This window comes from Amycolatopsis sp. CFH S0740 (assembly GCF_004522315.1).
GTDB classification, from domain to species: Bacteria; Actinomycetota; Actinomycetes; order Mycobacteriales; family Pseudonocardiaceae; genus Amycolatopsis; species Amycolatopsis nivea.
In genome coordinates, this window is record NZ_SDLS01000009.1 from 53,672 (window position 1) to 166,527 (window position 112,856).

The 112,856-nt window shown below is 69.5% G+C and carries 114 protein-coding genes and 1 pseudogene (2 of these 115 running past the window's edge); 82 read left to right on the forward strand and 33 right to left on the reverse strand.

All coding sequences use genetic code 11. The features are described 5' to 3' along the window. The 5 genes and pseudogenes from purU to EIZ45_RS17545 form a co-directional block, all read right to left on the reverse strand. Positions 1-546: the 5' portion of a formyltetrahydrofolate deformylase gene (purU, locus tag EIZ45_RS17525; protein WP_205669985.1), read on the reverse strand. 306 nt of this gene lie to the left of the window's left edge; 546 of the gene's 852 nt are visible here — the first part of the coding sequence; the start codon lies at positions 544-546; the stop codon falls past the left edge of the window. A 45-nt stretch (positions 547-591) separates the two neighbouring features. Further along, positions 592-1,194, reverse strand: a pseudogene (locus EIZ45_RS17530) (maleylpyruvate isomerase family mycothiol-dependent enzyme); the annotation flags it as partial. Beyond that, complete coding sequence (locus EIZ45_RS17535; RefSeq protein ID WP_240690668.1) at positions 1,100-1,897, reverse strand: DedA family protein; 798 nt, start codon at positions 1,895-1,897, stop codon at positions 1,100-1,102. The pseudogene EIZ45_RS17530 and the gene EIZ45_RS17535, both read right to left, overlap by 95 nt. A gap of 69 nt (positions 1,898-1,966) precedes the next feature. After that, on the reverse strand, positions 1,967-2,767 hold the full coding sequence (locus tag EIZ45_RS17540) for a class I SAM-dependent methyltransferase (protein ID WP_134663657.1): 801 nt from the start codon (positions 2,765-2,767) through the stop codon (positions 1,967-1,969). After that, on the reverse strand, positions 2,746-3,246 hold the full coding sequence (locus EIZ45_RS17545) for a DUF2505 domain-containing protein (protein WP_037807589.1): 501 nt from the start codon (positions 3,244-3,246) through the stop codon (positions 2,746-2,748). Before EIZ45_RS17545 ends, EIZ45_RS17540 begins: the two co-directional genes overlap by 22 nt. 332 nt (positions 3,247-3,578) lie before the next feature. On the opposite strand from EIZ45_RS17545, the gene EIZ45_RS17550 reads away from it, so the two are divergent. From EIZ45_RS17550 to EIZ45_RS17580, 7 genes are all read left to right on the forward strand, one after another. Beyond that, positions 3,579-4,634 carry a UDP-N-acetylmuramate dehydrogenase gene (locus EIZ45_RS17550; protein WP_134663658.1) on the forward strand — a complete coding sequence of 352 codons (1,056 nt, stop codon included), beginning with the start codon at positions 3,579-3,581 and terminating at the stop codon, positions 4,632-4,634. Between the two features lie 174 nt (positions 4,635-4,808). Continuing rightward, complete coding sequence (locus EIZ45_RS17555) at positions 4,809-5,996, forward strand: Ig-like domain-containing protein (RefSeq protein ID WP_134663659.1); 1,188 nt, start codon at positions 4,809-4,811, stop codon at positions 5,994-5,996. Between the two features lie 28 nt (positions 5,997-6,024). Further along, on the forward strand, positions 6,025-6,846 hold the full coding sequence (locus tag EIZ45_RS17560; RefSeq protein WP_134663660.1) for an alpha/beta fold hydrolase: 822 nt from the start codon (positions 6,025-6,027) through the stop codon (positions 6,844-6,846). Between the two features lie 13 nt (positions 6,847-6,859). Then, on the forward strand, positions 6,860-8,158 hold the full coding sequence (gene mshA, locus EIZ45_RS17565; RefSeq protein ID WP_051729643.1) for a D-inositol-3-phosphate glycosyltransferase: 1,299 nt from the start codon (positions 6,860-6,862) through the stop codon (positions 8,156-8,158). Then, positions 8,155-8,667: a YbjN domain-containing protein gene (locus EIZ45_RS17570; RefSeq protein WP_009071931.1), complete on the forward strand. Its 513-nt coding sequence runs from the start codon at positions 8,155-8,157 to the stop codon at positions 8,665-8,667. Before mshA ends, EIZ45_RS17570 begins: the two co-directional genes overlap by 4 nt. Positions 8,668-8,733: 66 nt before the next feature. Continuing rightward, positions 8,734-9,564, forward strand: coding sequence for a DUF4349 domain-containing protein (locus tag EIZ45_RS17575; RefSeq protein WP_134663661.1), 831 nt, complete (start codon positions 8,734-8,736; stop codon positions 9,562-9,564). 421 nt (positions 9,565-9,985) lie between these two features. Beyond that, a complete protein-coding gene (locus EIZ45_RS17580; protein ID WP_037818901.1) occupies positions 9,986-10,735 on the forward strand; it encodes a phosphoglyceromutase in 750 nt (249 codons plus the stop codon). 58 nt (positions 10,736-10,793) lie between these two features. On the opposite strand, the gene EIZ45_RS17585 is transcribed toward EIZ45_RS17580, so the two are convergent. Both EIZ45_RS17585 and EIZ45_RS17590 read right to left on the reverse strand, forming a co-directional pair. Further along, positions 10,794-11,699 (reverse strand): hypothetical protein, encoded by a 906-nt coding sequence (locus tag EIZ45_RS17585; protein WP_240690669.1) that lies wholly within the window; start codon positions 11,697-11,699, stop codon positions 10,794-10,796. After that, on the reverse strand, positions 11,696-12,322 hold the full coding sequence (locus EIZ45_RS17590; RefSeq protein ID WP_134663662.1) for a response regulator transcription factor: 627 nt from the start codon (positions 12,320-12,322) through the stop codon (positions 11,696-11,698). Before EIZ45_RS17590 ends, EIZ45_RS17585 begins: the two co-directional genes overlap by 4 nt. 75 nt (positions 12,323-12,397) lie before the next feature. On the opposite strand from EIZ45_RS17590, the gene EIZ45_RS17595 reads away from it, so the two are divergent. From EIZ45_RS17595 to EIZ45_RS17650, 12 genes are all read left to right on the forward strand, one after another. Then, complete coding sequence (locus EIZ45_RS17595; protein WP_134663663.1) at positions 12,398-13,285, forward strand: oxidoreductase; 888 nt, start codon at positions 12,398-12,400, stop codon at positions 13,283-13,285. Positions 13,286-13,435: 150 nt separating this feature from the next. Beyond that, positions 13,436-14,674 (forward strand): cell wall metabolism sensor histidine kinase WalK, encoded by a 1,239-nt coding sequence (locus EIZ45_RS17600; protein ID WP_037818823.1) that lies wholly within the window; start codon positions 13,436-13,438, stop codon positions 14,672-14,674. Further along, positions 14,671-15,360 (forward strand): response regulator transcription factor, encoded by a 690-nt coding sequence (locus tag EIZ45_RS17605; RefSeq protein ID WP_009071942.1) that lies wholly within the window; start codon positions 14,671-14,673, stop codon positions 15,358-15,360. Before EIZ45_RS17600 ends, EIZ45_RS17605 begins: the two co-directional genes overlap by 4 nt. A gap of 211 nt (positions 15,361-15,571) precedes the next feature. Continuing rightward, positions 15,572-16,555: a Ppx/GppA phosphatase family protein gene (locus EIZ45_RS17610; protein WP_037818825.1), complete on the forward strand. Its 984-nt coding sequence runs from the start codon at positions 15,572-15,574 to the stop codon at positions 16,553-16,555. Positions 16,556-16,703: 148 nt separating this feature from the next. Further along, positions 16,704-18,410 (forward strand): phage holin family protein, encoded by a 1,707-nt coding sequence (locus EIZ45_RS17615; RefSeq protein WP_205671775.1) that lies wholly within the window; start codon positions 16,704-16,706, stop codon positions 18,408-18,410. Positions 18,411-18,444: 34 nt separating this feature from the next. After that, on the forward strand, positions 18,445-19,248 hold the full coding sequence (locus EIZ45_RS17620; RefSeq protein ID WP_043836189.1) for a sugar phosphate isomerase/epimerase: 804 nt from the start codon (positions 18,445-18,447) through the stop codon (positions 19,246-19,248). A 161-nt stretch (positions 19,249-19,409) separates the two neighbouring features. Beyond that, positions 19,410-20,240: a thioesterase family protein gene (locus EIZ45_RS17625; protein WP_134663664.1), complete on the forward strand. Its 831-nt coding sequence runs from the start codon at positions 19,410-19,412 to the stop codon at positions 20,238-20,240. A 24-nt stretch (positions 20,241-20,264) separates the two neighbouring features. After that, positions 20,265-21,077 (forward strand): pyrroline-5-carboxylate reductase, encoded by an 813-nt coding sequence (gene proC, locus EIZ45_RS17630; protein ID WP_134663665.1) that lies wholly within the window; start codon positions 20,265-20,267, stop codon positions 21,075-21,077. 899 nt (positions 21,078-21,976) lie between these two features. Next, positions 21,977-22,192 (forward strand): helix-turn-helix domain-containing protein, encoded by a 216-nt coding sequence (locus EIZ45_RS17635; protein ID WP_033291067.1) that lies wholly within the window; start codon positions 21,977-21,979, stop codon positions 22,190-22,192. A 143-nt stretch (positions 22,193-22,335) separates the two neighbouring features. Further along, the gene (locus tag EIZ45_RS17640; RefSeq protein WP_007030867.1) at positions 22,336-22,437 is read left to right on the forward strand and encodes a 30S ribosomal protein bS22; all 102 of its coding nucleotides are present in this window, start codon (positions 22,336-22,338) and stop codon (positions 22,435-22,437) included. Positions 22,438-22,698: 261 nt separating this feature from the next. Further along, positions 22,699-23,745 (forward strand): NAD-dependent epimerase/dehydratase family protein, encoded by a 1,047-nt coding sequence (locus EIZ45_RS17645; protein WP_037818830.1) that lies wholly within the window; start codon positions 22,699-22,701, stop codon positions 23,743-23,745. Continuing rightward, on the forward strand, positions 23,742-24,770 hold the full coding sequence (locus EIZ45_RS17650; RefSeq protein ID WP_134663666.1) for a lysophospholipid acyltransferase family protein: 1,029 nt from the start codon (positions 23,742-23,744) through the stop codon (positions 24,768-24,770). Before EIZ45_RS17645 ends, EIZ45_RS17650 begins: the two co-directional genes overlap by 4 nt. Positions 24,771-24,773: 3 nt before the next feature. On the opposite strand, the gene EIZ45_RS17655 is transcribed toward EIZ45_RS17650, so the two are convergent. Continuing rightward, positions 24,774-25,385, reverse strand: a complete 612-nt coding sequence (locus tag EIZ45_RS17655; protein WP_134663667.1) for a TetR/AcrR family transcriptional regulator — start codon at positions 25,383-25,385, stop codon at positions 24,774-24,776. A 61-nt stretch (positions 25,386-25,446) separates the two neighbouring features. Between EIZ45_RS17655 and EIZ45_RS17660 the strand changes: the two genes are divergently transcribed. Continuing rightward, entirely contained in the window at positions 25,447-25,854 is a 408-nt protein-coding gene (locus EIZ45_RS17660) for a RidA family protein (protein ID WP_134663668.1), read from the forward strand. A gap of 7 nt (positions 25,855-25,861) precedes the next feature. Here the strand turns inward: EIZ45_RS17660 and EIZ45_RS17665 are convergent, their stop codons facing one another. The 3 genes from EIZ45_RS17665 to EIZ45_RS17675 all read right to left on the reverse strand — a co-directional run bounded on the left by EIZ45_RS17665 (position 25,862) and on the right by EIZ45_RS17675 (position 28,969). Further along, positions 25,862-26,770, reverse strand: coding sequence for an HAD family phosphatase (locus EIZ45_RS17665; protein ID WP_051729659.1), 909 nt, complete (start codon positions 26,768-26,770; stop codon positions 25,862-25,864). 302 nt (positions 26,771-27,072) lie between these two features. Then, positions 27,073-28,161, reverse strand: coding sequence for a DUF5667 domain-containing protein (locus EIZ45_RS17670; RefSeq protein ID WP_134663669.1), 1,089 nt, complete (start codon positions 28,159-28,161; stop codon positions 27,073-27,075). 97 nt (positions 28,162-28,258) lie between these two features. Next, positions 28,259-28,969: a sigma-70 family RNA polymerase sigma factor gene (locus EIZ45_RS17675; RefSeq protein WP_370318147.1), complete on the reverse strand. Its 711-nt coding sequence runs from the start codon at positions 28,967-28,969 to the stop codon at positions 28,259-28,261. A gap of 281 nt (positions 28,970-29,250) precedes the next feature. On the opposite strand from EIZ45_RS17675, the gene EIZ45_RS17680 reads away from it, so the two are divergent. From EIZ45_RS17680 to EIZ45_RS17750, 15 genes are all read left to right on the forward strand, one after another. After that, complete coding sequence (locus EIZ45_RS17680) at positions 29,251-30,756, forward strand: AMP-binding protein (RefSeq protein WP_134663670.1); 1,506 nt, start codon at positions 29,251-29,253, stop codon at positions 30,754-30,756. A gap of 22 nt (positions 30,757-30,778) precedes the next feature. Next, positions 30,779-30,994 (forward strand): glutaredoxin family protein, encoded by a 216-nt coding sequence (locus tag EIZ45_RS17685; RefSeq protein WP_134663757.1) that lies wholly within the window; start codon positions 30,779-30,781, stop codon positions 30,992-30,994. A 58-nt stretch (positions 30,995-31,052) separates the two neighbouring features. Next, on the forward strand, positions 31,053-32,609 hold the full coding sequence (locus tag EIZ45_RS17690) for a molybdopterin-dependent oxidoreductase (protein WP_134663671.1): 1,557 nt from the start codon (positions 31,053-31,055) through the stop codon (positions 32,607-32,609). An 806-nt stretch (positions 32,610-33,415) separates the two neighbouring features. After that, the gene (locus EIZ45_RS17695) at positions 33,416-34,204 is read left to right on the forward strand and encodes a redox-sensing transcriptional repressor Rex (RefSeq protein WP_134663758.1); all 789 of its coding nucleotides are present in this window, start codon (positions 33,416-33,418) and stop codon (positions 34,202-34,204) included. Next, positions 34,205-35,518: a glutamyl-tRNA reductase gene (locus tag EIZ45_RS17700; RefSeq protein WP_134663672.1), complete on the forward strand. Its 1,314-nt coding sequence runs from the start codon at positions 34,205-34,207 to the stop codon at positions 35,516-35,518. After that, positions 35,519-36,466 carry a hydroxymethylbilane synthase gene (gene hemC / locus EIZ45_RS17705; RefSeq protein ID WP_037818841.1) on the forward strand — a complete coding sequence of 316 codons (948 nt, stop codon included), beginning with the start codon at positions 35,519-35,521 and terminating at the stop codon, positions 36,464-36,466. Positions 36,467-36,548: 82 nt separating this feature from the next. After that, positions 36,549-38,081: a bifunctional uroporphyrinogen-III C-methyltransferase/uroporphyrinogen-III synthase gene (locus EIZ45_RS17710; RefSeq protein WP_037818842.1), complete on the forward strand. Its 1,533-nt coding sequence runs from the start codon at positions 36,549-36,551 to the stop codon at positions 38,079-38,081. A 93-nt stretch (positions 38,082-38,174) separates the two neighbouring features. Next, positions 38,175-39,146 (forward strand): porphobilinogen synthase, encoded by a 972-nt coding sequence (gene hemB, locus EIZ45_RS17715; RefSeq protein WP_078870729.1) that lies wholly within the window; start codon positions 38,175-38,177, stop codon positions 39,144-39,146. Between the two features lie 20 nt (positions 39,147-39,166). Beyond that, positions 39,167-39,739: a hypothetical protein gene (locus EIZ45_RS17720; RefSeq protein ID WP_134663673.1), complete on the forward strand. Its 573-nt coding sequence runs from the start codon at positions 39,167-39,169 to the stop codon at positions 39,737-39,739. Then, positions 39,739-40,209 carry a hypothetical protein gene (locus EIZ45_RS17725; RefSeq protein ID WP_134663674.1) on the forward strand — a complete coding sequence of 157 codons (471 nt, stop codon included), beginning with the start codon at positions 39,739-39,741 and terminating at the stop codon, positions 40,207-40,209. Before EIZ45_RS17720 ends, EIZ45_RS17725 begins: the two co-directional genes overlap by 1 nt. Before the next feature lie 49 nt (positions 40,210-40,258). Beyond that, positions 40,259-40,597, forward strand: a complete 339-nt coding sequence (locus EIZ45_RS17730; RefSeq protein ID WP_167756480.1) for a hypothetical protein — start codon at positions 40,259-40,261, stop codon at positions 40,595-40,597. A 64-nt stretch (positions 40,598-40,661) separates the two neighbouring features. After that, complete coding sequence (locus EIZ45_RS17735; protein ID WP_134663676.1) at positions 40,662-41,909, forward strand: efflux RND transporter periplasmic adaptor subunit; 1,248 nt, start codon at positions 40,662-40,664, stop codon at positions 41,907-41,909. Next, positions 41,906-42,604: an ABC transporter ATP-binding protein gene (locus EIZ45_RS17740; protein ID WP_037818846.1), complete on the forward strand. Its 699-nt coding sequence runs from the start codon at positions 41,906-41,908 to the stop codon at positions 42,602-42,604. Before EIZ45_RS17735 ends, EIZ45_RS17740 begins: the two co-directional genes overlap by 4 nt. After that, a complete protein-coding gene (locus EIZ45_RS17745) occupies positions 42,601-43,803 on the forward strand; it encodes an ABC transporter permease (RefSeq protein WP_037818847.1) in 1,203 nt (400 codons plus the stop codon). The genes EIZ45_RS17740 and EIZ45_RS17745 overlap by 4 nt, the downstream gene beginning before the upstream one ends. Positions 43,804-43,810: 7 nt before the next feature. Beyond that, the gene (locus EIZ45_RS17750; RefSeq protein WP_134663677.1) at positions 43,811-44,344 is read left to right on the forward strand and encodes a DUF5666 domain-containing protein; all 534 of its coding nucleotides are present in this window, start codon (positions 43,811-43,813) and stop codon (positions 44,342-44,344) included. Here EIZ45_RS17750 and EIZ45_RS17755 read toward each other — a convergent pair. Next, positions 44,341-44,826 (reverse strand): TspO/MBR family protein, encoded by a 486-nt coding sequence (locus EIZ45_RS17755; RefSeq protein WP_370318148.1) that lies wholly within the window; start codon positions 44,824-44,826, stop codon positions 44,341-44,343. The genes EIZ45_RS17750 and EIZ45_RS17755 overlap by 4 nt on opposite strands. A 130-nt stretch (positions 44,827-44,956) precedes the next feature. On the opposite strand from EIZ45_RS17755, the gene hemL reads away from it, so the two are divergent. The 7 genes from hemL to EIZ45_RS17790 all read left to right on the forward strand — a co-directional run bounded on the left by hemL (position 44,957) and on the right by EIZ45_RS17790 (position 52,767). Then, positions 44,957-46,261 carry a glutamate-1-semialdehyde 2,1-aminomutase gene (gene hemL / locus EIZ45_RS17760; protein WP_037818849.1) on the forward strand — a complete coding sequence of 435 codons (1,305 nt, stop codon included), beginning with the start codon at positions 44,957-44,959 and terminating at the stop codon, positions 46,259-46,261. Beyond that, a complete protein-coding gene (locus tag EIZ45_RS17765; RefSeq protein WP_009071997.1) occupies positions 46,258-46,884 on the forward strand; it encodes a histidine phosphatase family protein in 627 nt (208 codons plus the stop codon). Before hemL ends, EIZ45_RS17765 begins: the two co-directional genes overlap by 4 nt. Beyond that, positions 46,881-47,462: a TlpA disulfide reductase family protein gene (locus tag EIZ45_RS17770; protein WP_037818850.1), complete on the forward strand. Its 582-nt coding sequence runs from the start codon at positions 46,881-46,883 to the stop codon at positions 47,460-47,462. Before EIZ45_RS17765 ends, EIZ45_RS17770 begins: the two co-directional genes overlap by 4 nt. A gap of 571 nt (positions 47,463-48,033) precedes the next feature. Beyond that, complete coding sequence (locus EIZ45_RS17775) at positions 48,034-48,807, forward strand: cytochrome c biogenesis CcdA family protein (RefSeq protein ID WP_134663678.1); 774 nt, start codon at positions 48,034-48,036, stop codon at positions 48,805-48,807. After that, positions 48,804-50,408 (forward strand): cytochrome c biogenesis protein ResB, encoded by a 1,605-nt coding sequence (locus EIZ45_RS17780; protein WP_134663679.1) that lies wholly within the window; start codon positions 48,804-48,806, stop codon positions 50,406-50,408. Before EIZ45_RS17775 ends, EIZ45_RS17780 begins: the two co-directional genes overlap by 4 nt. A gap of 3 nt (positions 50,409-50,411) precedes the next feature. Then, positions 50,412-51,404, forward strand: a complete 993-nt coding sequence (gene ccsB / locus EIZ45_RS17785) for a c-type cytochrome biogenesis protein CcsB (protein ID WP_134663680.1) — start codon at positions 50,412-50,414, stop codon at positions 51,402-51,404. Positions 51,405-51,489: 85 nt separating this feature from the next. Further along, complete coding sequence (locus EIZ45_RS17790) at positions 51,490-52,767, forward strand: MinD/ParA family protein (RefSeq protein WP_134663681.1); 1,278 nt, start codon at positions 51,490-51,492, stop codon at positions 52,765-52,767. Between the two features lie 143 nt (positions 52,768-52,910). Here EIZ45_RS17790 and EIZ45_RS17795 read toward each other — a convergent pair whose 3' ends face one another. Both EIZ45_RS17795 and EIZ45_RS17800 read right to left on the reverse strand, forming a co-directional pair. Continuing rightward, positions 52,911-53,093 carry a hypothetical protein gene (locus EIZ45_RS17795; protein WP_037818857.1) on the reverse strand — a complete coding sequence of 61 codons (183 nt, stop codon included), beginning with the start codon at positions 53,091-53,093 and terminating at the stop codon, positions 52,911-52,913. Between the two features lie 172 nt (positions 53,094-53,265). Next, complete coding sequence (locus EIZ45_RS17800) at positions 53,266-53,478, reverse strand: BldC family transcriptional regulator (protein ID WP_009072010.1); 213 nt, start codon at positions 53,476-53,478, stop codon at positions 53,266-53,268. Between the two features lie 362 nt (positions 53,479-53,840). Here EIZ45_RS17800 and EIZ45_RS17805 point away from each other — a divergent pair, with 362 nt between their 5' ends. Genes EIZ45_RS17805 through EIZ45_RS17815 form a run of 3 tightly spaced genes read left to right on the forward strand, consistent with a single transcriptional unit; the run spans position 53,841 to position 55,689 of the window. Next, positions 53,841-54,314, forward strand: coding sequence for an Lrp/AsnC family transcriptional regulator (locus EIZ45_RS17805; protein WP_009072012.1), 474 nt, complete (start codon positions 53,841-53,843; stop codon positions 54,312-54,314). An 11-nt stretch (positions 54,315-54,325) separates the two neighbouring features. Continuing rightward, positions 54,326-54,616 carry a DUF4229 domain-containing protein gene (locus tag EIZ45_RS17810; RefSeq protein WP_037818858.1) on the forward strand — a complete coding sequence of 97 codons (291 nt, stop codon included), beginning with the start codon at positions 54,326-54,328 and terminating at the stop codon, positions 54,614-54,616. Continuing rightward, positions 54,613-55,689, forward strand: coding sequence for a PLP-dependent cysteine synthase family protein (locus EIZ45_RS17815; RefSeq protein WP_037818859.1), 1,077 nt, complete (start codon positions 54,613-54,615; stop codon positions 55,687-55,689). The genes EIZ45_RS17810 and EIZ45_RS17815 overlap by 4 nt, the downstream gene beginning before the upstream one ends. Here the strand turns inward: EIZ45_RS17815 and EIZ45_RS17820 are convergent. Continuing rightward, entirely contained in the window at positions 55,667-56,314 is a 648-nt protein-coding gene (locus EIZ45_RS17820) for a TetR family transcriptional regulator (RefSeq protein ID WP_205669978.1), read from the reverse strand. The two genes, EIZ45_RS17815 and EIZ45_RS17820, sit on opposite strands and share 23 nt — an antisense overlap. Positions 56,315-56,418: 104 nt before the next feature. On the opposite strand from EIZ45_RS17820, the gene EIZ45_RS17825 reads away from it, so the two are divergent. After that, positions 56,419-57,858 (forward strand): aldehyde dehydrogenase, encoded by a 1,440-nt coding sequence (locus tag EIZ45_RS17825; protein ID WP_134663682.1) that lies wholly within the window; start codon positions 56,419-56,421, stop codon positions 57,856-57,858. 247 nt (positions 57,859-58,105) lie between these two features. Here the strand turns inward: EIZ45_RS17825 and EIZ45_RS17830 are convergent, their stop codons facing one another. From EIZ45_RS17830 to EIZ45_RS17840, 3 genes are read right to left on the reverse strand one after another with little or no spacing between them, the layout of a single operon-like run. After that, positions 58,106-58,975: a 1,4-dihydroxy-2-naphthoate polyprenyltransferase gene (locus tag EIZ45_RS17830; protein WP_134663683.1), complete on the reverse strand. Its 870-nt coding sequence runs from the start codon at positions 58,973-58,975 to the stop codon at positions 58,106-58,108. Positions 58,976-59,022: 47 nt separating this feature from the next. Further along, positions 59,023-60,162 (reverse strand): o-succinylbenzoate--CoA ligase, encoded by a 1,140-nt coding sequence (menE, locus tag EIZ45_RS17835; protein WP_134663684.1) that lies wholly within the window; start codon positions 60,160-60,162, stop codon positions 59,023-59,025. Positions 60,163-60,176: 14 nt separating this feature from the next. Then, a complete protein-coding gene (locus tag EIZ45_RS17840) occupies positions 60,177-61,100 on the reverse strand; it encodes a 1,4-dihydroxy-2-naphthoyl-CoA synthase (protein ID WP_037818864.1) in 924 nt (307 codons plus the stop codon). A gap of 93 nt (positions 61,101-61,193) precedes the next feature. On the opposite strand from EIZ45_RS17840, the gene menD reads away from it, so the two are divergent. From menD to EIZ45_RS17870, 6 genes are all read left to right on the forward strand, one after another. Continuing rightward, positions 61,194-62,870, forward strand: coding sequence for a 2-succinyl-5-enolpyruvyl-6-hydroxy-3-cyclohexene-1-carboxylic-acid synthase (gene menD, locus EIZ45_RS17845; RefSeq protein WP_037818922.1), 1,677 nt, complete (start codon positions 61,194-61,196; stop codon positions 62,868-62,870). Positions 62,871-62,901: 31 nt separating this feature from the next. Continuing rightward, positions 62,902-63,246: a hypothetical protein gene (locus EIZ45_RS17850; protein WP_200864430.1), complete on the forward strand. Its 345-nt coding sequence runs from the start codon at positions 62,902-62,904 to the stop codon at positions 63,244-63,246. Between the two features lie 91 nt (positions 63,247-63,337). Further along, positions 63,338-64,852: a M1 family metallopeptidase gene (locus EIZ45_RS17855; protein ID WP_134663685.1), complete on the forward strand. Its 1,515-nt coding sequence runs from the start codon at positions 63,338-63,340 to the stop codon at positions 64,850-64,852. 57 nt (positions 64,853-64,909) lie between these two features. Next, entirely contained in the window at positions 64,910-65,356 is a 447-nt protein-coding gene (locus EIZ45_RS17860; protein ID WP_134663686.1) for a hypothetical protein, read from the forward strand. Beyond that, entirely contained in the window at positions 65,347-65,568 is a 222-nt protein-coding gene (locus EIZ45_RS17865) for a hypothetical protein (protein WP_134663687.1), read from the forward strand. Before EIZ45_RS17860 ends, EIZ45_RS17865 begins: the two co-directional genes overlap by 10 nt. 9 nt (positions 65,569-65,577) lie before the next feature. Then, positions 65,578-66,039 (forward strand): DUF3592 domain-containing protein, encoded by a 462-nt coding sequence (locus tag EIZ45_RS17870; RefSeq protein WP_134663688.1) that lies wholly within the window; start codon positions 65,578-65,580, stop codon positions 66,037-66,039. Positions 66,040-66,091: 52 nt separating this feature from the next. Here EIZ45_RS17870 and EIZ45_RS17875 read toward each other — a convergent pair whose 3' ends face one another. Continuing rightward, positions 66,092-66,925 (reverse strand): inositol monophosphatase, encoded by an 834-nt coding sequence (locus EIZ45_RS17875; protein ID WP_043836136.1) that lies wholly within the window; start codon positions 66,923-66,925, stop codon positions 66,092-66,094. Positions 66,926-67,101: 176 nt separating this feature from the next. On the opposite strand from EIZ45_RS17875, the gene EIZ45_RS17880 reads away from it, so the two are divergent. After that, entirely contained in the window at positions 67,102-68,220 is a 1,119-nt protein-coding gene (locus tag EIZ45_RS17880) for a glycosyltransferase family 1 protein (protein ID WP_205669979.1), read from the forward strand. A gap of 3 nt (positions 68,221-68,223) precedes the next feature. Beyond that, complete coding sequence (locus EIZ45_RS17885) at positions 68,224-69,327, forward strand: glycosyltransferase (RefSeq protein WP_134663689.1); 1,104 nt, start codon at positions 68,224-68,226, stop codon at positions 69,325-69,327. Positions 69,328-69,389: 62 nt separating this feature from the next. On the opposite strand, the gene EIZ45_RS17890 is transcribed toward EIZ45_RS17885, so the two are convergent. Continuing rightward, positions 69,390-69,848, reverse strand: a complete 459-nt coding sequence (locus EIZ45_RS17890) for a MarR family winged helix-turn-helix transcriptional regulator (RefSeq protein WP_167756481.1) — start codon at positions 69,846-69,848, stop codon at positions 69,390-69,392. Between the two features lie 81 nt (positions 69,849-69,929). Between EIZ45_RS17890 and EIZ45_RS17895 the strand changes: the two genes are divergently transcribed. The 17 genes from EIZ45_RS17895 (at position 69,930) to nuoN (ending at position 89,298) form a co-directional block, all read left to right on the forward strand. Then, entirely contained in the window at positions 69,930-70,583 is a 654-nt protein-coding gene (locus EIZ45_RS17895; protein ID WP_134663691.1) for a DUF4386 domain-containing protein, read from the forward strand. A 10-nt stretch (positions 70,584-70,593) separates the two neighbouring features. Next, positions 70,594-71,283: a demethylmenaquinone methyltransferase gene (locus tag EIZ45_RS17900; RefSeq protein WP_037818876.1), complete on the forward strand. Its 690-nt coding sequence runs from the start codon at positions 70,594-70,596 to the stop codon at positions 71,281-71,283. 10 nt (positions 71,284-71,293) lie between these two features. After that, positions 71,294-72,586: a geranylgeranyl reductase family protein gene (locus EIZ45_RS17905; protein WP_043836124.1), complete on the forward strand. Its 1,293-nt coding sequence runs from the start codon at positions 71,294-71,296 to the stop codon at positions 72,584-72,586. A 956-nt stretch (positions 72,587-73,542) separates the two neighbouring features. Further along, positions 73,543-73,953, forward strand: coding sequence for an NADH-quinone oxidoreductase subunit A (locus tag EIZ45_RS17910; protein WP_037818926.1), 411 nt, complete (start codon positions 73,543-73,545; stop codon positions 73,951-73,953). A 4-nt stretch (positions 73,954-73,957) separates the two neighbouring features. After that, complete coding sequence (locus EIZ45_RS17915) at positions 73,958-74,506, forward strand: NADH-quinone oxidoreductase subunit B family protein (protein ID WP_009072052.1); 549 nt, start codon at positions 73,958-73,960, stop codon at positions 74,504-74,506. 6 nt (positions 74,507-74,512) lie between these two features. Then, positions 74,513-75,274, forward strand: a complete 762-nt coding sequence (locus EIZ45_RS17920; protein ID WP_037818880.1) for an NADH-quinone oxidoreductase subunit C — start codon at positions 74,513-74,515, stop codon at positions 75,272-75,274. Then, complete coding sequence (locus EIZ45_RS17925) at positions 75,271-76,602, forward strand: NADH-quinone oxidoreductase subunit D (RefSeq protein ID WP_037818884.1); 1,332 nt, start codon at positions 75,271-75,273, stop codon at positions 76,600-76,602. Before EIZ45_RS17920 ends, EIZ45_RS17925 begins: the two co-directional genes overlap by 4 nt. Continuing rightward, positions 76,599-77,462, forward strand: a complete 864-nt coding sequence (gene nuoE, locus EIZ45_RS17930) for an NADH-quinone oxidoreductase subunit NuoE (RefSeq protein ID WP_134663692.1) — start codon at positions 76,599-76,601, stop codon at positions 77,460-77,462. The genes EIZ45_RS17925 and nuoE overlap by 4 nt, the downstream gene beginning before the upstream one ends. Next, positions 77,462-78,742 carry an NADH-quinone oxidoreductase subunit NuoF gene (gene nuoF, locus EIZ45_RS17935; RefSeq protein ID WP_134663693.1) on the forward strand — a complete coding sequence of 427 codons (1,281 nt, stop codon included), beginning with the start codon at positions 77,462-77,464 and terminating at the stop codon, positions 78,740-78,742. The genes nuoE and nuoF overlap by 1 nt, the downstream gene beginning before the upstream one ends. Further along, entirely contained in the window at positions 78,739-81,201 is a 2,463-nt protein-coding gene (locus tag EIZ45_RS17940) for an NADH-quinone oxidoreductase subunit G (RefSeq protein WP_134663694.1), read from the forward strand. The genes nuoF and EIZ45_RS17940 overlap by 4 nt, the downstream gene beginning before the upstream one ends. Next, positions 81,198-82,544 (forward strand): NADH-quinone oxidoreductase subunit NuoH, encoded by a 1,347-nt coding sequence (gene nuoH, locus EIZ45_RS17945; protein WP_037818889.1) that lies wholly within the window; start codon positions 81,198-81,200, stop codon positions 82,542-82,544. Before EIZ45_RS17940 ends, nuoH begins: the two co-directional genes overlap by 4 nt. After that, positions 82,531-83,076: an NADH-quinone oxidoreductase subunit NuoI gene (nuoI, locus tag EIZ45_RS17950; protein WP_037818891.1), complete on the forward strand. Its 546-nt coding sequence runs from the start codon at positions 82,531-82,533 to the stop codon at positions 83,074-83,076. The genes nuoH and nuoI overlap by 14 nt, the downstream gene beginning before the upstream one ends. Beyond that, on the forward strand, positions 83,073-83,951 hold the full coding sequence (locus EIZ45_RS17955) for an NADH-quinone oxidoreductase subunit J (RefSeq protein WP_167754425.1): 879 nt from the start codon (positions 83,073-83,075) through the stop codon (positions 83,949-83,951). Before nuoI ends, EIZ45_RS17955 begins: the two co-directional genes overlap by 4 nt. Then, the gene (nuoK, locus tag EIZ45_RS17960; protein WP_033291119.1) at positions 83,948-84,247 is read left to right on the forward strand and encodes an NADH-quinone oxidoreductase subunit NuoK; all 300 of its coding nucleotides are present in this window, start codon (positions 83,948-83,950) and stop codon (positions 84,245-84,247) included. The genes EIZ45_RS17955 and nuoK overlap by 4 nt, the downstream gene beginning before the upstream one ends. 13 nt (positions 84,248-84,260) lie before the next feature. Then, a complete protein-coding gene (gene nuoL, locus EIZ45_RS17965) occupies positions 84,261-86,168 on the forward strand; it encodes an NADH-quinone oxidoreductase subunit L (RefSeq protein ID WP_134663695.1) in 1,908 nt (635 codons plus the stop codon). Between the two features lies 1 nt (position 86,169). Continuing rightward, positions 86,170-87,720 carry an NADH-quinone oxidoreductase subunit M gene (locus EIZ45_RS17970; RefSeq protein WP_037818895.1) on the forward strand — a complete coding sequence of 517 codons (1,551 nt, stop codon included), beginning with the start codon at positions 86,170-86,172 and terminating at the stop codon, positions 87,718-87,720. Between the two features lie 12 nt (positions 87,721-87,732). Continuing rightward, positions 87,733-89,298 carry an NADH-quinone oxidoreductase subunit NuoN gene (nuoN, locus tag EIZ45_RS17975; RefSeq protein WP_199818108.1) on the forward strand — a complete coding sequence of 522 codons (1,566 nt, stop codon included), beginning with the start codon at positions 87,733-87,735 and terminating at the stop codon, positions 89,296-89,298. A gap of 574 nt (positions 89,299-89,872) precedes the next feature. Here the strand turns inward: nuoN and EIZ45_RS17980 are convergent. Continuing rightward, on the reverse strand, positions 89,873-90,523 hold the full coding sequence (locus EIZ45_RS17980; protein WP_037816361.1) for a hypothetical protein: 651 nt from the start codon (positions 90,521-90,523) through the stop codon (positions 89,873-89,875). Between the two features lie 260 nt (positions 90,524-90,783). On the opposite strand from EIZ45_RS17980, the gene EIZ45_RS17985 reads away from it, so the two are divergent. Beyond that, on the forward strand, positions 90,784-91,821 hold the full coding sequence (locus EIZ45_RS17985) for a polyprenyl synthetase family protein (RefSeq protein ID WP_037816359.1): 1,038 nt from the start codon (positions 90,784-90,786) through the stop codon (positions 91,819-91,821). A 12-nt stretch (positions 91,822-91,833) separates the two neighbouring features. After that, on the forward strand, positions 91,834-93,264 hold the full coding sequence (locus tag EIZ45_RS17990; RefSeq protein ID WP_134663696.1) for a LapA family protein: 1,431 nt from the start codon (positions 91,834-91,836) through the stop codon (positions 93,262-93,264). A gap of 63 nt (positions 93,265-93,327) precedes the next feature. On the opposite strand, the gene EIZ45_RS17995 is transcribed toward EIZ45_RS17990, so the two are convergent. From EIZ45_RS17995 to EIZ45_RS18010, 4 genes are all read right to left on the reverse strand, one after another. Next, complete coding sequence (locus tag EIZ45_RS17995; protein ID WP_037816355.1) at positions 93,328-94,392, reverse strand: 2-oxoacid:ferredoxin oxidoreductase subunit beta; 1,065 nt, start codon at positions 94,390-94,392, stop codon at positions 93,328-93,330. Continuing rightward, entirely contained in the window at positions 94,389-96,317 is a 1,929-nt protein-coding gene (locus EIZ45_RS18000; protein ID WP_134663697.1) for a 2-oxoacid:acceptor oxidoreductase subunit alpha, read from the reverse strand. Before EIZ45_RS18000 ends, EIZ45_RS17995 begins: the two co-directional genes overlap by 4 nt. Before the next feature lie 286 nt (positions 96,318-96,603). Beyond that, a complete protein-coding gene (locus tag EIZ45_RS18005) occupies positions 96,604-97,365 on the reverse strand; it encodes an enoyl-CoA hydratase (RefSeq protein ID WP_043827733.1) in 762 nt (253 codons plus the stop codon). A gap of 51 nt (positions 97,366-97,416) precedes the next feature. After that, positions 97,417-97,860, reverse strand: a complete 444-nt coding sequence (locus tag EIZ45_RS18010; protein WP_037712217.1) for an Lrp/AsnC family transcriptional regulator — start codon at positions 97,858-97,860, stop codon at positions 97,417-97,419. Between the two features lie 74 nt (positions 97,861-97,934). On the opposite strand from EIZ45_RS18010, the gene ddaH reads away from it, so the two are divergent. Next, the gene (ddaH, locus tag EIZ45_RS18015) at positions 97,935-98,780 is read left to right on the forward strand and encodes a dimethylargininase (RefSeq protein ID WP_107051121.1); all 846 of its coding nucleotides are present in this window, start codon (positions 97,935-97,937) and stop codon (positions 98,778-98,780) included. A 22-nt stretch (positions 98,781-98,802) separates the two neighbouring features. On the opposite strand, the gene EIZ45_RS18020 is transcribed toward ddaH, so the two are convergent. Next, positions 98,803-99,663, reverse strand: coding sequence for an alpha/beta fold hydrolase (locus EIZ45_RS18020; RefSeq protein WP_205669980.1), 861 nt, complete (start codon positions 99,661-99,663; stop codon positions 98,803-98,805). Positions 99,664-99,759: 96 nt separating this feature from the next. Between EIZ45_RS18020 and EIZ45_RS18025 the strand changes: the two genes are divergently transcribed. From EIZ45_RS18025 to EIZ45_RS18050, 6 genes are all read left to right on the forward strand, one after another. Then, positions 99,760-100,221: a CGNR zinc finger domain-containing protein gene (locus EIZ45_RS18025; protein ID WP_134663699.1), complete on the forward strand. Its 462-nt coding sequence runs from the start codon at positions 99,760-99,762 to the stop codon at positions 100,219-100,221. Positions 100,222-100,398: 177 nt separating this feature from the next. Beyond that, positions 100,399-101,031, forward strand: coding sequence for a polysaccharide deacetylase family protein (locus EIZ45_RS18030; protein ID WP_037816349.1), 633 nt, complete (start codon positions 100,399-100,401; stop codon positions 101,029-101,031). A gap of 149 nt (positions 101,032-101,180) precedes the next feature. Then, on the forward strand, positions 101,181-101,867 hold the full coding sequence (locus EIZ45_RS18035) for a glycoside hydrolase family 75 protein (protein ID WP_043827704.1): 687 nt from the start codon (positions 101,181-101,183) through the stop codon (positions 101,865-101,867). 94 nt (positions 101,868-101,961) lie between these two features. Next, positions 101,962-102,630: a polysaccharide deacetylase family protein gene (locus tag EIZ45_RS18040; protein ID WP_134663700.1), complete on the forward strand. Its 669-nt coding sequence runs from the start codon at positions 101,962-101,964 to the stop codon at positions 102,628-102,630. Positions 102,631-102,699: 69 nt separating this feature from the next. Beyond that, positions 102,700-103,623 (forward strand): glycosyltransferase family 2 protein, encoded by a 924-nt coding sequence (locus tag EIZ45_RS18045; protein ID WP_134663701.1) that lies wholly within the window; start codon positions 102,700-102,702, stop codon positions 103,621-103,623. A 2-nt stretch (positions 103,624-103,625) separates the two neighbouring features. Next, positions 103,626-104,666 carry a GNAT family N-acetyltransferase gene (locus EIZ45_RS18050; protein WP_240690670.1) on the forward strand — a complete coding sequence of 347 codons (1,041 nt, stop codon included), beginning with the start codon at positions 103,626-103,628 and terminating at the stop codon, positions 104,664-104,666. Between the two features lie 3 nt (positions 104,667-104,669). On the opposite strand, the gene EIZ45_RS18055 is transcribed toward EIZ45_RS18050, so the two are convergent. The 3 genes from EIZ45_RS18055 to EIZ45_RS46855 form a co-directional block, all read right to left on the reverse strand. Continuing rightward, on the reverse strand, positions 104,670-105,980 hold the full coding sequence (locus tag EIZ45_RS18055; protein WP_134663702.1) for a UDP-glucose/GDP-mannose dehydrogenase family protein: 1,311 nt from the start codon (positions 105,978-105,980) through the stop codon (positions 104,670-104,672). A gap of 1 nt (position 105,981) precedes the next feature. Continuing rightward, positions 105,982-107,163, reverse strand: a complete 1,182-nt coding sequence (locus tag EIZ45_RS18060; protein WP_240690671.1) for a glycosyltransferase family 4 protein — start codon at positions 107,161-107,163, stop codon at positions 105,982-105,984. 130 nt (positions 107,164-107,293) lie between these two features. Beyond that, entirely contained in the window at positions 107,294-107,593 is a 300-nt protein-coding gene (locus EIZ45_RS46855) for a hypothetical protein (RefSeq protein WP_240690672.1), read from the reverse strand. Positions 107,594-107,614: 21 nt separating this feature from the next. On the opposite strand from EIZ45_RS46855, the gene EIZ45_RS18065 reads away from it, so the two are divergent. Together EIZ45_RS18065 and EIZ45_RS18070 are read left to right on the forward strand one after the other, a co-directional pair. Next, positions 107,615-108,292 (forward strand): hypothetical protein, encoded by a 678-nt coding sequence (locus tag EIZ45_RS18065; protein WP_240690673.1) that lies wholly within the window; start codon positions 107,615-107,617, stop codon positions 108,290-108,292. A 152-nt stretch (positions 108,293-108,444) separates the two neighbouring features. Then, positions 108,445-109,452 carry a right-handed parallel beta-helix repeat-containing protein gene (locus EIZ45_RS18070; protein ID WP_134663705.1) on the forward strand — a complete coding sequence of 336 codons (1,008 nt, stop codon included), beginning with the start codon at positions 108,445-108,447 and terminating at the stop codon, positions 109,450-109,452. On the opposite strand, the gene EIZ45_RS18075 is transcribed toward EIZ45_RS18070, so the two are convergent. The 4 genes in view from EIZ45_RS18075 to EIZ45_RS18090 are tightly spaced (at most 28 nt apart) and all read right to left on the reverse strand, a layout consistent with a single transcriptional unit that may run on beyond the window. Continuing rightward, complete coding sequence (locus EIZ45_RS18075) at positions 109,362-109,811, reverse strand: DUF2784 domain-containing protein (RefSeq protein ID WP_037816342.1); 450 nt, start codon at positions 109,809-109,811, stop codon at positions 109,362-109,364. The genes EIZ45_RS18070 and EIZ45_RS18075 overlap by 91 nt on opposite strands. A 28-nt stretch (positions 109,812-109,839) precedes the next feature. Further along, complete coding sequence (locus tag EIZ45_RS18080) at positions 109,840-110,649, reverse strand: 2OG-Fe(II) oxygenase (RefSeq protein ID WP_051729186.1); 810 nt, start codon at positions 110,647-110,649, stop codon at positions 109,840-109,842. 3 nt (positions 110,650-110,652) lie between these two features. Then, a complete protein-coding gene (locus tag EIZ45_RS18085; RefSeq protein ID WP_134663706.1) occupies positions 110,653-111,555 on the reverse strand; it encodes a glycosyltransferase in 903 nt (300 codons plus the stop codon). Between the two features lie 3 nt (positions 111,556-111,558). Next, a protein-coding gene (locus tag EIZ45_RS18090; protein ID WP_134663707.1) for a lipopolysaccharide biosynthesis protein crosses the window boundary here: on the reverse strand, positions 111,559-112,856 show its 3' portion. The gene runs 241 nt beyond the window's last position; only the last 1,298 of its 1,539 coding nucleotides appear in the window; its start codon lies beyond the right edge, outside the window — the gene reads right to left on this strand; it ends in the stop codon at positions 111,559-111,561.

Consider the following 112,856-nt stretch of genomic DNA (forward strand, 5'->3'; position numbering starts at 1 on the left):
CGCGCACAGTTCCGCGGGCAGGACCTGCATGAACCGCGCCAGCACGATCGCGTGCGGGTCGTGGGCGTCGACCAGTTCGCGGACCTTGGCGAACGCGGCCGCCTTGCCTTCCGGGTCGCCTGTCGGGAACGGCACGTGGTGGAACGGGATCCCGTGCGCGCGGGTGATGTCCGCGAGCGAATCGTGGTTGCCGATCACCGCGGCGATGTCGACGTCCAGCTCACCGGAGGCGACCCGGCCGAGCAGGTCGTAGAGGCAGTGCCCGGCCTTCGACACCAGCACCACCGCGCGCGGGCGCTCGCCGGTGTCGCGCACCTGCCAGCTCGACTCCGCGGACAGTTCGTTCGCGACCGCGCTGAACCGCTCGCGCAATCCCTCGGCGTCGAACGGCAGCGAATCGGCGCGCACGACCTGGCGGGTGAAGAACCAGCCCGAGTCGGGATCGGTGTGGTACGCGGCCTCGACGATCATTCCGCCGTGGTCGGCGAGGAAGCCCGAGATGCGGGCGATGATGCCGGTGCGGTCGGGGCAGCCGAAGGTGAGCACGTAACGCTGGGGTTCTGACACGCGCCCATTCTCACCGGCCGCTGGTCAGGGCGCGGCGAGGGGCTCCAGAAGGGTGGCGTCGCCGACGTTCTCGGCGTGGTTCGGACGGCCCCACAGCGCGCGGTACACCTCGTGGGCCGGACCGGCGAGCGTGAGGTCCGGGACGCCTTCGCCGAGCATCGGCGGCTCATCCGGCCGCAGCAGCACCGTCCACGTCCGCGTGTCGGTGCTGACCTGGACGATCCCCTCGCGGCCGCTCGGCCGGGCGCGGCGCGGGGTCAGGAAGGCGAGGAACTCGTCGATGCCGTCCTCGGCGAATTCCGTGCGGTACCGGGTGACCGGCGGCTCGGGCAGCGCGCTTTCCGCGTCGAGCCGGTGGATGGCGAACTCGTGCGCGAGCCGGCGCGTCCAGTCGCCGACGGTGATCGGGCCGCCGTGCGGGAACGGCGAGCGCAGCGGGGTGTCCGCCGGACGCCGCAGGGCTTCGCGGACGGCCATGCGTTCGCCGTCCCAGCGGCCGAGCGCGTCCTCCCAGGCGGTCGCTCGCCGCGGTTCAGCCTTCTGGCCGGTGATCGCAGCGACCGTGTACGAGAGCACCGTCGTCAGGTGTGTCACCAGGTCCAGCACTGTCCACTCCGGACAGTTTCGGACCGGCGCGGCCGGACCCGCGGCGAGCGTCGCGGCCTTGATCCGGTCGGCGTGGATGTCGATCGCTTCCAGCAGCCGTGGCGCGTCCATGCACTGACCGTAGCCTGCGCACCCGGACCCGGCGGCCGAATTCGATGAGCACGACCAGCAGCAGCCCGAGCAGGAGCGACAGCAGCAGGCCGTACGCCGGACGGTCGGCGAACGCGGCCCCGCCGGCGAGCCCGATCAGCGCGCTGTACACCGACCACAGCGTCGCGCCCGCGGCGTCGAGCGGCACGAACCGGCGCAGCGGATAGCCGAGGCTCCCGTTGGCCAGCGCGCTCGCGACGCGGCCGCCGGGCAGGTAGCGCGCGGCGACGATCAGCAGCGGCGCTTGCCTGCGGACCTGGTCGCGGGCCCATTCGTAGCGTTGCCGCCCGGACGGTCCGCGCTGCAGCCAGGCGACGGCGCGCGGACCGGCGGCGCGGCCGACCGCGTAGCCGAGACAGTCGCCCGCCCACGCCCCGGCGGCGGACACGACGACCAGCAGCGCGAGCCTGCCCGGGTCCGGTCCGATCAGGACGGCGACGGTCACCACGGTCGTTTCGCTCGGCATGAACGGGAGCAGCGCGTCCAGCCCGGCGATCGCGAACACGAGCACCCACAGCCAGGGCGAGCCGAGCGTGCCCCGGATCAGCTCGGTGACGTGTTCCAGCAGTTCCACCCGCTCATCGTCAGCACTGAAGGTCACCAAGGGGTGACCCAGCGGGGTGCGGGTGGTGAACAGGTGGGTTCAGCGCGGCGCGACGCTTTCCCAGGACACGGTCAGCTCGCCGAGCCGGCGCCGGTCCGGATTGCCGATGACCGGCCAGCCGCGGTCGGCGAGCATGGCGACGGTGGTGGTCCAGCGGGCGCGCACGCCGAAGGAACGGTGCGGTGCCGCGGCGGCCCAGCATTCGTTTAAAGTGGACATCAGGGCGTGCACGCGTTCGCCGGGAATGTTGCGGTGGATGAGGATCTTCGGCAGTCGTTCGGCCACTGTGGACGGACGGTCGAGTTCGGCTAGGCGCAATGACAGGGTCAGCGTGCGCGGACCGTCCGCCCCGACGACGACCCACGTGACCAGCCTGCCGATCTCGTCGCAGGTGCCTTCCACGAGCAGGCCGTCCGGCGGCATCGCGTCGAGCATCAGCTGCCACGCACCGGGGACCTCGTCCTCGGCGTATTGGCGGAGCACGTTGAACGCGCGCACCAGGACCGGCCGCGTCCCGGCCAGCTCGAACCCGCCGCGCCGGAAGTCGAGCCGGGGCGGATCAGCGGCGGGAAGGGCGGCGGCGACGCGCTCCGGGTCGAGTTCGAGCCCGAGCACCCGGACGTCCGGCCGCACGCGCGCCAGCCAGCGAGCCAGTTCGACCGTCGTGACCGGCGACGCTCCGTAGCCGAGATCGACGACAAGGGGACTTTCGCCGCGCCGCAGCAGCCGCGTGACGCCCGGGTCGCTCGCGAGCCAGCGGTCGACCCGGCGCAACCGGTTGGGATTGGTGGTGCCCCTGGTCGGGGCTCCCACCGGGGTCAGGCGTGCTCGGCCAGCCACTGCGCGGTGAACTCGTCCTCGTGCCGCAGCAGGTTGACCACCTGCTCGGAGACGAACTCCTCGATCCGGCCGCCGAAGAGGGGGATGCGCACGACGACCTCGCCGGTGGTGCGGAGGAGGACCTTGCCGTCCTTCGGGCTGAGGTAGGTCGAGGCGCCGATCTCGCCGGGCACGCCGCCGACGCTGACGTCGGACCGGCCGGTGTACTCGTCGCCGGACCGCTTCCAGGTCTGGGTGCGGTTGACGATGATGTCGCCCTTGTGCAGGGCACGGACGGCTTGCGGGAGTTTGGCCGCCTTGATGCCGTGCTGGAGTTCGTAACGGACGGAGTCGCCTTCGGCGGTGTAGGCGAGGAGTTTCGCGTCGTCGCCGCCCAGGGCGGCTAGGCGGGCTTGGAGGGCGTCCTTGCCTGCGACTGCGGTGAAGACGTTTTCGAGCGAGCCGGTGAATTCGCCGCGGTGCTCGATCCGGGATCCCATGTGACGGACAGTACCGGGTGGGGTTCGGCTGGGCGGCTCGTCGCCTGGCGGCGACATTGCGCCTGTTGGTTGCGTGGGGCACCCCGAAGCCCAATTGTGCTGACGGTTCGGGGGTGCTTGTCAAGGCGGGAAAGATGCCTTGACAAGCACCCCCGAACCGCAGGGAGGCTTCGTATCGGGGTTGGGGGAGGGCTGGGTGCCTCGCTCGTTGGGTGCGTCTGCTGCGGTTTTAGGGACGTGAGGGGAACCCTGAGGGAATCAGAGTCAATGAGGGTGGCCCTCACGGGCGGGCCGATGGGGGTGGGTGGGGTGGGGCAGTACCGTCAAGCTTTGTGGACATCGCTGAAACGCCTGGTCGGGCTTGCCTCGCCGACTTCACCACCCTTCGTTTGGGCGGGCCGGTGCGTCGGTTCGTCACTGCGGCCACCGCTGCCGAGCTTGTTGCTGCTGTGCGTGATGCCGACGACGCTGGCGAGCCCGTCCTGCTGCTTGGGGGCGGGTCGAATCTCGTGGTCGGTGACGAAGGCTTCGACGGCACTCTGGTGCGGATCGCCAACACCGGGTGGACCCGTGATGGCGACATCGTCGAGGTGGCGGCCGGGCAGGAGTGGGACGCGTTCGTCGCTGCGCTCGTCGACAACGGTCTCGGTGGGCTTGAGTGTCTCTCCGGCATCCCGGGGTCGGTGGGGGCGACGCCGATCCAGAACGTCGGTGCGTATGGCGGCGAGGTGGCTGAGTCGATCGTCTCCGTCGAGTTGTACGACCGGGCCGCGAAGGAGGTGCGGACAGTCAAGGCTGACGAGCTCGGCTTCGCTTATCGCACCAGTGTGCTCAAGGGCACTGACCGGGGCGTGGTGCTGAGTGTGCGGTTCCGGGTCGATCCGAGTGGGCAGTCCGCGCCGATTCGGTACGCCGAGTTGGCGCGCACGCTGGGTGTCGAGATCGATGCGAAGGTCCCCGCCGCGCGGGCTCGGGAAGCGGTGCTTGGGCTGCGGCGCGGCAAGGGGATGGTGCTCGATCCGGTCGATCACGACACCTGGAGTGCGGGGTCGTTCTTCACCAATCCGATCGTTCCCGAGGAAGACGCCGCGGCGGTGCTGAGCCGGATCGCGGAGTCGACTGAGGGGAAGATCCCGCAGTATCCGGCGAGCGGCGGGGTGAAGTTGTCCGCTGCGTGGCTGATCGAGCGGGCCGGGTTCGGCAAGGGGTACCCGGGGCCGGGGGGTCGCGTTTCGCTGTCTGCCAAGCACACTCTCGCGCTTACCAACCGTGGTGGGGCCAGCACGGCGGATCTGCTCGCGCTGGCCCGCGAGGTCCGCGACGGGGTCGAGGCCCGGTTCGGGGTGCGGCTGTATCCGGAACCACTGCTGATCAACTGTTCGCTCTGAAGCATCCGGGGTAACCCGGGTGAGCAATCGACAGTAAACCGGCAGCAACCGGACACCGGGTGAAACGTCTTGCGGGGTGAAGAGGAATTTCCGGTTCGCAGGTAACGTCGAATCGCTCACCGGCGCTGTTCTGCGTGGGAGAAGCCGGTGCGGGGGACAAGTGGAGGTAGGACCGTGATCGAGCGCCGTACGGTGTTCAAGGCCGTTCTCGCGACCGGCGCGGCGGCGCTGGCCGCCGCGTGCTCGGGCGGCAGCAACGACGGCACCGCGGTGCCGCAGGGCGGGAGCGGCGACAACGGCGGCAAGCCGGTCGCCCCGGTGGCGATGCTCACCGCGACCCCGGCCGTCGGGGCCAAGGACGCGAGCGTGCGCGAGCCGGTGGTGGTGAAGGTCACCGAAGGCAAGCTGACCGAGGTCAAGCTCACCAACGAGGGCGGCGACGAGATCAAGGGCGAGATCGCGCCCGACGGCCTGTCCTGGACCAGTTCCGAACCGCTCGGCTACGGCAAGACCTACAACTACGCGGCCAAGGCGACCGGCAGCGACCAGCGGCCCGCCGAGCTCAAGGGGTCCTTCGCGACGGTCAGCCCGGCCAAGACGGTGCGCGCCACGCTGAACCCGGGCGACGACGCCGAGGTCGGCGTCGCGATGCCGATCAGCGTGAAGTTCAACGGGGCCGCCCCGAAGGACCGCGCCGCCGTCGAGAAGGCGCTCAAGGTCAAGACCAGCAAGGACGTCGAGGGCTCGTGGGCCTGGCTGTCGGCGAACCAGGTGGACTGGCGGCCCAAGGAGTACTGGCCCGCCAACACGACCGTCGAGGTCGAGGCGAACCTGTACGGCGTCGACCTCGGCGGGGGCGTCTACGTGAAATCGGACGTCAGCACCAAGTTCAAGATCGGCCGCAACCAGGTCGTGAAGATCCACACCCCGGACCATGTGATGAAGGTCTACCGCGGCGGTGCGGAGAGCGCGAGCTACCCGTGCTCCAACGGGCTCGACTCGGACGTCCAGCGCAACACCCCGAACGGCACCTTCATCATCATGTCGAAGGAGCCGCACGCGGTCTTCGACAACGCCCGCTACGGCTACACCAACGTCAACAAGAAGTGGGCCTGCCGGTTCTCCAACCACGGCGAGTTCATCCACGAGAACCAGGACAACGCGGCCGCGATCGGCAAGACGAACAACTCGCACGGCTGCGTCAACCTGCTCGAGGCGGACGCCAAGGCCTACTTCGACACGGCGATGATCGGCGACCCGGTCGAGGTCACCGGTTCGCGGCTGGGCAGCCCGACCAACTCCGACGTCAAGGACTGGTTCTACGACTGGTCGACGTGGAAGTCGCTCTCGGCCGCGAAGTGATCCACTAGCCGTCTGCTAACAAGTAGAAGTGAACACTGAGGTAACCGGGGCAGACGGCGTGCGGATCGCACTGCGCGTCGAGGGCCCGGAGAACGCGCGTCCGATCGTCTTCGTGCACGGCTGGGCCCAGTCCGCCGCGGCCTGGTCCGCTCAGCTGGCCGATCCGGCGCTGAGCGGGCAGTTCCGGCTCGTCGCGATGGACCTGCGCGGGCACGGCGGCTCCGACGTCCCCGACAGCGGTTACGACGATCCCGCGCAGTGGGCGGGCGACCTCGCCGCGGTGCTCGACTTCGCCGGTCCGGACGCGATCGTCGTCGGCTGGTCCTACGGCGGGCTGGTGATCGCCGACTACCTGCGCGAGCACGGCACCGCACGGCTCGGCGGCATCGTGCTGGTGGGCGCGATCACCGAGATCGGCCGCAAGCGCGAAGGCGGCGCGACCGGGCCGATCATGCGGGCCGCGCTGCCCGCCGCGCTCTCGGACGACGCCGAGGTGGCGATCCCCTCGCTGGTCGAGTTCACCCGGGCCCAGGCCAGTCCGAAGGTGCCTGGCGCGTACGCGCAGGCGATGCTCGGCAGTTCGCTTTCGGTGCCGCCCGCGGTGCGCGGCGCGCTGTTCCGGCGGGACATCGGCAGTGGTGACGTGCTTGCCGCGGTCGACAAGCCGGCGCTCGTCGTGCACGGTTCGGCCGACGGTGTGGTGGATCCTTCGGCGGCAGAGTATTCGGCCGGGAAGATTCCGGGGGCGGTCCTGCGTTGGTTCGTTGAGGCCGGGCATCTGCCGTTCGTCGAGGAGCCGGAGGACTTCAACTCCGTGCTGCGGCGGTTCGCCGGGGACGCAGCCGAGTAGCAGGAGTGACCAGGTGACCCTCAAGGGATTCATCGCTGAGCCGCGCCGGATCGCGGTCTTGTCCGTGCACACCTCCCCGCTCGAGCAGCCGGGCACCGGCGACGCCGGGGGGATGAACGTGTACGTCAGCCAGACCGCGCAGGAGATGGCGCGGCGCGGCATCGAGGTCGAGGTCTTCACGAGGGCGACCTCGTCGGAGCAGCCGCCGCTGGCCGAGCTGGCGCCCGGCGTCACGGTGCGGCACGTGCCGGCCGGGCCGTTCGAGCCGCTGGCGCGCGACGAGCTGCCCGCGCAGCTGTGCGCGTTCACGTCGGGCGTGCTGCGCGCGGAGGCGTTTCACGAGCCGGGCTACTACGACCTGATCCACTCGCACTACTGGCTGTCCGGACAGGTCGGCTGGCTCGCCCGCGACCGGTGGGGCGTGCCGCTCGTGCACACCGCGCACACGCTGGCGAAGGTCAAGAACGCACTGCTCGCCGAGGGTGACAAGCCCGAGCCGCGGACGCGCGTGATGGGCGAGGAGCAGGTCGTCGCGGAGGCGGACTGCCTTGTCGCGAACACGCAGGTCGAGGCTCGGCAGCTGGTCGATCTCTACGGGGCCGCCACGCACGCGGTACACGCCGTGCCGCCGGGCGTCGACCTCGAACGGTTCACTCCCGGCTCGCAGCTGGACGCGCGGCGCGAGTTGAACCTGTCGCCGGACGCTGTGGTGCTCGCCTTCGCCGGACGGATCCAGCCGCTCAAGGCTCCGGACGTCCTGTTGCACGCGGCGGCGGAAATGCTGCGGCAGCGGCCGGAATTGGCGTCGCGGCTGGTGGTTTTGGTGGTCGGCGGACCGTCCGGGACCGGGTTGGAGCAGCCGCAGGCGTTGCGGGAACTGGCGGTGTCGCTGGGCATTGCCGAGCAGGTGCGGTTTCTGCCGCCGCAGACCGGGCTGAAGCTGCGCACGGTGTTCCGCGCGGCCGACGTCGTCGCGGTTCCGAGCTACAACGAATCCTTCGGTCTGGTCGCGCTCGAAGCACAGGCGTGCGGCACGCCGGTGGTGGCGGCGGAGGTCGGCGGGCTGCCGGTCGCGGTGCCGCACGGGGTTTCCGGGCTGCTGGTCCCGTCGCACGGCGCGGCGGAATGGGCCGACGCGCTCGCCGCGGTCGCGCTGCGGCCGGACCGGCGGGCCGAACTGGCGGCCAACGCGGTACGGCACGCGCAGCGGTTTTCCTGGCGGCGCACCACGGATTCGCTGCTGGACATCTATGCTCAAGCGACCAGAGCGTTCCGGCAGGCGCTGGAACTGCGGGCGGAGGTGGCAGTGTGAGCCTTGACGCGACTATCAAGTCCACTTTGGACTCAAGTGGGCTCAAATACGACCGTCGCGGCGAAGGCCGTTATTTCGTGACGTTGCCGGGAACCAAGAAGCTGCAGACCAACTGCTGGCTCGTGGACGGCGACCACGCGTTCTCGGTGGAGGCGTTCGTGTGCCGCCGTCCGGACGAGCGGCACGAGGACGTGTACCGGTTCCTGTTGCAGCGCAACGCCCGGCTCTACGGCGTGCACTACACAGTGGACAGTCTCGGCGACATCTACCTGGTCGGCCGCTTCGGCAAGGAGACGGTGACCGAGTCCGAACTGGACAAGATCCTCGGCCAGGTGCTCGAGGCCGCCGACGGCGATTTCAACATCCTGCTGGAAATCGGGTTCGCCACCTCCATCAAGCGCGAATGGGACTGGCGGGTTTCGCGCGGCGAATCGCTGGCGAACCTCCAGGCGTTCAAACACCTCGCCGAACCCGCCGGAGGGCACGAACCGGGGTTGACCGAGTCGTAACCGATTCCGTGCAACGGGTCCGCCCGGTCGCTTCGTCTCACCGCCAACGACTGGAGGGAGACGGGAATGCGGACTCGATGGAGATACGTGCTCGCGGGAGCCGCGGTGCTGCTGCTGGCCGGATGCAGCGGCGGCACCAGCGCGGATTCGGCGAGGTCGGCTGTCGCGCCCGCGCAGCGGCAGGAGCAGGGGGCGGCGCCGAAGCAGGGCAACGCGCAGGCGTCGGTGCCCGAGCCGGGCGCGACTGATCGCAAGCTGGCGCGCAGCGCACGGCTGGAATTGACCACCCCGAAGACCGACGACGTCGTGTCCCGCGCCAAGGCGATCGCGACCGGCGCGGGCGGCTACGCCGGGCAGGAGAGCGCGACGGACGATTCCGCGTCGCTGACCTTGGCCGTGCCCGCGGAGAAACTCGACGGCGTGCTGGAGCAACTGGGCGGGCTCGGCCAGGTGAAGCGGCGGGAAATCAGCGCACAGGACGTGACCTCGCAGGTGGTCGACGTGGACGCGCGGCTGGCGACCCAGCGGGCGAGCGTCGAGCGGATCCGCGCGCTGCTGGCGAAGGCGCAGTCGGTGTCCGAGATCGCGTCCGTCGAGAGCGAGCTGACCAGCAGGCAGGCCACGCTGGAGTCGCTGGAGCGGCAGCAGGCGTCGCTGGCCGGGAAGGTCGCGATGGCGACCGTGTCGCTGTCGGTGACGAAGCAGGCGGCCGCGGCGGCGGAGGAGACGGGCGGCTTCCTCGCCGGGCTGTCCGGAGGATGGGACGCGTTCGTCGTCTTCTGCAGCGGGCTGGTGCGCGTGCTCGGAGTTTTGCTGCCGTTCTTGATCGCGTTCGGGATCCCGGCGGGCGCGGTGTTCTGGTGGCTGCGGCGGCGGAAGGCCAGGCCCGCGGAGTGAGGGGCTGGCGGAACGGCTCGAGGGAGGGGGGAGTCGCGATCTCGAGCCGTCCCGCTGCAGGTCCCGCCTTGCTGGACCCGGTGACGAGGGGGATGCCAACGGGGCCGGCGGGCCGCGGCTCGGCAGGGGGGAGACGAGCCGCGGTCACTGCCCGTGATCAGCCGGGAGTGCGTGGAATCCGGCTGAGCGGGACATGCCCAACCTGTCAGATGTCGACCAGTAATCACAAGACTACTGGTTACTCCGTTCGAGTGAACTTTGCTGACGGGGATAACAGTGTGCAGCGCCTTGCACTCTTTGGCCTGCTTGTCGGCAACCCGGCTGCGCGTCGGGTGAAGGTGTTACTCCCGGGTAACGCACTCTGGGTAGAGGGGTGGACGCACTACTGGCGGCGCGGACCCGTTCTGGCAGGCTGATGGCCATGGCCGAACTTGGGACCCTGGTGCTGCTGCGGCACGGGCAGAGCACGTGGAACGCGGAAAACCTGTTCACCGGCTGGGTGGACGTGCCCCTTTCGGAGACCGGCGAGCGCGAAGCGCGCCAGGGCGGGCAGCTGCTCGCCGAGGCCGGGCTGCTGCCGGACGTGGTGCACACGTCGCTGCTGCGCCGGGCGATCAGCACGGCGAACATCGCCCTCGACGCCGCCGACCGGCACTGGATCCCGGTCAAGCGCGACTGGCGGCTCAACGAGCGGCACTACGGCGCGCTGCAGGGCAAGAACAAGAAGCAGACGCTGGACGAGTTCGGCGAGGAGCAGTTCATGCTCTGGCGCCGGTCGTACGACACGCCGCCGCCCGCCATCGACCCGAAGGACGAGTTCAGCCAGTCCGGCGACGCACGGTACGCCGACCTCGGCGACCAGGCCCCGCTGACGGAATGCCTGAAGGACGTCGTGGCCCGGCTTCTGCCGTACTGGGAGTCGGCGATCGTCCCCGACCTCAAGGCAGGCCGCACCGTGCTGGTGGCCGCGCACGGCAACTCGCTGCGCGCGCTGGTCAAGCACCTCGACGGGATCTCCGACGACGCCATCGCCGCGCTGAACATCCCGACCGGCATCCCGCTGCGCTATGACCTGACCGCGGACCTCAAGCCGGTCAAGGCGGGCGGCGAGTACCTGGACCCGGAGGCGGCGAAGGAAGCCGCCGCCGCGGTGGCTAACCAGGGGCGCTGAGCCCCCGCCCGCTTGTGTCGTCGTGAGTGGCGTTGCCGGTTCTAACCGGCAACGCCACTCACGAGCCCTCGCCGGAAAGCGCCCGGATCCCGGACACCTTCCACTCGGAGCCCTGCCGGACGAGGTCGAGGTGGACCGGCAGCCGGTTTTCTCCGGGGTTCTGGCCGCCGCTCGTCGTCACCAACGCCGACAGCACCGCCGACGCCTTGGTCCCGTCCTGGCTGAGTTCGGTCAGCGCGGCGGTCGAATCCGCGCCGAAGGCCGCCTTCTTCCCGGTCTTGCGGATGCTGTCCACGGTTTCCTGACGGCTCTGCCGGAACTGCGACAGCAGCGGGTCAGCGGCCACCTTTTCCCATTTCGCGTAGCTGCCGTCGATGTCCTTCGGGTCGATGGTCATCAGGATCCCGCCATCCCGGACGGCCGCGTCGACAGCGGCGTCCCGGGTCGTAGCGAGGCCGTCCGCGGGGCTGGGCGCGGCGGTGAGCTTTCCGCGCGGATCGAAGTTCAAATCTTGCAGCTGCCAGTGCCCGTTCGCTTTGCCCGCGGTGACCAGGATGAGCGCGACGCCCTGATTTTTGGCTCCGTCGGGGCGTTTGCTGTGCTGCGCGGCCACCACCAGCATCCGCGCGTGGTCCGGGGTCAGCTCGGCCAGACCGGTTTCGAGCACCTGCGTCTGCGTGGTCACCGGCTCGGTGCGGACCTCGGCGAAGGTCTTGTCGAACTGCGCGCGGGCCCCGCCGGTCAGGTATTCCTGCTCGGTTTTCGCGACCTCGTCCGGCTTCGTGGAGTCGTAGCTGAACGCCGTCTCCATGGCCTTTTTGACGCCGGACACCGCGTCGCTGGTCGCCTTGGCGTCCACATAGGCCACATTCGCCGGTTCGGGAGCTGGCGCGGGCGTCGCGGGTTGCTGGGACGCGGAGCATCCGGCGGTGAGCAAGGCCGCGGCGAGAACGGCGCGCCTCACAGCAGGCCCGCCTCCCTCGCGAGAGCACCTGCTTGGAACCGCGACGTCGCGCCCAGGACATCCATCAATTCGGCCACCCGCCGACGGTACGTCCGCAGCCCGACGCCCATCGCCCGGGCCGCCTTCTCGTCGGTGGAACCGGAAGACAGCAGGTCCAGCAGCTGCGGCGTGTACTGCCGCAGCTCGGCGAACCGCGTTTCGTACGCCTCCATCGCGGTCGACGAGCGCCAGGCGGCCTCGAACAGCGACGAGATGCCCCGGACCAGATCCGGGGCGGTCACGACGTTGTAGCCGGGGCCGGCGGCGAGGATCGCGACGCGGCCGTCGAGCAGGATCGTCTCGTTGATCTCGTGGTCGCTGATCCGGACTTCCGCGCCGAGCCGCTGCAGCATCCGCAGGTGCTCGGCTCCCGCCGGGTCGAGCATGACCCGCGACAGGTAGACCTTGCGGATCCGCAGCTTCCGCTCTTTCGGCAGCTCCTGGGCGAATTTCTGCATCGCGGACCAGGTGTGCAGGTCGTTCGCGGCGCAGGCGAACTCGTCGGCTCCGGCGAGCAGGTGTCCGGCGCGCTCGACCAGTTCTCGCTCGTCGCGGATGTTCGCGACTTCCTCGGCTCGGGGCACGTCGTCCAGTGTTCCCGCGTTGGCAGCTTGCTGCCAAACCCGCCGCGACGGCCGGCCGCGCAGCACGCTGGAGACATGACCGAAACGACACTTCCCGCCGCTGCCGCGGGCACCTGGCAGCTCGGCTCCCGCACCGTCAACCGGCTCGGCTTCGGCTCGATGCGGCTCGGTGGCTCGCTCGACCCGAACGCGCCGGTCGACGCCGACCGCGCGATTTCGGTGCTGCGCCGGGCCGTGGAACTGGGCGTGAACCACATCGACACCGCGGCGTTCTACTTCGGGGCCACCTGGTCGGCCAACGCGTTGATCAAGGCCGCGCTCGCCCCGTATGGCGACGACCTCGTGCTGACCACCAAGGTCGGCCCGTCGCGCGACGAATCCGGCCAGTTCCGGCCGTTCGCCCGTCCCGACGAACTGCGCGGCCAGGTCGAGCAGAACCTGCGCGAACTCGGCCGCGAGCGCATCGACGTCGTCAACCTGCGCATCGGCACCGGCCTCGACCGCGGCACCGGTTCCCTCGCCGAGCACTTCGGCGCGCTGGCCGAACTGCGCGCCGAGGGGCTGATCGGCGAGCTGGGGATTTCCAACGTCAGCGCCGAACACCTCGCCGAGGCACAGGCGATCGCGCCGGTGGTGTGCGTGCAGAACCAGTACGGCCTGTCCGCCCGCCGCGAGGACGACGAACTGCTGCGGCTGTGCGGCGAACAGGGCGTGGCGTTCGTGCCGTTCTTCGCGGTCGCGAGCGGACAGTCCGACGTGGGCGAGCGGGTCGCCGAGGTCGCGCGGCGGCACGACGCGACGGAAGCTCAGGTGCGGCTGGCGTGGACGCTCGCGCAGGGCCCGCACGTGCTCGCGATCCCCGGCACGGGTGACCCGGCACACCTGGAGCAGAACGTCGCCGCGGCGGCGCTCGAACTGACCGACGAGGACCTCAAAACCCTCGAGGACCATTCAGCACGCTGAACACCGAGCGCGTCGATTTGGCCGGAAGATCTCGATCGGGTGAACGGGGCCTGACCCCGAGGCGAATATGTACCCCTCAGGTGTCACTCGCCTCACGACAGGGCTTCCAGGACTAGGCCGGAAGGCTACCGGGATGCTTACGATTCCCCCGTGACCACGCCTGTTGTCCTGCTGACGGCCATCGGCGCTCTTGTCGTCGGCGCGGTCGCCGGTTTCCTCGCGGCCAGGGTGCGAGCCCGGCGCGAGGCGGCCCGGCCCCTCGGCCCGACCGTCGCCGAGCTCCTCGAACGGCTGATCCGCTCGTCCAACAACGGCGTCATCGTGCTCAACCGGTTCGGCGACCTCGTGCTGCACAACCCGCGGGCGTACGAACTCGGCCTGGTGCGCGTCAACCAGGCGGATCCGCGGGCGCGCAAGGCCGCCGAGCAGGTGGTCGAGACCGACGAGCCGATGGAGGTCGACCTCTCGCCGCTGGAGAGCCGCGGCCGCCGCCAGCCGGAGGCGGTGCTCGGCGAGGTCCGGCCGCTCGGCGACGGGTTCACCGTCGTCGAGGCCGTCGACCACTCCGAGGCGATCCGGCTGGAGGCGGTCCGCCGCGACTTCGTCGCGAACGTCAGCCACGAGCTCAAGACCCCGGTCGGCGCGATCGCGCTGCTCACCGAGGCCGTGCTGGACGCCGCCGAGGACGTGGAGGAGGTCCGCCGCTTCGGCGGCAAGATCCTGCGCGAGTCCACCCGGCTCGGCCAGCTCGTCACCGAACTCATCGCGCTGTCCCGCCTCCAGGGCGCCGAACGGCTGCCGGACCTCAACGTGGTCGAGGTCGACGCCGTCGTGCGCGAGGCGCTCGGGCGCACCACGCTGTCCGCGGAATCCGCCGACATCACCATCACCACCGACACCCCGAGCGGCCTGCTCATCGAGGGCGACCGGACACTGCTGGTCACCGCGCTGTCGAACCTGCTGGAGAACGCCGTCGCGTACTCGTCGGCGGGCAGCCCGGTGTCGATCTCGCGCCGGCTCGCCGACGGCATGGTCGAGATCGCGGTGACCGACCGCGGCATCGGCATCGCCGAGGACGAGCAGCAGCGCGTGTTCGAACGCTTCTACCGGGCGGACAAAGCCCGTTCTCGCGCCACCGGCGGCACCGGCCTCGGACTGGCGATCGTGAAACACGTCGCGGCCAACCACGGCGGTTCGGTCGGCCTGTGGAGCCGTCCCGGCACCGGGTCGACGTTCACCCTGCGCATCCCCGCGCACGTGCGCACCGAACCCGCCGACACCGCACGCAAGGCCGCGCCCGCGCGGCCGGACAAGACCCCCGAGCGGACACCCCGGCTCGTGGCAACCGGGCAGGAAGTCTCCAGCCCAGACCATGGAGGAAACCTGTGACGAGGGTTCTCATAGTCGAGGACGAAGAGTCCTTCGCCGACCCGCTCGCCTTCCTGCTGCGCAAGGAGGGTTTCACCGCGGCGGTCGCGGTGACCGGCCAGCAGGCGCTGGAAGAGTTCGACCGCAACGGCGCGGACATCGTGCTGCTCGACCTGATGCTGCCCGGGATGAGCGGCACCGACGTGTGCAAGCAGCTGCGGCAGCGCTCCGCGGTGCCGGTGATCATGGTGACCGCGCGCGACAGCGAGATCGACAAGGTCGTCGGGCTGGAACTCGGCGCCGACGACTACGTGACCAAGCCGTACTCCGCGCGCGAGCTGATCGCGCGGGTGCGCGCGGTGCTGCGCCGCGGCGGCGAGCCGGGCAGCGACGGCGAACTCGCGCCGCTGGTGCTGTCGGCCGGGCCGGTGCGGATGGACGTCGAACGGCACGTGGTGACCGTGGACGGCGGCGAGGTTTCGTTGCCGCTCAAGGAGTTCGACCTGCTGGAGTACCTGCTGCGCAACGTCGGCCGGGTGCTCACCCGCGGCCAGTTGATCGACCGGGTGTGGGGCGCGGACTACGTCGGTGACACCAAGACCCTCGACGTCCACGTGAAGCGGCTCCGCTCGAAGATCGAGCCGGATCCGGGTTCGCCGCGGCACCTGGTGACCGTGCGCGGGCTCGGCTACAAGTTCGAGACCTGAGCGGTCTCCCGGCGGAACGCGGGGTCCGCCGGGACAACCGGTCCGTGAAGGGCTCCTTGCGGGAATCTGATTCCTTCAAGGAGTCCTTCACGGCTTTTGTCCGGGTTTCTGCGCACACCGTGCCGGATCGCGCACGCTGAGTCGATGTAGATCCGAGTGGAGTTGGTTACAGTTTCGAGACCTGGCGCTGGGACCGGTACGCTGAATCCTCGTGCGCCTAGGGGTACTCGACGTCGGTTCCAACACCGTCCACTTGCTCGTGGTCGACGCCCACCGTGGCGCCCACCCGACCCCGATGCACTCCGAGAAGACGATGCTGCGGCTGGCCGAACAGCTCACCGGCTCCGGCGAATTGAGCCGTCCCGGCGAGGACGGCCTGGTCCGGGCGGTCGAATCGGCCAAGGCCGCGGCCGCGCGGCTCGGCTGCGAGGACGTGCTGGCGTTCGCGACGTCCGCGGTGCGCGAGGCGAAGAATTCGGCGAAGGTGCTGGCCAGGGTAGGCGCCGAGACCGGCGTCAACCTGCGCGTGCTGTCCGGCGAGGACGAGGCGCGGCTCACCTTCCTGGCGGTGCGCCGGTGGTACGGCTGGTCGGCGGGGAAACTGCTGGTGCTGGACATCGGCGGCGGGTCGTTCGAGGTCGCGATGGGCCGCGACGAGGAACCCGAACTCGCCGAGTCGCTTCCGCTGGGAGCCGGGCGCACCACCCGCACCCGCTTCCGCAACGACCCGCCCACCCGGTCCGAGGTCGTCGCGACGTCGGCCTGGCTCGAGGACCAGCTCGCCGGGCTCGCGAAAAAGGTCGCCGGCCAGGGCCTTCCGGACCGGGTCGTGGCGACGTCCAAGACGTTCCGCTCGCTCGCCCGGCTGACCGGGGCGGCCCCCTCGGCGGCGGGCCCCCGCGTGCGCCGTACGCTCACCGACACTGCCCTTCGCCAGCTCATCGCCTTCATTTCGCGGATGACCGCCGCGGATCTGGCCCAGCTGGAAGGCGTCAGCGGGAGCCGGTCGCACCAGCTCGTGGCGGGCGCGCTGGTGGCGCAGGCCGCGATGCGGGCGCTCTCTCTCACGGAGTTGGAGATTTGTCCCTGGGCGCTGCGAGAGGGTGTCATCCTGCGGCGGTTGGACCACGCCAATGGGTCGGACGAAACTGGAACCGCGATCTCCGGCGTTTCGGCGAGCGGGGAGGACCGGTGACAGCAGCGGACTGGACTTGGCCGACGAAGACCAGGCACGGTGAAGAGGTGACGGACATGCACTGCACGGTGTCGATTGCGCGCGGCTCCGGAGGCGGGTGTGCCCGAGTGACCACAACCAACCCCGAGCGCGCTTTGGACAGCACGGTATGACGGACCAGACCGGCGGCGACCAGCCCCAGAAGACCGTGGCCGAACTGCTCGCCCAGCACGGGCAGCAGGTCGACGGCGGACGGCGACGCAGGCGCAGGGCGGCCGATGACGAGGACGAGGCCGCCCCGCGGCGCTCGGGCCTCACCGACACCGGACCGCAGGCGATCATCGACCGGGTGGCGTCCGAGGGCGGCACCCCGCCGCCTCCTTCGCGTCCCCCGGGCGGCCGCCGCCGTCCGGACGCGGCCCCGCGGCCCGGTCCGCAGGAATCGGGCCAGTACCCGCGTCCCGGGCAGCAGCCTTCGGGCCAGTACCCCGCGCCGCAGGACGCCGGGCCGCCGCCGATGAACGGCCAGCCGTCGGGGCAGTACCCGGCTCCGAACGGCCAGCAGGACTCGGCCTACGTGCGTCCCCCGGCGCCGCCGCAGGAGTCCGGGCAGTACCCGCGACCGGCCAACGGCCAGCAGGACTCGGCCTACGTGCGCCCGCCCGCTCCGCCGCAGGAGTCGGGCCAGTTCGCCCGTCCTGCGCCGGGTCCGCAGGGCACCGGCTACCTGCGTCCCGCCGCGCCGCAAGACTCCGGTTACGTGCGTCCGCCCGCTCCGCCGCAGGAATCCGGGCAGATGCCGGTGCCGCCGCGCGGCCGTCCGCCGCGTCCGCAGGCCGCCGACGAGGAGACTCGCGGCGCGGTGCCGCCGGTCCGCCGTCGGCCGGCGCCGCAGGCACCGCCGCCCCCGCCGCAGGACGGTGGCTTGGCTGCCCGGCTCGACGGTCTCGACGGCGACGCCCCGGAACCGCCCGCGCCGCCGATGGCGAGCGGTGCGTTCCCCGCGCCTGGCGCCCCGCCGGCCCCGAACCGGCCGCGGCGGGCTCCGGCCCGTCGTCCGGCTCCGAAGCAGGAGCCGCACACCGAGCAGTTCGACGCGATCGACGGCCCGCCCGCTGAGGGCGTCGCCGAGGACGCGCCGCCAGCGGGTCTCGCCGGCTGGCGCCAGCGTCGGCAGGCCGAGCAGCTGGAGGACACCGAGGTCGGCATGATGCCGGCCGTCCCGCCCGCCGGTGCGGAGCCGGAATCGGCCGAGGAGTACGCCGAGGACGACTACGTCGACGACGGCTACGAGGACGAGTACCCGCCCGCCGCCGCGGACTACGACGCGGGCCCGCCGACCGCGGGCTACCCGGCCCCGATGCCCTTCGCTCCGGGCGCCAAGGACCCGGTCGACGACGACCTGGCCGAGTACGAGCGCGAGTTCGCCGAGCCGTCCGGTTACCCCGACGGCCAGCCGGACTTCGAGGGCGACGACGGCTACGGGTACGAGCACGCCGAGGGCTACGAGCACGCCGACGGTTACGCCGAAGGCGACGAGTACGACGACTACCCCGAGGAAGCCGTCGCCGAGGACGCTCCGGAGGCCGAAGCCGAGCCGGAACCCGAGGTGTCCGCGGGCAAGCAGTGGCTGACGCTGGCTGGACAGCTCGCGCTGGGCGTCGTCGGCGGCGCCGCCGTGTGGCTGGGCTTCAACTGGCTGTGGGTCAACCTCGCGCCCGCCGCGCTCGTGGGCGCGCTGCTGGTGATCGTCGCGCTGGTCTGGATCGTGCGGAAGATCCGCCGTGCCGAGGACCTGCAGACGACGCTGCTGGCGATTCTCGTCGGGTTGGTGGTGACGGTGTCGCCCGCGGCGCTGTTGCTGGTGGCCAAGTAGTCCGCCGCGAAGGACGCTGGGGCAGGATGGGCGCGTGAGTGAGAGCGCGCCCGTCCCCGTGGGTCTGAGCACCGCCTCGGTGTGGCCGCTGCGCGCGGGCGCGGCGTTCGAGCTGGCCGCCGATCTCGGCTACGACGGCGTCGAGGTCATGGTGTGGGCGGATCCGATCAGCCAGGACGTCTCGGCGATCCGGCGCTGGTCGCGGCGCACCGGGATGCCGGTGCTGTCGGTGCATTCGCCGTCGCTGCTGATCACGCAGCGGATCTGGTCGCCGGATCCGGAGGTGCGCCTGCGCCGTTCCGTGGACGCCGCGCTGGAACTCGGCGCGCGCACGGTCGTGGTGCATCCGCCGTTCCGATGGCAGCGGCGATACGGCGACGCGTTCGGCGATCTGGTGGACGAGCTCGAGGACGCCAGCGGCGTGGACGTCGCGGTGGAGAACATGTTCAAGGTCCGCCCGCCCGGCGGTTCGCGTGATGCGCGCGTGTCGGCGTTCCGGCCGTCGATCGACCCCACGGACGTCGGATTCCGGCACTACACCTTGGATTTGTCGCATTCGGCCGCGGCGCGGATGGACGCGCTCGCGCTCGCGGACCGGATGGGGGCGGGGTTGAGCCACGTCCATCTGGCGGACGGGACCGGGATTCCGAAGGACGAGCACCTGATTCCGGGGCATGGCGGGCAGCCGTGTGCGGAGTTGCTGGAGAAGCTGGTCAGTGACGGGTTCGCCGGGCAGGTGGTGCTGGAGGTCAACACCCGGCATGCCACGGGGGCGGCGTCGCGGGCGCGGGCGTTGGCCGAGGCGCTGTTGTTCGCCCGGTTGCATCTGGGGCAATGATCCCTGGGTGATCTTGCTCGGCTGTCCGGGCGGTCCCTGCCCTGCTCGGCTCGCAAAGGCGGCCGGGCACCGTAAAGTGCGGGCGTGACCTCGTTGCCATCGCCGTCTCCAGATTTCGCCGGACCCGGTTCCACGCGCCGTATCGCCGTGGCCGGTCGTCCGTGAGCGCGGCCGACGACACCGCGACCGCCTTCGACGGGGCCACCTCAGTGCGGTCGCTCGGGGACGGCACGTTCACCGCGACGTTGCGGTCGGAATGGTCGATCGGGGTCCATCCGCACGGCGGGTTCCTGGTGGCGTTGCTGGCGAAAACCGCTGCCGCCGCGTTGCACGAGCGCGGGGACGCGACCGTCGATCCGCTCGCGGTGAGCACCGAATTCCTGCACGCGCCCGCGCTCGGCCCGGTGTTGCTGCGCGCGGACGTGCGCAAGGTCGGCCGCCGGGTTTCGGTGGTCGCGGTGTCGCTCGAACAGCGCGGCCGGGCTTGCGTCGAGGCGAGGGTCACGGTCGGCCGGTTGCCGATGCGCCGTTCCGAATGGACGGACCTGCCGCAGATGCCCGCCGAACCGCCGTCGAACGCGCCGCAGCTCGGCAAGGACACTCCGGAAGGCCCGTTCCACCTGTCCGCCGCCTGCGACGTCCGGCTGGACGCGGCGACCGCGGGATTCCTCACCGGACGCACCGGCGACCCGCCCCGGCTGCGGATGTGGGCGCGTCCGCGCGTGGGCCAGCCCGACGTGTACTTCTCGCTGCTGGCAGGCGACCTCAACCCGCCGGTGGTGGCGAACCTCGGCAGGCACGGCTGGGCCCCGACGGTCCAGCTGACCTCGCTGCTGCGCACCCGCCCGGCCCCTGGCTGGCTGCGGATCCTCGTCGAATCGCGCTCGGTGCACGAGCCGTGGTTCGACTCGGACGCGACCGTCGTGGACTCCCAAGGCAGGCTCGTCGCGCAGGTGCGGCAGCTGGCGCTCGCCCCGGCACCGGGCGGCTGAGCCGCGTTTGGCACGCTGAAGCGCATGAGTGTGATCGCGGTGCTGGGTGCGGGAAAGATCGGCGAAGCCCTGCTGTCGGGCCTGCTCAACGGCGGCCACGAGCCAGGCGACCTGCTCTTCACCGAGCGGTACGAGGAGCGGGCGCGCGAGCTGGAAACGCGCTACCCGGGCATGAAAGCGGCGACCGTCGCGGACGCGGCGCGGCGCGCGGACATCCTCGTGGTCGCGGTGAAGCCGCAGGACATCGAGCCGGTGCTGGACGAGCTGGCCCCGCTGCTCGGTCCGTCGTCGCTGGTCGTCTCGCTGTGCGCGGGACTGCCGACCGCGCTGTACGAACGCCGGCTCGCTGAGGGGGTGCCGGTGGTCCGCGTGATGCCGAACACCCCGATGCTGGTCGGCGAGGCGATGAGTGCGATCTCACCCGGCCAGCACGCGACGCCCTCGCACGTCGCGACGGTCAAGGAACTGCTGTCGCACGTCGGCCAGGTCGTCGAGGTCCCGGAGCGGCAGCAGGACGCGGTCACCGCACTGTCCGGATCCGGCCCGGCGTACTTCTTCTACCTGGTCGAGGCCATGATCGACGCGGGCATCCTGCTCGGCCTGCCGCGCGCGCTGGCCGGACAGCTGATCATCCAGTCGGCGGTCGGCGCGGCGAAGATGCTGGCCGAGGGCCAGGACCACCCGGTACTGCTGCGCGAGGCGGTGACGTCCCCCGCCGGGACCACCATCAACGCGATCCGCGAACTGGAGAAGCACGGCGTGCGCGCGGCTTTGCTCGACGCGATCGAGGCCGCCCGCGACCGGTCGGAGGAGCTGGGGCGCGCCCACGAGAACTGATCGTCCGCCTCCGGTCGGACCGCCCCAATGCCGCATTGGGGTGTTCTCAGTGGCGCGGCGGGCGGCGTTGGTACGGCGAGGCGCAGCGTCGACGGGGCCGCGTTGCTTCTCCGCTGCGGTTGACGTCCGTGAGGGCCACCCTGAGGGAATCTGATTCCCTCGGGGTGGCCCTCACGTCCCGCGTCCCAGGCCAGGCGAGACCTTCGACCTGGGCGGACACGGCTCGAACGCACCTGCAGCGCCGCCTCAAGTTCCTGGCATTGGGAACCAGAGTCAGTCAGGGTTCCCCTCACGACCTCAGCGCCAGCCCAACCGCGCTCATCGGCCGAGGGCGGCTTCACGCACCGCGTTCGCGGAGAGTGGCGCTCCTCCGGCGGCGGGCGGGCGCGGGGGGCGAGGGTCGTGAAGGGCTCCTTGCGGGAATCAGATTCCCTCAAGGAGCCCTTCACGACCCTCGGCGGGAGAGGAGCTGCCTGGCGCGCCCTAGCCAGCGGCCGCCCGCAACACCCTGACCAGCATCGCTGCCAAGAACCCACCGCGTACCGCGCTGCTGAGAAACCTCAACGTATGCATCTGACGCACCCAATGCGGCGTTCGGTGCGTCGCACGCACCCAATGCCGCATTGGGGCGCTTCGAGCCAAGGCCCGGGGGGAGGGGGTCGGCGCGTCCGCTGCTCCGTTCAGCGGTGCCGATGCCGTAGCGCCCCACCGGGCCGAATCCGGCAAATCGGATACTGCTGCGCCGTCCGGGCTACGCGAAGCCCCAGGTGAGGGCCCATCCTGGTGACAGGCGTCGCACGAGTCCCACCTGTCCCGCTACCCTCGGAAGAGCACGTGCGTGTCGATACCACAGGTGGGGAAGCCTCGTGGCGCGACACGTGTCGAAGGACGCGGTAAACATGTCGCCGAACAAGAGGGAGGATTTGCCCGCGGTAGGGCAGGTCCAGTTTTTGACAGTCGCCGAAGTGGCCACGCTGATGCGGGTCTCGAAGATGACCGTGTACCGCCTGGTGCATTCGGGCGAACTTCCCGCGGTCAGAGTCGGGAAGTCCTTCCGGGTGCCGGAAAAAGCGGTGCACGAGTATCTGCAGGGTGCTTACTTCGACGTGGGCTGATCCGACGGCGGGCATGCGTCAGACCATGCCCGCCGACCAGCCCGCGCCGGGACGCTAGTAACCTGGTAAACCGCTCGTGCCTGTGCGCTCCACCCGTTGGACGCTGCGCCGGGCAGCGTGACCGACGACCAAGAGGAGCGCCCATGGGTTCCGTGATCAAGAAGCGCCGCAAGCGCATGTCGAAGAAGAAGCACCGCAAGCTGCTGCGCCGTACGCGCGTGCAGCGGCGCAAGGCCGGCAAGTGAGCCGTCCGCGCGGCTAGAGTTTCGTGGCCCGTCCAGTCTCTGGACGGGCCACACTCATGTTCGGACCTTCCTACGCCCGATCGAGTGAGGCGCGTATCGCAATCCGGACGTCCCTCGTAAATACCAGGTAAGACCTGGTCAGCAGGGTGTCCGGGGCCGGTAACATGGCAGGTGCATCAGCGCGATGTTTCCAGCGAGTGCAGGTTCGCGCACCCCGAGTGATCACTCCGTCTTGCACACTGCTGCCGATCAGGGAGTTCCATGGCCTCGAACATCGTGCTCGTCACCGGAGTCGCCGGCGACCTTGGCGGGAAGCTGCTCGCCAGGCTCGGCGCGCATCCGGATCTCGAGCGGGTGATCGGCGTCGACACCGCCCCGCCGTCCAAGGACGTCCAGCAGCGGATGGGCCGCGCCGAGTTCGTCCGCGCGGACATCCGCAATCCGCTCATCGCGAAGGTGATCAGCAGCGCCGAGGTGGACACCGTCGTGCACACCTCGTGCACCGCGCATCCGGCCGGGCCGAGCCGGCGCGCCGCGGTCAAGGAAGTCAACGTCATCGGCACCATGCGGCTGCTCGCCGCGTGCCAGCGCGCGCCGAAGGTGCGCAAGCTCGTGGTGAAGTCGAGTGCCGCGGTCTACGGCGCGGGCGCGCGTTCGCAGGCGGTGTTCACCGAGGATTCGGAGCTGATCCCGCCGTCGACCAGCGGCTACGCGAAGGACGCGGTCGAGATGGAGGGCTACGTGCGCGGCCTCGCCCGCCGCCGCCCGGACCTGACCGTCACGCTCCTGCGGTTCGCGAACATCATCGGCCCCGAGGTCGACACCGTGCTGGCCCGGTACTTCTCGCTGCCGGTCGTGCCGACCGTCTTCGGCTACGACTCCCGGCTGCAGCTGCTGCACGGGTCAGACGCGCTGTCAGTGCTCGAAATGGCGACGCTGGAAGACCGTCCGGGCGTGTTCAACGTCGCGTCGGAGGGCGTGCTGACCCTGTCGCAGGCGATCCGCCGGGCGGGCCGGGTCGGGCTGCCGATGCCGCGCGGCGTGGTGCCGTCGGTCGGGAAGCTGCTGCGCGGCGCCCGGCTGGTCGATTTCTCCGCCGACCAGGTGCGGCTGCTGAACTTCGGCCGCGCGGTCGACATCACGAAGCTCAAGAAGGAATTCGGGTACACGCCCCGCTGGACCACCCGCGAGGCGTTCGACGACTACGTGGCCGGCCGCGGCCTGCGTCCGGTGCTCGACGGCGGCGCGCTGGCCGGGCTGGCGGGCAAGGTGCTCGAGGCCGCCGCCACCGGGCAGGCGCGCCGATGAACCACGCGACGAGGGCCGGAAGCGAGGCGAATCCCGTGAACAGTGCTGAGGCACAGGTCATTCTGCTGCATGGACCCGGCCGGGAGAAGCCGGCCGAGGCCCCGGCTCCGGTCGAGGAGCGGGTGGACGCGCCGGTCGTCGAGTTCCCGGCGCAGCCGTCCGGTCCGGTGCGCGAGCCGGCCGCCGATCCGCTGTCGGAATCGGTGCGCGGCGCGCTCACCTTCCTGCGCCACCGGCTCACCGGCGACTACGAGGTGGACGAGTTCGGCTTCGACGCCGAGCTCACCGAGACGCTCGTGCTGCCGCCGCTGCGCGCGCTGTACGAGAAGTGGTTCCGGGTCGACACGTTCGGTGTCGAGAACCTGCCGAGGGCGGGCGGCGCGCTGCTGGTGTCCAACCACTCCGGCACCTTGCCGCTCGATGCGTTGATGACCGCGGTCGCGGTGCACGACGAGACCGGCGGACGGCATCTGCGCGGCCTCGGCGCGGACCTGGTGTTCAAGCTGCCGCTGGTCGGGTCGTTCGCGCGCAAGTCCGGGCAGACGCTCGCCTGCAACGCCGACGCCGAACGCCTGCTGACCAACGGCGAGCTGGTCGGCGTGTGGCCGGAAGGCTTCAAGGGCGTCGGGAAGCCGTTCTCCGCGCGGTACAAGCTGCAGCGCTTCGGCCGCGGCGGGTTCGTGTCCGCGGCGATGCGCGCGGGCGTGCCGATCATCCCGGTGTCGGTGGTCGGGGCCGAGGAGACGTATCCGAAGATCGGCGAGCTCAAGGTGCTGGCCCGGCTTCTCGGGCTGCCGTACTTCCCGGTCACGCCGTTCTTCCCGCTGCTGGGCCCGCTCGGCGCGGTGCCGCTGCCCACGAAGTGGACCATCGAGTTCGGCGAACCGATCCGCACCGACGAGTACGGCCCGGAAGCGGTCGACGATCCGATGCTGGTGTTCACGCTCACCGACCAGGTCCGCGAGTCGATCCAGCACTCGCTGTACCGCAGGCTTTCCCAGCGCCGCAGCGTTTTCCGGGGTTGAGCATCAGCCGGGCATACGCCAGCCCCGGTGCACTGAGCGTTCGCAGCGCCGCGGTTCGTCGCCGACGCTGACGAACAGCGCGGTCAGCAAGGCCGCGCCGTGGTCGAGCGTGCCGCGCGGCAGGGGGCCGTTCGCGACCAGCGAGACCAGACCGTGCGCGATGGCCCAGCTTTGCGTGGCGAGTTCGAGCGCGTCGAGGCCTTCGCGGTACCGGCCCGTGTCGCGGCCGCGGGCGGCGGCTTGCACGAGGTACTCGAGGGTGTCGTCGGCGGCTTGGGCGTCTTCCAGGTCGAAGTTGGCGTCGAACATCACGCGGTACAGGTCCGGGTGGGCCAATGCGTTGCCGAGGTAAGCGGAGATCAGCGCGGCGTGGTCGCGTACCGGATCGGCGGACTGGCGGACCTCGGCCATCCGGTGCGCCAGCCGGGTAAAACCCTCCTGCCGCAAGGCTTTCCACAGCCCGTCCATGCTGTCGAAGTGCGTGTAGACGGCCATCGTCGACACTCCGGTGCCGGTCACGAGCGAGCGCAGGGTGATCGGTTCGCGGGTGCGGAGCATCTGCGCTGCTCGTTCGAGCAGCAAGGTGCGCACTGCCGGATCTTTCGCCCTCGCCATGGCGGCATTCTATAGCATTGCAATGCTATGTTTTGAAGGCCGAGGATTTTCAGGAGGAAACATGGCCGTCACCCTGGTCAATCCCGCTTCGCTGCCGCAGGTCGGCCTCTACCGGCAGGTGGCCGTCGCGACCGGCTCGCGGACGGTGTACCTCGCCGGGCAGGTCGCGCGGACCGCGGACGGCGGGCACGTCGGGGAAGGGGACCTGGCCGCGCAGGTCGAGCAGGCTTACCTGAACGTGGCCGCGGCACTGGCCGAGGTGGGCGCCACGTTCGCGGATGTCGCGCGGCTGACCGTGTATTTCGTCGAGTGGTCGCCGGAGAAGATGGGCGAGTTCGTCGAGGGCGTGCAGCAGGCGGAGAAGAAGCTGGGCGTCAGCATTCAGGCCCCGTTGACCGGGATCGGCGTGGCGTTCCTGGCCGAACCGGACCTGCTGGTCGAGGTCGAGGCGACCGCGGTGCTGGACTGATCCGGTTTCAGCGGCGGCGGTACGCCATCCCCGCGGCGACCGCCCCCGCGACCGCGCCCGCGCCGAGCACGGACGGGACGCCGATGCGGGCGGCTTTGCGGCCGGTGCGGAAGTCGCGGATTTCCCAGCCGCGGGCGCGGGCGACGTCGCGCAGGCCGCTGTCCGGGTTGACCGCGACCGCGGTGCCGACGACCGACAGCATCGGCACGTCGTTCTGCGAATCCGAATAAGCCGTGCAGCGCTTGAGGTTCAGGCCCTCCCGCGACGCGAGCGCGCGGACCGCGTGTGCCTTCGCGCGGCCGTGCAGCATGTCGCCGACCAACCGTCCGGTGTAGACGCCGTCCTTGGTTTCCGCGACCGTGCCGAGCGCGCCGGTGAGGCCGAGGCGGCGCGAGATGATCGCGGCGAGTTCGATCGGGGTCGCCGTGACGAGCCACACGCGCTGGCCCGCGTCGAGGTGCATCTGCGCGAGCGCGCGGGTGCCGGACCAGATCTTGTCCGCCATCAGCTCGTCGTAGATCTCCTCGCTCATCGTGGTGAGCTCCTCGACCGTGCGACCGGCCACAAAGGACAGCGCGCGCTCGCGGTGGGTCTTGATGTCGGCCTTGTTCTCGCGCCCGCCGATGCGGAACTTGACCTGGTCCCACACGAAACCGGCGAGGTCGGCCGAGGTGAAGAACTTGCGCGCGGCGAGCCCGCGGGCGAAGTAGAAGATCGACGCGCCCATCATCATCGTGTTGTCCACGTCGAAGAAGGCGCCCGCGGTGAGGTCCGGCGGCGCGGGCGGAACCGTCGTCGCCAGCTGCGCCGAGGAGGACGCGGCCTCCGCCGACGCTTCTCCGGCGAGCGTGGCGAGCCGCTCCAGTTCCTGACTCTTATCCTTGCCACGCCAAGCTGACACGCACACCGCCTCCAGGTTCGGGCACGTCCCGGCGGACGACGCCGACCGGGTCCTGCAGCACAGGGTAGCGACCGCGCGACTCACCCGTTGGAGATGTGGCCCGCGCCTCGGACAGGGGTTGCGTTCCGGAGTGACGCATGTCGCTGACCTTGGCGTCAGCCGATGACGATCGGTGGGAGTCCGGGCAGCAGCGGCGGGATCGAGACGACCGGCGGGGGTGCGGGCCGAGTCGGGATCCGGGGTGTGTTGAGGGGTGGTCGGCGGCGGGACGCACAGGGGGTTGCGTTCCGGGGTGACGCATGTCGCTGACCTTGGTGTCAGCCGATGACGATCGGCGGCAGTCCGGGGAGCAGCGGCGGGATCGAGACGACCGGCGGGGGTGCGGGCCGGGTCGGGATCCGGGGTGTGGTGGGGGCGGTGATCGGCGGCGGGACGCTCGGCGGGACCGGCGGGTGCGGGATCGCGGGCGACGTCGGCGTCGGGGTCGGCGTGCTCGGGTCGCTCAGCGTCGGCGACGAGACCGAGCGCACCGGCAGCGGGGAGTCCGTCGGCGGGACGCTCGTCCCGGCAGCAGGCGGCGGGCTGGTCGGCGTGGAGCCGCCGGGTGACAGCGGTTGCTGGGTGCACGCGCCGCGCGCCGGGAGGAGGCCGAGTTCGTCCGTGGTGCCGGTGGTGATCTGGTAGCAGCTCAGCCGCGAGCCCAGCGCGGAAGTCCGCTGCTGTACCCGGTCGAGCAGGAGGCGTGCCTGCTGGAGATCCGCGAGGGCGGACGCCGGGACGCCGACCTGCTCCGACTCCAGTTGCCGCGACTGGCTCTGCGCCCACGATTCCAGCGACGTCAGCCGTGTGCGGTTGCCGCTCGTCGTCGCCAGTTCGGTGAGTTCGGACACGCCCGCGCGGACGTCACTGCTGAAATCGTGCAGGGCGGTTTGATACGCCGACGGGCTGGCGTCGCTCATCCGGCCCAGTTCGGTGACGCGGTTCGCGGCGAACTTGAGGTGTTTCTCGGCCTTGGCTTCGTCGCCGAAGGTCAGGCCGAGCGACGTGACTTCGCCGGCTCGCTTCACGCTGTACAGCGCGTCTCCGGGCAAGGCATCTCGCGAAAGCAGCAGCGTGAGCCCGCCAAGGCCGAGGATCAGCGCGATGCCCGCCGCGGCGAGGTCGGCCATTCGCGGCCGCCACCGGCGGCGGGGGAGCGGTTCGCCGATGCGGCCTTCGATCTCGGCGCGGATCCGGGCTCGGGTGGCGGGATCGGGGGCGCCTGCCTGGCCCAGTTCGCGCAGCGCGCCGACCAGTGCCAGCTCTTCGGCGAATTCTTCCGGCCGCTGTCCGGGGGAAGCATCGATCGCGTCGTCGAACCGTTCGCTCTCGGTCCGACCACGCGAAAACCACCCGGGCACGCCCACGGTGCTGCTCCGTCTCCACCCAACGCCCGGCCCTGACCGCCGGTCTGGGTGAGAAACGATTAAGAAGCCGAAAAAGTTACGGCTGTTCGTTGAACGATCAACGCAAGCCGGTGGGCAGCAGCTGCGCGAGCCGCCGGACCGCCCGGTGCTGCAGTGCCTTCACCGCGCCCTCGTTGCGGTCCATGATCTGCGCGGTCTCCGCGACCGACAGTCCCTGGAGGAACCGCAGCACGATGCATTCGCGCTGGTCCTCGCCCAGTTCGGCGACGCAGCGCAGCAGTTCGGCCCTGGTCGCGCCCGCGATCGCCTGCTGTTCGGGTCCGGCCTGGGCGACCGGGCCGACCGGTCCGCCGGGCACGCCGCCCGGTTCGGCGACCTCGTCGGTGACGACCTCGAGCCGGAACCGGCTGGACTTCACGTGGTCGAGGATCAGGTTGCGGGCGATGGTGACGAACCACGCGCCGACGTCGCGGCCCTGGTAGCTGACCGACGTGATCCGGCGCAGCGCGCGCAGGAAGGTCTCGCTGGTGACGTCCTCGGCCAGGTCGCGGTCGCCGAGGCGGAAGAGCGCGTAGCGGTAGACGACGTCGACGTACCGGTCGTACAGCTGGCCGAACGCGGAGGACTCGCCCGCCTGCGCGGCCCGCACCAGTTCCCACGCCTCGGCCTTCGCGACCTCGGCGGGATCCGGTTCGGTGTCGGCCTTGGGCAGCGGCACGGCGGCCGCGGGCGAGCCGAACACGCGGTCGGCGAACATCGAGACCGGACCGCGGTGCGGTGCGGCGGACAGGGTGATCGGACGGCTCATCGGGCGGCACCTCCGGCGGTCCCTGGTGCGGCCGGGCGCGTACCCGAGGGCGTGCGGGCGTGCCTCGGCGCGTGTCCCACACCCTCGTGGACCGGCGGCTTCGGCACGACGACTCCCTTGCTCGGGTCACCCGGTAGTGATCAACGCCACCCGGTGACGCAGTGCAGCATACGTGTTGTTACCGCGAAGTAGGTAGTGTCCCGGTCAGGCAGAGGTGCGACGATCGCGCAGCATCCCCATTACGGGTGACAAGATGACGAATCCGCAACGGAACGAGAGGGGTGGGGGTGGACCGGATCAGCACCGCCCACGGCGTCGCCGGCCTGCTCGCCAATGCGGCCAGCCGCTGGCCGGATCGCACGGCGATCACCGAGACGGGCACGGGTGCCACGCTGACCTGGCGAGAGCTCGACGAAGCCGCGCACGCGCAAGCACGCCGGCTGGTGTCCTCCGGCGTCGCACCGGGCGACCCGGTGGTGCTGCGGCTCCCGACGTCGGCTGACTTCGCGGTCGCCCTGTTCGCGGTGCTGCGCGCGGGCGGAATCGCCGTCCCGCTCTCTCCGCAGGCCCCCGCACCCGAACTGGAACGGCTGCTCGAGCACTGCGGCGCGAAACGCGTGGTGCAGCGCGACGACGCCGAATTGCCCGACGGCATCGCCGGACTGCCGCCGCGCGGCGACGAGCCGGGCGACGCGGTCGACCTCGGCCGTTCCGGCGAGGACATCGCGGTCATCTCGTACACCTCCGGCACGACCGGTCCGCCGCGCGGAGTGCTGCTGTCGCACCGCGCGCTGCTGGCGAACCTCGATCAGCTGTCCCAAGTGGACGGAGTGACCGAGCACGACGACCGGGTGCTGGTGTCGATCCCGCTCTTCCATGTCTACGGTCTCGGTCCGGGCCTGCTCATGGCCACGGCGGTCGGCGCGACGCTGGTGCTGTCCGAACGCTTCGAAGCCCGGCGGACGCTCCAGGACTGCGCTGAGCATGGCGTCACGGCGATCACCGGCGTGCCCGCGATGTACAACGAATTCGCCGCGCTCGACCCCGAAGAACTGGCGCACGGGCTGGCGACCGTGAAACGGCTGACGTCCGGTGCCGCGCCGTTGCACCCCAAGGTGCTCGCGGCGATCCGCGAAGCCGCCGGGGTCGACGTGTACGAGGGCTACGGGCTCACCGAATGCGCGCCGGTGGTGACGTCGACGCTGGTCACCGGCTATCCGAAGCCCGGATCGGTCGGACGTCCGCTGCCCGGCATCGAGCTGCGGCTGGTGGAGTCGGACGGGTCCGCGGACGAGTTGCCGCTCGATCCGGAGGAGCCGGACGACGTGTTCGAGGCAGGCGGCAGCACCGGGCTGGTGTCGGTGCGCGGGGCGAACCTGTTCTCCGGGTACTGGCCGGACGGTGCGCACGGCCCGGACGCCGAGGGCTGGTTCCGGACTGGCGACGTCGGCTACCTCGATTCCGACGGCGACCTGCACCTGGTTGACCGGGCCAACGACTTGATCATCGTCAACGGCTTCAACGTCTTCCCGCACGAGGTCGAGGAAGTGATCTCGCAGCTGCCCGGGGTGGCTGAGGCGGCCGTCGTGGGCGTGGTCGACGAGCGCAGCGGCGAAGCGGTGAAGGCGGTCGTGGTGCCTGCCGAGGGCGCGGCACTGTCGGAGCAGCAGGTGGTGGACCAGTGCACCGCGCATCTCGCCGGGTACAAGGTGCCGCACACCGTCGAGTTCGCCGAGACGCTGCCGCATTCGGCGACCGGGAAGCTGCGCCGGCTGAAGCTACGCTGATCCTGTGCACAAAGTGACCGTGATGAGCCGCGAAGGATGTCACCTGTGCGACGTGGCCGAGGCGGACGTCGCGCGGATCTGCGGCGAGCTGGGCGTGCCGTGGGAGACCGCGGACGTCGACAGCGACCCGGAATGGCGGGCTGAATACGGGGACCAGGTGCCGGTGATCCTGATCGACGGGGCCGAGCACGGGTACTGGCGCGTCGAGGAAGAACGGCTGCGCGCGGCACTGCGGTAAGCAACCCGTAAGCGCTTTGAACGGGCCGGACCCGCCCGGACCCGCCGAAGATGGTGGGGTGAGTGCGTTGAAAGAAGCCCCGCCGACCGTCCGGCCGCGCCTGTCGCTGGGCATCGCGACCTTCATCGGGCTGGTCTCGCTGGCCGTCGCGCTGGGCGTGGGGCATCTGGTTGCCGGATTTGTCGGGTACAACGCGTCGCCGTTCGTCGCGGTCGCGGACTTCGTCATCGCGCACAGCCCGCACGCCGTCGTGGTGTGGGCGGAGCAGACGATCGGGACCGCCGACAAGACCGTGCTCAAGATCGGCCTGGCCGTGGTGCTGCTGGCGTTCGCGGTGCTCGCCGGACAACTTTCGCGCCGCCGTGCGCTGCCCGGCCAGTTGCTGGTGGTCCTGGTCGGCGCGTTCGGGATCTTCGCGGTGTTCGAGCGCACGGACGTCGGACAGCTCGCATTGCTGTCTCCGGTGCTGGCGCTGGGCGCTTCGCTGCTGGTGTTCAGCTGGCTGCACAAACGCGCGCTGCCCGCGGAAACCGAACCGCGGCAAGGACTCAGCCGTCGCCAGGTCCTGCAGCGCGGCGCGGGAATCGCGGCCGGCGCCGGGGTGGCGGCGATCGTCGGCGAGGTCGTGTCCACCACCAGCAGCGCGACCGGTTCGCGCGCGTCGATCGGTCCGCTGGTCGCCGCGAAGAAGGCCCCGCCGCTGCCGCCGGACGCGGATTTCCACAAGCTCGGCTCGCCGCCGTTCATCACGCCGAACGGCAGTTTCTACCGGATCGACACCGCGTTCGTCGTGCCGCAGGTGCGGGCCGAGGACTGGACTCTCAAGATCCACGGCATGGTCGACCGCGAGGTGAGCTTTTCCTACGCGGACATCCGGAACCGGCCGCTGATCGAGCGGACGGTGACGCTCACCTGCGTCTCCAACGAGGTCGGCGGCGACCTGATCTCGACTGCGAACTTCATCGGCGTCGACCTGGTCGACCTGCTGGACGCGGCTGGCGTGCAGGCGGGCGCGCAGCAGATGTATGCGACCAGCGTCGACGGGTTCACCTGCGGCACCCCGGCCAACGTCGCGCTCGACCCGGCGCGCGGCGCGATGCTCGCGATCGGCATGAACGGCGAGCCGCTGCCGGTCGAGCACGGTTTCCCGGCGCGGATCGTGATCCCCGGGCTGTACGGCTACGTCTCGGCGACCAAATGGGTCACTGACCTGGAGTTCACGACCTGGGACGCGCGGCAGGCGTACTGGCTGCAGCGCGGCTGGGCGGAACAGGCCCCGATCAAAACCGAATCGCGGATCGACGCACCGGGCGACGGCACGTCGGTGCGCTCGGGCAAGGTCCGCGTCGCGGGGACGGCGTGGGCGCAGCACGTCGGGATCGCGAAGGTGGAAGTACGGGTGGACCAGGGCCCGTGGGTCCCGGCGACGCTTTCGGCCGAGGTCAACAAGGACACCTGGCGGATGTGGTGGGCCGAGGTGCCGGTGCCGCCGGGCAGCCACACGGTGACGGTGCGGGCGACGGACCAGTCCGGGTACACGCAGACCGACCATCCTGCGGACCCGGTGCCGGACGGTGCGACTGGATGGCACAAGGTGCCGTTCACCGCCGCCTGAGCAAGTAACAGCCGGGGCTTCGGCACCCGACCCGCTGCGGGTTGCTGTCCGTGAGGGCCACCCAGAGGGAATCTGATTCCCTGAGGGTTCCCCTCACGTACGTTCGCCGCCGCTTAAGCGACCGGGGTTGTGCTTCTGGTCATGCGGATGACCAGTGACTTTGTGCATGCGTTCACAAGTGGACTACCGTAGGAACCCGTCCCCGCGAGGACCGGCATCGAACCGGACGGAAGCCGTGGGGTCAAGGGTTGGTTTTCCACTGCCGGTCAAGGCAGGTGGGGGACAGCGCGGGCACGAAGCCGGATTGAGGAGAAGTCAGCGTGGTGACACAGCGGGGCGGGCGCAGCGGTGCCGAACCGCCGGCCACGCCTCCCCGCGACGAATCCGACGCCGCCGAATCCGCCCCGCCTGCCGCGCGCCGGTCCGGTGGACGGCACGCCGCGGGCAGTCGCCGTCGAGCCGCGGTGAGCGAGAACGGCTTGGCGCGCAACGGAAACTCGGCGGCTGGCACGGAAAACGGGGACGACCAGGTCGCTGGCGGCGGCGAGCACGCGGCGGGCAACGGGCGTGTCTCCGGGAATGGCCGGGCCGCGTCCAGCAACGGCAATGGCCGTGCTAGCCGGGCAGCCGCTGGCGAGCATGCCGAGGGCAACGGCCGCGCCAGCCAGGCGAGCACCCGGGCCGCCGCCGCCGAAGCCCAGACCGAAACCCAGGCCGAAGCGGAGAGCGACGCCAAACCCCGCACCCGCCGCGCCGCCCGCACCTCCCGCCCCGCCCCGGACGCCGACAACGCGCCTACCGCCGAGATGCCCGCCGTCTCCGATGCGGAGGACACCGCGGTCCGTGCGAAGCAGATCCCGGAGGCCGCCGTCGCCCGGCTGGCCGTCTACCTGCGGATCCTCTCCGGATTGGCCGAACAGGGCGCGACCACCGTCTCCAGCGAGGAACTCTCCGCCGCGGCGGGCGTGAACTCCGCCAAGCTCCGCAAAGACCTCTCCTACCTGGGTTCGTACGGCACCCGCGGCGTCGGCTACGAGGTGCAGGTGCTCGTCAGCCAGATCGAGCGGATCCTCGGCCTCACCCGGCAGCATCGGGTCGCCGTGGTCGGGATCGGCAACCTCGGCCACGCGCTCGCCAACTACGGCGGCTTCCCCGGCCGCGGCTTCCCGGTCGAAGCGCTCTTCGACCTCGACCCCGATCTGATCGGCGTCCCCGTAGGGGGTCTCCCGGTCTCCCACATGGACGACATTCCTCGCGTTTGCTCCGAAAGGGAGATTTCCGTGGGGATCATCGCCACACCTCCTACCGCCGCGCAGTCGGTGTGCGACAGGCTGGTAGCAGGCGGCGTCCAGTGCATCCTCAACTTCGCGCCGGTAGTGCTCCAGGTGCCGGCACACGTCGAGGTTCGCAAGGTCGACCTGGCCGTCGAGCTGCAGATCCTCTCGTTCCACGTGGCTCGGCGCGCCGACAGCGCGGGATCCGCCGGGGAAAACCGGGGGAATACCGGGTTACCCGGAGCCAGCGGGCCCGCCGACAATGGGAGCGGACGAAACGGCGCCGGTACGGACGGCGGTCTCGGAATGGTGGTGCGCTGAATGAGCGTGTTGGCGGTCGGGCTCTCCCATCGCAGTGCGGATCTCGGCACGCTCGAACGTGCGGCGATCCCCGCGGACGAGCTGACCAAGGTCCTGCACGACCTGCAGCAGGCGGAGCACATCAGCGAGGTCATGCTCGTCTCGACGTGCAACCGCATCGAGGTCTACGCCGTGGTCGAGACGTTCCACGGCGGTGTCAACGACGTCTCGGAGGTGCTCTCTCGCAAGGCCGGGATGGAGCCCGCCGAGCTGTACGACAGCCTGTACGTGCACTACGCGGGCGCGGCCGTCGAGCATCTGTTCTCCGTCGCCTCGGGCCTCGACTCGATGGTGGTCGGCGAGACGCAGATCCTCGGCCAGGTCCGGTCCTCGTACGCGACCGCGCGCGACGCCGGCACGGTCGGCCGCACGCTGCACGAGCTGATCCAGACCACGCTGCGCGTCGGCAAGCGCGTGCACTCCGAGACCGGGCTTGACCAGCTCGGCGCGTCCGTCGTGTCCGAGGCGCTCGCCGCCGTGGGGGACATCGCGGGCAAGCACGCGCTGATCGTCGGGGCCGGTTCGATGGGCGCGCTCGCCGCCGCCCAGCTGCGCAAGGCCGGGATCGCCGAGATCACCGTGGCCAACCGCACCGAAGCCAACGCCGCCCGGCTGGCCGAGAAGGTCGTCGCGGAGGGGATCCCGGCTCGTTCGGTGCCGCTGACCGAACTCGCGGACGCGGTCGAACTGGCCGATCTCGTCGTGGCGTGCACCGGGGCGCAGGACGCGGTCTTCCTCGCCGGGCACGTGCCCGCGCGCGCCGGCCGCCGGCTGGTCGTCTGCGACCTCGGGCTGCCCAAGGACGTCGACCCCGCGGTCGCCGAACTCGCCGACGTCACCGTGGTCGACCTGGAGACGATCCAGCGCCGCATGCGCGACGCGGGCGCTCCGACCACCGAGCGGCAGACCGCCAAAGCCAACGGCATCGTGCTCGACGAGGTGCGCGAGTACCTCGCCGGACAGCGCAGTGCCGAGGTCACGCCCACGGTCACCGCGCTGCGCAGGCGCGCGGCCGAGGTCGTGGACGCGGAGCTGCTCCGCCTGGACAACCGGCTGCCGGAACTCGACAGCCAGGTTCGCGAAGAGGTCGGCCGCACGGTTCGCCGGGTGGTCGACAAGCTGCTGCACGCGCCGACGGTGCGGGTCAAGCAGCTGGCCGCCGAGACGGCCGACACCGACTACGCCAACGCGTTGCGGGAACTGTTCTGCCTCGACCCGCAGGCTCCTGCGGCCGTGGCGAGCCCGACAGCGCCGGAATCCGAGAAGAAGCGGTAAGTGACCAGAGTCATTCGCATCGGCACGCGGGGCAGCAAGCTCGCCCTCGCGCAGACCGGCATCGTCGCCGACACCATCCGCGCCACCGGGGCGGAGGTGGAGATCGTCACCGTCACCACCCCCGGCGACCTCTCCAGCGCCCCGATCTCGCAGATCGGGGTCGGCGTGTTCACCTCGGCGCTGCGGGAAGCGTTGCTGCGCAACGAGATCGACGTCGCCGTGCACTCGTACAAGGACCTGCCCACCGCGCCCGAGGACGGCCTCGTGCTGGCCGCGGTGCCGCCGCGCGAGGACCCGCGCGACGCGCTGATCGCGCGCGACGGCCTCACCCTCGGCGAGCTTCCGCCGGGCGCGAAGGTCGGCACCGGCGCGGCCCGGCGGATGGCGCAGCTGCGCGCGCTGGGTCTCGGTTTGGAAATCGTGCCGATCCGAGGCAATATCGATACCCGCATGCGCAAGGTGACCGACGGCGAGCTGGATGCCGTGGTGCTCGCGCGTGCCGGACTGGCCAGGGTCGGCCGGGTGGACGAGATCACCGAAACCCTCGACCCGATCCAGATGCTGCCCGCCCCCGCGCAGGGGGCGCTGGCGCTGGAGTGCCGGGCCGCCGACGTGGACATCGAGCACCTGCTCGCGTCCGCGGTGGACGACGAGAGCACGCGGGTCGCGGTGACGGCCGAACGGGCTCTGCTCGCCGCGCTCGAAGCCGGGTGCAGCGCGCCGGTGGGCGCGCTCGCCGAGATCGTCGAGGACCTCGACGACGAGGGCGCGGTGGTGGAACGCATCTCGCTGCGCGGCACCGCTGCCGTCGAAGGCGAGAACGGCGGCGTCGACATGGTGCGGGCGTCCGCGATCGCCGGGATCGGCGAGGCGGAGAAGCTCGGCCGGGAACTGGCCGCCGAACTGCTTGACCTGGGAGCCGGGGCGCTGCTCGGCCCCGCCCTGTGACGCCAGCCGTCACCGACCCGCACGACCTGCCCGACACCAGCGGCCGGAGCACCGGCCGCCCAAGAGGAGAAGAACACCAACGATGACCCCTGCTCGCAAGACCGCCGGGCGCGTCGCCTTCGTGGGCTCGGGCCCCGGGGACGCCGGGCTGCTCACCGTCCGCGCCCAGGAACTCCTGGCCAAGGCCGAGGTCGTGGTGACCGACCCGGACGTGCCCGCCAGCGTGCTCGCCTTCGCCGCCCCCGGCGCCGAGGTCCGTCCCGCCGTCGGCGAACCGTCCGACGTCGCGAAGGACCTGACCGCCGAGGCCAAGGCAGGCCGGCTCGCGCTGCGGCTGGTCTCCGGCGACCCGCTGACCAGCCCGGCCGTCGTGGCCGAGGTCCAGGCCGTCGCCCGCACCTCGGCCGTGTTCGACGTCATCCCGGGCGTCGCGCCGGGCACCGCGGTGCCCGCGTACGCGGGGGTCGCGCTCGGCGGCACCTACACCGAGGCGGACGTCCGCGGCGAGGTCGACTGGGGCGCGCTGGCCGCGGTCCCCGGCCCGATCGTGCTGCACGCGACCTCGGCGCACCTGGCCGAGGCGGCGAGCCAGCTCACCGAGAAGGGGCTGCCCCCGACCACCCCGGTCGCGGTCACCGCGAACGGCACCATCAACACCCAGCGCACGCTGGACACCACGCTCGCTTCGGTCGCGAACGACGCGGGCGAGCTGGTCGGCCCGCTGGTCGTGACGGTCGGGCAGGCCGCCGGGCAGCGGTCGAAGCTGTCCTGGTGGGAGTCGCGGGCGCTGTACGGCTGGAAGGTCCTGGTGCCGCGCACCAAGGAGCAGGCTGGCGAGATGGCCGAGCGGCTGCGCGGCCACGGCGCGACCTCGCACGAGGTCCCGACGATTTCGGTCGAGCCGCCCCGCAGCCCGGCGCAGATGGAGCGCTCGGTCAAGGGCCTGGTCGACGGCCGCTACCAGTGGATCGTCTTCACCTCCACCAACGCGGTGCGCGCGGTGTGGGAGAAGTTCGAGGAGTTCGGTCTCGACGCGCGCGCGTTCTCCGGCGTGAAGATCGCCTGCGTCGGCGAATCGACCGCGGCGAAGGTGCGTTCGTTCGGCATCATCCCGGAACTGGTCCCGACCGGCGAGCAGTCGTCCGAGGGCCTGCTGGCCGAGTTCCCGCCGTACGACGACGTGCTGGACCCGGTCAACCGCGTCCTGCTGCCGCGCGCGGACATCGCCACCGAGATCCTGTCGGCCGGTCTGGTCGAGCGGGGCTGGGAAGTCGATGACGTCACGGCTTACCGGACCGTCCGGGCCGCGCCGCCGCCAGCCGAGACCCGCGAGATGATCAAGACCGGCGGGTTCGACGCGGTCTGTTTCACCTCGTCGTCGACCGTGCGGAACCTGGTCGGGATTGCCGGGAAGCCGCACACGCGCACGCTGGTCGCGTGCATCGGGCCGAAGACCGCCGAGACCGCGGTGGAGTTCGGTCTGCGGGTGGATGTGCAGCCGGAGAAGGCTGACGTGCCGCATTTGGTGGACGCGCTGGCCGAGCACGCGGCTCGGCTGCGGGCGGAGGGGGCGTTGCCTCCACCGCGCAAGGCCAAGCGGACTCGGCGCAGCTGAGGTTTCGGTCCGTGAAGGGCTCCTTGAGGGAATCAGATTCCCTCAAGGAGCCCTTCACGGCTTTCGGGATGAGTGCGGGAGTACCTTGGACGTGTGTTCCCTGAGCAGCGACCCCGCAGGCTTCGTACTACTCCGGCAATGCGCAGGATGGTCAGTGAGACCACGTTGCGGCCACGGCAGTTGATCCTGCCGATGTTCGTGGCCGAGGGTCTTGACGCACCGCGGCCGATTGCCAGCATGCCGGGCGTCGTTCAGCACACTCGCGACACTCTTCGCAAGGCTGCGGTCGAGGCGGTCAACGCCGGCGTCGGCGGGATCATGCTCTTCGGCGTTCCGGAGAAGCGGGACGCGCAGGGGTCCGGCGCGGTCGACGAGAACGGCATCCTCAACGTCGCGTTGCGGGATCTGCGCAGCGAACTCGGCGACTCCACCGTGCTGATGGCCGACACCTGCCTGGACGAGTTCACCGACCACGGGCACTGCGGCGTTCTCGACGCGGACGGCGTGGTCGACAACGACGCCACGCTCCGGCTGTACGCCGAAATGGGGGTCGCGCAGGCGGAAGCGGGCGCGCACGTGCTCGGGCCGAGCGGGATGATGGACGGGCAGGTCGGCGTGATCCGCCGGGCGCTCGACGAGGTCGGGCACAGCGAGACCGCCATTCTCGCCTATTCGATCAAGTACGCCAGCGCGTTCTACGGTCCCTTCCGCGAGGCCGTCGACTCCCAGCTCAAGGGCGACCGCAAGACCTACCAGCAGGACCTCGGCAACGCACGCGAGGCGATGCGCGAGCTCGAACTCGACCTGGCCGAGGGCGCGGACATGGTCATGGTCAAGCCTGCACTGTCCTATTTGGACATCATCAAGGCGGCCGCCGACATTTCGCCGGTTCCCGTCGCGGCGTACAACATCTCCGGCGAGTACGCGATGGTCGAGGCGGCCGCGGCGAACGGCTGGATCGAGCGCGAGCGCACGGTGCTCGAGGTGCTCACCTCCATCCGCCGCGCGGGTGCGGACCTGATCCTCACCTACTGGGCGGCCGAGGCCGCGGCCTGGCTGGACTGAGCCCGGGTAGGGTCTTTCGGGTGGCCGAGAAGGACGAGAACACCCCGAAGCCAGCCAGCGTGACCTCGGACGATCTTTCCGGGCTCACCGACGACGAGCGCCGCAAACGCGGGCGCGCGCCGGATCCGGTGCTGCCGGGGGAGACCGCGCCGAAGGCAACGCCGCCGACGCCGGTGCACGCCGCGTTCGTGCTCGCCATCGTGGGTGCGCTGATCGTGGTGGCCGGGCAGGTCGTCACGGTCTTTCTCAAGCAGCAGCTGGTCGAGCACGCGATCGAGCAGGTTCAGCAGAGCGGCCAGAAGGTCGACGTCGCTCAGGTGCAGGCCAACGCCAACACGCTCGTCTGGGCCATGTTGATCGGCTCGCTGTGCTTCGGCGCGCTGCTCGTGTTGTTCGCCTGGAAGGCCCGCGAGGGCACGCGTTCGGCACGCAGCATCGCGACGCTGCTGGCGGTGCTCGGCATCGTGTTCGAACTCGGGGTGATCCGCAGCATCTTCGCGCTCGTCTCTTCGCTGGCGCTGGTCGTCATGCTGATCCTGCTGTACCTGCCGAAGGTCGCGGACTACTTCCCGAAGGTCGGCAAGAAGCTGTAATGGCGGCCAGGACGCTGTATTCCGAGCCCGGTGTCGGCTGGTCGGCGCTGATCTGGGGCCCGCTGTTCGCCCTGCTGGGCGCGCTCGCCGAATTGGCCACTGGCGGGCCGACGCACGTGGTCGGCTGGGTGCTGATCGGCGTCGCGCTGGTCGCGCTGACCCTGCCCTGGGTTTACGCGCGGCGCCGGTTCCTTTCGCTCGAGGTCACCACCGAGGGGCTGCGGCAAGGCCGCGAGACGGTGGCCGCCGAGCGGATCGCCTCGGTGACCGACGTCGGCGCGCCGGTCGGGACTCGCGTGCTCGGCGGGGGTTGGTCGGCGCCGCGCAAGTACGACGAGTTGCCGGTCGAGCTGGACGACGGCACGGTGGTGCTCGCCTGGGCCCGCGACGTCGAAGCGCTGAAAACCGCGCTCGCGGAGCTGGCCGCGAAGAACCAACCCGAGGAGCAGGCCGATGACTCCCGGAACTGAACCCGCACGAGGGACGCGCGACGACGGCGAACCTGAAAGGCTGGATCCCGTGATCGACCTACCCCAGCCGACCGGAGCCGGGCTTTGGCCGCCGGAGGAAACCCAGCCGCAGGCGAAGCTCAACCAGCCGTGGCGCGCGTTCGTCGCGCTCGGCGAGGTCGTGGTGGCCGGATTGGCGCTGTGGGCGGCGTTCGCGCTGTGGCACGCCGGGGTCGTCACGGTCGTCACCACGGCGGGCGACGGCACGCGATTGGCCTCGGAACGGTACTTCGGCGGACATATCGCCGGGGCGCTCGGGCTCGGCACGCTGTCCGCGGTATTGGTGGTGGACGCGGTCCGCCAATTGCTGCTCGCGGTGCGGGCGCGGCACAAAAAGAAGAAGGGCTGATTACACAGCTGTCCCACAGGGAACCAACAGCTCACTGCTAAGCGGGCCCCGCAATCTTGCGGCCATGACGCGGCTGCGCACACGAACCTGGGTGGTCAACGGAGTCCTTGTCGTGCTGCTCGGCGGCGCGGCTTTCGGGATTTACCAAGCCTTTTCGCCGGCCAGTTCGACCGCGCAGGCACAAACCCGGACCACGCCGGTCCGGCGCGCGAACGTCTCGCAGACCGTTTCGGCGGCGGGCACGATCGCGAGCACGTACACCGGTGCCGCGAACTTCACGACGTCCGGCAAGGTCACGAGCATCGACGTGAAGGTCGGCGACGTCGTGAGCGCCGGGCAGAAGCTCGCCACCATCGACTCTTCCCAGGCGAGCAAACAACTTCAGGTCGCCAAGGCCAATCTCGCGGTCGCCGAGGACAACCTCACGGCGGCGGAGGACAACCCGCCCGCGAACCAGACCGCGACGCAGGCGCAGAGCAGCACCACGTCGCTGCAGGCCAAAGTGGATCAAGCGCAGCTGGACGTCGACAACGCGGAATCAGCGCTCGCCGCCACGACCTTGACCGCGCCTGGTGCGGGGACGGTGACCGCGATCAACGGGACGGTCGGGCAGCAAACGGGCAGCGGGTCCAATTCCAGCAGCAATTCGGCGGGGGCGTCGTCGAGTTCCAGTTCCGGTTCCGGCTCTGGCGGGCAGTCCGGGCAGCAATCCTCGTCCAGCAGCAGCACTGGCTTTATCGACATCACCGACATGGGCAGTCTTGTCGTCAATACTTCGGTGGCGGAAATTGACGTGAGCAAGGTGAAAACCGGGCAGAAAGCCACCGTGACTTTGAACGCGACGCCGGATCAACCGTTGCAGGCGACCGTTTCCAGCATTGACCTCACCCCGACCACGAGCAGCAACGTCGTCAGTTACGGCGCGAAGCTGACGTTGGCGAACCCGCCGTCGGGGCTGCGACCCGGACAGTCGGCGAGCGTCGTGATCACGGTCGCGGAAGCCGACGGCGTGCTGAGCGTCCCGGCCGCGGCGGTGCGGACCAGCGGGACGACGAACGTGGTCACCGTGGAACAGAACGGGCAGCCGGTTTCGCGGCAGGTCGAGGTCGGCGTGCGCGGAGAGTCCACTGTGGAGATCAAGTCCGGGCTCAGCGAAGGCGACAGCGTGGTGCTCACCGCCGCGTCGCCGACGACGTCGAGCGGCTCCAACGGCCAGCAGCGGACGGGCGGTCTCGGCGGGTTCGGCGGCGGTCAGCAGGGCGGATTCGGCGGTGGACGCCAGGGCGGCGTCGGCGGCGGAGGCCGGGGATGAAGCCGGTGATCGCGGTCTCCGGACTGCGCAAGACTTACGGCAGCGGGGAAACCGCGGTGCACGCGTTGCGCGGGGTCGATCTGCAGGTGTGGCCGGGCGAGTACGTGGCGATCATGGGCGCGTCCGGATCCGGGAAGTCGACGCTGCTGAACATGCTCGGCTGTCTCGACACCCCCACTTCCGGCCGCTACCTGCTGGACGGGTTCTCCGTCGCCGATCTCAACGAACGCCAGCTTGCCTTGCTGCGCAACCGAAAGATCGGCTTCATCTTCCAGTCCTTCAACCTCGTGCCGCGCACCAGTGCGTTGTCCAATGTGGAATTGCCGATGGTCTACAGCGGACTCAAACGAGGGGAGCGCCGCCGCCGCGCGCTCGCCGCGCTGGAGATGGTCGGGCTGACCGACCGGGCCAAGCATCTGCCGAACGAACTGTCCGGCGGACAGCAGCAGCGCGTCGCGGTGGCACGGGCGCTGGTCGGCGGACCGGCATTGCTGCTCGCCGACGAACCGACCGGAAACCTCGACCACGCAAGCACTGTCGACGTCCTCGGCGTCTTCGACCGGCTCAACGCGCTCGGCCGCACGGTCGTGGTGATCACGCACGAGGACGAGGTCGCGCGGCACGCGCATCGCGTCGTCCGGGTCAGCGACGGACGGATCGTGTCGGACGAGGTCCGCACCGGGGTGGTCGCGTGAACTTCGTGGAGATCATGCGGTTCGCGGTGCGCGGTCTCGCGTCGAACAAACTGCGTTCGGTGCTCACCACGCTCGGCATCACCATCGGGGTCGCGTCGGTGATCTTGTTGGTGGCAGTGGGAAACGGCGCGTCGGCGGCGATCACCGCGAGCATCCAGGGACTCGGCACCGACGTGGTCAACGTGTCGCCGCTTCGGGGCGGCGGGCAGTCCAGCCAGGTCCGGCCGCTCACCGTGCAGGACGCGCACGCGCTGGTCGACCCGGTGGGTGCGCCGGACGTCAAGGCGGCGGCTCCGGTGGTGAACACCAGCGCGACCGCGACGTACGGGCAGACCTCCTACGACGTGTCGAGCGTCGTCGGCACCGAACCCAGCTACTTCACCACCACGAACCGGCAGATCGCCGACGGTCAGCTGTTCAGCGCCGAGGACGTGACACAGGCGCGCAAGGTCGTCGTGCTCGGGCCGACGACCGCGCAGTCGATCTTCGGCACCGCCGAGCCGGTCGGGAAGAACGTGCTGATCAACAGCATCCAGTTCACCGTGATCGGCGTGCTGCAAACGAAGGGCAGCACCGGGCTGCAGAACGCCGACGACGTCGCGATCGCCCCGATCAGCGCGGTGCAGAACTCGCTCGCCGGGTACGGCGGGCTGAACCAGATCGCCGTGCAGGCGACCAACGCCGACGCGATCGGGCTGGCGCAGGCCGAGGTCACCGCGATCCTCGACGCCCGGCACGGCATCCAGGCCTCGGCCAATCCGGACTTCCAGATCCAGAACTCCGCGCAGCTGCTGCAGACCCGGACGTCGGCGATCCAGACGTTCACCGTGCTGCTCGGCGCGGTCGCGGCGATCTCGCTGCTGGTCGGCGGGATCGGCGTCACGAACATCATGCTCGTCACGGTCACCGAACGGATCCGCGAGATCGGCATCCGCAAGGCGATCGGCGCGCCGCGCTCGGCGATCCTCGGCCAGTTCCTCGCCGAGGCGACCATGCTGAGCCTCTTCGGCGGGTTGCTCGGCGTGCTGATCGGGGTGGTCGGCAGCCGGTTCAGCATCGCGGGCATCCAGCCGGTCGTGGTGCCGTCGTCGATCGCGCTCGCGTTCGCGGTGTCCGCACTGATCGGGCTTTTCTTCGGCAGTTTCCCGGCGAACCGGGCTTCGCGGCTGCGGCCGATCGATGCCCTCCGGCACGAGTAGGAGCGTCATGTCCGCGTCGACCACCCAGCCCATCCCGACCCCGCCGGAGGAACCCGCCGCGTCGCGTCCGGAAGACCTCATCGCCGAGCCCGCCGTCCAGGGCGATCTCACCGCCGAGTTGAAGCAGGTCGCCCGGCCGTTCGGCAAGCCGACGCTCGTGCTCGCGGGGTTGCTCGTGCTGGCGTTGGCGTTCGCCGGCGGCGCTTGGACGCACGCGGCGTTCGGCTCGTCGAGCGGCTCTTCCAGCGCCCGTACCGCTCCGGCGGACGGACAACAGCAGGGCGGCGGATTCGGCGGACGCGCGGGAGGCGGTCGCGGGACGGTCGGCACCGTGGAGAAGGTCGACGGCAGCACGGTCACGGTGAAGACCGTGCAGGGCAGCGAAGTCACAGTGTCCACTTCGGACAGTACGACGGTCGGGGTGACTCAGCCGGGCAAGCTCAGCGATCTCAAACCGGGACAGACGGTGACCGTCCAGGGGCGCACCGGAACGGACGGTTCGGTGACCGCACAGGCGATCGTGGCGCAGCCGGCCCGTTAGGGGACGTCGTTGAGCGCGATGATCGCGACGTTCAGCGCCGTCGTGTAGAGCAGCCACGCCAGATACGGCACGAGCAGCAGCGCGGCGACGCGGGAGCGGCGGTAGAACAACGCGATCGTCACGATCACGGTGAAATCGAGCAGCACGATGTCCACGCACGCGACCTGCGTGGAGCCGCCCGCGAAGAACAGCGAGATCCACATCAGGTTGAACAGCAGGCCGATGCCGTACGCGGCGAAGCCCTGGTTCTCCCCGTCGGTGCGCCAATAAGTCCAGCCCGCGACGGCGAGCACGATGTACAGGACCGTCCACACCGGACTGAACAGCGACGAGGGCGGGGCCCACTCCGGCAGCACGTACCGGTTGTAGGCGTCCGGCGCGGTCGTCGCCGCCAGCGCGCCGACCAGTGCGATGACGCCGACCAGCCCGAAGAACACCGCGAGCATCAGCCACGGGTTCCGGCGGTGTGTGGGCGCCGTCACGTCTCCTCCATGGCTCGCCCCGTCCATGCGCGCCCATCCTAAGAGGGGTTGCGCTGGTGTGCCGGGTGGCAATCGGGTGGCAGCTTGGGCGCCGCCGACACCCGGATGGAGGATTTGCAAGACTGGGACGGTGAGCACTGGCACCGAGCAGTCCAAAGCATGGTTCGCACGCGCCAAGGCGGCCGTTCCGGGCGGGGTGAACTCGCCGGTGCGCGCCTTCAACTCGGTCGGCGGCACGCCGCGGTTCATGGTCCGCGGCGAGGGCCCGTATCTGTGGGACGCCGACGGCAACCGCTACGTCGACCTCGTCTCCTCGTGGGGCCCGATGATCCTCGGGCACGCGCACCCGAAGGTGGTGGCCGCCGCCCGCGCGGCCGCGGAGCACGGGCTGTCCTTCGGCACGCCGACGATCGGCGAGGTCGAACTCGCCGAGGAGATCATCGGCCGGGTCGGCCCGGTCGAGCAGGTCCGGCTGGTCAACTCCGGCACCGAAGCCACGATGAGCGCCATCCGGCTGGCTCGCGGTTTCACCGGCCGCGCCAAGATCGTCAAGTTCGCCGGGTGCTACCACGGGCACGTCGACGCGCTGCTCGCCGAAGCCGGTTCCGGCGTCGCGACGCTCGGCCTGCCGACCTCGCCGGGCGTCACCGGCGCGCAGGCCGCGGACACGATTGTCTTGCCGTACAACGATCTTGACGCGCTGCGGAAGTCCTTCGCCGAGAACGAAGGCCAGATCGCCGCGGTGATCACCGAAGCGGCCGCGGGCAACATGGGCGCGGTGCCGCCGGACGCTGGCTTCAACGCCGCGTTGCGGGACATCGCGCACGAAAACGGCGCGCTGCTGATCATGGACGAAGTGATGACCGGTTTCCGCGTCTCGCGCGCCGGCTGGTTCGGCCTCGAAGGCGTGGCCGGCGACCTGTACACGTTCGGCAAGGTGATGTCGGGCGGGCTGCCCGCCGCGGCGTTCGGCGGTCGCGCGGACATCATGGCGAAGCTCGCACCCGGCGGTCCCGTCTATCAGGCGGGCACGCTGTCCGGGAACCCGGTAGCGGTCGCTGCCGGTCTCACCGCGCTGCGCGAAGCCGACGACGCTGTGTACGCGAAGCTCGACGCTAACGCGAAGCGTCTCGGCGGGCTTTTCGACAAGGCGCTCAGTGAAGCGGGCGTCACGCACACAGTGCAGTTCGCGGGCAACCTGGTGAGCGTCTTCTTCACCGACAAGCCCGTACGCAACTACGCGGACGCGCAGGCCACCGAGACGTGGCGCTTCCCGGCGTTCTTCCACGCGCTGCTCGAAGCGGGTGTGTACCCGCCGCCGAGCGCGTACGAGGCGTGGTTCGTGAACGCCGCGATGGACGACGAAGCGTTCGCTGTGATCGAAGCCGCGTTGCCCGCGGCGGCGCGCGCGGCGGCTGAGGCGGTTCGCCCATGACCACCGTCGTCCACATGCTGCGGCACGGTGAAGTTCACAACCCGGAGAAGATTCTCTACGGGCGGCTGCCGAACTTCCGGCTGTCGGAGCGCGGGCAGCGTCAGGCGCTCACCGTCGCCGAAGCGGTGGCCGGGCACGACCTCGCGTACGTCGTCGCTTCGCCGCTTCAGCGCGCGCAGGAGACCGCAGCACCCATCGCGGGCGCGCACCGTCTCGACATCGCCACTGACGAAGGTCTCATCGAAGCGGCGAACGTCTTCGAGGGCCAGCGCGTAGCCGTGGGCGACGGCGCGCTGCGGCAGCCGAAAGCGTGGCCGCACCTGGTGAACCCGTTCAAGCCGTCATGGGGCGAGCCGTACGTCGAGATCGCACACCGCATGCTCGGCGCGGTGCACCGTGCGCGCGTAAAGGCCGAAGGGCGCGAAGCGCTGTGCGTGTCGCACCAGCTGCCGATCTGGACGCTTCGCCGCTTCTTGGAAGCGAAGCGACTGTGGCACGACCCACGGCAGCGGCAGTGCTCGCTCGCGTCGCTCACCAGCCTGGTCTTCGACGGCGAAGAGCTGCTGGAGATCGTCTACAGCGAACCCGCGGGCACCACCGACCCCAAGGTGACCGGCGCATGAAACGGCGGCTGCTCGGGATGCTGATGGCCGCCGCGCTGGTCGTGACGGGCTGCTCGACCGGCAAGGACGCGGTCGTCTCGGGCGGCACCTTCACCTTCGTCTCGCCCGGCGGCAAGGTCGACATCAGCTACCCGGAGAACGAACGGCAGAAGGCCCCGACGCTGGCCGGCGACGACCTCATGCACGAGGGCAAACAGCTCTCGATCGAGGACTTCCCGGGCAAGGCGCTGGTGATCAACCTGTGGGGCCAGTGGTGCGGCCCGTGCCGCGCCGAAGCGCCCGAGCTGGAGACCGCGAGCAAGCAGATCGCCCCGCTCGGCGCCCAGGTCATCGGCCTCGACGTCCGCGACCCGGCCCGCGACGTCGCCCAGGACTTCGTCCGCGACCGCGGCCTGACGTACCCGTCGATCTGGGACCCGTCCGGCCGCGTGCTGCTGCAGCTGGCCGGGTATCCGCGCAACATCATCCCGTCGACGCTGGTGCTGGACAAACAGCACCGGGTGGCCGCGGTGTTCCTGCGGCAGGTGCTGGCCTCGGACCTGGTTCCCGTGGTGCAGCGGCTCAGTGCGGAGAAGTAGCGGGGGGAAGTAGCGCTCGCCGAACCCCGCGCTCTGCTCGGCCGGGGTCGCTCCGCTCCGCCCGACGCATTGCACTCGGCCCGGCGCCCGCTCCGCCGGGCGCTCGCTCCGCCGCACGCTCCGCGTGCGAGAGGGCGCTCCGCTCGGCCTGGGGCCCGCCCCGCCGGGTGCTCGCTCCGCGCCGGGGAGGTCCGTGAGGGGAACCCTGACGGAATCAGATTCCGTGAGGGGAACCCTCACGACCTCTCGGTTCTGCCGCGGCGCGGGCTGCGTCGCAGAGAAGTCCCCAATGCCACATTGGGTGCATGCGACGCACCCAATGTGGCGTTCGGTGCGTTGGGCGCACCCAATGTGGCATTGGGGGCCTCCGACCCGAGCCGTGCAGGAGGCCGTTGCCAACCCGGCGTCGCGCGTTCTTCGGCGGTCTGGGCACCTCGTGAGTGCCTATGCCGGTTCTAACTGGCTCAGCCGCGCACGAGCACAGGACCAAGGTCCCACCCGCGCTGTGGCGTACGTCCTGTGAGCGGGCCCCGCCCGCCTCACGTCCAGCTCACTGCCTACTCTCAAGTGCGTGAACTCCGTGTCCGAGCTGGCGCTCTCCGGGCCGCTGCTGCTCGCCGCGGGTGTCGCGCTGGTGGCCGGGGCCATCTCGTTCGCGTCGCCGTGCGTGGTGCCGCTCGTGCCCGGGTATCTCGCCTACCTCGCGGCTCTCGTCGGCGCAGACGCCCCGGCGGTGCGCGACGGCGAGGAGCGCAAGAAAGGCCGCTACGCCGTGCTGGGCGCGGCGGGGCTGTTCGTGCTCGGGTTCACCGTGGTGTTCGTCGCGACCATGGGCACGCTGGTCTGGCTCGCGAACACCTTGCTGGTCAACGAGGATCTGCTGCAGCGCATCGGCGGCATCCTGACCATCCTCATGAGCCTGGTCTTCATCGGCTGGATCCCGGGGCTGCAGCGCGAGGTCCGCTCGCACCGCGTGCCCGGCGGCGGGCTGTGGGGCGCGCCGGTGCTCGGCGCGGTGTTCGGGCTCGGCTGGACGCCCTGCATCGGGCCGACGCTCTCGGCCGTCACCAGTCTCGCCAGCGCCACCGGCGGGGCCGCGGTCCGCGGGTACGTGCTGGTGCTCGTTTACTGCCTCGGCCTCGGCGTCCCGTTCCTGCTGATCGCGCTCGGCGCCCGCTGGGCCGTGCGCGCCACCGACTGGCTTCGCCGCAACGGCCGCCGCGTGCAGATTTTCGGCGGGGTGCTGCTGATGGTGGTCGGCATCCTGCTGGTCACCGGGCTGTGGGGGGACGTCATGGGCTGGCTCCGCAACTCCGTCGCCTCCGATCTCGAGCTGCCGCTGTGACCACTACCGAAGCGCCCCCGAAGAACCCTCAGCCGTACCGGCCGTCCGCGGCCAAGCAGTTCCTGGCTTTCCTGCGCAACACCTGGCGCGGCTTGACGTCCATGCGCACCGCGCTGGTGCTGCTGTTCCTGTTGGCGCTCGCCGCGCTGCCCGGCGCGTTGCTGCCGCAGCGGCGGCTGAACGCGCCGAAGGTCGACGAGTACATCAGCGCGCACGGCTGGTGGGGATCGCTCCTCGACAAGCTGGAGTTCTACGACGTCTACTCCAGCGTCTGGTTCTCCGCGATTTACATCCTGCTGATGATCTCGCTGATCGGCTGTCTCACGCCGCGCAGCTTCGAGTATCTCAAGCAGATGCGCGCCAAGCCGGTGCTGACGCCGCGCAATCTCGCGCGCATGCCGCACCACCGGATCGCCCGCACCGCGCGCACGCCGGAGACGATCCGCGAGGACGTGCGCAAGCAGCTGTCCGGCTGGCGGCGCGTCGAGCGCGAGGAGGACGGCGGCGGGTTCAGCGTCTCGGCCGAACGCGGCTACCTGCGCGAGACCGGCAACCTGCTTTTCCACTTCGGCATGCTCGGCCTGATCATTTTCTTCGCACTCGGCAAGCTCTACAGCTACGAGGGCCAGGTCATCGTGCAGGCCAACGGCGGCCAGTTCTGCAACTCGGGCATCTACAACTACGACTCGTTCGAAGCGGGCCTGCGCGTCGACGGCACCGACCTCGACCCGTTCTGCGTGAAGGTCAACGACTTCACCGCTCGCTACACCGCCACCAACCAGGCCGACTACTACCACTCGCACATCGAGTACCAGTCCGGCCAGGACCTGCAGACCGGCACGTGGAAGCCGTACGACCTCGAGGTCAACGAGCCGCTGCGCACCGTCGGCGACCGGGTTTACCTGCTGGGCAACGGTTATTCGCCGCAGTTCACGGTGACCTTCCCGAACGGCGAGAAGCGCACCCAGAACACCCAGTGGATGTTCACCAACCCCGGGACGATGCTGTCCGAGGGCGCGACGAAGTTCGACCAGCCCGGCGTCACCGACGAGGTCCAGCGGCGCACCAAGCAGCTCGCGATCACCGGCCTCTTCGCGCCGTCCTCGTTCATCCACGGCGGCGTCCTCACCTCGACCGCGCCGCAGCTGAACAACCCGATGGTCGCGGTCGACGTGCTGCGCGGCGACCTCGGTCTCGACGCGGGCCGCGGCCAGTCGGTGTTCTCGGTCGACCAGTCCCGCGTCCAGGACGGCAGGCTCAAGCGGGTCGCCCGCAAGAACCTCGCGGTCGGCCAGGAACTGACGCTCGACGACGGCACGAAGGTGCGCTTCGACGGCGTCAACAAGTGGGTCAACTTGCAGATCTCGCACGATCCGACGCAGGGCTACGTGCTCGGCTTCGCGATCGTGATGTTCGCCGGACTCGGGGCGTCGCTGCTGGTCAAGCGGCGTCGCGTGTGGGTGCGGGTGCGGCCGGGCAAGGACGAGAGCGCGAGTACCGTGATCGAGGTCGCGGGGCTCGCGCGCACGGATCAAGCCGGATACGGCGAGGAATTCCAGCGGATCAGCGAACGGCTGGTCACGGGCCGGAAGGGCAGCTGAGGCATGGAAATCAACGAGACTCTCTCGCAGTACAGCGACCTGCTGTACACGACGACAGTGGCGATTTACGTGCTGGCGCTGCTGTTGACGCTCTTCGAGCAGGCGTTCGGCGCGAAGGGCCGTCTCGCCGCCGAGCGCAGCCGCAAGCGCGTGCTGGTCGGCGCGGGCGGACCCGACACCGACGACGCCGCGATCGAAAACGGCGACGTCCCGGCCGAGCCCGAGGCCCCGCGTGCGGTTGGCCGCGCGGAGCGGATCGGCCGGATGGGCGCGGCGCTGCTGGTGCTGGGCGCGCTGCTGCAGCTGTCGGCGATCGTGCTGCGCGGACTCGCGGTGCACCGCGCGCCGTGGGGCAACATGTACGAGTACGGCATGGCGGTCACCTTCATCACCGTCGTCGCGTGGCTCGTGGTGATCAAGAAGTTCCCGGTCCGCCACCTCACCGGGTTCCTGCTGCTGCCCGTCGTGATCCTGATGTTCATCAACGGCACGATGCTGTACACGGTCGCCGCGCCGGTCGTGCCCGCGCTGCAGTCGTACTGGCTTTACATCCACGTGTCCGCCGCGATCATCGGCTCCGGCGTGTTCCTGGTGCCGGGCGTGGCGAGCGTGCTGTACCTCTTCCGCACCGCGCACGACCGCAACCCGGCCAAGTTCGCCGGTTTCGGCCCGAAGCTGCCGTCCGCCGACGTGCTCGACCGGATCGCCTACCGGGCCACGATCGTGGCGTTCCCGATCTTCACTTTCGGCGTGCTGTGCGGCGCGGTGTGGGCCGAGGCCGCGTGGGGCCGGTTCTGGGGCTGGGACCCGAAGGAGACCGTCGCGTTCATCGCGTGGGTCGTTTACGCGGCATACCTGCACTCCCGCGCCACCGCGGGCTGGCGCGGGACGCGCGCGGCGGTGATCAACATCGTCGGGTTCTCGGTGACGATCTTCAACCTGTTCTTCGTCAACCTGGTTACCGCCGGACTGCATTCCTACGCCGGAGTGAGCTGAGCCGGGGGTCCACCGCCCGGACCGGGCCTCGGGCGACTACCGTCGTCGCCAGGGGCCCTTCGACGTACCCGGGAGGTTGGCAACGGTGACCGGACCCAGTGAAGAGACTGCCGGCGAGCAGCAGTCCGAGCAGGCCCAGGAACCGGCTGCCATGTTCTCCGAGGAACGCACCGACTCGACGCCGCACCCCGGCACCGGGCCGTACGACGCGCAGCCGACGCAGGTCGTCGACCCGCCGCCGCAGGGCGCGTACCAGCCGCTGCCGCAGCCGGGCGGCTACCAGCCGCACTACGACCAGAACCTGCCGCCGCTGCAGCCTCCCGCGCAGCAGCACCAGCCGCAGCACGCCGCCCCGCCGGGGTACCAGCAGCAGCCCGTCGCTCCGCCGGGCGTGGCTCCCGTGCCGGGCGCTCCGGCGCAGGGGCTGCCGCAACCGGCGTCCAGCGCGGACGAGCTGGCCACCGCGCACCTGGTCAAACAGCAGAAGCGCACGCCGCAGTCCGGCTGGCGCAAGGCGGTGTACCTGGGCAGCGGCAAGCTGCTCAACCCGGGGGAAAGCCCGGCGGACACGCGCCGGCGCGAGCTGATCGCCCGGGTCAACCAGCCGCTGCGCGGGTGCTACAAGATCGCGATGCTGAGCCTCAAGGGCGGCGTCGGCAAGACCACGACCACGACCACGCTCGGCGCGACGTTCGCGTCCCTGCGCGGCGACCGCGTGGTGGCGGTGGACGCGAACCCGGACCGCGGGACGCTGTCGCAGAAGATCGCCATCGAAACCACCGCGACCGTGCGGCACCTGCTGCGCGACGCGGACAAGATCACGCGCTACAGCGACGTCCGGTCGTACACGTCGCAGGGGTCGAGCCGGCTGGAAATCCTGGCCAGCGAACAGGATCCGGCGGTGTCGGAGGCGTTCTCCGAGAACGACTACCGGCGCACGGTGAACCTGCTCGAGCACTTCTACAACATCGTCCTCACCGACTGCGGCACCGGTTTGATGCACTCGGCGATGAAGGGCGTCCTCGACGTCGCGGACTCGCTGGTGGTGGTGTCCTCAGGTTCGGTCGACGGGGCCCGCAGCGCCTCGGCGACGCTGGACTGGCTCGAGGCGCACGGTTACGGCGACCTGGTGAAACGCTCGGTCGTGGTGATCAACTCGGTGCGCCCGAAGGGCAGTTCGGTCGACCTGGACAAGCTGGCCGCGCACTTCGGCGCGAAGGTGCGTTCGGTGTGCCGGATCCCGTTCGACGCGCACCTGGAAGAGGGCGCGGAAATCGAACTGGAGCGTCTCGGCGGGGACACCCGGCTGGCGCTGCTGGAACTGGCGGCGACCGTGGCGGACGGTTTTAACGGCAGGGCTTAACCAAGCGGCTGCGCTTGATTGACCGTGCGGGCTCCGCAACCACAACCCGAGATCGCGCCGGTTTCTGGACTGAAATCGGGAGGGACGAAACCGGCTTCCCAGCGATCTCGGCGCCCCGGCGGAGCCGGGGCAATCAAACACGCTCAGGAGTCGGTTTCGTCCGGGCGTTTGCGCTGCTGTTCGGAGAGCTTGCGCAGGAATTCGGGATCGTCGTCGGGAGCGACGGCCGGGCGGCGCTGCGGGACGCTGATCCGCTGCGCGCCGAGTGCCCGCCACAACAGAACGGCGATGGTGATCGCGCCCACCGCTGCGAGCAAAGGGATCATGCCCGGGGTCCTTCCGTCGTGCTGGCCCCCCAGATTAGCCGCAATCGGGCCGGACCGGGGGGACGGTGCGCGCGGACCCGCCCCGGAACGCGGCGAAGGGTCGTGACCGGCAAGCGATGCGGGAGGCACCCCTTGCCAGTCACGACCCTTCGGCGTGTTCGAGACCCGCGGATCAGATCTTGCGGGTCGGCTCGCTCGCGTCCGTGGTGAGCTCGGCCAGAAGGTCGTTCACCTCGGACTCGCGGAACCTGCGGTGTCCGCCCGGCGTCCGGATCGAGCCGATGCGGCCCGCGGTGGCCCAGCGGGTCACGGTCTTCGGGTCCACCCGGAACAGAGCGGCCACCTCACCCGGGGTGAGCAACCGTCCGCCCATGGTTGCGGTCATTTTCCGCCTCCTTAACGCCCAACTTGCTATACCGGGGGCATCGGGCGATTTCGCCCGTCGCGCCCGGGTGGCCAACGCGGCAATCGTGGCACTTCACCCGTCGGGTACTCGAACGGTTGTCCTTGGGTAAAGAGCCCTTAAAGTGCAAAAGGGACATAACTCAGCAGATTCTCAGGATCGCTCAGCGCCCGTTCGCGCCTCGCTGACCAGGCATTTTCTGACCAGCTGCGCCGAGATTCGGGTAAAGACTGAGCAAAGGCCGCGGCTGGGCGGCGTCCGGCGTCGAGGTTGCTGTGACGCAGGAGACAATCCGGGGCCTACCGGGATGCGCCTCCCGCGCGGGCGCGCCGCATAATGAGCCGGTGGATCAGCTGGACCGGAAGATCATCGCCGAGCTGCGGGCCAACGGCCGGGCTACCTACGCCGACCTCGGCCGGACGGTGGGGCTCTCCGCGTCGTCGGTGCACGAACGCGTCGGGAAGCTCGAGGCGGCGGGCGTGATCACCGGGTACCACGCGATGGTCGACCCGAACACGGTCGGACTCGGCGTCACCGCGCTGGTCGGCATCCATCCCACCGACACCGCCACCGACGAGGACGTCGCCGCTTCGCTCGGCGAACTGCCCGAGGTCGAGAGCTGTTACGCGGTCGCGGGCGACGAGGCCTTCGTAGTAAAGGTGCGGGTTTCGACGGTCGACGAGCTGGAGCTCACTCTCGGCAGGCTGCGCCGCATCCCCGGCGTCGGCCGCACCAACACGACAGTGGTGCTCTCCACCCGGTTCGAGGGCCGCCCCAACAACGCGGGCCTGGACGAGGACCCGGCGAGCGGGGCGTAGCCTGTTTCGGTGTGAGCGAGACACCGGACCACCTTCCCCGTGACCTGACGGTGTACTTGATCGCGCGGTTCGCGCTCGTCGCGGTGGTCGCGGTCGTGCTTTCGCTGGTCGGCGTGCCGCTGCTGGTCTCTTTGCTGATCGGGCTCGTCGTCGGCCTTCCGCTCGGACTGCTGCTCCTGCGCGGGCTGAACCAGCGCGTGACGGCCGGGCTGGCCAAGCGCAACGAATCCCGTGCGCGTGCTCGTGCCCAGCTGCGTTCGCAGCTGCGCGGCGAGACCTCGGCCGACGATTCCGCGGCATGAGCAAACCGCACAGCCGCGCCTGGGTCCGCGAAGCGGTCCGGATCATCGAGGCCGACGCCAACCGCAGCGCCGACACTCACCTGCACGTTTTCCCGCTGCCCCCGGAATGGGGCATCGACCTTTACCTGAAGGACGAGTCGGTGCATCCGACCGGCTCGCTCAAGCACCGCCTCGCGCGCTCGCTGATCCTGTACGGCCTGGTCAACGGGCACATCGGCCCGGACACCGTGCTGGTCGAGGCGTCCAGCGGCTCGACCGCGGTGTCCGAGGCGTACTTCGCGCGCATGCTCGGCCTGCGGTTCGTGACCGTCGTGCCGCGGCGGACGAGCAAGGAAAAGATCGCGCTCATCGAGTTCTACGGCGGCGAGTGCCATTACGTCGACTCGGCGCCGGCGATGTACCCGGAGGCCGAGCGGCTGGCCGCCGAGTGCAACGGGCATTACCTCGACCAGTTCACCTACGCCGAGCGCGCGACGGACTGGCGCGGCAACAACAACATCGCCGAATCGGTGTTCGCGCAGATGCGTGCCGAACGCCATCCGGTGCCGTCGTGGATCGTCGTCGGCGCGGGCACCGGCGGCACGAGCGCGACGTTCGGCCGGTACGTCCGGTACAAGCGGCACACCACGAAGATCTGCGTGGTGGACCCGGAAAACTCGTCGTTCTACGGCGCGTGGGAAACCGGTGCGCCGGACTACGCGACCGGGATGCCGTCGCGGATCGAAGGCATCGGACGGCCGCGTTGCGAACCGTCGTTCGTGCCCGGCGTGATCGACGAGATGTTCCAGGTGCCCGACGCGGGTTCGCTGGCGGCGATCCGGTTGCTGCGGGACCGCACCGGGCACTGGGCGGGCGGCTCGACCGGGACCAACCTGTATGGCGCGTTCCAGCTGATCTCGCGGATGCTGGCGGACGGCCAGGCGGGTTCGGTGGTGACGCTGCTGTGCGACGGCGGGGAGCGGTACGCGAACACGTACTACTCGGACGAATGGCTCGGCGAGCAGGGGATCGACCTCGCGCCGTATCGGGCGCGGTTCGACGAGTTCCTGCTCACTGGCCGATTCGACGCCTAGCTTCCTGGTAGCCCAGCGTCAGCACGACGATCAGGCGGCGCAACCGGTCCTCGAAGTCGAGGCGGGAGCCGGCCAGGCGCGGGTCCTTGATGGCTTCTTGGACGGCTTCGTTCGGGTGCGCCAGCGGCCACATTCCCGCGGTGAACATGAAGATCGCGGACGACAGTTCTTGTGCGGTCTCCGCGGAAAGGCCTGGCAGCGCGGCGTGCAGCAGGTCGGCGGTGCGGGCGTTGTGCTTCGCCGAGCGCAGCTTGTAGTCCCGCGCGATTTCCGTGGAGACATTGCGCTCCAGCACGTTCGCCAGCACGCTGATCAGTTCGCACAGGACCGGTCGCGTCGCGAGTGAGCGGGCGAGGGTCGCGGCGACCTCCGACAGATCGCCGTCGAGGGTGAGCGAGTCGAGCCACGCGCCGCGAGCGCGGTCGAGCACCTCCAGGTAGACGGCCTCCCGCGTGGGGAAGTAGCGCGCGACGTTCGACGCCGACAGGCCTACCCGGCGGGCCAGTTCGCGCATGCTGACCTCGCTGACGGACGACTCCGTCATCAGCTGTTCGGCCACGTCGAGGATCGCCTCGCGGCGGGCTTCCACCTGCTCGGGACTGCGGGCGCGCTGGAAGTCGGTCACGCCTCGGAGTGTAACAGGACACTGCTCTCTTGATAAAAGAACAGCGTCCTGTTAACTTCGAGAACAAGAGAGCAGTGTTCCGTTAACTCTGGCAGGAGATCCCGATGCGTACTTACGACCAGCTCTTCCTCGGCGGCCGCTGGACCGAGCCCGCGACGACCGACACCTTCGAAATCCGTTCGCCGCACGACCGGGCGCTGGTCGGCACCGCGCCAAAGGCCTCGAAGGCGGACGTCGACCGCGCGGTGGCGGCGGCCCGGCGGGCGCTCGAACCGTGGGGGAGAACCCCGCTGGCCGAGCGGCTGCGCCTGGTCGAGCGGTTCAACGAACTGCACGCCGCCCGGGCCGACGAAATCGCCGAGCTGATCACCGCGGAGAACGGCTCGCCGAGCTGGTTCACCGGCTGGACGCAGCACAACCTCCCGGAGCGCACGGCGGCGTGGCTCAAGACCGCGCGCGAGTTCGACTGGGAGGAGACGCTGACCGACGAGGCGGGCAACCGGACGATCGTGCGTGCTGCACCGGTCGGGGTGGTGGCCGCGGTGATCCCGTGGAACTCGCCGCATTCGGCCGCGCTGGTGAAGCTGATTCCGGCTCTGCTGGCGGGCAATCCGGTGCTGCTGAAGGCCGCGCCGGAAACCCCGCTCGACGCGATGCTGCTGGCGGAGATCTTCGCGGAGGCCGGGTTCCCCGAGGGCGTGGTGAGCGTGTTCGCGGCTGACCGCGACGTGAGCGAGTACCTGGTGACGCACCCCGGTGTCGACAAGATCTCGTTCACCGGCTCGACGGCGGCCGGGCGGCGGATCGCGTCGCTGGCGGGAGAGCAGTTCAAGCGCGTCGGGCTGGAACTCGGCGGAAAGTCCGCGGCGATCGTGCTCGCGGACGCGGACCCGAAGACCGTCGCCGAGGGGATCCGGACCGCGACGTTCGCGAACAACGGCGAGATGTGCGTGGCGCACACGCGGATCTTCGCGGCGCGCGAGCGGTACACCGAGGTCGTGGCCGCACTCGCGGAAATGGCCGACGGGCTCGTGGTCGGCGATCCCGCGAAGCCGGACACGTTCGTCGGGCCGATCGTGCGCCGTGACCAGTACGAGCGGGTGCTGTCGTACCTGCGGCTAGGCGTCGAGGAGGGCGCACGGATCGCGGCGGGCGGTGCCGAGCCGCTCGCGAATCCTGAGCTGGCGGACGGGTTTTACGTGCGTCCGACGGTGTTCGCCGATGTTACGAACGACATGCGGATCGCGCGCGAGGAGATCTTTGGTCCGGTGCTCGTGGTGATCCCGTTCGACACCGAGGAGGAGGCGATCCGGCTCGCGAACGACTCCGACTACGGCCTGAGCGGCGGCGTGTGGACCGCCGACGCGGAACACGGCGTCGAACTCGCGCGGGCGGTGCGCACGGGCACGTTCCACGTCAACGGCGCGCCGCGGCATGGGAACGCGCCGTTCGGCGGGTTCAAGGCGAGCGGGGTGGGCCGTGAGTACGGCTCGCACGGGTTGGCGGAGTTCGTGGAGTGGCAGGCGATCGCGGCGGGGCGTTAGAGCGCGAGGGCGACCGCGTTCAGTACCGCCCGGCTCGGTTCGGTGGGTTCAAGGCGGAGCGGGTGGGCCGTGGGCGCGGTTGACGCGGGCGGTGTTTGTGGAGTGGCAGGCGATTGCGCCAGGGCGACCGCGCTCAGTACCGCCCACGCCTGCATTGCCCGGGCGCGGGAACGCTCGGTTCGGTGGGCGCAAAGCGAAGCAGAGCCCGGGCGGTGTTTGCGAAATAGCAGGCGATCGCGGTCTGCCGCTAGAGCGCCAGGGCGACCGCGCTCAGCACCGCCCACGCCAGCATCGCCATGCCGGTGTCGCGCAGGGCCGGGATCAGCTCCCGGCCCTTGCCGCCGCCTCCGACGGACTTGATGGGCTTCAGCAGCAGCGGCGCGGTCACGAAGGTGATGAACAGCAGCGGGTGCCAGATTCCCATCAGCACGGTGAGCGCGTACGGGACCGTCACCAGGGTCAGGTAGAGCTTTCGCGTGCCGCCGTCGCCCATGCGGGTCGCGAGGGTGTGCTTGCCGGACTCGAGGTCGGTCGGGATGTCGCGCAGGTTGTTCGCGACCAGCACCGCCATCGAGAACGAGCCGACCGCTACCGCGCAGCCCAGTGCGTCCCAGCTGACCCGGCCGGCCTGGACGTAAACCGTGCCGAGGACGCCCGCCAGTCCGAAGAACACGAAGACCGCGATCTCGCCCAAACCGTAGTAGCCGTAAGGCTTTTTGCCGCCGGTGTAGAACCACGCGCCGAGGATGCACAGCGCGCCCATCGCGAGCAGCCACCAGTATCCGCTCAGCGCGACGAGCGCCAGGCCCAGCACTCCGGCCAAGCCCAGGGAGGTCAGCGCGGCACGCAGGACGGCCTTCGGGTTCGCCGCGCCGGAGCCGACCAGACGCAGCGGACCGACGCGGTTTTCGTCGGTGCCGCGGATGCCGTCGGAGTAGTCGTTGGCGAAGTTCACGCCGATGATCAGCGACAACGCGACCAGCAGAGCGAGCAGCGAACGCCACCAGGAGAACGCGTCGAGCGCGATCGCCGCTCCGACGCCCGCCACGACCGGTGCGATCGCGTTCGGCAGCGTCCTCGGCCGGGCGCCTTCGATCCACTCACTGACTGTCGCCATGGGGTCCATTCAACGCCATGCGATCTTCACCCGTTCGGTGAACCCGCTCAGCGCGTCCGGAGGGCGGCGACCACTGCCTGCCGGTCGATCTTTCCCGGTCCGCGCAACGGCAACTCGCTGACGAACTCGATGCGTTTCGGCGTCGCGGCCGCACCCAGCTCAGCCCGGACCGCGGCTCGCAGCGCGGCCTCGTCCGTCGAACCCGCCACCATCGCCACGACCGCCTCGCCCCACTGCGGATCCGGAATGCCGACGACACAGGCGTCCCGCACCCCGGGCTGCGCGCCGAGCAGCCGTTCGATCGAGGCGGCGGACACCTTGACCCCGCCGGTGTTGATGACGTCGTCCGCGCGTCCGAGCACCTCGATCCGACCGTCGGGCAACCAGCGGCCGCGGTCGGAAGTGCGGAAAGAGCCGTCCCGGAACGACTCCGCGGTCAGTTCCGGAGCGAGACGGTAGCCGTGCGACAGCACAGGACCGGAGATCCACAGTCGCTCGTCGGCGTCGGGCTCCACGCGCACCCCGTCGAGCGGAACGCCGTCGTAGACGCAGCCGCTCGCGGTCTCGCTCATGCCGTACGACGGGACGATCCGCACGCCTTCCTCAGCCGCTTGCGCTCGCAGCGCAGGCGAGGTGGCGGCGGCGCCCAGGATGATGCCGTCGAAGGCCTTCGCGGCGGCCAGGCCAGCGCCGCCGTCGTCGAGCAGGCGGACTAGCTGGGTCGGCACGAGCGCGGTGTAGCGCGAGCCGTTCTCCGCGAGCACCGGCGCGGCCGCGGCGGCGAACTCGTCCGGGCGGAAGCCGGTGCCGGTCAAGAACGCCGGTTTCGTGCCTGCCAGCCGCGCTCGGATCAGGACTTGCAGGCCGCCGATGTAGTGCGCGGGCGTGGCGAGCAGCCAGTGTCCGGGGCCGCCGAGCCGGGCGTGCGTTGCCGTCGCGGACGCGGTGAGCGCACGCGGCGACAGCAGCACTCCCTTCGGCGCCCCGGTGGACCCGGACGTGGCGATCACCACGGCGGTGTCCGGCTCGACCGGCTGCTCCGGGGCCATCGCCTCGAGCAGCGCCGGGGCCGACGGATCCGCCGAGTTCAGCGGCAGCACCGCCGGACCGCCGTCGAGGGCAGCCGCCAGGGCCGCGTCGAGGGCGGTCAGCGCGTCGGCGCTGCCGTCGAGCCACACCACGTGCACGGCGAACGACCTTCTCAGTAGTAGTACGGGTAGTCGGACCAGTCCGGGTCGCGCTTCTCCAGGAACGCGTCGCGGCCCTCGACGGCCTCGTCCTGCATGTACGCCAGCCGGGTGGTTTCGCCGGCGAACAGCTGCTGTCCGACGAGCCCGTCGTCGATCGCGTTGAACGCGTACTTCAGCATCCGCTGCGCGGTCGGCGACTTGCCGATGATCGTCCAGCCCCATTCGAGCGCGACCCGCTCCAGCTCGGCGTGCGGCACGACCTCGTTGACCGCGCCCATCCGGTGCATTTGCTCGGCGGTGTAGTCGCGGCCGAGGAAGAAGATCTCGCGCGCGAACTTCTGCCCGACCTGCCGGGCGAGGCCCGCCGAACCGTAGCCCGCGTCGAACGAGCCGACGTCCGCGTCGGTCTGCTTGAACCGCGCGTGCTCGGCCGAGGCGAGGGTGAGATCGCACACGACGTGCAGCGAATGCCCGCCGCCCGCCGCCCAGCCGGGCACCACGGCGACCACGGGTTTCGGCATGAAACGGATCAATCGCTGCACCTCGAGGATGTGCAGCCGCCCCGCCCGCGCCGGGTCGACCGTGTCCGAGGTCTCCCCGCTCGCGTACTGATACCCGGAGCGTCCGCGAATACGCTGGTCACCGCCGGAACAGAACGCCCAGCCGCCGTCCTTCGGCGACGGGCCGTTCCCGGTGAGCAGGACGCAGCCGACGTCCGAGCTCATCCGGGCGTGGTCGAGCGCCCGGTAGAGCTCGTCGACGGTGTGCGGGCGGAAGGCGTTGCGGACCTCCGGACGGTCGAAAGCGATCCGGACCACCCGTTTGCCGGAGCGGGCATCTCGCGAACGGTGGTAGGTGATGTCGGTGAAGGAGAACCCTTCGACCTCGGACCAGGCGGCGGGGTCGAACAGCTCGGAAACTCGGGCGTCATCCACGTTTGGGAGAATAGGACCTGTGGACATGATCGCTGTGCCTGACGCCGCCCCCGGGGAGTGCCCGTCGGACGGTTCCTTAATGGGGGCCTGCCGGTGAACCCGTCCACCGCGCAGGCCAGGGTCATCGTCGACGAACTCGTCCGCAACACCGTGTCGCACGTCGTGTTGTGTCCAGGATCTCGCAACGCGCCGCTGTCCATCGCGCTCTACGACGCCGCCGCTTCGGGACGGCTGCAGCTGCACGTCCGCATCGACGAGCGCGGCGCGGCGTTCCTCGCGCTCGGCATCGCGGCGCGCACCGGCCGTCCGGCGGCGGTGGTCTGCACCTCCGGCACCGCGGCGGCGAACTTCCACCCGGCCGTGCTGGAGGCCGACCGGGCGGGCGTGCCGCTGATCGTGCTCACTGCCGACCGTCCGCCGGAGCTGCGTTCGGCGGGCGCGAGCCAGGTGATCAACCAGTACGAGCTGTACGGCGACGCGGTCCGCTACTTCGACGAGCTGGCCGTCGCCGAACGTCGGGCCGGGCAGAACTCCTACTGGCGCAGCCAGATTTGCCGCGCGTGGAACGCCGCGTACGGCGAGTGGCGCTGCGGGCCGGTGCACCTGAACATCCCGTTCCGCGAGCCGCTGGTGCCGGATCTCGACGATGACGGCGAGTGGTACGAATCGCTCGAAGGCCGCCCCGACGGCGAACGCTGGACCGAGCTGCCGGACTTCGGCGCGCTGCCCTCGTTCGTGGTCCCCTCGGCGCGGCACGGCCTGGTGATCGCGTGCGACACCGGCGCGCAGGCGGCCAGCGAGTGGGCCGAACAGCACGGCTGGCCGGTGGTTTCGGAGACCGGCGGCCTCGGCCTGTCCGGCGCGACCGCGATGTCGTCCGGAGCCTGGCTGCTGGGCGTCGAGGAATTCATCTCGCGGCACCGGCCCGAGCAGGTGCTGTGCCTCGGCCGTCCGACGGTGTTCCGGCAGGTCCAGAAGGTGCTGTCGGACCCGGAGGTCGAGGTGCTGCTGGTGCGTCCGGATTCGGACTGGCCCGCGCCCGCGCACAACGTCCGCCAGGTCGGACAGTGGTTCGCCGAACCGACGAAGCCCGCGGACCCAGAGTGGCTCGCGAGCTGGCAGCGCGCGGACGCCGCGGCCAGCCAGGCGGTTTCGACGGCGCTGGCCGCCGAGCCGTGGCCGAGCGGCGTACGGGTGGCGACGGAGCTGGTCGACGCGCTGCCGGAAGGCGCGCTGCTGGTGGTCGGCTCCTCGAACCCGACGCGCGATGTCGCGCTCGCTGGACGGCTGCGTCCGGACGTCCTGGTGCACCGCAACCGCGGCGTCGCCGGGATCGACGGCACGGTGTCGACGGCCATCGGCGCGGCCACTGTGCACCGCGCGCCGTCGTACGCGCTGCTTGGCGATCTGACCTTCCTGCACGACGCGTCCGGCCTGCTCACCGGTCCGGCGGAGCAGTTGCCGGACCTGACGATCGTGGTGCTGAACGACGACGGCGGCGGCATTTTCTCGCTGCTGGAGCAGGGCGCGCCGGAACACTCGGCGAGCTTCGAGCGCGTCTTCGGCACGCCGCACGGCGCGGATCTGGGCGCGCTCTGCGCGGGTTACCGGGTGCCGCACGTCCTGGCCGAGACAGTCGAAGAGTTCCGTGCCGCGCTGCGGCCCGCGCCGGGCCTGCGGGTCGTCGAGGTCCGGGTCGACCGGGCGCAGCACCGGAATCTCCACGCGCGGCTGAAGTCCGCGGTCGCGGAAGCGGTGGGGACGGTTTAACCGGCGGGGGCCGGTGAATATGGGGGATTTCGTGAACGAGGCGGACCTGCGCCCGCGAGGCCGGTGGGCCTGGTTCAGCGCGGCGGTGGCGGCGCTGGCACTGATCGGGCTGGTGTGCTCGTATTTTTCGTCGTTTCTGGTGATGGCCAGCGACAACTGCTTCGCCGGGGACAGCAGGGCGATCTGCAGCGCGGCCGGACAGCAGGCGGTCGCGTCGCTGCCGTGGGTCGGCTGGTTCGCGGCGATCGCCGGGTCGTTCGCGATGGCCGGGCTCGCCGTGCGGCGCGGCTGGGGACCGTGGCCGGGGCTGTACGCGGGCCCGATCTTGTACGGCATCCCGATCGCCATCGCGTGGTGGATCGCCGAATCCGGATGATCTTCCCAGTGGGTAAGAACCCGTCGTTCGGACGTACCTGTGGGGTGCTCACGTGGATACGTTCGGTCGCATTGGCCACCTTGGAGGAACCATGCGATCGAGAACTCGGGCCGGAATCGGGGCGGTTGCGGCTGGAGTCGCGACGGTGCTGCTGGCAGGCACCGCCTCGGCAGTGCCGGCACCGGGCGCGCCGGGGGTCGGCGACCCGTACTACCCGAACGCCGGCAACGGCGGCACCGACGTGCAGCACTACGACATCCGCGTGAGCTACCAGCCGGAGACCGACGTCCTGTCGGGCACCACGACGCTGCTGCTCACCGCCACCCAGGACCTGTCGCGCTTCGACCTCGACTTCGCGCTCAAGGCGTCGAAGGTGCTGGTGAACAACCGGCCCGCGCAGTTCACGAACCAGAACGGCGACGGCGAGCTGGTGATCACGCCGGCGCAGCCGCTGCTGAAGGGCCAGTCCGCGACGGTCGTCGTGAGCTACTCCGACAGCCCGTCGACGGAGAAGGTCGGCGGACTGAACACGTGGAAGAAGGGCGCGTTCGGGGCGCTCGGCATCGACGAGCCGCAGAGCGCGCAGTGGTGGTTCCCCTCCAACGACCACCCGACCGACAAAGCGACTTACGACGTGTCGATCGAGGCTCCGGACGGGCTCGCCGCCATCTCGAACGGCACGCTCGTGAAGAAGACCAAGAAGCGGGCCGGCTGGACGCGGTGGAACTGGCGCAGCACCAAACCGCAGGCGACCTACCTGACGTCGTTCATCGTCGGCAAGTACGACGTGGTCCAGTCCACCACGCCGGACGGCAAGCCGTTCATCACCGCCTACGGTTCCGATCTCGGCGATTCGCTCGACGCGGCCAAGGCGAGCGTGGAGCGCACGCCGGAGGTCGACGAGTTCCTGGCGTCGCAGTTCGGGCCGTACCCGTTCGAGGCCGAGGGCGGCGTCGTGACCAGCGGGATCACCTTCTCGCTGGAAAACCAGACCCGGCCGACCTACGGCGCGCGCAACTTCGCCGCCGGGTCCAACACCACGCTGATCGCGCACGAGAACGCACACCAATGGTTCGGCGACAACGTTTCGCTGGGCAAGTGGAGCGACATCTGGCTGAACGAGGGCTTCGCGTCCTACGCCGAGTACCTGTGGTCCGAGCACCAGGGCGAGGGCACGACCGCGGAACTCGCGCAGTACGCGTACGACTCCTACGCCGCCGACGACCCGTTCTGGCAGGTCCTGCCGGGCGACCCGGGCGAGCCGAACCAGTTCGACCGCGCGGTGTACGACCGTGGTGCGATGGCCGTGCAGGCGTTGCGCACCAAGGTCGGCGACCAGGCGTTCTTCTCGATCCTCCAGCAGTGGCAAACGGCCAAGGCCGGTAAAGCGGCGGCGATCCCGGACTTCATCGCACTCGCCGAGAAGGTGTCTGGCAAGCCGTTGCAGGAACTGTTCCAGACCTGGCTGTTCACCAAGGGGAAGCCCGCCGTCGGTCCTAATGGGACGGTCGCGGCGGCTAAGGCGTCCGCCGTCCCGGCGAAGCCGAAGGCGTGGGACCAGATCCAGGCGAACCACCGCGCGCTGGCGGCGGCTGAGCGGCACTGAAATTCGCTTGCCTGGCCGCGGGATCCTGGAGAGTTCCGCTCTCTCAAGGAGGATTCAGTGGCCATGAAAGTGCGGGCGCAGCTCCGCCACGCCCGGCTCGACGGCCGGGAGTGGCGGGTGCTGCGCCCTGATCCCGCTCTGGACACCGCGGTGTTGTACGAAAACGACCGGTACCCGCAAATGTGCGTCGACCGCCGCGCGGCGTATCGGATCGGGGTGTTGTGGCTGCTGGCCGCGCGATCCCGGCATACGGTCATCCACCTGCCGTTGCGCGCTGGTCGGACTCCCGCTGAGCCGGAGTGCAACGGTCGTCCGCTGGATCTCGTACTGAGCCAGCACACCGCGCAGCTGCGAGCATCGCACTGGCCTCGGCTGAGGGCGGCACTTGGCCCGGCCCGGCCGCACACGGTGCGAATCCGGCTGATCGACGTCCGGTGGAGCGGCCGTACTGGCAGACTCGGGACCGGCTGTACGACCGGATCCACGCCGACACGATGTTCCTGACCGGCAGTGCGGCAGTCTTCCGGCGCACGGCGGAGTACTTCTTCGACCTCGCCTTCGGCGCTCCGGGTTCTGCTCCGGGCGAGGAAACGCCGCACCACGCGTGTTCGGATCTGAATTGGACAACTCGGGTGCTGGTCAATACGTACTGCCTGCACGTGCTGTACCGGGCGCACTGGCTGCCGAGTGCCGAGCTGGTCGGCGCACCCGACTAAACTCTCGGTGTGGCAGCCAGGAGTGTGAAGGCACGGCGGATCGCGTGGTTCGCCGTGCTGGGCGTGGCTGTGCTGCTCACGGTGATGTGCGTGAGCCTGGTTTTCGCCGCGTTCCGCAACGACAGCGCGATCGAATCGCACCTGGGCACGGCGAACGCGACGGTCGAGTCGGTGGCCTTCGACCGTACGATCATCCAGTACCAGACCCCGGACGGCATCGTGCACAGCCCGCCGACCGGGGTGCTGTACCCGTCGGGTCTTGCCGCCGGCCAACTGGTGGCGATCGAGTACGACGCGACCAACCCCGAGCTGACCAGGGTCGCCGGCCGGACCGCGACGTTGACGCTGCTGCCGGTGGGCATGACGGTGCTGATCACGTGGCTGGTGGCGGGCCCGCTGTTGTGGTGGCTGCGCCGGTCGATGAAGCGGGACCGGTCCGCTGCTCCGGAACCGGTGCACGCGAAGGTGTGAGGCTCGTGAGTGTTTATGCCGGTTAGAACCGGCATAAACACTCACGAGCCCCCTACGTCCCGGCGGTTTCCTGCCACCACCCAAGTACTTCGTCGGCCACTCCAGGCGCGGCGACCAGCAGTCCGTCGGTAGGCAGGGCAGCGTCCTCGCCGTGTTTGTCCAGCACCACCGCGCCCGCCTCGATCGCCATTGCGACTGAGCCCGCGACGTCCCATTCGTGGTAGCTGTGCAGCACCGCCGCGGCGGCGTGCCCCAGTGCGACCTGGGCGATCGACAGCGCGGCCGACCCCAGCACCCGCACCCCGGCGTGGGCGGCTGCCGCTCGTTCGATGAACTCGCCCATTCCCGGCCACGGGCCCTTGCGCGCGAGTTCGGTGCAGACGATCGCTCCGGCGGTGCCCGCGCGGTCGACCAGCTTCAGCGGTTTCCCGTTCGCTCGGGCTCCCCGGCCGCGGGCGGCGGCGTAGATCTGCGCCCGGTACGGGTCGGCGACGACGCCCACCACCGGGCCGCTCGCGTCGACCAGGGCGAGGCTGTAGGCGCACCACGGCACTCCGGCGACGTAGTTCGCGGTGCCGTCCACGGAATCGACCACCCAGCGGTACTCCGCGACGTCCGCGCCGTGGTCGGCGCCGAATTCGTGGCCTACCACCGGGATTCCGGGGAACTCCGCGGTCAGCACGCGGCGGGTGTGCCGTTCCAGGATCCGATCGGTGTCGGTGACCCAGTCGAACGGCGAATCCAGCGTCGCCGGGTGCGCGCCGCGGCCCGCGGTCGCGGTGATCACGTCGGTGGCGTCGTTCGCCAGCCGCCCCGCGACCTCGAGTGCTCGGGAGAGCAGCCCGGGTTCCACGGGCCGCGACGGCCTGGAGGACAAGAGGGTCATGCCTGCTTAGTCTGGGCGTTCCTGGTGTCCGGGACACGACCGGAAGATGACATGTCGTGGCGAATTCTTCGACGGTCGGCGCCCGGGCGCGGACGCTGCGGAGTGTTTCGCCACCGTTGGCCGGTCGGTTACGCGGGATTGGCCCGCCCTGCCTGCGGTTTTGCGACAGTGACGCCGTGCGAGTCGCCATAGTCACCGAAAGTTTCCTGCCCCAGGTGAACGGCGTGACGAATTCCGTGCTGCGGGTCGTCGAGCACCTGGTCGAATCCGCGCACGACGTGCTGGTCGTCGCCCCGGGGCCGGGTCCGGCGAGTTACCGCGGCGCGCCGGTCGTCCGCATTCCGGCGCTGGATTTCCCCGGCGTGAACTCGCTGCCGATCGGCCTGCCGACGCGCACCGTGCTGACCGCGCTGGCCGATTTCGGCCCGGACGTCGTGCACCTGGCCTCGCCGTTCGTGGTCGGCGCGCGCGGGCTCGCCGCGGCCAGACGGCTGCGGGTGCCGTCGATCGCCGTCTACCAGACCGACATCGCCGGGTTCGCCACGTCGTACGGCTTCGGCATCGGCGCGCGAGCGGCCTGGCGCTGGGTGCGCCGCCTGCACTCGCGGGCCGACCGGACGCTCGCGCCGTCCTCGGACTCGATCGAACAGCTGAAACTGCACGGCGTTCCGCGCGTACACCGCTGGGCGCGCGGCGTGGACGTCAGCCGGTTTTCCCCGGCACACGCGGATCCGGCGCTGCGTGCGGAACTCGCGCCGAACGGCGAGCTGCTGGTCGGGTTCGTCGGACGGCTCGCGCCGGAGAAGGAGGTCGACCGGCTGACCGTGCTGGCCGGGGTGCCGGGCGTGCGCGTGGTCGTCGTCGGTGACGGACCGGAGCTGCCGTCGTTGCGGGAACGGTTGCCTGGCGCGGCTTTCCTCGGCGCGAAGTACGGCGACGAGCTGTCGGTCGCGTACGCGAGCCTCGACGTTTTCGTGCACACCGGGCCGCACGAGACGTTCTGTCAGGCGGTGCAGGAGGCGATGGCGTCCGGGCTGCCGGTGCTCGCGCCGGACGCGGGCGGCCCGAAGGATCTCGTCTTGCCTGGCCGGACCGGGTATTTGCTGCCTGCCGACCGGGAGTCGTTCGGCCCCGCGCTGGTTTCCAAGGTCGACGACCTGCGGGACGCGGCGTTGCGCGCCCGGCTGGGCGAGAAGGCGCGGAAAGTGGTTCTGGGCCGCACGTGGCCCGCGGTGTGCCGGGAGCTGGTCGGGCACTACGAAGCGGTACAGGGCCGAGTCGCGCGTGCGGCTTGAGCCATGCACATCGTCCAGCTGGCGAACTTCTACGGACCGCGGTCCGGCGGGCTGCGGACCGCGCTGAACCACCTCGGCGCGGGGTATGTCGCCAGCGGGCACCGGGTGACGCTGGTCGTGCCGGGGCGGCGGTACGCGGTGGAAACGCTGCCGACCGGGGTCTGCCGGTATTCGTTGCCTGCCTTGCAAATTCCCGGCACTGGCGGGTACCGCGCGGTCGATCCGCAGCGGGTCCGCGCGGTGCTGCGGCGGCTGGAACCGGACCGGCTGGAGGTGTCCGACCGGCTGACCCTGCGCGGAATGGGCGTCTGGGCGCGGCGGAACGGCGTACCCAGCATGGTCATTTCGCACGAGCGGCTGGACCGGCTGCTGGAGCAGTTTTTGCTGCCCGGAGCGATGGCCCGGCACGTCGCGGATGCCGCCAACCGGCGGATGGCGGCGTCGTACGACACGGTGGTGTGCACGACTGCCTTCGCGCACGCGGAGTTCGAGCGGATCGCCGCGCCCAACGTCCGGCGGGTGCCGCTGGGGGTGGATCTGGCGACGTTCGCGCCGTCGATGCGGGATTCCGGGTGGCGGTCGGCGCTGGCCGGCGGTGCCGACGCGTTGATTGTCCATTGTGGTCGGTTGTCGCCAGAGAAACATGTTGAGCGGAGCGTGGATACGGTCGCCGAGCTGACGGAGTCCGGGGCTCGGGTGCGGTTGGTGATCGCGGGCGACGGGCCTCGGCGGCGGGCGCTGGAACGGCGGGCCCGGGGCTTGCCGGTGACGTTCCTCGGCTTCTTGGCTGGACGCGGCGAGGTAGCTCGATTACTGGCCAGCGCGGATGTTTCGCTCGCTCCGGGACCGCACGAGACGTTCGGACTGGCGGCCTTGGAGGCGCTTGCTTCGGGGACGCCGGTGGTGGTTTCGGCGTCGTCGGCGTTGCGGGAGATCGTGCGACCCGGCTGTGGGGCGGCGGTGGCTGACTACGCGCCCGCGTTCGCCAGCGCGGTGACCGGCCTGCTGGATAGTCCTGAAGAGATCCGGCGGGCAGCCGCGAGGGCGCGGGCGGAGGAGTTCGCTTGGCCGAACTCAGTCCGCGGAATGCTCGCCGCGCTGGGCTGACAAAGGTCCGTGAAGGGCTCCTTGAGGGAACCTAATTCCCTCAAGGAGCCCTTCACGGACAACTAGCCGCGGTAGCCGGGGTGGACGCCGGGGGTTAGGTCGTGGTCGGCGGCGACTCGGGCCAGCAGGTCGCGCAGCACCGAACGTTCCTCTGTGGACAGTGCGGCCATCATCTCGTCTTCGTGTGCTGCGGCGGCTTTCGCTAGTGCGGCCATCGTTTCCTGGCCTTTGCCGCTCAGGAAAACCGCGTAGAGGCGGCGGTCCTGGGGGTTGCGGCGGCGTTCGATCAGGCCCTGCTGCTCCAGGCCGTCGACGAGGGCGACCAGCCGGGTCGGCGGCGTGCCCAGTTCCGTGGCCAGCACCTGCTGACTCTCGCCGGGCCGCCGCGCGATCGCCCGGAGCAGGCCGGTCTGGGGCGGGGTCAGGCCCAGGTCCGCGACGCGTTCGGCGAAGCGCTGGGTCGCGTGTGCGCCCAGTTGGGCCAGCAGGAAAGCGCTGCCGAACTGCGGAGGTCCTTGCATGCCCTGAACCGTATCGCTTGACAATCCATTACACCAGCGTAATCGTTCTAGTAGTGCAACTAATTGACCTGGAGGTTTGCCATGACGACCATGACTCGACAGGGCGGTCCGCCCTTGCTGGCACCGGCGCTGGCGTTCGGGGTGCTGACCGTCGCGTCGGCGGTGCTCGGGGCGACGGGGACGCGGCCGGATTCCAGTGCGGCTGAGGTCGCCGCGTACATCGGCGGCAACCAGGGCGTTGTGCAGCTGCTCGCGTTCGCGGTGTTCGGCGCGTCGGTGCCGTTGGCGGTCTGGGCCGCGACGGCCTATCGCAGACAGCGGCGGCTCGGGGTCGCGGCACTGGGTGCGGTGATCGGACTGACCGGCGGCGTGCTGTCCGCGGCCGCGCTCGCGATGAGCGGGTTGATCACCTGGACCGCCGCGCAGTCCAGTGAGACGCCGGCGGTGGCTCGGGCGTTGACCAGCCTCGCGTTCGCGTCCGGCGGGCCGGGCTTCGTGGTGCCGCTGGCGTTGCTGATCGCCGGGATCGCGGTGCCCGCGCTGTTCCTGAACCTGCTGCCGCGCTGGCTGTCGGTCGCCGGGCTGGTGGTCGCCGCGGCCGCGGTGCTCGCCTCGCTGTCGCTGCTGACCCCGGCGCTGTATCCGCTGATCCCGGTCGGCCGGTTCGGCGGCCTGGCGTGGCTGGTCGCCGCCAGCGTCCTGCTCCCGCGCGACCGCGCGGCACGGACGGACTAATCTCGGACCCATGCCCCGAGCGAGCCTGGACAAGGATCCGCACGAAGTCGCCGCGATGTTCGACGGCGTCGCGTCCGGTTACGACCGGGCGAACTCGTTCATGACGTTCGGGTTCGACCGGCGCTGGCGCACCACCACGGCGCGCGTGCTGGACGCCAAGCCGGGAGAGAAGGTGCTCGACCTCGCGGCGGGCACCGGGGTGTCCACCGTCGAGTACGCGCGCGGCGGAGCCTGGTGCCTCGCCGCCGACTTCTCCGTCGGGATGCTCAAGGCGGGCCTGCACCGGAAGGTGCCGATGGTCGCCGCGGACGCGATGTGCCTGCCGTTCGCCGACAACAGCTTCGACGCCGTCACCATCTCCCTCGCGCTGCGGAACTTCGTCGACACCAAGGGCGCGCTCGCGGAGATCCTGCGGGTGGTCAAACCGGGCGGCAGGCTGGTGATCTGCGAGGTGTCGACGCCCACCTTCGCCCCCATCCGGTTCATCTACCGGCGGTTCGTCCTCAAGCTGCTCACCTGGGTCGGCAGCCGGTCCTCGACCAACCCCGAGGCCTACTCCTACCTGGCCGAATCGATGCTCGCCTGGCCCGATCAGCGCGGGCTCGGCGAGATCATCGCGAGCGCCGGATGGACCGAGGTGGAGTGGCTGAACCTCACATTCGGCGTCGTCGCGATCCACCGCGCGCGCAAGCCTGCCTAAACTCGGCGGCATGACGACTTCGCGCCGCAGCCCGGACCACGACGCCGAAGTGATCGTGGTCGGGGCTGGACCGGCTGGTTCGACCGTGGCCACCTACCTCGCGCGCGCCGGGGTGGACGTGCTGCTGCTGGAGAAGACCGTCTTTCCGCGCGAGAAGGTGTGCGGGGACGGGCTCACGCCGCGGGGTGTGAAGCAGTTGATCGACCTCGGTCTGGACACCAGCGAGGAAGCGGGCTGGGTCCGGAGTCGGGGGCTGCGGATTCTCACCGGGGATCTGACGCTGGAGTTCGATTGGCCGGATCTCACTGATTATCCGCCGTACGGGGTCTCCCGGACCCGGCAGGACTTCGATGACCTGCTGGCGAAGACCGCGGTGAAGGCCGGGGCCCGGTTGTACGAGCGGACCACGGTCACTGGGGCGATTACCAATGCTTCCGGCCGGGTCGTGGGGGTCGAGGCGAAGGTCGGGCCGGAGAAGACGCCGGTCAGCTACCGGGCGCCGTTGGTGCTGGCTTGCGACGGGGTGTCGGCGCGGCTCGCCTTGAGCGTGGGGATCGACAAGAACGAGAAGCGGCCGATGGGGGTCGCGGTTAGGCGGTATTACAAGAGCCCCAAGCATGATGACCCGTTCATCGAGGGGCATCTTGAGCTGTGGGACCGGTCTGATCCTCGGGATCCGAAGCTGCTGCCTGGGTACGGGTGGGCGTTTCCGTTGGGGGACGGGACGGTCAACGTCGGGCTGGGGATGCTGTCGACCTCGGCGTCGTTCCGGAACACCGACTATCGCGCGTTGTTGCGGCAGTGGCTTGACGGGACTCCTGAGGAATGGGGGTACCGCGAGGAGAACGCCATCGGCAAGGTCGGCGGGGCCGGGTTGCCGATGGGGTTCAACCGGACGCCGCATTACCGGAACGGGCTGCTGCTTCTCGGCGACGCCGGGGGGATGGTGAGTCCGTTCAACGGCGAGGGGATTTCGGCGGCGATGGAGTCGGCGCAGCTCGCGGCCGAGGCTGTGGTGCAGGCGCTCGCCCGGCCGGAGGGGCCGTCCCGGGAGCGGGCGTTGGAGGGGTATCCCCGTGCTGTCGGTGAGCTGATGGGCGGGTATTACCGGCTGGGGAACGTGTTCGCGAAGTTGATCGGGAAGCCGAAGATCATGCACGCGGCTACCAAGTACGGGTTGCGGGTCAACAAGATTCTTCCCTTGGTGTACAAGGGGCTTTCCGGGTGTTACGACGCTCGTGGGGGCGACGGCGTCGACCGGCTGATCGCGGCTCTCGCCCGCGTCACCCCCAGCCCGCGCTGACCTCAGCCTGGCTCGCGCTGCCGAGGTACGTGGGGGGAACTCTGCGGGAATCAGCGTCAATGCCAGGAACTTAAGGCGGCGCTGCAGGTGCGTTCGCCGTGTCCGCCGAGGTCGAAGGTCTCGTCTGGCCTGGGACGCGGGACGTGCGGGACGTGAGGGCCACCCTGAGGGAATCAGATTCCCTCAGGGTGGCCCTCACGTCCCGCAAGACACGGGCATATGAGTATAAATCGGGCATTTAGGCAGTGGTGGCGTCTCTTGCGGACGGTGAGCGGGACTGAGGCCACGCCGCTTAAGTTCCTGGCATTGGGAATCAGCGTCCCTCAGGTGGCCCTCACGAACCTCCGCCGGAACGAACCGCCGCCCCCTCGCTACCGAGAAACCCCCAATGTGGCGTTGGGTGCGTCAGATGCACCCAACGCCACATTGGGTGCGTGACATGCACCCAATGCCACCTTGGGGCGTCCGGGGCCGGGCGTGACGGGGCGTTCGGGGACCGGGTTTCGGGGTGGTACAGGCGTTCCGGGTCCGGAGCATTACCCGGCTGGAGCAATCGGTTGTCCGGCCGGTCAGTGTGATACGTCACAAGATCGAGTCGGGGCGGGGGCTCGGCGCGGTTCTTGAATTGGCCTTTACCGCTGGTCTCGCGAGTGCGGCCGGGGGTGGGCCTGGGGAACTGCCGGGTCAAGTTAGGGCCGCCTTAGTCCGCAACCCCTCGGGACAAGAGTGTGACTCACGTCCTACACTCCCCCCATGCTTTGTGAATCGCTTCACAACCGCGACTCGTCGCTTGTGAACTATTTCACAAGCAGGTGGTGGGTCGGACACGGGCCGTAAGGGCGCCCTGACCCTCGGCGGTGTGACCCAGCTCCCTTAGGGTGCGCAACCGAGAACTCGGACCACCACCCGAGAACAACCCGCAGCGGCGCGGAAAGGATGGCGAAGACCCCGTGCTGATGGTGCCCGTGCTGGCGCAGGCCGATCCCGGACCGGCGGCGCCCGGACTCAACGTGTATCTGCCGCTCGTTCTGCTTTTCGTGCTCGCGGCGGGGTTCGCCGTGTTCTCTGTGCTGCTCGGTCCGCTCGTCGGACCGAAGCGGTACAACCGCGCGAAGACCGCTGCCTACGAGTGCGGCATCGAACCGTCGCCGCAGCCGCTCGTCGGCGGCGGCCGGATGCCGGTGGCCTACTACATCACGGCCATGCTCTTCATCCTGTTCGACATCGAGATGGTGTTCCTCTACCCGTTCGCGGTGAACGCCAACGCACTCGGTGTCTTCGGCCTGGTGGAGATCGTGCTGTTCATCGTGACGGTCGGGTTCGCGTACGCCTACGTGTGGCGGCGCGGCGGCCTGGATTGGAACTGAACCCATGGGCCTCGAAGAAAAACTCCCCAACGGCATCCTTCTTGCCAGCCTCGAGGGACTGGTCAACTGGGCACGCAAGAACTCGCTGTGGCCCGCCACGTTCGGGCTCGCCTGCTGCGCGTTCGAGATGATGTCGGTCGGCGGTTCGCGCTACGACATCGCGCGGTTCGGCATGGAGCGGTTCTCCGCCACGCCGCGCCAGGCCGACCTGATGATCGTGGCCGGCCGGGTGACCCAGAAGATGGCCCCGGTCCTTCGCCAGATCTACGACCAGATGGCCGAGCCCAAGTGGGTCCTCTCGATGGGCGTCTGCGCGTCGTCCGGCGGGATGTTCAACAACTACGCCGTCGTGCAGGGCGTCGACCACATCGTGCCGGTCGACATGTACCTGCCGGGGTGCCCGCCGCGGCCGGAAATGCTGCTCGACGCGATCCTCAAGCTGCACGCCAAGATCCAGGACGAGCCGATCAACGCCCGCCGCGCCGCGATCCGCGCGGCCAGCGGGGCCCGTACCGAGCTGATCCCGTCCTCGATCAAGTACGCGAAGAAGTGAGCACCGGTGCCTGAGAACCCCGAAGAGACTCCCGAAACCGGCGGCCCGCAGTCCAGCGCGGAGCGGCCCGAAGCAGGCCTCGAAGCGCACGGCCCCGGCGCGGCCGAACCGGTCGTTGCCGGACGTGAGCGCAAGGGCATGTTCGGTGTCCGCGGCAGCGGGGACACCTCCGGTTACGGCGGCCTGCGGCTGCCCGCCTACAGCCCGCCGCCCGCGGAGCGCCCGTACGGCGGCTGGTTCGACGAGTTCGCCGACGAGTTCATGGCCGCCTTGGCGGACAACAAGATCCCGCCGACCGCGATCCTCCAGACCACTGTGGACCGCGGCGAGATCACCTTCTACGTCAGCCGCGAGCACCTCGTCGACATCGCGAAGGTCCTGCGCAACGACCCAGGCCTGCGGTTCGAAATGCTGCTGGCGGTCACCGGCGTCGACTACGGCGTGGACGTCCCGCAGCGGATGCACACGGTCTACGACTTCCTGTCGATGACCTACCGCCGCCGGATCCGGCTCGAAGTCACGATGGACATGGACAACCTGCACGTCCCGTCCCTCGTCCCGGTCTACCCGACGGCGGACTGGCACGAGCGCGAGGCCTACGACATGTTCGGCATCGTCTTCGACGGCCACCCCGGGCTCACCCGCATCTTCATGCCGGACGACTGGGACGGCCACCCCCAGCGCAAGGACTACCCGCTCGGCGGGATCCCGGTCGAATACAAGGGCGCGGAAATCCCGCCGCCAGACCAGCGGAGGTCGTACTCGTGACCAGCACCAACGAAACGACGGAAGCCGAGTACGCGGAAGTCCGGGACACCACCGAAGGCCCCGTCTACCACGTCTCCGGCGGGGACTGGGACGAAGTTCTCGGCGACGCCCAGCACGACGACCGCATGGTCATCAACATGGGCCCGCAGCACCCGTCGACGCACGGCGTGCTCCGGCTCGTGCTGGAGCTGGAAGGCGAGACGGTCACGCAGCTGCGCGCGGTCGTCGGCTACCTGCACACCGGCATCGAGAAGAGCGCGGAGTTCCGCAACTGGACCCAGGGCGTCACCTTCGTGACCCGCGCGGACTACCTCGCCCCGCTGTCCAACGAGATGTGCTACTGCCTCGGCGTCGAGAAACTGCTGGGCATCAAGGCCCCGCCGCGTGCGGAACTGCTGCGCGTGCTGCTCCTCGAGCTGAACCGGATCACCTCGCACCTGGTGTTCATCGCGACCGGTGGCATGGACCTCGGCGCCACCACCGCGATGACGCTCGGCTTCCGCGAGCGCGAAGAAGCCATGCACCTGCTGGAGTACCTGACCGGCCTGCGGATGAACCACGCGTTCATCCGTCCCGGCGGGCTCGCGCAGGACTTCCCCGAGGACTGGACGGAAAAGGTCCTCGACTTCTGCAAGCTCATGGACAAGCGGCTTCCGCTGTACGACAAGATGTTCACCGGTCAGCCGATCTGGCGGAACCGGCTCAAGGACGTCGGCGTGCTGCCGCTGGACGCGTGCCTCGAACTCGGCATCACCGGCCCGGTGCTGCGCGCCGCGGGCCTGCCGTGGGACCTGCGCAAGACCGAGCCGTACTCGCGCTACGACGAGATCGAATTCGACGTGCCGACCTCGACCGACGCGGACAGCTGGGCGCGGTACCTGCTGCGGCTCGAGGAGATCCACCAGAGCCTGCGGATCATGAAGCAGGTCGCGAAGATGGCCGAGCCGGGCCCGGTCATGGTGGAGGACAAGAAGATCGCCTGGCCCGCGCAGCTGTCCATCGGCAGCGACGGCATGGGCAACTCGCTCGGCCACGTCAAGAAGATCATGGGCCAGTCGATGGAATCCCTGATCCACCACTTCAAGCTCGTCACCGAGGGCTTCCACGTGCCGCCGGGCCAGGTCTACGCGCCGGTCGAATCGCCGCGCGGCGAGATCGGCGCGCACCTGGTGTCCGACGGCGGCACCCGCCCGCTGCGCGTGCACCTGCGGGAGCCGAGTTTCGTGAACATGCAGGCGATGCCCGCGATGGCCGAAGGCGGCCTGGTGGCCGACCTCGTCGTCGTGATCGCTTCGATCGACCCGGTTCTGGGGGGAGTTGACCGATGACGAACCCGACCGCAGTCCCGGAGCCGGGACCGCACGACGCGACGAAGACCTACGCGGCCGCGGGAGCCGACACCGACGTCGCCGCGATCGCGCCCGACCCGTCCGTCGCCGAGGGAATCCTCGCCGACACACCGGCCGCGGACGTCTTCGACGCCGACACGCACCGCGAGGCGAAGGAAATCATCGCCCGCTACCCGATGTCGCGTTCGGCGCTGCTGCCGATGCTGCACCTGGTGCAGTCGGTGCAGGGCTACGTGAGCCAGGAAGGCATCGCCTTCTGCGCGAAGCATCTCGACCTGACCGACGCCGAGGTCAGCGCGGTCGCGACGTTCTACACCATGTACAAGCGCCGCCCGTGCGGCGAGCACCTGGTGAGCGTCTGCACCAACACGCTGTGCGCGGCGCTCGGCGGCGACGACATCTACCAGAAGCTCCAGACGCACCTCGGTTCCGCGGAAAAGCCGCTGGGGCACGAGGAAACCGCGGGCACGCCGGGTGAACAGGGCTCGATCACCTTGGAGCACGCGGAATGTCTCGCCGCCTGCGACCTCGGTCCGGTCATCCAGGTGAACTACGAGTACTTCGACAACCAGACGCCGGACCAGGCGGTCGCGCTCGTGGACGCGTTGCAGGCAGGCAAAAAGCCCGCCCCGACGCGCGGTGCGGCGCTGACCGACTTCAAGGGCGCGGAGCGGCAGCTCGCCGGGTTCTGGCCCGAGGACGAGGCCGCGTACCGCAGTGCCGTGGACGGTCCGTCGCAAGCGGTCGAGACCTTGCGCGGCGCGCAGATCGCCGCTGACCGCGGCTGGTCCGCCCCCGGTGCACAGGATGTTCCGCTTCCTGAAGTGGAGAAGAAGTAATGGCTGATCCCATCACTCCGGTCCTCACGAAGCGCTGGCTGTCCCCGGAATCCTGGCGCATCGAAACGTACGAGGCGCTCGAGGGCTACACCGCGGCGCGCAAGGCGCTGGCCGCCACGCCCGAGCAGCTCGTGCAGGTGGTCAAGGACTCCGGTCTGCGCGGCCGCGGCGGCGCGGGCTTCCCGGCGGGCGTGAAGTGGTCGTTCATGCCGCCCAACGAGGACAAGCCGCACTACCTGGTGATCAACGCCGACGAGGGCGAACCCGGTACCTGCAAAGACATTCCGCTGATGATGGCGGACCCGCACTCGCTGATCGAGGGCTGCATCATCGCCTCGTACGCGATGCGGTCGCACCACTGCTTCATCTACGTCCGGGGCGAGGCGCTGCACTGCATCCGCCGGCTCAACGCGGCCGCGCGCGAGGCGTACGCAAAGGGCTACCTCGGCAAGAACATCTTCGGCTCCGGCTGGGACCTCGAGCTGACCGTGCACGCCGGGGCCGGCGCGTACATCTGCGGCGAGGAAACCGCGCTGCTGGACTCGCTCGAAGGCCGTCGCGGGCAGCCCCGGCTCAAGCCGCCGTTCCCCGCGGCCGCCGGTCTGTACGCCGCGCCGACGACGGTGAACAACGTCGAGACCATCGCGTCCGCGTCGTACATCATCAACGCCGGTTCGTCGTGGTTCCGCGAGATGGGCCGCGAAAAGTCGCCCGGTCCGAAGATCTACTCGATCTCCGGACACGTCGAGAAGCCCGGCCAGTACGAGTGCCCGCTCGGCACCACGCTGCGCGAGCTGCTGGAGCTGGCCGGCGGAATGAAGGACGGCATCCCGCTCAAGTTCTGGACGCCCGGCGGTTCGTCGACGCCGATGTTCACCGCCGAGCACCTCGACGTCCCGCTCGACTTCGAGGGCGCGGCCGAGGCCGGTTCGATGCTCGGCACCACCGCGGTGCAGGTCTTCAACGAGACCGTTTCGGTGCCGTGGGCGGTCATGAAGTGGACGCAGTTCTACGAGCACGAGTCCTGCGGCAAGTGCACGCCGTGCCGCGAGGGCACGTACTGGCTGGCGCAGATCCTGGAGCGGATGGTCGAGGGCCACGGCACCGAGGAGGACATCGACACCCTCCTCGACGTGTGCGACAACATCTTCGGCCGCTCGTTCTGCGCGCTCGGCGACGGCGCGGTGTCGCCGATCCAGAGCGGCATCAAGTACTTCCGGGACGAGTTCCTGGCCTTGTGTGAGAGCAACAAGCGAGAACTGGTGGGAGCGCAGGCATGACGATCGCCCCCGACAAGCCCGAAACGGCGGAAACGCCGGTCCCCGAGGGCTACGTCAAGCTGACCATCGACGGCGAAGAGGTCATCGCGCCCAAGGGCGAGCTGCTGATCCGCACCGCCGAACGGCTCGGCACCAGCATCCCTCGCTTCTGCGACCACCCGCTGCTCGACCCGGCGGGCGCGTGCCGCCAGTGCCTGGTCGAGGTCGAAATGGGCGGCCGTCCGATGCCGAAGCCGCAGGCCTCGTGCACGATGACGGTCGCCGACGGCATGGTGGTCAAGACGCAGCTCACCTCGCCGGTCGCGGACAAGGCGCAGCAGGGCGTGATGGAGCTGCTGCTCATCAACCACCCGCTGGACTGCCCGATCTGCGACAAGGGCGGCGAGTGCCCGCTGCAGAACCAGGCGCTCGCGCACGGCCGCGCGGAATCGCGGTTCGTGGACACCAAGCGCACGTTCCCGAAGCCGCTGCCGATCTCGTCGCAGGTGCTGCTGGACCGGGAACGCTGCGTGCTGTGCCAGCGCTGCACCCGGTTCTCCGACCAGGTCGCCGGCGACCCGTTCATCGCGCTGCTCGAACGCGGCGCGCACCAGCAGATCGGCACCGCGGAAACCGCCGACGTACTGGATCTGGCGTCGCGGACCACCGGCGGCGAACCGTTCCAGAGCTACTTCTCCGGCAACGTGATCCAGATCTGCCCGGTCGGCGCGCTCACCAGCGCGGCGTACCGGTTCCGGTCGCGGCCGTTCGACCTCGTCTCCTCGCCGAGCGTGTGCGAGCACTGCTCGTCCGGCTGCGCCGAGCGCACCGACTTCCGGCGCGGCAAGGTCCAGCGCAAGCTGGCGGGCGACGACCCGGAGGTGAACGAGGAATGGCTGTGCGACAAGGGCCGGTTCGCGTTCCGCTACGTGCATGCCGGTGACCGGATCCGCCGTCCGCTCGTCCGCAACGCCGACGGTGAGCTGGAGGAAGCGTCCTGGACCGACGCGCTCCGGACCGCCGCGGAAGGCTTGCTGAAGGCCCGCGAGGGCAAGGGCGGCGCGGTGCTCACCGGCGGCAGGCTGACTGTCGAGGACGCCTACGCGTACTCGAAGTTCGCCCGGATCGCCTTGCGCACCAACGACATCGACTTCCGCACCCGCGCGCACTCGGACGAGGAGCTCGCGTTCCTCGGGTCGACGGTCGTGGGCACCACGCCGGAAACCGGCGTGACGTTCGGCGAGATCGAACGGGCCAAGACGGTGCTGTGCGTGGCGTTCGAGCCCGAGGACGAAGCGCCGATCGTGTTCCTGCGGCTGCGCAAGGCGGCCCGCAAGAACCGCACCCGCGTCGTCCACTTGGGACAGTGGACGACCTCCTCGGTGCGCAAGACCTTCGGCGAACTGCTGGCCTGCGTCCCCGGCGGCGAAGCGGCCGCGGTGGACGGCATCGCGCAGCACGCGGCCGACGTCGACGCGGCGCTCAGCGGCGAGGGCGCGGTGATCCTGGTCGGCGAGCGGGCCGCGGAAATCCCCGGCCTGTTCTCCGCGCTGGTGCGGCTCACCGCTCGCACCGGAGCCCGGCTGGCGTGGATCCCGCGCCGCGCGGGCGACCGGGGCGCGCTCGAAACCGGTTGTGTGCCCACGCTTCTGCCGGGCGGCCGCTCGGTCGCCGATGCGGCGGCCCGCGCCGAGGTCGGCAAGCAGTGGGGCGCCGAGCTTCCGGCCGAACCGGGCCGCGACGTCACCGGCATCCTCCAGGCCGCTTCCGGTGGACAGCTGGACGCGCTGGTGGTCGGCGGCGTGGACCCGAACGACCTGCCCGACCCGGACCTGGCCCGCCGCGCGCTCGACAACGCCGGGTTCGTGGTCAGCCTGGAACTGCGGGCGAGCGAGGTCACCGAACGGGCCGACGTGGTCCTGCCGATCGCCCCGGCGGTCGAGAAGTCCGGCAGCTACCTCAACTGGGAGGGCCGCCGCCGCGAGTTCGACACCACGCTGGAGGGCACCGGTTCCCTTTCCGACGGCCGCGTGCTCGACACCCTGGCCGTCGAAATGGACGCCGACCTGTTCACCCAGACCCCGGCCGCCGCCGCGGGCGACTTCGCGAAGCTCGCGCCGGTCGCCGCCTCGGTGGCCGCGCCGTCGGTCGCCGCCGCGGCGGCCCCGGTCCCGAACGGCAAGGCAGTGCTCGCCACCTGGCGGCAGCTGATCGACAACGGCTCGCTGCAGGACGACGAACCGCACCTCAAGGGCACCCAGCGGCCGCCGGTCGCCCGGCTTTCGGCGAAGACCGCCGAGGGCCTGGGCGGAACGGTCCGGGTGTCGAACGAGCGCGGGTCGATCACCCTGCCGGTCGAGGTCGCCGACCTGCCGGACGGCGTGGTGTGGCTGCCCGGCAACTCCGACGGCTCGGCCGTCCGCGCCGCACTCGCCGCCGGACACGGCGCGCTCGTGCAGATCTCCGGAGGTGACCAGTGAGCCCGCAGCTCACGCAGTTCCTCGCCGCGTACCCGGACGCCGCGGAACGGGCTCGGCTCATCGCCGACGACCCGTGGTGGCTCGTCCTGATCAAGGCGGTCGTGGTCCTGTTGATCGGGCCGGTCCTGACGATCTTCCTGATCGTGTGGGAGCGCAAGGCGATCGGCCGGATGCAGAACCGGCCCGGCCCCAACCGGGTCGGCCCCGGCGGCTACCTGCAGTCGCTCGCCGACGCGATCAAGCTCCCGTTCAAGGAGCAGATCATCCCGGACACCGCCGACCGCAAGGTGTACTTCCTCGCGCCGGTGCTGTCCGCGGTCCCCGCGCTGATCGCGCTGTCGGCCATCCCGTTCGGCCCGGTCGTCTCGATCTTCGGGCACCGGACGGTGCTGCAGCTGATGGACCTGCCAGTCGGCGTGCTGGTGATCCTCGCCTGCTCGTCGGTCGGCGTGTACGGCATCGTGCTGGCGGGCTGGGCTTCCGGTTCGCCGTACCCGCTGTTCGGCGGCATGCGCTCGGCGGCGCAGGTGATCTCCTACGAGATCGCGATGGGCCTCTCGATCGTCGCGGTGATCCTGTACTCCGGTTCGCTGCAGACGTCGGAAATCGTGCAGGCGCAGTCGCACGGCTGGTACTTCTACATGCTCATCCCGAGCTTCGTGATCTACGTGATCTCGATGGTCGGCGAGACGAACCGCGCGCCGTTCGACCTCCCGGAGGCCGAATCCGAGCTGGTCGGCGGCTTCCACACCGAGTACAGCTCGATGAAGTTCGCGATGTTCTTCCTCGCCGAGTACGTCAACATGGTGATCGTCTCCGCGTTCTGCACCACGCTGTTCCTCGGCGGCTGGCGGTTCCCGTTCGTCGGCGACGATTCGGCGCTGAACCAGAACTGGTGGCCGGTCCTCTGGTTCTTCGCCAAGACGTTCATCCTGCTGTTCGGCTTCATCTGGCTGCGCGGCACGCTGCCGCGGCTGCGCTACGACCAGTTCATGCGGCTGGGCTGGAAGGTCCTGGTCCCGGTCAACCTGGTGTGGATCGTGGTCGTGGTCGCGATCAAGACGGTCCAGTGGAGCTGGCCGCAGATCCTCGTCGGCGTCGGCATCGTGCTGGTGGTGCTCGTGCTGCTGAGCCTCGCGCTGCCGGACAAGAAGCTGCCCGAATCGGATTACGTGGACCTGGCCGGAAGCGGCTACCCGCTGCCGCCGCTCGACCTGCGGGTCCCGGACGCGACGCCGCGGCAGAAGGCGCTGGCCAAGGCGGAGGCGAAGGCCGCGCGGCGCAAGCCGGCCGGCGTCACCGCGGCGGCCGCACAGGAAGGAACAGAAGATGGCGGCAACTGACTTCCTCAATCCCATCAAGGGATTCGGCGTCACCTTCGGGATGATGTTCAAGAAGGTCGCGACCGAGGAGTACCCCGAGGCAGGCGCCCCGGCCGCGCCCCGCTACCACGGCCGCCACCAGCTCAACCGGCATCCGGACGGGCTGGAGAAGTGCGTCGGCTGCGAGCTGTGCGCGTGGGCGTGCCCGGCGGACGCGATCTTCGTCGAGGGCGGCAACAACACCGAAGAGGCGCGGTACTCGCCCGGCGAGCGTTACGGCGCGGACTACCAGATCAACTACCTGCGCTGCATCGGCTGCGGCCTGTGCATCGAGGCGTGCCCGACGCGGTCGCTGACCATGACCAACTTCTACGAGCTGGCCGACGACGACCGGCAGCGGCTCATCTACACCAAGGAAGACCTGCTCGCCCCGCTGCTGCCGGGCATGGAGCAGCCGCCGCACCCGATGCGGCTCGGCGACAACGAGCAGGACTACTACGTGAACGGTCCCGAGCTGGCCGCGAACGCGCAGCAGCAGGAGGCGAAGAAGTGATCGCCGCCCTTCTCGCGCAGGCGCCGGCGTCCGGCGTCGACGCGTCCGTGACGACCGGCGAGGCCATCGCGTTCTGGATCCTCGGCCCGCTCTCGCTGCTGGGCGCGCTCGGGATGATCTTCTCCCGCAACGCCGTGCACTCGGCGCTGTGGCTGGTGCTCACGATGCTGACGCTCGGCGCGCTGTACATGACGCAGTCCGCGCCGTTCCTCGGGTTCACCCAGATCATCGTCTACACCGGCGCGATCATGATGCTGTTCCTGTTCGTGCTGATGCTGGTCGGCCGGGACAGCTCGGACTCGGTGGTCGAAGTCCTTCGCGGGCAACGGCTCGCCGCCGGGGTGCTCGGCATCGGGCTCGCCGCCCTGATCGCCGCGGGCGTGTTCCGCGCGATGGTGAACGTGACCCCGGCGAAGCCGCTCGACCCGTACCAGCAGACCGGCGGCGGCCCCGGCGGTCTCGGCAGGCTGATCTTCACCCAGTACCTGTTCCCGTTCGAGCTCACCTCGGCGCTGCTGATCACCGCCGCGCTCGGCGCGATGGTGCTGGCCTTCACCGGCCGCAGCGGCAAGAGCAAGCTCTCCCAGCGCGAACTGGTCAAGCTGCGCTTCCGCGGCGAGCACGACCGCCCGTCGCCGCTGCCCGGCCCCGGCGTCTTCGCCACCGCCAGTTCGGTGTCGACCCCGGCGCTGCTGCCGGACGGTTCGGTCGCGCCGGAGTCGCTGTCGGAGATCATCGAATCCACCTCGGCGATCCGGCTCATGCGCGAGCGCAAGCTCATCGCGGACGAGGGCCCCAAGCCCGACGCGCACGCACTGGTCGGCGGCGTCGACAAGGCCGAGCCCGCCGAGGAAGAAGAAGGGGAAGGAAAGTGACCCCGAGCTATTACTTGCTGCTGTCCGCGCTGCTGTTCTGCATCGGCGCGGTGGGCGTGCTGGTCCGCCGCAACGCGATCGTCGTGTTCATGTGCATCGAGCTGATGCTGAACGCGGTGAACCTGACCCTGGTCACCTTCGCCCGCATCAACGGCGGGCTGCACGGCCAGGTGATGGCGTTCTTCGTGATGGTCGTCGCGGCCGCCGAAGTCGTGGTGGGGTTGGCGATCATCATGGCGATCTTCCGCACCCGCCGCTCGGCCTCGGTCGACGACACGAACCTGCTGAAGTACTGAGGGAGACGACCGAGTGACCGCATCATCGTGGCTGCTGGTGGCCCTTCCCGCCCTCGGCGCCCTCGTCCTGCTCCTATCCGGGAAACGCGCGAAAGCGTGGGGGCACCTGCTCGGCTGTGCCACCGTCACGCTCGCCTTCGTGTACGCCGTGATCCTGTTCTTCTCCACCGACAGCGGCTCGGTCACCGACACCAAGGTCTACTCCTGGATCCCGGTGACCCAGCTGCAAGTGGACTTCGGGCTGCGCATCGACGCGCTGTCGCTGACGTTCGTGCTGCTGATCACCGGCGTCGGCATGCTGATCCACTTCTATTCGATCGGCTACATGGCCGACGACGAGGGCCGGTACCGCTTCTTCGCGTACCTGAACCTGTTCGTCGCCTCGATGCTGATCCTGGTGCTGGGCAACAGCTTCGTGACGCTGTACCTCGGCTGGGAGGGCGTGGGCCTCGCCTCGTACCTGCTGATCGGCTGGTATCAGAACCGCCCGTCCGCGGCGACCGCGGCGAAGAAGGCGTTCCTGATGAACCGCGTCGGCGACGTCGGGCTCGCGCTGGCGATCTTCCTGATGTTCAAGTACGTCGGGTCGACTGGCTACGCGCAGGTCTTCGAGGGCGTCGCGCAGGGCAAGATCCCGCCGGGCGCGATCACCGCCATCGCGATCCTGCTGCTGCTGGGCGCCTGCGGTAAGTCGGGCCAGTTCCCGCTGCAGGCGTGGCTGCCGGACGCGATGGAAGGCCCCACTCCGGTGTCGGCGCTCATCCACGCGGCGACGATGGTCACCGCGGGCGTGTACCTGGTGGCCCGCTCCAACGTCATCTTCACCGCGACGCCGGACGGACGGCTGGTCGTCACCCTGGTCGGTGCGGTCACGCTGCTGCTCGGGTGCGTCGTCGGCTGTGCCTACGACGACATCAAGAAGGTGCTCGCGTATTCGACGGTCAGCCAGATCGGCTACATGATGCTGGCGGTCGGCCTCGGGCCGGGCATTTACGCGCTCGGCATCATGCACCTGGTGGCGCACGGCTTCTTCAAGGCCGGACTGTTCCTCGGGGCCGGTTCGGTCATGCACGGCATGAACGACGAGGTCGACATGCGCAAGTTCGGCGGCCTCGCCAAGCGGATGCCGATCACCTTCGTCACCTTCGGCCTCGGCTACCTGGCGATCATCGGCTTCCCGTTCCTCACCGGGTACTACACGAAGGACGCGATCATCGAGGCGGCGTTCGGCCAGGAAGGCTGGCGCGGCTGGGCTTTCGGCCTCGCGACGGTGATCGGCGCCGGGCTCACCGCGTTCTACATGACGCGGCTGATGATGATGACCTTCTTCGGCAAGGAACGCTGGAAGGACATCAAGTCCTCGGACGGACGCGACTTCCACCCGCACGAGTCCAAGCCGGTCATGTGGATCCCGATGGCGATCCTGGCGGTCGGTTCGGTCGGCGCGGGCGCGTTCTTCGCGATCGGCGACCGGTTCGTCGACTGGCTGGCCCCGGTGGTCGGCAAGTTCGAGGAGGCCGAGCACACCCCGATCCCGTCGTGGACGGTCCCGGCGGCGACGCTGGTGCTGGCCGCGCTCGGCGTGCTGCTGGCGGTCTGGCTGTTCCGCCCGTCGCGCGACGTTCCGCTCGAGAAGCCCGAGCGGGTGTCCTGGCCGGTCCGCGCGGCGCGCAAGGACCTGTACGGCAACGCGCTCAACGAAACCCTGGTCGCCCGTCCGGGCACCTGGCTGGCGCGGGCGCTGGTGTACGTGGACAACCGCGGCGTCGACGGCGCGGTGAACGGCCTCGCCGCGGCGCTCGGCGGCGGGTCCGGGCGGCTGCGCCGGACGCAGACCGGATTCGTGCGCTCCTACGCACTGTCCATGCTCGGCGGCACGTTCCTGCTTCTCGCGGCCCTTCTGCTGGTGAGGTTCTCCTGACATGACTTGGCTTCTGGCGCTCATCCTGCTGCCGCTGGCCGGCTCGCTGGTGCTGGCGTTCCTCAAGGGGAACGACCGGGCCGCGGTCGCCACGGCGCTCGCCGTGTCCATTGTGGAGTTCCTGCTGATCATCCCGTTCTGGGCGAGTTACTCGCCCTCGGGCGAGCGCATCCAGCAGGCCACCACGATGGACTGGATCCCGAACTTCGGCATCCACATCTCGTTCGGCACCGACGGCATCTCGCTCATCATGATCGCGGTGATCGCGCTCCTGGTGCCGATCGTCGTCGGCGCGCTCGGGCTCACCGACAAACTGCCCGCGGGCCGCAGCGCGGGCGGGTTCCTGTCGCTGATCCTGCTGCAGGAGGCGATCACGATCGGCGTCTTCGCGGCGACCGACGTGTTCCTCTTCTACGTGCTGTTCGAGATCATGCTGATCCCGATGTACTTCCTGATCGGCGGCTACGGCGGCGCGAACCGGCAGTACGCGGCGGTGAAGTTCTTCCTGTACTCGTTCCTCGGCGGCCTGATCATGCTGGCGTCGGCGATCGGGGCGTACTCGCTGGCCTCGGACAAGCTCGGCAAGGGCACGTTCGACTGGGCCACGCTGGTGACGGTCGTGCGCGACGCGCCGACCGGCACGCAGATCTGGCTGTTCCTCGGCTTCTTCCTCGCGTTCGCGATCAAGGCCCCGCTGGTCCCGTTCCACACCTGGCTGCCGGACGCCGCCGGCCAGGCCCCGATCGGTGTCGCGGTGCTGCTCGTCGGCGTGCTCGACAAGGTCGGCACGTTCGGGTTCCTGCGGTACTGCCTGCCGATGTTCCCGGAGGGCAGCAAGGCGCTCGCGCCGCTGGTGCTGATCCTGTCGGTGATCGGCGTGCTGTACGGCTCGATCCTCGCGGCGGGGCAGCGCGACATGAAGCGGTTCATCGCCTACGTGTCGATCGCCCACTTCGGGTTCATCGCGCTGGGCATCTTCACCTTCAACGAGCAGGCGATGGTCGGCTCGGTGTCGTACATGCTGAACCACAGCCTGTCGACCGGGATGCTGATCGTGGTGATCGGCCTGATCGTGATGCGCGGCGGGTCGAGCAAGATCTCGGACTACGGCGGCATGGCGAAGGTGACCCCGCTGCTCGGCGGAATGCTGTTGCTGGCCGGTCTTTCCGCGCTGTCGCTGCCGGGAACCAACTCGTTCGTCAGCGAGTTCCTCGTGCTGCTGGGGTCCTTTGTGGACCAGCCGGTGTACACGATCCTCGCGACCGTGGGCATGGTGCTCGCCGCGGCGTACGTGCTGTGGCTGTACCAGCGGATCATGCAAGGCCCGGTCCGCGGCGACGCTCTCGTGGGCGTCGGCGGGGGCCCGGGCACCGCGATCGCGCCGGAACTCGGCGCTCGCAAGGCCATTACCGACCTGGGCAAACGCGAGATCGCGATCCTCGCGCCCCTGGTCATACTGATCATCGGACTGGGCTTCTATCCCAAGCCGATGCTCGACACGATCACCCCGTCGGTGCAGGCGACGCTGTCTGCCGTGCAGGGAGGCAAGTAAACCGTGCTCGACATGTTCCTGGCGCAAGCGCCGGCAGCGCCGCTGGAAGTGCCTTCGGTCGATTACGCGGCCGTGCTGCCGATGCTGATCGTCTTCGGCGTCGCGTGCATCGGCGTGCTGGTGGAAGCGTTCGCGCCGAAGGCCACGCGGTGGGGGATCCAGGTGACGATCTCCCTCGTCGCGATCCTCGCCGCGGGGGTTTCGCTGATCCTGTACGCGACCGGTTCTTCCTCCTCGAAGGCCGGTACGACGACGTTCTCCGGCTCGATCTCGGTGGACCGGCCGTCGCTGTTCCTGTGGGGCACGCTGCTGCTGCTCGGCCTGGGCGCGGTCTTCCTGATCGCGGACCGGAAGGTCGAGGCGGGCGGCGCGTTCGTGGCTCAGGCGGCGATCCGGCCCGGTACGGTCCAGGACCGCGCGCAGTCGGCTACTACGTCGCAGACCGAGGTCTTTCCGCTGACGCTCTTCGCGCTCGGCGGGATGATGACGTTCTGCGCGGCGAATGATCTGCTGACGATGTTCATCGCGTTGGAAGTGCTGTCGCTGCCGCTGTATCTGATGTGCGGGCTGGCTCGGCGGCGTCGGCTGATCTCGCAGGAAGCGGCGGTCAAGTACTTCCTGCTGGGGGCGTTCTCGTCGGCGTTCTTCCTTTACGGGCTGGCGTTGCTGTACGGGTACGCGGACTCGGTGAAGCTGGCTGACATCGCGCACGCGGCTGCTGGGTCGGATCGGTCGGACACGCTGTTGTTCGCTGGTCTTGGCTTGCTTGTGGTGGGTCTGCTGTTCAAGGGTTCGGTGGGGCCGTTCCACACGTGGACGCCGGACGTCTACCAGGGTGCGCCTACGCCGGTTACCGGGTTTATGGCTGCCTGTACGAAGGTCGCTGCGTTTGGTGCCATCCTGCGCGTGCTCAGTGTCGGGTTTTCCTCGACTAGCTGGGAATGGCGCGGGGTTATGTGGGCCGTGGCCATTATTTCGATGGCGCTCGGGGCGATTCTCGGGCTGACGCAGACGGATGTTAAGCGGATGATCGCTTACTCGTCGGTGGCGCACGCTGGGTTCTTGCTTGTCGGTGCTATTGCGATGACTGAGGACGGGCTTTCCAGCACGTTGTTCTATCTGCTGGCGTATGGGTTTACTACGTTGGCTGCGTTTGGGGTTGTTTCCCTGGTGCGGGATTCCAGTGGGGAGGCTACGCATCTCTCCGCTTGGGCTGGGTTGGCTAAGCGGTCGCCGTTGTTGGCTGGGGTGTTTACGTTCCTCTTGCTGGCGTTGGCTGGGATTCCGTTGACTAGTGGGTTTGTCGGGAAGTTCGTGGTGTTCTCGGCGGCGTTGTCGGATGGGATGGCGCCGTTGGTGGTTGTCGCGCTGGTGTTTAGCGCGGTGGCTGCGTTCTTCTATTTGCGGGTTATTGTTTTGATGTATTTCTCCGAGCCTGCTGCTGATGGGCCTACGGTGACTGTGCCGGGTGGGTTTACTACTGCGGCTATTGCGTTGGGTGTTGTGGTTACGTTGGTGCTTGGGGTTCTTCCGGCCTTTGCGTTGGACTGGGCTGGGGCTGGGGGGTTTGCTTCTTAGGGGTGGGTTTGGCGGCTCGTCGCCTGGCGGCGACATTGCGCCCTGAGTGGTTGCGTGGGCACCCCGATTTTTGATTGTCACTACGGCGCGGGGGTGCTTGTCAAGGCGGGAAAGATGCCTTGACAAGCACCCCCGCGCCGTGTTTTTGGCGTCGTATCGGGGGTGGGGGAGGTGTGGGTGCCTTGCTTTGGGTGCATCGGCTGCGGTTTGGGGTGGGGCGGGCTTGCGTCCCAATGTGGGGTTGGCTGCGGTTTGGGGTGGGGCGGCTTGCGTCCCAAGGCGGGGATGGGTGCGGGGGATGCGGTTTGTGGTGGTGCGCGCGGGGGTTCGCACGTGGAGCGTGCGTGGGTGCCGGGCGGCGCTGCCTCTTTCGCTCGCTGCGCCGTGGGGGCTAGCGCCCCAATGTGGCATTGGGTGCGTGTGACGCAACGAATGCCACATTGGGTGCGTGGGATGCACCCAATGCCGCATTGGGTGCATCGCGGTGCGGGGCGCGCGGTGCGGGGGCCCGGGTTGTGGGGCGTGAGGGGAACCCTGGGGGAATCTGGTTCCGTGAGGGTTCCCCTCATTCGCTTCAGGGAGTGGGAGCGCAGGCGGTGTGGCCGACGGTGACCGATCCCGAGGCGCCCGAGGCGGGGGCGAAGTCGATGCGCAGCATGGTCAGGGTCATGCTTCCGTCGCCGGGCAGCGTTTGGATGTTGAAGACCGCGTTCGCCAGCAGCGTGCCGTCCGATTTCGTCAGCGGCTTCGTGTAGTTCGCGGGGAGTGGCGAGGGCAGGCCGCTGATTCCGGTCAGGCCGCTCAGGGTCCAGTTCGCGTTCGTGCCGCTTTGGGTGGCCTTGCAGGTCACGGTGTACGACGAGATGCGGATTCGTTTGCCGCCGGAGCTCACCAGGGCGGACAGTTCGAAGTTGTTTCCGGTCGCCGTCGACGTGGTGGTGGTGACGTCGTTCGCCGGGTCGGTGACCTCCGTTGTGCAGGAGGACGTGCCGCCGCCGAAGCGGACGCCTGGTTGCGACACCGCTGCTGCGGAGGCGCTGGTCGGGCCTTCTACGGCGCACGGGGCTTGCGTCGGGATGGAGATGGTGGTTCCGGACTTCGTGAAGTTCGCGTTGCCGATGTCGGCGATTCCGGCCGGGCTGTCCGCGACGGCGGTGCCGGCGGTGGCGAGCAAGCCGGCGGTGGCCAGGGCTGCTCCGGCCAGTGCGGTGCGCTTGATGATCATGTCGGGTCTCCTCGGCTGTGTTGCTCCCTCTCCCGACTATCCGCAGGTCCGAATCGCCCGTTGCGTCCTCGGGCGGCGATCACCCGTCCGGGAGCGCGGATCAACCCGTTCGTGGCGTCGCGGGCATCAGGGGCGGCAGTGTCGCGTTCGTCACCGTTTCCGCAGGACAGCGGGTAAAGGCAGGCCGCGGGGCAACCACTACCCTGAAGGGGGTAACCGACTGGCGAAGAGCGCCATGAGAGAGCGGAGCCGACGTGTCTGTGTCTTCACCACCTCCGGGGGCGGCCCGGGATGGCGCTGTAGAGGACCTGCGCGCGACCGTCGGGCTGCAGATCCAGGACGAGCCGTTGCTGCGCGCCATCGCGGGCGGGCTGGCGGACGTCGAGACGATGCTGCGGGACGTCGTGAAGAGTGACGTGCCCGCTGTGCACGACGCGGCGTTGCACCTGGTCGAGGCGGGGGGCAAACGTTTTCGTCCGCTGTTCACGCTGCTGTCGGCGCAGTTCGGGCCGAAGCAGGGCGAGCAGGTGCTGATCGCTGCTGCCGCGGTCGAGTTGGTGCACCTCGCGACGTTGTATCACGACGACGTCATGGACGAGGCGACCATGCGGCGCGGCGCGGAGAGCGTCAACTCGCGCTGGGACAACACGGTCGCGATCCTCACCGGTGACTACCTCTTCGCGCACGCCTCCCGGCTCGTCGCCGACCTCGGCACGGACGCCGCGCGGATCATCGCCGAGACGTTCGGCGAGCTGGTCAGCGGGCAGATGCGGGAGACCGTCGGTCCCGGCCCTGGCGACGATCCGGTCGAGCACTACCTCACCGTCATCGCGCAGAAGACCGGGTCGCTGATCGCGACGTCCGGACGCTTCGGCGGCATGATGTCCGGTGCGGCCGAGGAGCACATCCAGGCGCTGCGCCGCTTCGGCGACATCATCGGCGCGGCCTTCCAGATCTCCGACGACGTCATCGACATCGCGTCGCCCTCGGTCGAGCTGGGCAAGGCGCAAGGCACTGACCTGCGGGAAGGCGTTCGCACGCTGCCGATGCTGTACGCGCTGGCCGATCCGGGCACCGACCCGCGGCTCGTCGAGCTGCTCGCCGGCCCCATCACCGACGACGACCTGGTGGCCGAGGCGCTCGAGCTGCTGCGCCGTTCCAGTGGCCTCGAACGCGCGCGTGAAACCCTTTCCGACTACGCTTCCCGAGCACGTGCCGAGCTCGCCTCGCTGCCCGCTTCCCCTGCGCGCGACGCTTGCGAGTCGGTCGCCGACTACCTGGTCGCGCGAACGTTCTAAAAGGGGCGAGAAATGTCCATTTTCGGGCAGGTGTGGCTCTGGAGCCTGCTGGCCTTCATTGTCGGCGCGGTCATCGCCTGGCTGGTGCTGGCGCGTCCGGCGCGCAAACGGGTGCGCGAACTGGAAACGGAACTGGCGAGCGCACACGCCGACACGGCCCGCGCCGCGGCCAGCACGCCCGCGCGCACTGCGGTGCCGCCGCCCGCGGAGGACTGGACCAGAGACCGCCGCGAGCACGCTCCGACGGAAGTCATCCAGGCGACGAGCGCCTTCGAGCCGGAAGCCGAGTACGACGCGGAATACCGCACGGCGCCGGAACCGGCCGTTGCTTCTGCCGCGGACACCGCGGAAGCGCCGGAGGACGACGTCGACGAGGCGTTCGCGCAGGCCGAGGCTCGCGAACACCAAGCGGCGAACGGGCTTTTCGACAGTGCCCCGGCCGAGAGCGCTCCGGAAGACTCCGGTTCGGCCTACCGCGCCGCGGCCACCGAGTACCTGCAGCCGGTCGACACCGGTTCGCACCGCATCGCGGAACCGGCCGAGGACCACGACAGCGGCTACCACCGCGTCGCAGAACCCGCCGACGAGCATGACAGCGGCTACCACCGCGGCGCGGAGTCGGCGGACAAGCACGACAGCGGTTACCACCGGATGCCGGAACCGGCCGATGTTCCCGCGGCGGATCACTCCGAGAGTCCCGTCGAAGAGGAGCCGAGCCGGCATCTCGCCGAACCGGCGGACGGTCTGTCCTCTTTGGAGCGACGGCTCGACCCGACTCCGTTGGACAGCACGGCTTCGGAGTCCGAGCCGGTCTCGCTGTTCCGTCCGGGCCCGGGCCGCGCGCCCGAACCGGAACCGGACTGGTTCAACCAGCCGGAAGCGGCGCAGCGGTCGCCGTTCGAGGAACCCGCCGAACCGGTGGAGTCGGCCGTCGGTCACCTCGAAGAGGATTCGTCGACCGATCACCTGATCCCGAGCGTCGAGCCCGTCGCCGCTGAGTCCACAGAGGACACCGCGGAAGGCAGCCAGGGTTTGCCGAAGCGGCAGCGCCGTGAATCCCCGCGTGGCGGTTTCGATCCGCCGCGGCCGATCCAGCCGTCGATGCGCCCGGTGGAGCGCCGCGAACCGGATCTCGCCGGCGGACACAGCGGTTCGTTGTTCGAGCCGTCCGTGCAACCGAATCAGGCCGCGATGGCCGCTCCGGAACCTCCGCCCGCACGGCAGACCGCGGACGACGCGGTGCCGCCGGGACCGTTCGGACCCGGTTCGGCGATGCCGCGTCCGGGCGGCGGTCGTCCGGCGGAGGGTTTCACCGTGAAGGCGAGCGTGACGGCGTTGCGGTATTGCGGGGAGGATTCGCCGCAGTTCCCGAAGATGGTGGCTGAGGTGTGGTTCCGCAGCGCCGCCGATGCTGAGCGGGTCGGGTTCCGTCCGCTGCACTGAGTCCACATAAGACAAAGGCCGCCACTCCCGATCTCGGGAATGGCGGCCTCTGTCTTATGTGGACTATGCGACGGTCCAGGTGTCCTTGCCTCGCAACAAGCCCTGCAGGTCCGGCTTTCGTGCTTCGCGCGCCTGCTCGACCTGGGCCCGTGCGGCGTCGTCGTACGTGGGGCGTTCGACCTGGCGCAGGATGCCCGTCGGGACGTGGTTCAGGTTCTGGTCGCCGAGGCGGGAAAGCGCGAAGGCGTACGACGTGTCCGCGATCGACGGGTCGTGCACCACCAGGTTTTCCTCGCCGATCTCGGCGACCTTGCCGACGTCCAGGCCGCCCCAGTCGCCGCGGCGGACGCCGAATTCGGCTTCCGGGCCGAAGCGGATCGGTTCGCCCGCGCGCAGCGGGATGAGCCGAGATGCGGCTTCGTCCTTGTCCTTCAGCACATCGAACGCGCCGTCGTTGAAGATCGGGCAGTTCTGGTAGATCTCCACCAGCGCCGAACCGCGGTGTTTCGCCGCCGCTTCAAGGACTTCGGTGAGGCCCTTGCGGTCGGAGTCCATCGCGCGGCCCACGAACGACGCTTCCGCGCCGATCGCCAGCGACAGCGGGTTGAACGGCGTGTCCAGCGAACCCATCGGGGTCGACTTGGTGACCATGCCCTGGCCGGACGTCGGCGAGTACTGGCCCTTGGTCAGCCCGTAGATCCGGTTGTTGAACAGCAGGATCTTGATGTTCACGTTGCGCCGCAACGCGTGGATCAGGTGGTTGCCGCCGATGGACAGCGCGTCGCCGTCGCCGGTGACGACCCACACCGACAGGTCGGGGCGCGTGGTGGCGAGCCCGGTCGCGATCGACGGCGCGCGGCCGTGGATCGAGTGCATGCCGTAGGTGTTGAGGTAGTACGGGAACCGCGACGAGCAGCCGATGCCGGAGATGAAGACGATGTTCTCGCGCTTCAGCCCGAGCGTCGGCAGGAACGACTGCACGGCGTTGAGCACCACGTAGTCGCCGCACCCGGGGCACCAGCGCACTTCCTGGTCGGACTTGTAGTCCTTGGCCTTCTGCGGTTCGTCGGTGGTCGGCACCAGGTCGATGCCGCCCAACTGCGGCAGCCCGAGATCGATGGCGGTCACTTGACGCCCTCCGGAACGAGGTTGGCGATGATGTCGGCGAACACGTTCTGCAGTTCCTCGGCCTTGAACGGCAGGCCGGCGACCTTGGTGTAGGAGTGCACGTCCACCAGGTACTTCGCCCGCAGCAGCAGGGCGAGCTGGCCGAGGTTCATCTCCGGGACGACGACCCGGTCGTAGCGGGCCAGCACCTCGCCGAGGTTGTGCGGCAACGGGTTGAGGTGCCGCAGGTGCGCCTGCGCGATCGGCATCCCGAGCTTGCGCACCCGGCGGCAGGCCGCGCCGATCGGGCCGTAGGACGAACCCCAGCCCAGCGCCAGCACGCGCGCCTCGCCGGACGGGTCGTCGACCTCGAGGTCCGGCACGTCGATGCCGTCGACCTTCGCCTGGCGCAGCCGCACCATCTTGTCGTGGTTGTCCGGGTCGTAGGAGATGTGCCCGGTGCCGTCGGCCTTCTCCAGCCCGCCGATGCGGTGCTGCAGCCCGGGCGTGCCCGGGATCGCCCACGCCCGCGCGAGCGTCTCCGGATCGCGCACGTACGGCCAGAACTCGCCGGACCCGTTGTCGGAGTTGGGTTCCGACGCGAATTCCACGCGCAGGTCCGGCAGGTCCTCGACATTCGGGACCAGCCACGGTTCGGACCCGTTGGCGATCGCGCCGTCGGACAGCAGCAGCACCGGCGTGCGGTACTTCAGCGCGATCCGGGTGGCCTCGATCGCCGCGTCGAAACAGTCGGCGGGCGAGAGCGGCGCGACGATCGGCACCGGCGATTCGCCGTTGCGGCCGAACATCGCCTGCAGCAGGTCGGCCTGCTCGGTCTTGGTCGGCAGGCCGGTGGACGGCCCGCCGCGCTGCACGTCGATGATCACCAGCGGCAGTTCGGTCATCACGCCGAGGCCGATGGTCTCCGACTTGAGCGCGACGCCGGGGCCGGACGTGGACGTGATGCCCAGCGCCCCGCCGTAGGACGCGCCGAGCGCGGCCCCGATGCCCGCGATCTCGTCCTCGGCCTGGAATGTGATGATGCCGTAGTTCTTGTGCTTGGACAGTTCGTGCAGCACGTCCGAGGCCGGGGTGATCGGGTACGTGCCGAGCAGGATCTGCAGCCCGGACTGCTGTCCGGCGGCCACGATCCCGTACGCCAGCGCGGTGTTCCCGGTGATCTGCCGGTAGGTGCCCTTGTTCAGCTTCGCGGGCGCGACCTCGAAGGTGGTCGCGAACGATTCGGTGGTCTCGCCGTAGTTCCAGCCCGCTCGGAAGGCGAGGATGTTCGCCTCGGCGATGTCCGGCTTCTTCGCGAACTTCTCGCGCAGGAACCGCTCGGTGCCTTCGGTCGGCCGGTGGTACATCCACGACAGCAGGCCGAGCGCGAACATGTTCTTGCAGCGTTCGGCGTCCTTCTTGCCGAGGCCGGTGTCGGCGAGCGCGCCCTGGGTCAGCGTCGACATGGCGACCCGGTGCACCTGGAACGGCGACAGCGAATCGTCGTCGAGCGGGTCTGTCTCGTAGCCGACCTTCACCAGGTTCCGCTTGGAGAACTCGTCGGTGTTGAGGATGATCGTCCCGCCGTGCGGGACGTCGCGCACGTTCGCCTTGAGCGCGGCGGGGTTCATCGCGACGAGCACGTCCGGCCGGTCGCCCGGCGTGAGGATGTCGTAGTCGGCGAAATGCACCTGGAAGGACGAGACGCCGGGGATGGTGCCCTGCGGCGCCCGGATCTCGGCGGGGAAGTTGGGCATGGTCGACAGGTCGTTCCCGAAGGCAGCCGCCTCCGAGGTGAACCGGTCGCCGGTCAGCTGCATCCCGTCGCCCGAGTCGCCGGCAAACCGGATGACCACCCGGTCCAGCTTGTTCACCTCGGTGGTCCGGGACGCGGCCAGCGCGCCGTGCCCGTTCCCGGCCGCGCTGCCGTTCGCACTGGTGCTCATGGGTCAGGGAATCCCTCTCTCCCGGCGTGCTGCGGGCCAGGGTCGGCTCCCCGGGGAGCCCGCCGAGGCCTGCTTCCGAGGTTACTCGCCACACCTGTGGCCGCGGTCGCAGAGCGGTCAAGTGTGGGGTCGCCAGGCCGAGTGCCCACCGGGGTGTCTTCGATCGTAGGGCGAATCGGCCCGGCGTCCGGAGTGACGCGCGTCTCTCGCCGCCGGTACGGCACTGACCAGCAGTTTGCTCCAGGTTGAGGGTTCTCGGAATGTGAGAATTTGTGCGCGGCGGTGCTCAGCGGCCGCTGATGCGTGCTTTCATCGCCGCCAATCGCTCCGCGAATGCCGGTGCGGCCAGCGATTCCAGCTGCGGAGCGAGTTCGGCGTCGACCGCGGCGGCGTGTTCGGTGAGGCCGCTCGTCTGCCGCATAGTCCGCTTGGTGGACAGCACCACCTCGCGCGGAGCGGCGACCGCCGGGGCGGCGAGGTCGCGGGCGGCCTGGACCAATGCGTCGTGGTCGCCGTCCACCAAGCGCAGTGCGAACCCCACCCTTACCGCGGATTCCGCGGTAAGGGTTTCGCCGAACAACGCCATCGCGGACGCCTGCTGCGGACCGAGGATTCGTTGCGACATCCAGGTCATGCCGCCGCCGGGGTGCAAGCCGAGTTCGAGGAACCGCGGGATGAACTTGGCGTGCGGACCCACGAGCCGGACGTCGGCGGCCAGTGCGAGGTTCAGACCAGCGCCGACGGCGGCCCCGCCGACCGCGGCGATCGTCGGCAGGCTGCATCCCGCGACAGCGAGGAAGCCCGCGTACACCGAGCGCAATCCTTCGGCGTCTGCCTTGCCCAGCGCGGTGAGGTCCGCGCCCGCGCAGAACGCCGGCGGGGCGCCCGTGACGATCACGGCGTGCACGCTCTCGTCGGCCTCGGCGCGCGCGACCGCGGCGGCCAGTTCGGCGGAGAGGTCGAGGGTGAGCGCGTTGCGGCTTTTCGGGGCGTCGACGGTGAGCAGCGCGATGCCCTGGTCGTGCTCGCTGTGAATGCGGTCGGTCATGGCGCTCAGCATCGCAGGGTCGTGGGTGCCGCTGCCGGTTAGAACCGTCACTCAGGACGGCGTCGGCGGCCGCTCCAGCAGCCGGGACAGCACGACTGTCGACACTGTCCGGTCGATGATTTCCAACCCGCGCAGCCGTTCCAACGCGGTCTCGAGGTGGTGGATGTCGGCGGCGCGCAGGTGGACGATCGCGTCCGCCGCGCCGGACACCGTGTACGCGGCGACGACCTCGGTCAACGGTTCGAGCCGGGCCCGGATCCGGCCGGGCGTGACGTTGCCCTGGCAGTGCACCTCGACGAACGCCTCGGTGCCCCAGCCGAGCGCCTCCGGGTCGACGACCGCGGTGAAGCCGCGCAGCACGCCCGTTTCCAGCAGCCGGTCCACGCGTCGTTTCACCGCCGGGGCGGACAGCCCGACCACCTTGCCGATCTCCGCGTAGCTGGAGCGGGCGTTGGCCACCAGGCAGGAAACGATTCGCTGGTCGATGGTGTTCACACGCAATGTTTAGCACGCAGGTACGCAGTGAACAGCGATTGATTGCGAGATTAGGTCGACCTTAGCCTTGTTGCATGCAGGGAGAGGTTGTGCCGCCGCGGGTGCCCACGCCCCGCCGTTACCTGATGTGCCCGCCGCGTTATTTCGCCGTCGACTACGCGATCAACCCCTGGATGGACCCCTCGAAGCCGGTCAGCGCGGACGTCGCCGTCGCGCAGTGGACCGAGCTGCGCGACACCTACCGCCGCCTCGGCCACACGGTCGAGGAAATCGACCCGCAACCCGGCCTTCCGGACATGGTGTTCGCGGCCAACTCGGGCACCGTCGTGGACGGGCGCGTGCTCGGCTCGCGATTCCGCGCCCCGCAGCGCGCCGCCGAGGCGGAGCACTTCCGCCGCTGGTTCCTCGAACACGGCTACCGCGACCTGACCATGCCGGAGAAGATCAACGAGGCCGAGGGCGATTTCGCCTGGACCGGCCGGGTGCTGCTGGCCGGCACCGGCTTCCGCACCGACCCGGCCGCGCACGCCGAGGCGCAGGAGGTCCTCGGCGTCCCGGTCGTGTCGCTGCAGCTGATCGATCCGCGCTACTACCACCTCGACACCGCGCTGTTCGTGCTGGCCGAGGCGACGGATACGACGACCGCGCAGGTCGTCTACTACCCGGACGCGTTCTCGCCGGGTTCGCAGCGGGTGCTGCGCCGGATGTTCCCGGACGCCGTTCTCGCTACGGCGGCTGATGCCGAATGCTTCGGGCTGAACGGGGTGTCCGACGGGCGCAACGTCGTGTTGCCGGTCGAGGCGACCGACCTCGGCGCGCGGCTTGCTGAGCGGGGTTACGAGCCGGTGTACGTGGACATTTCGGAGCTGCGTAAGGCTGGCGGCGGGCCGAAGTGCTGCACGCTGGAGATCCGCAAGTAGGACGACGGTTCGCCGAGCCCGGTTATCTGAGGACCCGGCCGAGGAAGCCGTGCAGGTAGCCCGCGACGACGTCGAGATGGCTTTCCAGCAGGAAGTGGCCGCCGTCGATCAGGTGCACTTCGGCGTCTCGCGCGTCGCGGGCGAAGGCTTCGGCACCGGCCGGGCCGAAGATTTCGTCGTTGCGGCCCCAGACGGCGAGCACCGGGACGTCGTGCGTGCGCAGGAATTCGTGCAGCAGCGGGTAAAGCGGGCGGTTGTTCTGGTAGTCGCGGAACAGCGCGAGCTGGATTTCGTCGTTGCCGGGGCGGGAAACCCGGGCGTGGTCGTGTTCCCAGGTGTCCGGGCTGACCAGGCTCGGGTCGGGGACGCCGTGCAGGTACTGCCAGCGGATGGCGTCGTAGCTCAGCGCGGCGCGGACGGCCGGTTCGGTGTCCGGGCCGGGGTTCGCGCCGTAGGCCCAGAGGCCGGTCCAGAACGAGTCGACGAAGCCTTCCTCGTACCCGTTGCCGTTCTGCGTGACGATCGTGGAGATCCGGTCCGGGTGTTTGAGCGCGAGCCGCCAGGCGATCGGGGCGCCGTAGTCCTGGACGTAAACCGCGTAGCGGTCCAGGCCGAGCTGGTCGAGCAGGCCGGACGTGAGGTCGGCGAGTGCGTCGAAGGTGTAGTCGAACTCGTTGGCTGAGGGGGCGGCGGAGTGGCCGAAGCCGAGGTGGTCCGGCGCGATCACCCGGTAGCGGCCGGCCAGCAGCGGGATGAGGTTCCGGAACATGAACGAGCTGGTCGGATACCCGTGCAGCAGGACGATCGCGGGCGCGTCGGCGGGACCGGCCTCGCGGTAGAAGAGCTCGTGGCCGTCGACGGTCGCCGTCCGGTGCTGGATCATGGCTAACCCCTTTGATGTTTTAATCTGGTTAGGTGCTCGCCATGGAAGCATGGCCGGGCTAACCTGTCAAAGGGTTCAATCTGGTTAGGGGTTGCGATGGACGTGCTCGACCTGCTCAACAGCAGGCCACTGGTCAACGGCGAGGAACAGGACGCGCTGGGGCAGCAGTGGGTGCGGGAGCGCGGCGGAGACGGGAGCGCCGCGGAGCTGGAGCTGCTGCGTCAGGCGCGAGATCTCCTGCGCGACGTCGTGCGCGGGGACAGCTCGCCGACCGTGTTGCGTCCGCTTCTCGACGGGGTGCGGCAGGTTCCGGAGGTCTCCGCGGACGGGCTGCAGTGGTCAGTGGAAACGCCGCCGCACGCTCGGTTGACCGTCAAAGCGGTTCTGGATTGGGCGGCGCTCGAAAAGGATCTTCCTGGGCGGCTGCGGGCCTGCGCGAATGACGAGTGCCAGCTGTTCCTGCTCGACCGCAGCCGCGCCAATCGCGCCCGCTGGTGCTCGATGGCGGCCTGCGGCAACCGGGAGAAGGCGCGGCGCCACTATCAACGCAATCATTGAATCTTCACCCAAACGTGTGAAGATGAGGGCTGTCTACAAGTGTGGACATATTCCGATTTTCCTGCGGGAGTGTTTAGTCTGGGCTGGAAATGCACTGTTGACCATGGGATCGGCGTCGGTAACTACTCCGTTTGCTAATCCGATTAATCGGGTACGGTACGACGGACGGGAGGCGCGATGATCACCTTTGCGGTGCACGGCATCGGGAAGCCCCAGCGGGCCCTCGATCCCGGTGAGGATGAGCGGTGGATCACCGTGCAGCAGTTCGACGCGCTGCTGGACGTCGTCTCGGGGACGGGTGCGCAGCTCACCTTCGACGACGGGAACTCGTCGGATGTCGAGATCGCCTTGCCGCGGCTGGTCGAGCGCGGGCTCTACGCCGAGTTCTTCCCGTTGGCCGGCCGGGTCGGCGAGCGCGGGTACGTCGACCGCGCCGGGCTGCGGCAGCTGGTGGACGCGGGGATGCACGTCGGATCGCACGGCTGGGACCGGCTGGACTGGCGGAGGTTCGACGGTTCGTTCGCGGTGCGCCGGGAACTGGACGACGCGCCGAGGTTGCTGGAGCAGCTGAGCGGTACGCCAGTGCGGCGGTTTTCGCTGCCGGAGGGCCGGTTCGACCGTCGGGTGCTGACGCATCTGCGCGACGCCGGAGCGACGCGCGTGTACGCGAATGTCGGCGGGGTGCGCGGGGCGGCACTGGTGCGGTCCCGGACGGAAATCCGCTCGGACTTGAGCCCGCGATGGGCCGAGGCAGTGAGCCGCCGTCCGCGCCGATTCACCGGACGCTGGGCGTCGAGGCCCGGTCGGTAACCGGTCCTCCATTCGAGACGAGTCTTCACGGACTGCTCGCTTCGGCGGGAAAAAACACCCTCTTTTGGCGGGTTGTGACCGCATCCGTTCGGCGGCATCCTGAGCGCGCGCCGCCGTAAGGAAAGTTTCCTAATAAACAGGGAGCGTCGATGCGGAAACTCGTCCTGCTCGCGATTCTGGCGATAGCCGCCGCCGTCCTGCCCACCGCGCTCGCCTCCGCGGCGACCCCGGCTCGGGAAGCGGTCCAGGCGGGCCCGACCGCGGACCAGATCCTCGCCAAGGTGGCGTCCTGCAATCAGATCTCCAACGGCAAATACCAAACCGACGAAGACGCCGGCAGCGCGACCGTCCCGGTCTGCGACGCCGGCAAGGCGGTCTTCTGGAAAGCCGACATGGACATCGACTGCGACGGCCAGCGCACCACCGAGTGCAACGAGAACACCGACTGCTGCTTCCTGCCCGACACCGCCTTCCCGCAATCCGACGGGAAACCGCTCAACGCCGCCAAGCTGCCGTACATCGTGGTCCCCAGTTCGAGCAGCATCTGGAACTACGAAAACTCCGGCCTCAACGGCGGCGGTTCCTGCGCGGTGATCTACAACGGCAAGGTCGAATACGCGGTCATCGGGGACACCGGGCCGAACAAGATCATCGGCGAAGCGTCGTACGCGACGGCCAAGGACCTCGGCATCAACCCGGACCCGAAGAACGGCGGCGTCGACTCCGGCGTGACGTACGTGTGCTTCAAGGACTCGGCGGTGAACCCGATCGAGGACCACGCCGCGGCGACGAGCACGGGCGAAAAGCTGGCGTCGGAGTTCGTGGGCGGAAACTGAGTTTTTCGCTCGCCTGGCCCGGACCTCCGCTCCCGGCGCGTAACTTTCGCCCGGTTTTCCGCGATTGGCCCGTTAGCGCGGAGAAAGGCGGGCGATGACAGGCAAGCTGGTGAACCTCACGGTGCACGGCATCGGCGCACCCGGGCGCGCGCTGGATCCGGGCGAAGACAAAACGTGGGTACGGGTCGACCAGTTCGAACGGGTGCTGGACGCGGTGGCGGGCCGCCCCGAGGTTCGGCTGACGTTCGACGACGGGAACGCCTCGGACGTCGAGATCGCGTTGCCGAGGCTCGTCGAACGCGGACTGCACGCGGAATTCTTCTTGCTGGCGGGGCGAATCGGCCGTCCGGGATCGGTCGGCGAAAACGGAATCAAGCACCTTTTGGACGCCGGTATGGCCATCGGTTCGCACGGCTGGGCGCACCGCGACTGGCGGCGGCTCAGCGGCGGCGAGGTCGATCAGGAACTCGCGGAGGCGCCGGAAGCGCTCGCCCGGCAGACCGGCGCACCGGTCCGCCGGGTCGCGATCCCGTTCGGCTCCTACGACCGGACTGTCCTGCGTCGGCTGCGTGGCGCAGGCGTGACGCGGGTGTATACGAGCGACGGCGGCCCGGCGCGAGAACAGGACTGGCTGCAAGCGCGGACGAGCCTCGCGCACGACCTCGATTCCGCCTGGATCGAGGATGTGCTCGGCGGGGCGCCCGGGCTTCGCCGCCGGGCTCGGCGGGGCGTCGCGAAGCTCGTGAAGCGGTGCCGCGGCTGACGGGTTTCTTCGTTGCCGCCCAACAAAGTCCGTCGTAACAGGCGGGGTGCCGGGCGCGACATTTCGTTCGTGAGTGAGCAACGGTTCCGAGTGGCGATCGTCATCGTGACGTACAACAGCGCCGACGTGCTGCCGGGATGCCTTGCCTCGCTGCGTGACGCGGCCAAGGACACGTGCCTGGTCGACGTCGTCGTGGCCGACAACGTGTCTTCCGATGACACCGCGGAGATCGCCAAGCGCGGCTGGGACGTTCCAGTGACGCTGGTGCAGACCGGACGCAACGGCGGGTACGCCGCGGCGGTCAACGCGGCGATCGAAGATCTGCGGAATACCGAATTGGACGGCATTTTCGTGCTGAATCCGGACGCTCGCCCCCAGTCGGGAGCGATTGCCGTTCTCGCGAACGCGCTGGAGTATCCGCGGCGCGGCATCGTCTATCCCCGTTTGCTCAACGCGGACGGCAGTCTCCAGCCTTCGATCCGGCGCGATCCGACCGTGCTCCGGGCCCTCGTCGAATCGATCTTCGGCGGCAGCCGCGCGGGCAGATGGGGCACGATGGGCGAGCTGATCACGGATCCGATGCAGTACGAGTACGCGCGTCCGGTGGCCTGGGGCACCGGGGCGGCGATGCTGATCGGGGCGGACGCGCTGCGCGAGATCGGCCTGTGGGACGAATCTTTCCTGCTTTACGGCGAGGAGACGGAGTACAGCCTGCGTGCGAAGGATTTCGGCTGGCAGCCGTGGTATGAGCCGGCCGCGGTGGTCGAGCACATCGGCGGGGAGTCCGGCACCAATCCGGTGTTGTGGGCGCTGCTCACCGTCAACCGGGTCAAGCTTTTCCGGCGGCGCAGGGGACGGCTGTCCTCGGCGGCGTACTTCGCGGCGGTGGTGCTCGGCGAATTTCTCCGTTCGCTCGGCGGACGGCGGACCGCGAGAGCCGCTCTCGTCGCGTTGGTGCGGCCTTCGCGCCGCCTGACCGCACTGTCGGCCTGAACGTGGTGCGCGTCGTAGAGTTCGACCGCCTCACCGCCCGGGAACTGGATGCCTGGCATGCGTTGCGGGCCGGCAATCCGAGCCTGGACAGCCCGTACTTTCACCCGGAGTTCGCAGCGGCAGTGCACGCGGCTGGACCGGCGGTCCGGGTCGCCGTCGCGGAGAACGCCAAGGGAGCCGTTGTCGGGCTCTTTCCGTTGCACGTCAACGGATCCGCGGTGCGTCCGGCGGGCTGGCCCGCAGCGGACTTCCAAGCTCCGATCCAGGCGGAGGGCGGCCGATTCCCCGTCGAAGAGCTACTTCCGGCTCTGCGGGCCAGGACGTTCGCCTTCGACCATCTGCTGGGTTCGGCCGAGTTCGAACGGTGGATCGAAACTCGGCGCGCGTCGCCCTACCTCGACGTCACCGGTGGGCTTGAGGGCTACCTGGCGCGCGCGTCCCGCAGCGGCAAGGACAACATGGGGCAGGCGCGGCGCCGGTCGGCCAAAGCTGCCCGGGAACACGGTTCGCTGGTGTTCACGGCCAGTTGCGCGGATCCCGCGGTGCTGGACGAGGTGATCCGGCTCAAACGCGAGCAGTACGCCGCGACCGGCGCCAGGGACTACTTCTCGGACCCGGCGCGGATCGCGCTGCTGCATCGGCTTCTGCGCACCAGGGAAGGCTCTTTCCGAGGGGTGCTCTCGACTGTCCACATCGGAGGCGAACTGCTCGCAGCGCACTTCGGCATCCAGGACGGCCACGTGTTGCACTGGTGGTTCCCGGTCTACGACCCGCGATTCGCGCGGCTGGCCCCCGGTTGGATCCTGCTGCGGGAAATCGTTCGGGCCGCGCCGGAAACGGGCGTTCAGCGGATCGACCTCGGCCGGGGTGAGGACGAGTACAAGCGGCGGGCGATGACTGGTGAGGTCTTGGTGTGTCAGGGCGAGATCGCGAGTGGGGAGCTGCTCGGTCTGGTCCGTCGCGCGGGCAGGCAGGCGGTGACGGTGGTGAAGGGTTCGCCGATTGCGCCGCAGCTGCGCAGTGTGCTGCGGCGCTTTCGGTGAGCGTCAGGACGCCAAGCCGAGGCCGGTCCAGGCGAAACCGGAGCGGCGCAGCACGTCCGAGTCGAGCAGGTTGCGGGTGTCGACGACGATCGGCCGCCGTACGACCTCGGCCATCCTGGCCCAGTCCAGCGTCCGGAACTCCGGCCATTCGGTGAGCAGGATCAGTGCGTCGACGTCCTTCGCCAGCGCCAGCGGGTCTTCCACGAGGCTGACGTCGCCGAGTTCCGGCCGCATCGTGTCGGCTCCCAGTGCCGGGTCGTAGCCGACGAGGTCCGCGCCCGCTTGCCGCAGCAGCGCGGCGACCGCGAGGGCGGGGGAATCCCGGACGTCGTCGGTGTTCGCCTTGAAGGTCAGTCCGAGCAGACCGAACCGGAGGTGCGCGAGGGAACCGCCGCGGCTTCCGGTCACCGCCATCCGGATCTTGTCGACGATGCGCTGCCGTTGCCGTTCGTTGGTGTCGATCGCCGCGCGCAGCAGGCGGAACTCGAAGTCCGCGGAATCGGAGATCTGCAGCATCGCCCGGGTGTCCTTCGGCAGGCACGAGCCGCCCCATCCGGGTCCGGGGCGGAGGAACGCCTGCCCGATCCGGCGGTCGTAGCCCATGCCCTCGGTGATGTCCGAGAGGTTGGCCCCGAGCCGTTCGCATAGTTCGGCCATAGCGTTGACATAGGACAGCTTCATCGCCAGGAAACAGTTGGCCGCGTACTTCATGAGTTCCGCGCTCGCCGCGTCGGTCAGCACGGTGGGCGCGCCCAGCCGCGCGTAGAGCCCGGCTACCCGCTCGGCCGCGTCCTGCGCGTCGCTGCCGACCACGATGCGGTCCGGCCCGAGAAAGTCGCGCACCGCGGTTCCTTCGCGGAGGAACTCGGGATTGCTGACCACCGCGACGTCGTCCCGGCGGAGGAGTTCCTCGGTGCGTTCCGCGGTGCCCACCGGCACGGTCGACTTGTTCACCACCACGGCCCCGGACGGCAGGCGTTCCCGGATCTCGTCGACGACGGCTTCCACGCTCGACAGGTCCGCGACCCCGCCGACGCCCATCGGGGTGGGCACGCACAGGAAAACCACCTCGAGATCGGCGTCGACCGCGGCCGCCGCGCCGTGGACGAACTGGAGCCTGCCCGCGGCCAGTCCCTCGGCCACGAGGTCGGCGAGCTCCGGTTCGAGGATGTCGACTTGCCCGCGGGCGAGCCGGTCGATCTTGTCCGGATCGACGTCAGCGCACACCACGCGGTGCCCGAGCGAAGCGAGACACGCACCGGTGGTGAGCCCGACGTAGCCCGTTCCGACTACCGCGATCCGTCTGGCGAACATGTCAATTCTTCTCCTCGTCGAACAGGTCCTGATAGACCGAGAGATAGGCGCGGGCCTGCGGAGCCCAGTCGAGCTCCCGCTCCGCGCGGACCCGGCCGGCCTTGCCGAGTTCCGCTCGCCGTTCCGGATCGTCGAGCAACGCCACGAGTTCGGCCGCGAACGTGGCCTCGCGGCCCGGCTCCACGTAAACCGCGCAGTCGCCCGCGGAAACCACGGTTTCGGTCAGCCGGTAGGCGAGCACCGGCAATGCGAACGCGAGGTATTCCATGGTCTTGTTCATCGTCGAAAGATCGTTCAACGGGCTGTAGGGGTCCGCGGAGAGTCCGACGTCCGCGGTGGAGAGGTAGTCGGCGATTTCGTCCGGGCCGACCCGGCCGGTGAAATGCACGTAGTCGTCAAGGCCCATTTCGGTGCATTGCTTGCGAAGATCCTCGAGGCAGTCGCCGAAGCCGAGCAACGCGAACTCGACGTCCGTCCGGCGGTGCTCCCGCACGATCCGCTCGACGATCCGCAGCACCCCGTCCACCCCGTCCTGCGGCCCCATGATTCCCAGCCACGCCACGAGATAGTCCTTGCCGCAGCGGAGTTCGGGATTCGGCGACCTCGGCCGCATGACCGAGGTGTCCGGCCCGGAGCGCACGATCGTGGTGTGACCGAGCGGCACACCACCGCGCTCGACGGCGATTCGCCGATAGGAAGCGTTGGTGGAAACAACCCGGTCCGCGGTGCGGAATGTCCTTCGTTCCAACCAATACAGGCCCTTGAGCTGCACACGCGCCGCCAGGTTCGCCGGCTCCCCGAACCGGGAGCGGAACACTTCCGGGTTCAGGTCGTGGTGGTCGAAGACGAACCGCACGCCGCGGTGTCGCCAGAGACGGGCGAGGGCCCAGTAAGTGTCGGGCGGGTTGCACGCCTGGATGACGTCGAAGTGCTTGCGCTTCCACACTTTCCGCGACAGCAGCGCGGTACGCAGCCAGCAGTAAGCGAATTCGACCAAATAGCTCACCACGCCTGAGGCATTCGGCGGCGGAGCGTACTTGTAGAGGTGCACTCCGTCGAGCACCTCGTACTCCGGGTCGTCTGTCCCTTGTGGACAAATAACCGAAACCTCGTAGCCCGCGGCGGTCAGCGCACGGCATTCCAGCCACACCCGGCGGTCGAGCGGGACGGGGAGGTTCTGCACGATGATCAGTACATGGCGTCGCGACACCGGCGACCTCATCTCCTGTGACAGGGAGCAGACGCTTCTTATTCGCTGCCGCGCGCCCTTTTATTACGCACATCTCGGTAACGGAAAGGGCAGTCGCCGCGACCTAACCGCTGGCTGTCCCGAGAGAGGCATTCAGATGGCGCATGGCGAGGCCGAACCGAAGCTGCGAGCGGGAGATCGAGTGCGCGTCCGCAGCGCCGAAGAGATCCTCGCTACGCTCGACGAACGGGGTCGGTCGGCCGGTTTGCCCTTCATGCCCGAAATGCTCCGTTTCGCCGGGCAGGAGATGCGGATTTACAAACGGGCTGACAAAACGTGCGACACGGTCACGCCCAGTACCGATCACCGAAAACTGGAACGCACCGTTCATCTTGCCGGTGCGCGCTGTGACGGAAGCGCGCACGGCGGCTGCCAGGCGGCCTGTTTGCTTTTCTTCCGGGAGGAATGGCTCGAGTCGGCGCCCGCGACGTCCGCGTACTGCGGAGCGACGATCGAGACCCTGAACGCGGACACCACGGCGGAACCTGGCGAGGACGGCACGGAGCGCTACCGTTGCCAGGCAACGGAACTGCTCAACGCGTCCGAGCCGATGAGCGCCTACTCGGCGGGGCAGTACCTGGACGACATCCGCTACGGCAACGAGAAACCGGCAGTGGTCGTCCGAGGACTGCTTGTCGTGCTTTTCAACAAGTACCAACGGCTGAGCAGGCGGCTGCCAGCGCGGCTGCGCATCCGCGGCGGCGAGACGTACCCGTTCCTGCGGGGCAGCGGACCGTCCGGGCCGAAGCCAGAGCCGCTCGGGCTCGCTCCCGGCGACCTGGTCGAAGTCCGCGGCAAAGAAGAGATCCTCCGCACCCTGTCCTCGGCGAACAAGAACCGGGGCATGCTCTTCGACGTGGAAATGCTGCCGTACTGCGGACAGCGGGCGCGCGTGTTGAGCCGGGTGGAGCGGATCATCGACGAGAAGACCGGCCGGATGCTGCGCTTGCGGGACTGCGTCGTGCTCCAGGACGTCTTCTGCCGTTCGCTCTACCACCGGTTCTGCCCCCGGGCGATCTACCCGTACTGGCGGGAGGCCTGGCTGCGCCGGGTCGAAGACTGATCACGGCCGTACCCGTTTTTTGATCACCGATTTCCGGTGATCTATTTTCGCCTGCCCGCAATGGCTTGTGTTCATGGTGCGAAGCTGATTAGTGTGCCGAGTCGTTACATTTCTTCTTGGCATCGACACGATCACAGTGGAGTAAACGCACCATGCGTAAAATCGTTCTCGCCGCAGCCGCCTCCGGGGCCGCGGCGGTGTTCCTGACCGCCTGCCAGCAGAAACCCGAGGCCGTCGGCGTCAGCGTGCCCGCATCGCCGGCGGCCGTCACCTCGTCGACTCCGGCTCCGACCTCGGCTGCCACCACGACCGCGGCTCCGGTCGAGCACAGCAAACCCGCGCAGACCCCGGCCGCGTCCGCGACGATGGGAGCTTCCTCACCGGCGGCCAAACCGTCAGCGACCAGCGCCCCCGCCGGCACCAGCGGGTACGGAGTGTCCGACGAATCGCGCCTCACCCCGTCCGGATCGATTACCGCCAAATCCGGCCAGGTGATCGAAAACCTCGACATCGCCGGACGCGTGCTCATCGGCGACGGCGTGCACGACGTGGTGATCCGCAACTGCCGGTTCACCGGCGACGGCACGGTTCCGTGGGGGATCGACACCGAGGGCGACGGATCGGTGTCCGCCGACCACGTCACCATTCGCGGCGACTACACCGACGCCGGAATCGGCTACCACAACGTCACCGTTTCGCACGCCGATATCTACGGGATGACGAACGACGGCGCGAAGGTCGGCAACAACTTCTCGATCACCGATTCGTGGATCCACGATTTCACCCCGGCCACCGGCGCGCACGCCGACGGCCTCCAGATCATGGAGCGCGTCGCGAACGTGCTCATCCAGGGCAACGTCATCCAGCCCGGCCTCGGCGGGCAGTGGAGCAAGAACACCGCGGCCGACCGTTCGGTCAACTCGGCGATGATCCTCAACGACAGCATCGACCGCGGCACCGCGGGCCGGATCGTGGTCGACCGCAACCAACTCGGCGGGGGCGGCTACACGGTCTACTTCGGGGTCCCCGGCGACACGCAGTTCACGAACAACCGGTTCGTGCGCAACAGCTACCTCTGGGGTCCGGTCGAGCCCTCGGCCAAGGCGGACATCTGGTCCGGCAACTCGTTCACCGACAACGGAGCCGAAGTGCTGCCCTGAGCGGCGCGGCGGCGGTTCCGCAGTTTCCGGGCGCTGAAGATCCAGCTGAACAGGATGACCGCCACGAAGACCGCGCGCAGGTAATTGATGTGGTGTTCCGGATAGAGCACCCCCTCGACGTACCGGTACATGAACGGGCGGTCGTCGACGACCTGCCCGTCCTTCGCTCTCGCCCAGTTCTCGACCGTCGTCACCGGGCAGCCGACCGCTACGTAGAGGGTCAGCACCGCCCAGCCGACGTAGAGCGCGTGCGGGATCGCCATCCACCACCAGCGCGCCGCGAGCAGCCCGCCGATCAGGAGATAGAAAAGAAGAGCGAAATGCAGCACTACCATTGATGTGGCGAGCAGCGCGTACATGTCGCTCCGCCTTTCCCGTGCGTGTGCGCTACTTGCCGCTGATGCGGCCGGCGAGGTCGACGAGCGCGGGCGGGGCCCAGCGCTTGGCGACCTGGCGGAGGTTGCTTTGCCACGATTCGCCCGGCCGCTGCTTGAACACCGTGGTGTGGTCGTCGTGGACTTCCTCGGCCGGACGGCCGTTGGTGTAGTAGTAGAGCGCCATGGACCGGCGGGCCCGGTCCGGCGGGCAGGTCAGCGGGTCCGGATGGCCGTGGTTGGCGTCGTCGGTCGTCGCGAAGAGCACGAACCGGTTGAACACCGGGAGGATCTTGTGCGCGCATTCGGACATGTCCTGGTTCCACAGCTGCAAATGCCCGCCGTAGGACTCTTCCCAGTCCTTGTTGAGGTACAGCAGGCCGTTGAGCCTGCGGTCGAGGTCGAGCCTGCGGTGCCGGTTGAAGTCGACGTGGACCTTCAGGAAGCCGCCGGGGCGGATCTGGTGCAGGCCGCCGCCGTCGAAATGCGGGTCGGGGACGAGGTGCTCGATGCCGCTGATCCGCTCGAGGAAATCGGTGAACACCTGCCCGTTGAACTCGGCGAGGAGTTCCCGGGTCGCCGGGCCCATCCGCTCGGTGTCCGCGAGCGCGAGCTTCACCTCCTGCGAGGTGTCGAAACTCTGCCACTCCGCGTCCCGCGGTTCCGGGAATTCGGCGAGAACGGGCTCCAGGACCTCGGGCGGCAAGAAGTCGTCGATGACGATGTGCCGGAATGGTTGCGCGGTAACGAACTTCTCGTGCAGCCGGTCGGCCATGGGCAACAGTTCGTCGCGGCGGAAAGTGAATTTCCGGACTTCCTGCATAGTTTACCGTCCTTTCCTGGCGGACTCGGGTCGCGGTGCTTCGGTGCGGATTTCGTGCGGATCCGGAAGTCTGCTGGTGTTATCGGTCGACCATTCCGTTTCGTTCCCTCGAATGCGCCGGAACCACGCGATCGTCCGATCAGCGAGCACAACGGCGGCGAAACACGCCGCGTCGGCGACCGGGACGGAGCCGCCCCGAACGAGGTCCGCCAGCGTTCGCAGTCCGGCTTCGGCACCGGGCGGAGCCGGATGCCCCAGCTGGTCCAGCTGCCGGTGCCCGAGCCGGACGCGAGCCCGGCGGCGCACGAGAGCCCGGACTGTTGCAGCAGGCCAGACGGTGGAACTGGCCCCGGACGCCACAGTTTTTCGCGCGGCCGGGATGACGCGGTGCACCCAGGCGTCGTCGGCGAGGACGTCGGGCATCGGGAACGCCAGCGCGTGCCCGTCTTCGTTTAGGGCGTAGACGCCCGAGCCGACTCCTGATCGACGCACCGACGGCAGCTGTGCCCAGGTGCGGTGCGCCCGCGAGACGACGGGACCGAGGCCGTCGAGTTCGAGCTTCGGATGCGGCGTCGCCATGGCGATGTCCGGTGCCGCGAGCGCCTCGACGAGCGCGCGCACGTCCTTGATCGACAACACCACGTCCGCATCGACGTACAGCCGCGGGTAGCCGGTCAAAGCTTCGTCGCCGATACGCAGCGCGGCGACCTTGCCCGGGGTGGCCGTTTCGAGCACGGTGACGCCGGCGGCCTCGGCGACGGCAGCGGTCCGGTCGGTGCACGCGCTGGCCACGACCACGATCTCCAGTTCGCCCGGAGCGGCACCGGTGCTCAGCGCGCGCAGCAGCCGGGGGAGCGTTTGTTCTTCGTTGTGGGCGGGGATCACCAGGTGGGCGCGCGGATTCATCGCTCAGCCCTCCTTCGCCGACAAGCTGCCGAGCTTGCCTTTCGCGAGCAATTTCGCGACGCGCAGCGATTCCCGGAAAAGCTGCCGGTCGATCAAGCGCAGCAGCACGAGATAGCTCACCGCGACGACGACGAGGCTTACGCACAAAGTGGCGGGTACCGCGAAACCGGCGGACGTCTCGAGCACCTCGTGCACCAGCCAGCCGAGCGAGGTGGACGGCACCCCGGCGGCGACCGCGGGCCAGATCGCGCGAAGCCAGTCGCCGAGGCTGAACGCGGCGACCCGGCCGATCGCCGCGACCTGGAACGGGGTGAGCAGGAGCGTCGCGATCGAATACGCCGCGGCCACTCCGGTGACTCCCCACGGCAGCCCGGCGAAGAACGCCGGAACGCAGACCAGCAGCGGGATCCAGGACCAGCGCAGGGCGAGGTCGGCCCGCCCGAGCCCCATGAACACCGAGCCGCCCGGGGTCGTCAGCGACTCCAGGATCCCGGTGGTGGCCAGCGCGATGACCACCGGGACCGCGGGCCCCCATTCGGGCCCGAAGACCGTGGTCACCACGTCCGGCGCCAGTACGGCGACGGCGAGCATGCCCGGCACCACGGGCACCGCGATCACCTGCGTCACGCGGAGGAAGAGCCTGCGAATGCGGAGCGGATCGTCTTGAATCCGGGCGAAAATGGGAAACGCGACCCGGTTCGCCACGTTGCCCAGCAGGCTCACCGGGACCAGCATGATCCGGTACGGCACCATGTAATACGACAGCGCGGCGGCGCCGAGAAAGTGGCTGACCACGACGTTGTCGGCATTGCGGCCGACGTAGCCGAGAGCTTGCGAACCCAGCAGCGGCACTCCGAACCGGCGCACGTAGCGCAACGCGGAGCGGTCGAGCACGAAGGCGGGCAGCCCGGCCGCGCCGAGCCAGATCAGCAGGACCAGCGCGTCCGTGCAGACCTGCTGGACCACCAGCGCCCAGTAGTGCATCCCGAGTTCCGCGGCGGCGATGCCGATTCCGCCGCCGAGCAGGGTGGCGATCACCTCGCCGAGGGACAGCGCGCGGAAACGCAGATCGCGTTGCAGCCGGGCGGCCGACACGATGGTCAGTCCCTTGAGCACCGGTCCGATCGCCAGCACCATCAGCACCGGACGCAACTGCGGGATGTCCAAGAAATCGGCGATCGGGCCCGCGAAGGCCACGGTGAGCAAGCCGACGAGGGTGCCGAGCGCGGTCACGGTCCAGAACGCGGCGCCCTCGTCCTGCCTGCGCAGTTTCGCCTTTTGCACGATGCCGGTGGCGAGCC

Excerpts from the sequence above, each read along its gene's own strand:
- EIZ45_RS17640 (WP_007030867.1), top strand. The coding sequence starts at position 22,336 with ATGGGTTCCGTGATCAAGAAGCGCCGCAAGCGCATGTCGAAGAAGAAG.
- ccsB (WP_134663680.1), top strand. The coding sequence starts at position 50,412 with ATGGAAATCAACGAGACTCTCTCGCAGTACAGCGACCTGCTGTACACG.
- EIZ45_RS18075 (WP_037816342.1), bottom strand. The coding sequence starts at position 109,811 with ATGTACGCGCTGCTCGCCACATCAATGGTAGTGCTGCATTTCGCTCTT.
- EIZ45_RS17740 (WP_037818846.1), top strand. The coding sequence starts at position 41,906 with ATGAAGCCGGTGATCGCGGTCTCCGGACTGCGCAAGACTTACGGCAGC.
- EIZ45_RS17770 (WP_037818850.1), top strand. The coding sequence starts at position 46,881 with ATGAAACGGCGGCTGCTCGGGATGCTGATGGCCGCCGCGCTGGTCGTG.
- EIZ45_RS18000 (WP_134663697.1), bottom strand. The coding sequence starts at position 96,317 with ATGAGCACCAGTGCGAACGGCAGCGCGGCCGGGAACGGGCACGGCGCG.
- EIZ45_RS18055 (WP_134663702.1), bottom strand. The coding sequence starts at position 105,980 with ATGTTCGCCAGACGGATCGCGGTAGTCGGAACGGGCTACGTCGGGCTC.
- EIZ45_RS17915 (WP_009072052.1), top strand. The coding sequence starts at position 73,958 with ATGGGCCTCGAAGAAAAACTCCCCAACGGCATCCTTCTTGCCAGCCTC.
- EIZ45_RS17900 (WP_037818876.1), top strand. The coding sequence starts at position 70,594 with ATGCCCCGAGCGAGCCTGGACAAGGATCCGCACGAAGTCGCCGCGATG.
- EIZ45_RS17695 (WP_134663758.1), top strand. The coding sequence starts at position 33,416 with ATGCCCGCCGTCTCCGATGCGGAGGACACCGCGGTCCGTGCGAAGCAG.
- EIZ45_RS17905 (WP_043836124.1), top strand. The coding sequence starts at position 71,294 with ATGACGACTTCGCGCCGCAGCCCGGACCACGACGCCGAAGTGATCGTG.
- EIZ45_RS17910 (WP_037818926.1), top strand. The coding sequence starts at position 73,543 with ATGGTGCCCGTGCTGGCGCAGGCCGATCCCGGACCGGCGGCGCCCGGA.
- proC (WP_134663665.1), top strand. The coding sequence starts at position 20,265 with ATGAGTGTGATCGCGGTGCTGGGTGCGGGAAAGATCGGCGAAGCCCTG.
- EIZ45_RS17765 (WP_009071997.1), top strand. The coding sequence starts at position 46,258 with ATGACCACCGTCGTCCACATGCTGCGGCACGGTGAAGTTCACAACCCG.
- nuoF (WP_134663693.1), top strand. The coding sequence starts at position 77,462 with ATGGCTGATCCCATCACTCCGGTCCTCACGAAGCGCTGGCTGTCCCCG.
- EIZ45_RS17710 (WP_037818842.1), top strand. The coding sequence starts at position 36,549 with ATGACCCCTGCTCGCAAGACCGCCGGGCGCGTCGCCTTCGTGGGCTCG.
- EIZ45_RS17735 (WP_134663676.1), top strand. The coding sequence starts at position 40,662 with ATGACGCGGCTGCGCACACGAACCTGGGTGGTCAACGGAGTCCTTGTC.
- EIZ45_RS17750 (WP_134663677.1), top strand. The coding sequence starts at position 43,811 with ATGTCCGCGTCGACCACCCAGCCCATCCCGACCCCGCCGGAGGAACCC.
- EIZ45_RS17650 (WP_134663666.1), top strand. The coding sequence starts at position 23,742 with ATGAACCACGCGACGAGGGCCGGAAGCGAGGCGAATCCCGTGAACAGT.
- EIZ45_RS17970 (WP_037818895.1), top strand. The coding sequence starts at position 86,170 with ATGACTTGGCTTCTGGCGCTCATCCTGCTGCCGCTGGCCGGCTCGCTG.
- EIZ45_RS17645 (WP_037818830.1), top strand. The coding sequence starts at position 22,699 with ATGGCCTCGAACATCGTGCTCGTCACCGGAGTCGCCGGCGACCTTGGC.
- EIZ45_RS17830 (WP_134663683.1), bottom strand. The coding sequence starts at position 58,975 with ATGGCGACAGTCAGTGAGTGGATCGAAGGCGCCCGGCCGAGGACGCTG.
- EIZ45_RS17865 (WP_134663687.1), top strand. The coding sequence starts at position 65,347 with ATGTTCCTGACCGGCAGTGCGGCAGTCTTCCGGCGCACGGCGGAGTAC.
- EIZ45_RS17825 (WP_134663682.1), top strand. The coding sequence starts at position 56,419 with ATGCGTACTTACGACCAGCTCTTCCTCGGCGGCCGCTGGACCGAGCCC.
- EIZ45_RS17795 (WP_037818857.1), bottom strand. The coding sequence starts at position 53,093 with ATGATCCCTTTGCTCGCAGCGGTGGGCGCGATCACCATCGCCGTTCTG.
- EIZ45_RS17885 (WP_134663689.1), top strand. The coding sequence starts at position 68,224 with ATGCACATCGTCCAGCTGGCGAACTTCTACGGACCGCGGTCCGGCGGG.
- nuoE (WP_134663692.1), top strand. The coding sequence starts at position 76,599 with ATGACGAACCCGACCGCAGTCCCGGAGCCGGGACCGCACGACGCGACG.
- EIZ45_RS17725 (WP_134663674.1), top strand. The coding sequence starts at position 39,739 with ATGGCGGCCAGGACGCTGTATTCCGAGCCCGGTGTCGGCTGGTCGGCG.
- EIZ45_RS17615 (WP_205671775.1), top strand. The coding sequence starts at position 16,704 with ATGACGGACCAGACCGGCGGCGACCAGCCCCAGAAGACCGTGGCCGAA.
- EIZ45_RS17980 (WP_037816361.1), bottom strand. The coding sequence starts at position 90,523 with ATGATCATCAAGCGCACCGCACTGGCCGGAGCAGCCCTGGCCACCGCC.
- EIZ45_RS18020 (WP_205669980.1), bottom strand. The coding sequence starts at position 99,663 with ATGATCCAGCACCGGACGGCGACCGTCGACGGCCACGAGCTCTTCTAC.
- EIZ45_RS17545 (WP_037807589.1), bottom strand. The coding sequence starts at position 3,246 with ATGGGATCCCGGATCGAGCACCGCGGCGAATTCACCGGCTCGCTCGAA.
- EIZ45_RS17815 (WP_037818859.1), top strand. The coding sequence starts at position 54,613 with ATGAGCAAACCGCACAGCCGCGCCTGGGTCCGCGAAGCGGTCCGGATC.
- EIZ45_RS18030 (WP_037816349.1), top strand. The coding sequence starts at position 100,399 with ATGATCACCTTTGCGGTGCACGGCATCGGGAAGCCCCAGCGGGCCCTC.
- EIZ45_RS17685 (WP_134663757.1), top strand. The coding sequence starts at position 30,779 with ATGAGCCGCGAAGGATGTCACCTGTGCGACGTGGCCGAGGCGGACGTC.
- nuoI (WP_037818891.1), top strand. The coding sequence starts at position 82,531 with ATGGCGGCAACTGACTTCCTCAATCCCATCAAGGGATTCGGCGTCACC.
- EIZ45_RS18005 (WP_043827733.1), bottom strand. The coding sequence starts at position 97,365 with ATGACCGACCGCATTCACAGCGAGCACGACCAGGGCATCGCGCTGCTC.
- EIZ45_RS17675 (WP_370318147.1), bottom strand. The coding sequence starts at position 28,969 with ATGAGCCGTCCGATCACCCTGTCCGCCGCACCGCACCGCGGTCCGGTC.
- EIZ45_RS17575 (WP_134663661.1), top strand. The coding sequence starts at position 8,734 with ATGCGGACTCGATGGAGATACGTGCTCGCGGGAGCCGCGGTGCTGCTG.
- EIZ45_RS18080 (WP_051729186.1), bottom strand. The coding sequence starts at position 110,649 with ATGCAGGAAGTCCGGAAATTCACTTTCCGCCGCGACGAACTGTTGCCC.
- EIZ45_RS18035 (WP_043827704.1), top strand. The coding sequence starts at position 101,181 with ATGCGGAAACTCGTCCTGCTCGCGATTCTGGCGATAGCCGCCGCCGTC.
- EIZ45_RS17890 (WP_167756481.1), bottom strand. The coding sequence starts at position 69,848 with ATGCAAGGACCTCCGCAGTTCGGCAGCGCTTTCCTGCTGGCCCAACTG.
- EIZ45_RS17635 (WP_033291067.1), top strand. The coding sequence starts at position 21,977 with ATGTCGCCGAACAAGAGGGAGGATTTGCCCGCGGTAGGGCAGGTCCAG.
- nuoN (WP_199818108.1), top strand. The coding sequence starts at position 87,733 with ATGTTCCTGGCGCAAGCGCCGGCAGCGCCGCTGGAAGTGCCTTCGGTC.
- EIZ45_RS18025 (WP_134663699.1), top strand. The coding sequence starts at position 99,760 with ATGGACGTGCTCGACCTGCTCAACAGCAGGCCACTGGTCAACGGCGAG.
- EIZ45_RS17655 (WP_134663667.1), bottom strand. The coding sequence starts at position 25,385 with ATGGCGAGGGCGAAAGATCCGGCAGTGCGCACCTTGCTGCTCGAACGA.
- EIZ45_RS18085 (WP_134663706.1), bottom strand. The coding sequence starts at position 111,555 with ATGAATCCGCGCGCCCACCTGGTGATCCCCGCCCACAACGAAGAACAA.
- EIZ45_RS17855 (WP_134663685.1), top strand. The coding sequence starts at position 63,338 with ATGCGATCGAGAACTCGGGCCGGAATCGGGGCGGTTGCGGCTGGAGTC.
- ddaH (WP_107051121.1), top strand. The coding sequence starts at position 97,935 with ATGCAGGGAGAGGTTGTGCCGCCGCGGGTGCCCACGCCCCGCCGTTAC.
- EIZ45_RS18040 (WP_134663700.1), top strand. The coding sequence starts at position 101,962 with ATGACAGGCAAGCTGGTGAACCTCACGGTGCACGGCATCGGCGCACCC.
- EIZ45_RS17940 (WP_134663694.1), top strand. The coding sequence starts at position 78,739 with ATGACGATCGCCCCCGACAAGCCCGAAACGGCGGAAACGCCGGTCCCC.
- EIZ45_RS17990 (WP_134663696.1), top strand. The coding sequence starts at position 91,834 with ATGTCCATTTTCGGGCAGGTGTGGCTCTGGAGCCTGCTGGCCTTCATT.
- EIZ45_RS17875 (WP_043836136.1), bottom strand. The coding sequence starts at position 66,925 with ATGACCCTCTTGTCCTCCAGGCCGTCGCGGCCCGTGGAACCCGGGCTG.
- EIZ45_RS17580 (WP_037818901.1), top strand. The coding sequence starts at position 9,986 with ATGGCCGAACTTGGGACCCTGGTGCTGCTGCGGCACGGGCAGAGCACG.
- EIZ45_RS17660 (WP_134663668.1), top strand. The coding sequence starts at position 25,447 with ATGGCCGTCACCCTGGTCAATCCCGCTTCGCTGCCGCAGGTCGGCCTC.
- EIZ45_RS18070 (WP_134663705.1), top strand. The coding sequence starts at position 108,445 with ATGCGTAAAATCGTTCTCGCCGCAGCCGCCTCCGGGGCCGCGGCGGTG.
- EIZ45_RS17700 (WP_134663672.1), top strand. The coding sequence starts at position 34,205 with ATGAGCGTGTTGGCGGTCGGGCTCTCCCATCGCAGTGCGGATCTCGGC.
- EIZ45_RS17595 (WP_134663663.1), top strand. The coding sequence starts at position 12,398 with ATGACCGAAACGACACTTCCCGCCGCTGCCGCGGGCACCTGGCAGCTC.
- EIZ45_RS17895 (WP_134663691.1), top strand. The coding sequence starts at position 69,930 with ATGACGACCATGACTCGACAGGGCGGTCCGCCCTTGCTGGCACCGGCG.
- EIZ45_RS17800 (WP_009072010.1), bottom strand. The coding sequence starts at position 53,478 with ATGACCGCAACCATGGGCGGACGGTTGCTCACCCCGGGTGAGGTGGCC.